This window comes from Paenibacillus sp. G2S3, from assembly GCF_030123105.1.
Taxonomy (GTDB): Bacteria; Bacillota; Bacilli; order Paenibacillales; family Paenibacillaceae; genus Paenibacillus_AQ.
In genome coordinates, this window is record NZ_CP126095.1 from 2,018,498 (window position 1) to 2,133,840 (window position 115,343).

Consider the following 115,343-nt stretch of genomic DNA (forward strand, 5'->3'; position numbering starts at 1 on the left):
AGCTCTTGCTTCGAACTATAGACTCGTTTAGAAGTCATCGCACTATAGATGTCAGCTACAGCTGCAATTTGAGCATAAGGATGAATCTCGGTTTTGGTTAGACCGCTGGGATATCCAGAGCCGTCCTCACGCTCATGATGCTGGAGAGCAGCCAAAGCTGTGTAAGAGTCGTCCATGGAATTGCGTATAATTTCGTAGCCGTACTTAGTATGTAGTTTGATTTCCTCGAATTCTTCTGGCGTCAGCTTCCCTGGTTTATTCAAGAGAGAGGGTGAAATTCGACATTTTCCAATATCGATCAAATATCCTGCACGACCAATTTCATAGCATTCTTGTTTGGAATAACCAAGCCATATCGCAATATAATAAGAGAGCATGCCTACCTGAAGGGAGTGATTGTAGGTATAGTTATCTTCCCGATCCAGCAAAAGCAGGAGGGACACTACATCTTTATGCTTGTCCAAAGTTTGAAGCGAAGGCTGAAGAATGTCGTTTACTACGGATTGGTTGAAGCTTCCTTTTAATAACGCTTCCATATAAAGAGACTCGAAGCCGTCAATCATGGTATCAAAACTAGTGGTCACCGTCTGAATAATTGTAGGTCTGCTGAGGGGTGATACCTCTTCCTCTAACGTCTCGATATCAACATAATCAACTCCAAGCTGCATCAGCTTGGCGATATCATTTATTTGGAGCAGTGATCCTTTTGGTAATACATGTAAACCCCTAGAACTATACGCGTCCGCGTTAAGGTGATTACCAGGTTTTAGATCCGAGACGTGTACTCTCAATGCCTATGCCACCTTTTATCCGATTTTATCCAGAATATCAACAAAGTTCAGATTTTTCAATCAAAAAGGAGAAAAGATTATTAGTGGATTGAATCGGTAGCTTTTTGATCAGAATCCACCCAATGTTGGCCCGATTCATTAATGTCTTTTTTCCAAACGGGAACGGTCTGTTTCAATCGTTCAATGGCAAAGCGACTGGCTTCGTAGCAGGTATCGCGATGAGGTGTGGAGATGGCAATGACAACACTTGCTTCCTTTAAACCTACAAGCCCAATGCGATGAGATATTGCGCAGTTTGCGTTCCAGCGGTTCTTGACCTCTTTGCCGATCTCCTCTAGCTTACTTAAGGCCATAGGAATATAGGCTTCATAATGAAGTGCAGTTGTACGTTGTTCTCCGGTCATTTCACGTGTAGTGCCGATAAATAATAAGGATGCTCCGTGATTGACGTCAAGAACGGCATCTAGAAGCTTCTCCGCATTCAATGGCTGGTCCGTTATGCTATAAAGGCCATCAGTAGTACTTTCATATATAGTGCCATTCTCTCCCCCGGAAACTGGAGGAATAAGTGCAACTTCGGAGGAGGCTGTGATGATAGAATCATCAGGAGCATATTCCCGGTCAATGGCAATTAAAGAAGCCCCAATTTGAGATGCTGCATCTGGATAAGAGGTGGATAGAAGTTCCTTCAGCTTTCCAGCTGTTAAGTGATTCTCAGTCGCTTGGAAGGATAGAGAAGAAGAGCCAATTGTCTCAGCCAGACCCGCGAATAATCGGATAGTAATATGCATTTTTATTCTCCTCTGATGTATGATCTGATGTCTTAAATATACCATAATGTGTCTGGAAATGTTATGCTAGGCTCTATAAGATCACGCACCGACTGCTTCATTAAAGAGCAGCTCTAGGGTAGGAGGAATGTTGCTTATGGGGCATGTGCCGCAAAGACTGACCATACTTCATACCAATGATATACATAGCCATTTTGAGATGGTAAGTCCAGTGGCAGCGGAAATCGCCGCACAAAGGGCTGCAGCGGGAGAAGAGCCTGTACTGCTGCTGGATATTGGTGATCATATGGATCGTGCAGCTGTGGAGACAGAAGGCACTATGGGTCAGGCTAACATCGACGTATTAAATTTAACTGGATATGATGCTGTAACCATTGGCAATAATGAGGGGCTTACGTTCTCTCAGGAGATGTTGTCATCCATTTTTTCTGGGTTACAGTGTCCGGTAGTATGCTGTAATTTTGTGGAGTCTTCGACAGGAGAGCCACCAAGCTGGATGAAACGTCATGCTATCTTGGAGAAGGATGGAATTAGAATAGGAGTAACCGGAGCAACAGCGGCATTTACTTCGTTCTATTCCCTTTTGGGCTGGGATGCTTTAGATCCTGAAACTGCGCTCCGGGAACAATGTTTACTTTTGGCGCCACAGGTGGATATTTTAATCATTCTATCTCATCTTGGACTTCCTACGGATAAAATTCTGGCAGAGCGGCTGGAGGGCGTACATGCTATCCTTGGTGGACATACGCATCATCTGCTAGAGGAGCCTATTATGATTAATGGTACTGCTGTATGCGGTGCCGGAAAATTCGGTCGGTATCTCGGGCGCCTTCAATTTGAGCGGCTAGATCCTCAGGCTGATTTCAGCTTAGTGACGGGTGAATGTATTCCTATTGACCCCCTTCTGAAGGAGGAGGTTATAGGTCCTGCCGTCGCTGTTCATTTAAAGCATGGTCGTGAATCTCTTCAGACGATCGTTGCAATTACTGACCGTGAGCTTCCTTTGAGCATGCGGGGAGAGTCTCCCTTTGGCAATCTTTTGGCACAAGCTGTACGTAGATTTACAGGAACTAGTTTGTCATTAGTTAACACGGGTCAGCTGTTAGGTCCATTGCCGGAAGGCGAGGTTACGACAGGGATGCTGCATGCACTATGTCCTTCTCCCATCAATACTTGCATAATTAAGCTGAAGGGTATAGATATTCGCACAGCTTTGGAACAGAGTCTTACAGAGGAGTTTTATAATAAGGTCATTTACGGGTACGGTTTCCGCGGGAATCATCTGGGCAGCTTGGCAGTAGATGGATTAAAAATCTTGTACGATCCATTGATGATACCGTATGATAAGAATGTTGCAGTTTTTGTCGAAGGAAATCCACTGGAGGATGAAAGAGAGTATAATGTTGGTACGCTGGACATGTTTACTTTCAGGGCTGGCTATGAGACGATCGCGAAAGGGAAGGATGCTTTGTTTCTATTGCCACATTTTTTGCGCGATCTCTTGCGGATGGAATTACAGCGTCCAAACAGCCTCGATGAATGCATGCTCACTCGCTGGGAAGCTAAGTCTGACAGCTCACAATCTACACTTATAGACTCCATTTAACAGTGCTAGATTCCCAAAAATAGGAGGACATTATGGACACGATTACAGCTATTATTTTAGCAATTGTCGAAGGAATCACTGAATTCATTCCTGTATCTTCGACTGGACACATGATCTTGACTACGAAGCTTTTAGGTTTCGATGAGCAAGGTTCGATTATGAAGACTTATGAAATTGTAATTCAACTAGGGGCGATTTTGGCGATAGCACTTGTTTACCGTAAGCGAGTGCTCAATTTGCTAGGGATTGGACGTAGCAGCTCAGGAAGAGGAGGCGTTATGCCGGCATCCCGTCTGAACTTAATCCATGTGATTCTTGGGATTGCGCCAGCACTTGCTGTGGCCTTTTTTGCCCGTGACTTTATCAAAAGTCTCTTTGGAGCTTCGACTGTGCTCTGGGCGCTTGTCGCCGGAGGGATTCTAATGATTGTTGCAGAATGGGTAAATAGACGCAAAATACGAATTACTGCCCATGAATTGGATGATCTGTCTTACGGACAGGCGCTGGCGATTGGATTATATCAGATTATTTCGGTGCTCTGGCCGGGCTTCTCACGCTCCGGGTCTACAATTTCTGGGGGGATGTTAAGCGGGGTCAGCTATAAGGCTTCTGCGGATTTTTCCTTCCTCATAGCTATTCCTATTATGTGTGCGGCTTCCGGGTATGAACTGCTGGATTCGTATAAAAATTTCACGAGTGATACGATTGGGTATTTTGTAATTGGATTTCTGATTTCTTTTGTAGTGGCATATTTAGTAGTGATTTTGTTTATGAAATGGATTCAAAAGATTCGATTAACGCATTTCGCGATCTATCGATTTATTCTTGCTGCTGTATTCTGGTTGTTTATTATGCGTTAATGCCCGTTGGCACTGACCTAGACATTATCTGATTTTCTTTAAGGTTCACCTGTCTGAATTTCCATAGAAACGGTATAGACAAAGCGTGTGACCCAAGGATTTCAATACAGAATAGCATTTTACCGTTAAAGGCAGGAGTGAGTTTAGTGCGTTTAGTATCCGTGAATCAGCTTCAAGCAGGCATGAAATTAGGTAAAAAAATATATAATGATGAAGGTCTAACTCTACTCGCAGATGGGGTGGAGCTTACTGATGCATTGATCAAGCGTCTTGCCAGAATTGATATCGGTTATATCTACATAGAGGATTCTGTCACGGATGATATTGTGATTACTGGCATTCTTCAGGATGAGACGCGCAATCAGGCCTTAAAGGCGATTCGTAATCAATTTCAGCAAATGTCTGGGGCTTCAGGAATTACCAAGGGGCTATATCATTTGGACAAAAAATTTTCTAAGGTCATGGATAACATTTTAGACGATATGTCTTTACAAGAAGATCCGATGATCATGCTGATGGATATGCACACTGCTGATAACTATTTATATGTCCATTCCCTGAATGTCTGCTTGTACACTTTGGTGCTTGGCATTGCTCACGGGTATAGCAAAGAGGAACTTCGAGTAATTGGGCTAGGTGCGTTGCTGCACGATATTGGGAAGACACAAATCCCGATAAAAATCGTACAGAAACCAGGCAGGCTCAGTGATGAAGAATTCCGCCATATGCAGGCTCATACCGAGATCGGGTTTCAGATTCTAAAGGAGGAGCCGAATATCCCGCTGCTCGCAGCACATTGTGCCTTGCAGCATCATGAACGCATTGACGGTTCCGGGTATCCTCGTGGATTAACAGGACCTCAAATCCATGAATATGCCAAGTGGCTGGGTGTAGCGGATTCCTACGATGCCATGACCTCCAATAGAGTATACAAAAAGGCTATGCTTCCACATCAAGCCGTTGAGGCACTCTACGTTGGTTCTGGTACATTGTATGAGCAAAAGCATTTAGAGTTGTTTAGAGATCGTGTAGCAATCTATCCGCTGGGTCTTACGGTAAAGCTCAGTACAGGGGAGAGCGGGGTTGTAGTCAAAATAGATCCGAGTACGCCTCACAGACCCACCGTACGTGTGCTTACGGGTCCTGAAGGAGAGAAAGTCGTACCGTTTGAACGAGATCTTAGTAAAGCCCTCTCCGTTGTTATTGTCGACGTCGCAGAACAAGGCGGTTCTCTGGAAACGCCAAATTGATTATTTATAGCAGCGTGGAGAGAAGATTAGGCTTGTCCGAAGATATGTCGGAAGCCTATTTTTCGTCTCGCTGCTTTTATTTTTTTGAAATGTAAGGTAAGTAAAGACGGTCAGAAAGACATCAGAAGTGCAGTTTTTTTGACTAACGTGGTATGATATAGGGTAAGACATCGTTCTTTCTTCATGATTTTGGGTTAATAATAGGAATAAGATTTAAAGGAGCTAGTACAAATGAATGTTTTAAGACCATTAACATCTTCACCGAGGGAGCTGTCGCCAAGTTACGATCCATGGGATCCAATCACTTCTCTACGTAAGCATGGCCGCCATGTGCTAACGAGTGTGGAATTCACTGTAACCAATTTATGCAACATGCGGTGTGAGCACTGTGCTGTAGGTGATAGTCTAACCTCTAGAGAAGGGGATATGCTACCGCTTAAGAATATGCTGGACCGTTTAGAGGAAGTTGAGCATCTGGAAACCATTAGTATTACGGGCGGAGAGCCTATGTTCCGTGCCGGAACGGTAGATAATATCATTGTGCCATTGCTGAAATACGCCAAGGAGCGGGGAATCAGATCGCAAATTAATTCTAATCTGACGATGCCGTATTCCCGTTATGAGAAGCTGCTTCCATATCTGGACGTTATGCATATTTCATTTAATTATGTGAACGGTGACGATTTTCATGAAGTAGGTTTTGCGAACAGTGGTCATGCGGTTGCCAAGGAAGCCGCTTACCGGCTATATAATACAATGATTGAGAACTCTCGTCAGTTAAGTGAGGATGGTATGTTAATTTCTGCGGAAACTATGATTAATTACCGTACCCACACTAAGCTGCCTGAAATTCATAAGCTGATTCTCGACATGGGAGCAAAACGGCATGAGGTACATCCTATGTACAATTCGAGCTTTGCTTCCGCTTTGCCAGTGTTGTCCTTGAATGAAATGCGGACAGCGATCCATTCATTATTGGATACCCGTGATCTGGAGGTCTGGATGCTGTTCGGCACGCTTCCGTTTTTTGCTTGCAGCTTCCTAGAGGAAGATCAGAAATTGCTAAGTAGAATGCGTGCTGAGAAGAATGTTACGCTTCGTAATGATCCGGATGGTCGGAATCGTGTGAACGTAAATATGTTTACTGGAGATGTTTTCGTTACAGATTTCGCTGATATCGCAGCCTTTGGCAATATAGACAACCAAAAACTGGATGATATATTTATCGATTGGCAGACTAAGCATCCGCTGAACCAGAAGGTGAACTGTCACTGCGATGCAGCAGGTTGTTGCGGACCTAACCTGTTAGTAGCGGATATGTATTATCCGGAAGTTGATTTCAAAACTAGAAAAGCGATCAATCTGTAGAAATGAGGCGTTGTTAAAGTGGCGCATACGGAATTTGAAGTAGGGAGATTAATGCTTAATCTTTTGCTTGTTCTGGTGCTCGTATTATTAAACGGAATTTTTGTAGCAGCGGAGTTCTCATTAGTTAAGGTCAGGCAGTCTCGTCTGACCCAACTTGTAAGTGAAGGTAATAAAATGGCAGGATATGCGCTCAAGGTTAATAAGAGACTGGATTCGTACTTATCTGCCACCCAGTTTGGGATTACACTCGCGTCACTGGGATTAGGTTGGGTCGGGGAGCCGGCCATTTCAGAGCTGTTGGTTGAGCCGTTAATGTATAAAATGGGGATTACGGATGGTACTCTGATTTCTACTGTTTCTGTTGTTATCGGATTTTCCATTATTACATTTTTACATATTGTACTTGGTGAGCTTGCACCGAAATCTCTTGCGATTCAAAGAACAGAAGGATCTGCTCTACTACTCTCGGCACCGCTGATGTTCTTCTATAATCTGTTCATGCCTTTTATCTGGATATTGAATGCATCGGCGAATGCATTGCTTCGTTTAGTGGGTGTTGAGCCTGCGAATGAGAGTGAGGCTGCCCACTCGGAAGAGGAAATTCGTATCCTGATGAATCAGAGTGCTAAGAGTGGTGTCATTGATAAAGATGAGATGAAACTGATGGATAACATCTTTGAATTCTCGGATCTACTCGCTCGTGAAGTCATGCTGCCTCGTACGGATATGGATGTGCTGTACAGCAATCTTTCGCTCGAAGAAAATATGAAGATCATTACCGAAACGAGACATTCACGTTATCCGGTTGCTTTTGAAGACAAGGACCGAATTATTGGTTTTATTCATATTACCGATCTGCTGTTTGCTCCACCTGAGCAGCAGAATGATCTCACGACGCTGGTTCGACCGATCCTTAACGTACCAGAATCGATGGAGATTAGCCATACTTTGCGATTTATGCAGAAGAATAAAGCTCAGCTAACGCTAGTTGTCGATGAATATGGCGGTACAGCAGGCTTGTTGACAGCAGAAGAAATTCTGGAAGAAATCGTAGGCGATCTGCATGATGAATTTGAAGATGAGCGTCCGAGTGTAGAACGCAATGGCGATTACATTTCTGTTGAAGGCCGGATGCTGATTGAAGATGTCAACGATCTTACGGGTGTAGTGATCGAGGATGATGAAGTGGATTCCATTGGCGGCTGGTTGTTTAAGGAGCTGGAAGGTAATCCAAGCAAGGGAAAACGAGTTAAAGTTGAAGATGTTGTCTTTGAAGTAGAGGAATCGACAAGACTGCGGATTACTAGAATTAATATTCATCATGAACCGCGTGTCGAGGATGAAGAAAGCTCTTCAGAACAAGATGAAGATAAAGAATAACCTATTGAAAATTGTAACGTATTGTTCAGGGTGATCAGGGATAAAATGAACTCCTCCTGCAAGAGCTGTGTGGCTCATGACAGGGGGATTTTTTTATGGACACATAAAGGACATAGCGCTAGACTATGCTAATGTTTATAAATTGTTTGAAAGCGGGGACTAGATTGAAAAAGAAGCTTCTTCTCGTTGAGGATGAAATTCGTATTCGTGAACTGGTGTCTGATTATTTCATACAGAATGATTGGGAAGTACTCGAAGCAGATAATGGAAGAGATGCATTGGTTTGGTTTGACTCACTGCTGCCGGATCTGCTGATTTTGGATATCATGATGCCTGCTATGAATGGCTTTGAAGTATGCCGTGAAGTTCGTGAAAAATCAGCGGTACCTATCATTTTGTTAACCGCCAAGTCTACAGATGACGACAAAATCTACGGATTTGAATTAGGAGCGGATGATTATGTTACCAAGCCATTTAGTCCAAAGGTGCTGGTAGCCCGGGCAAATGCACTTATGAAGCGGGTTGAAGGCTCCCATCAGCCTGAATCCAGCATAATAAAATTTGGTTCCGCGATGTTTAACACCTTAGCTCATCGGTTAGAGGTAGAAGATGCGGAAGTGGAGCTTACCCCTAAGGAATACGATCTTTTATGGCTTTTAATACGAAATAAAGGGATTGTCATTTCAAGGGATACAATCCTTAGCCGGATCTGGGGAATTGAATTTGAAGGAGATTCCAGAGTTGTGGACAGTCATATCAAGAAGCTGCGAAGTAAATTAGGCTATGAGTCACGTTTTATTCGTACGGTGATTGGCACAGGGTACATGTTTGAGGAAGAGGCATGAGAAGACGTGGAATTACCTTTAAACTATTTGTGATGACTGTTATCTTTTTCCTTTGCTTCTATGGCATGGTGATTCTTAGCCAACTGCTGTTATTTGACAATTTCTATCAGAAGCAAAAAGAGAACCGCGTAGAGAAACACCTTAAGAGCTTTGCTGCAAGATATATAAGCGAGCCGTGGGGGAGCACTCGAACCTCCCAAGAGCTCGTTCGTTTTATGCTGCGGAATAAAACACAAATGGTTATTTTGAAGCTGGATGGAAAAATGAATTCGGAAGATCCATTTCATATAAAGTTAGTTGATGATAATGGAAAGAGTATGGTTGTCTCATTATCCCTATTCATGAATCAGTACGGAGATGCGCTTAGAGCAGCAAACATTAAAGTAGATGATCAGTTGAGCGTTGAAGGTGAACTTCTGGATGAAGACAGTTCTTCACCCGTTATACTCTACCCCATAAGTATTACAAAAAAAGGGGACGGAACAATAGGGGATACAGAAGAGACTGGGACGATTCATGCAGCAGGCACTGTTGCGGAAATTGTAATGCCTGATATGAAAATATGGAATCCACGCCAAGGAATACTGTTTGAGGCTCTAGAGGAATGGTTTCCTTTGACGCCGGCGCAGATAGACGACTTCAAAAATTTGAAAATACAGAAGCAAGACTGGATTGCTCCCTGGAGTGGGAGTCGCAATTCTGTGATTATTTTGCCCCTTAAGCAAAGTAACGGAGAAATAGAACTATTATTCACAGTGACCTCGTTACAGGAAGTTAAGGATTCGAACGAGGCGTTGCGTTGGTTCTTTTTATATCTGGGAATTGGCGGCATTGTTCTGATTCTGGTGCTTTCACTCTTTTTTTCGAAAATGGTAACGCGTCCGCTAATTAAGTTAAACAACATAGCTAAACGGATGGTTTCTCTGGACTTTACAGGGGACACATCGATTCGGCAGAAGGATGAGTTAGGCAGCCTTTCTAATAGCATGTTCACCTTATCACTAAGTCTGGATGCTGCTTTACGAGAGTTAAGAGAGGCCAATCAGCAGCTTGTTGAGGATATGGAGCAGAAACAAAGAATGGAGATCATGCAGCAGGACTTTTTTGCCAATGCCTCTCATGAATTGAAGACACCGCTCAGTATTATCAAAGGTTTTGCCGAGGGATTGGAAGACGGCGTTAGCGCAGGCAAGCAGGATCACTACATTAAGGTGATTATTGAGGAAGCAGATAAAATGGAGTTTCTTGTTAAAAATATGCTGGATCTAGCACGGTTGGAGTCGGGCACGATTAAACTTCGGAAAACTTCCTTTATGTTAAGTGAACTGACGGAAAAGGTGACGGACAAGCTAGTCCACTTGCTGAGTGAAAAACATTTGGAGGTCATCATAATTCCTGCAAATGAGTTGCCAGTATATGCTGATGTGAACTGGATCGAACAAGTTGTGCTGAATTTTATGACCAATGCTATTAGGCATGCGGAAGAAAAAAGTGCCATCACCGTCAATATTGAGAGTCATGCCCAGACTATTGTATTCACTATTCAAAATATAGGAGAATCAATCCCCGAAGATCAGCTGGAGCAAATCTGGGAACGGTTCTATCGCTCTGAGCCATCCCGCAGTCGAATGACCGGCGGTACGGGTCTGGGGCTTTCCATTGCGAAGCGAATACTAGATATGCACGCTTGTGTTTATACTGTGAAAAATACGGAGAACGGTGTCAGCTTTACTATGACCTTTGAAGGGTAAACGGATCAACAAAAATACTGCAATTTGAAAGGGGTGAAATAATATGAAATTGAACTGGTTGCCTTCAATGTGCACACTTGCAAACTTGGGACTCGGGTCACTATCCTTGTATTTTACGATTCAAGAACGATATAGCGTGGCTTTACTAATGATATTACTCGCGGCAATATGCGATGTACTGGATGGATTACTGGCAGGAATACTGCATTGTACTAGTGAATTCGGTAAACAATTGGACTCATTGGCGGATATTATATCATTTGGTTTAGCGCCAACTTTCCTTATCCTATTGTATAAGTTAGAAGATGCTCACTGGATTGGACCTGCAGTTTCGGTTTTCTTTTTGATTTGTGGTGCACTTCGATTGGCCAGATTTAATCTGTCGGCGCCTTCCAAAGGGTTCGTGGGGATGCCCATTACTGCTGCTGGAGTCATTCTGTCGATGATTTCTTTACTAGATGAACGTATGAAACCGGGATTGGTCATCGTATTAATGGCAGTGCTGTCCGTAATGATGATCAGTCGTATCCCATTTCCGTCCCTTAAAAAATCCTTCAACAGGAAGTGATACACCCATGCCTTGGATTATAGAGATCATTTCACAGTACGGATATTTTGCCATATTTGCCCTTATGGCACTTGGGATTATCGGACTTCCTGTACCTGATGAGGTGTTAATGCTGTTTGTAGGTTATTTATCCTCCCTTATGGTTTTGGACTTTTCACTTTCGGTATTGGTTTGTTTCATGGGATCCATCACAGGCATGCTTATCAGCTATACCATTGGTCTAAGACTAGGGCAACCTGTGGTAGAAAAATTCGGCAAGTGGGTGGGCCTTACACCCAAGCGTTTTGCCAGTATGAAAAGATGGTTTTTGCGATTCGGCAACTGGGCGATTTTCATTGCCTATTTCATTCCAGGTCTGAGGCATGTATCAAGCTATATCTCTGGTATCAGTGCTATGTCCTTCAAAAAATATATTCTCATAACAACTGCAGGAGCGCTAACCTGGTCACTCCTGTTTGTTTCCATCGGCTTTTTTGTAGGAGCTAAGTTTTCCTTTTTATAGCCAATGAATGATCAGCATTATTAATCGCAATCGAATGGAGCAAGATCAATGAATGTATTCAAGCGATTTTACGCGAATATAAGCACCAGACGCTTTTTTATTCTCGCACTTCTCGGATTGCTGCTGTACAGTATTCGAGGGATGCTTAATCTGGTGTTGCTGACGTTTTTGATTGCTTTTGTCATGAACAGCTTTCAGACATTGCTTAGTAAATGGATTGGTAAATTTATGAAGGTAAACAGTAAGGTGATTATTGTCATTTTATACCTCGCTTTAATCGCAGTGATTGTACTGGCCCTTGCTAAATATCTTCCTAAGGTATTGGAACAGATTAAGCAATTAACCATCTTCCTTACCAATCTCAAATCAGATGATCTTCCGCAGAACAAAATCACATTGTATTTGTATGATATGCTCAGGGACCTTAACTATCAGTCCTACATCAAAAGAGGCATTGATTATGTACTAAAGGTTAGCAACTGGGGTGCCACTTTCGTTATATCAACCATTCTAAGCTTTGTGTTTATTCTGGAGAAGAACCGGGTGGTCAGTTTCACTTCTAGGATGAGAGAGAGCCGGATTGCTTGGTTTTATATAGATCTGGAGTTTTTCAGCCGAAAATTTATCGTTTCCTTTGGGAAAGTAATTGAAGCGCAAATTCTCATTGCCATGTTCAACACCTGTCTTACTGTTATTGGCTTGTGGCTGCTTAACTTCCCATATTTATTTGCCTTGTCGATCTTGATTTTTCTGCTCAGTCTCATTCCGGTGGTTGGTTTTTTGATTTCGCTCATTCCGCTTTTAATCATCGGCTACAACATCGGCGGTCTGACAACCGTTACTTATGTACTGGCGATCATTGCGGTGTTGCATTTTCTCGAAGGCTACTTCTTGAATCCCAAGCTGATGTCCACAAAAATGAATTTACCGATGTTCTACACCTTCATCGTGTTGTTGTTCTCTGAGCATTATATAGGTGTCTGGGGACTTATTCTTGGCATTCCTATTTTTGTATTTATGTTGGATATCCTTGAAATTACCGACGAAGATTCGCCTACAAAAGTGTAGTCTTGATCTTAATACTAAATAAGTCCAAGTGATAAGCTGTTTCCGGTATTTTTCCGAAGACAGCTTATTTGTCGTGCATACTGCATAAAAAATCTTGCTTCAGGGCTTTTTTTATAAATAACGTTTTATATTGTGTCCTGCTGTCATAAGTTAGCTAAGGGAGTAATATTCAGAGTCTTTAAAGAAGGAACAGGAACAAAGGAGGTACAGAAAACATGGAATCACAGCTACGGAGGTACACCCCGTTTAGGGGCCCGTTTGATCCTTGCCCACCGGTGCCATTCAAGACATATGTAGTTCCACCGAATCAGTTCATCACCTTTCAGCCACCCGATTTACCGCAGTTTAGTTTGCAGGAGGCTTTGAAGTATGGCACGCTCTGGCCAGCACTGTTCAGCCCGTATGAATCAAAGTGCAAAGGAGGAGGAAAGTAGACTATGGAGGCAAACCCTTGCGATCAACGATATTATGAAATGCTTGAAGAGCTGCAGACTCTTGATTTTGCCTTGGTGGAGTTAAACTTATATCTGAACACTCATCCTGATGATTTAAGAAGTATTGAACAATTTAATCAGCTGACTCAGGAACGTACCAAGCTCGCGAATCAATTTCAGGAATTATACGGTCCGCTGCAGAATTTTGGTCGCGCTTATTCGAAATGTCCGTGGGAATGGAATCAGGCTCCTTGGCCTTGGCAGGTGTAAGAAGTATGTAACTGTAAGGAACTAAGTTTCTAGAGGAGGGGAAGTTCCCGAATGTGGATATATGAGAAGAAGCTGCAATATCCGGTACGGGTCGGTAAATGTGATATCCGGATGGCGCGTTATTTAAGTGAGCAATACGGAGGAGCCGACGGTGAGCTCGCCGCAGCCCTGCGCTATATGAATCAAAGATACACGATTCCGGATAAAGTTATTGGCGTTTTGAACGATATTTCTACAGAAGAATTCGCCCACCTCGAGATGATTGCAACGATGATCTATAAGCTGACAAAGGATGCGTCGGTTTGCGAATTAGAGGAAGCTGGATTAGGCCCTCATTTTGCAGCGCATGATCATGCCTTGTTCTACAATAATGCCTCAGGCGTACCATTTACAACAGCCTATATCGCTGCCAAGGGTGACCCGCTGGCTGATCTTTATGAGGACATTGCGGCTGAAGAAAAGGCTCGGGCTACATATCAGTGGCTGATTGACATGACGGATGACGTGGATCTGCAGGATAGCCTTAAGTTCCTAAGGGAGCGGGAGATTATCCATGCGATTCGGTTTAAAGAAGCCGTGCAGATTATTATTGACGATCGGAATCAGAAGCGGGTATTTTGAGAGAAGTTGTCGCATTACTATTATTCATATATCAATGAACTTTATGACCGCTCTCGATGGAGACGGTCTTTTCTCTGTTATAAATGATTGTGGGAACTGCTCGGGTGAACAAAATGATATAATTAAGAAACGTGTTTAATGGCAGAAATGATCAGATTGTTGCTCAGTGAAGGAGAGAGAAAGTTGAAGAATAATATCATCGAATACTGTTTGAAAAAGAAAGGAGCGACTCAGGAGCATCCGTTTGGGCCTACACCATTAGTCATCAAAGTTGCTGATAAAATGTTCGCGCTTATTTTTGAGGAAAAAGGGAAGGATGTTCGCTTAAACTTAAAATGTGACCCGATCATTGCGGAAAACCTAAGAGAGCAGCATGATTGCGTTCGGCCAGGCTTTCATATGAACAAAAAACACTGGAATTCGATCATGATCGATGGTTCCTTGTCAGAGTCGGATGTCTTTGACATGATTGACCACTCCTACGATATGGTAGTCAAAAAGCTTCCTAAAAGCCTACGAGAAGCTATAGTGGAAATGAACTGAATGAATAATCAAATAAAGGATCGTTTTGCCAACCAAAGTATACCCAAGCTTATTTTCTTATTGGCTATTCCTGCCGTTATAGCTCAGCTAATCAATGCCATGTACAGTGTAGTTGACCGGATGTTCCTCGGAAGAATGGAGGAGGGGGGAACACTAGCCTTATCCGCTATAGGGATATCTTTTCCGATCATTATGTTGATTTCAGCATTTGCAGCTCTAATCGGAGCTGGTGGGGCACCCCTAGCTTCCATAAAGATGGGCGAAGGAGAACATAAAAAAGCAGAAGAATTACTGGGAAGTTGTTTTACTATGCTGCTGATGGCATCCGTAATCCTAACCGCTTTGTTTCTGATCTTTAAGTCGCCTTTCTTAACGTTATTCGGAGCGAGCCACGATACATTGCCGCTGGCTAGTGATTTTTTAAGCATATACCTTCTAGGAACTGTGGCGGTGCTCATTTCGTTGGGATTGAATCCATTTATTGCAGCACAAGGTTATGCCAAAACAGCCATGCTCACGGTGTGCATTGGTGCGGTCGTAAATATCGTCCTAGATGCCATTTTTATTTTTCAGATGAATATGGGCATTAAGGGTGCAGCGTTGGCTACTGTTATTGCTCAATTTATTTCGGCCGGTTGGGTACTGGGGTTCTTAATCTCTAAACGAGCTCATCTGCGCTTACGCCTATCCAATATGCGTATTAAACCTAAGGAAGCTGCAAGTGTACTTGCATTGGGACTTTCTCCGTTTATTATGATGTCGACCGAAAGTTTAATTCAAATTGTATTTAACACGTCCTTAGCTAAATTTGGAGGCGATATGTACGTTGCTGCCATGGGGATTATGGGAACATTGATGCAAATCTTTGGGACGTTGTTATCTGGTTTTGCGCAAGGGGCACAGCCTATTATTAGCTATAATTATGGCGCTCGCGATTTCGCACGTGTAAAATCCACCATTTTATATTGCAGTGTTTTTTGCGCAGCTTTCGGATTGTCGATGTGGGGCGTGGCCATTTTTGTTCCGAAGCTGCCCATTATCATTTTTACCAACAATCCTGAGCTTGTGGCTCTGACCGCTAGATTAATGAAGATATTTTTCCTTGGCACTTGTATTTTTGGTATTCAATTAGCGTTTCAACAAGTATTTATTGCTTTGGGACAAGCACGAGTTTCTATTTTTATTGCGATCTTGCGTAAGATTATTTTGCTTATTCCATTGGTCCTTTTGCTCCCGACATTTATTAGCCCGAAAACAGATGCAGTAATTATTGCTGAGCCTATTGCTGATTTTTGTGCAGCACTGACTTGTTGTGTTTTATTTGGACTCACTATAAAGAAGCTTTTTAAAGATAGGTCTGATAAAGCTGGAATGCTGTGAAGGTGACCGTAATGGGGATTAGAAGTGGACGTTCTGAGAAGTATATTTCAAACAAAAGCCGGCAAGCTTCCTTTAGGAGCTTGCCAGCTTAGTTCGTAACTTACATATATTTAGACTGGGATACCCGATTATTTAGTTACTCTATTCTTATTAGCGAATTGCTGGTTTAGCTCGGAGTAGTTAAGTTCAGCAGTGTTGTTCAAGTTCATATCAGCGATGGACAAGCTCTCCTGTAAGGAGATATATACAGCGAACATACCTGCCGCTTTGATCGCTTCTACCCCGGCGACTGCGTCTTCGACCCCGACGCAAAATTGCGGATCTACACCAAGCGCATCGGCGGCGGTCAGGAATACTTCCGGGTCTGGTTTGTTGCGGGCAAGCTTGGCTGCATCTACAATAACTCCGAAGTCTTTCTCCATACCTAGAAGGCGGATAACTGTAAAGGCATTTTTACTAGCGGAGGCAATGCCAGTCTTCACTCCGTGATCCTTCAGCTCAGCGAGCAATTCAGAAATACCAGGCAGCACATCGGCCGGGGTTACCTGCTGAATGAGCTGCTGATAAAACTCATTTTTGCGGTTCGCCATCTCCTCCATCTCTTCGGGAGAGTAAGTGTGCGGAGCTGCCGCTTGTCCAAGTAGCAACTCCAGTGAGGCTATGCGCGATACACCTTTGAGATTCTCATTGAACTCTCGGGTGAACGGGAGGCTCAGCTCTTTCGCAATCATGCCCCAAGCCTGATAATGGTATTCTGCGGTATCGGTAATAACGCCGTCTAGATCAAAGATTACGGCTTGAATTTGAGATGTTGCATTCATTGTGTTTCGCTCCTTATGAATTAGGCTTGCAGCGCCTGAGTTACCGGCTTCTCGTTGCCCAGAGTTACCGATTGGCCATAGAGCGTAAGTTCAAGGGCTTCACCCTCTAGCAATTCAAGCTCCACACCTTCCTCGCGAATGGTTACAGCAATGAGGCGGCCGCGGAAGGTGAGGCGGAAGTTATATTTCTGCCAGCCCGTAGGTAGGGACGGAGCGAGCGACAGGCCATTTTCCTTGAGACGTGTTCCGGCAAAACCGTACACAATGGCCATCCACGTTCCACCCATATTGGCGAGATGTAATCCGTCTTTAGTGTTTCCGTGCGTATTGTCGAGATCGAGCCGCGCCGTCTCGATAAAATAGTTATACGCTTTGTCCTTGTACCCGATCTTCGAGGCCATGATGCTGAATATGCAAGAGGACAAGGAGGAATCATGGGTAGTGATTTGCTCATAATAATCATACGATTTGCGAATAGTTTCTTGAGACTGCTCGTCTTCCAGCAAGTAATGAGCGAGTACAGTATCGGCTTGCTTGCAGACCTGATAACGGTACAGCGTGAGCGGGTGGTAATGCAGCAGCAACGGATGTTTCTCCGGTGGTGTATTGTCGAAATCCCAGACCGCTTTGCGTAAAAAAGTATCATCCTGCGGATTAATGCCCAGCTTCTCGTCGTAAGGAAGCAGCATGGCATTCGCCGCCTTCAGCCAGCTGTCTGCTTCTGGTCCGGTCACATGCAGGCGCACACACAAAGCTTGGAATCCAGCCTCGTCATATTCTTGAAGCCGGGCAAAACTGCGTGCGGCCCATTTTAAATTATGTTTGGCCATTACATTGGTGTAATAGTTGTTGTTCACAAGACAAGTGTATTCGTCCGGTCCAGTCACTTCATCAATGTGAAATTTGCCTTCGTAGTAATGACCGATTTCCATCCAAAGCCGCGCTGTCTCAAATAGCACCTCGGCGCCGTATTGGAGCAAGAAGGCGTCATCTTCTTCCGCCAGATGGTATTGGATATAGCTGTAGGCTACATCGGCGCTGATATGATATTGGGCTGTGCCGGATGGGAAGAAGGAGGAACATTCCGTACCTGAAATCGTCCGCCATGGGAACAATGCACCTTGGGCATGACCCATCTCTTTAGCACGTTCTCTTGCCTCTTCCAGTTTGGAATACCGGTACAATAGGAGCTGCCGGGCCAAGTCAGGGGAGGTCATTAGGAACACAGGGAACATATAAATTTCCGTGTCCCAGAAATAATGGCCTTCGTACCCTTCACCGGATAAACCTTTGGCTGAGATGTTGCTATGCGCGTCGCGTCCGGCTGATTGCAGCAGCTGATAAAGGTTGAAACGTATGCCTTCCTGAAGCGATATGTCGTTCTCAATCCCTACATCGGAGCGCTTCCAGAAGTCAGCCAAATATTGCTCCTGCTGTTCCAGCATGTCTTCAAAGGAGAGATGCTTCAATGATTCCTGTACTTGAATACCGGTATTTACAAGCCTTTGCTCATGTCGTAGTGTATCGGTATAGACATTCCATTTGGTCAGCGATAGCGGTCCAGATAAGGAGGAGGTTGCCGTCACTATGGCGTCGGTTTCTCCAGCCTGAGTTTCAACCTGCCAGTTACCTTCCCATTCATGCCGGGTAACACAGGAGGTCCGCAGGGCCGAAGCCATCGTCTCATTCTCCAGGCAAACATATTCACCACGTGCTTCACACGTTACTACGCTCAGGCGTTTGGAATGTCCTGCAGCTACACGCGGGTCATTCGGATTCGTATAGTTGCTGACATCGCCGTTTACACGAGAGACAATCCGGATCGGACCGTTGAAATTGATAGGTTCAAGAGTCAGATGAATGGCAAAAAGCTCACGGGTAGTGAAAGAAACGAGTCTACGGAAATGCAGCTTGAGTTCTTTACCGGAGGGGGATTTCCAGTGGATCTTACGTTCCGAATATCCCTTATCCAGATGGAGGTTACGCTCATAGGCGAGGACACTCTCTTCTGTAAGTGCAAATGGCTCCATATCTTCGCCTATATAAATATTTATCCCTTGGGAATCTATAATATTAACCAATTTTTGCTGTGTACCTGGAAAGGCGAATAGCTTCTCCCCATAGGGAATGTCAATCACATCGTGAAAGGCGTTCAAATACGTTCCGCGGATACTGCGGATTTCTTTATCGGAATACCCTTCTTCAAAATTGCCACGCACGCCCAAATATCCGTTCCCCAGCGCAAAAATACTTTCCAAATTTAGCAGAGTATCTGCTGACAATCCCTGATTGGCAATGCTCCAGCTCATGCTTATGTTTCCTCCCTTGATGGTTATGCATTGAATTTTAAGTCCGAAAGGGCTAGAATTATACTAAATTATTTAGGATTATATCAAAATTTTTAGGTGAGGTTAATAAGTATGGATCAACTTAAAGGACAACATAAACTGCCGGAATATTGGTCTACACGTTCTGTGGATCTGTCAGAGGGATTTGTTCATCCTCCGCTGGATTATGAACATGAGCTTTTGGAAGCGATCCGAATCGGTGACGAGAAGCGGGCACTGGAAGCACTGCATAGAATTAACGCAATGGAAGCCGCTACGCTAGCCCGATATCCGCTGCGCTCCAAGAAAAACGCTATGATTGCGTCCTGCACCTTGTTTACACGTGCGATTATCCGGGGTGGTGTTGACCCTGAGACGGCTTTTCAGCTGAGTGATACGTTCATCCGTGCGGTGGAAGCTACGACGGAGCTAGAGGCACTTCATCGATATGAATATGAAATGGTCCTGCAGTTCATTACAGTGATGCGCCAGCAGAAGGAGAACCTTCACTATTCACATATTGTCAATCTATCCGTATATTTTATACGCGAGCATCTGTTTCAAGATTTGAACCTTAGCCTGATCTCCCGGCATGTTGGTGTGCATCCCAGTTATTTGTCCGACCGCTTCAAGCGCGAAACGGGTATGCCACTCACGGAATTTATCAACCGACGTAGAATTGAGGAATCGCAGTCGATCCTCATTCACACGAATCAGTCTATTTCCGAAATCGCATTGATGTTTAAATTTTGCAGTCAAAGTTACTATACACAGTTATTTAAAAAATACACGGGCTTGACCCCCAAGCAGTTTCGCCGGAACGGCGGGGCAATTACGAAATGAGAGAGTTGAATCATTAACGATCACTAAATGGCTGTCCATGCTTCCCTGGTCGGGTACTGGATAGCTCTTTTTACGTTTCAGCTTTAATAGCTGAGCTCGCCTTTGTGCGCTATAAATGAGATTATAAATCCACTAAATAAGTAAGAGAGATGATAAGATGGCCATTTATTTGGAATTCCCAAGACTGGATAAAGCTTTTCCGTACCGCTGTATTGAGAACGATGGTAGCATATTGACTACACCGCATTGGCATAAGGAAATGGAAATTATCTGGATCGTCAAAGGGAAAGTGAACCTTGGAGTAAATGACCAGCCGATGCAGCTTAAAGAAAATGAGTTCGTCTTCATCAAAGGTGGAGATATTCATTATGTGATGGCTTCACCAAAAAGTGAGCGGCTGGTCTTCCAATTTGATCTTAGTTTTTTTCAGGACGTGATGGTTCTGAATAACACACCTTTTTCACTGGAGGAGCTGTTTGCCTCAATTGAACCGTATTCCACGTACTGGCGGCCGGATATTCAGAAGAAAATCCTACAGTTATTGTATAAGCTATACCAGGAAGGCAAGGAGAAACGAATCGGTTACGCATATGCTATCAAAAGCCTATTGTGTGAGCTGATCACTGTGATGTATCGCGAACTGGATCATTTTAAACCGCGTATGGTCAGCAATAAGCCTTATTCCCGTGAAATTCTCGAACAGTTGTCCATGGTGTTCCAGTATGTGGAGAAAAACTATACCCATCCTATAAAACTTGCGGATGCTGCCAAAATTCTAGGCTTCACCCCATCGTATTTCACCAAATTCTTCAAGAAGCATACCGGCAAAACCTTTGTTACCTTTTTGAACGAATACCGAATTGATAAGGCGAAGTGGATTCTCCTCAACGAAGATGATCCTGTAACGGAGATTGCCGGTAAGGTAGGCTTCGGAAGCACGAAGACTTTCTATCGTTTGTTCAAGGAAAGTATTGGTATCGCTCCTCTGCAATATAAAAGCTCAACCATCAAAGTTGCTTTTGGACAGGACCAAATATGAGAACAATTTGATGAAATCAAGGGATTCATTCTCTTCTAGCAAGCCTTATTATAGGCATAGGCAACTAAAGAAAACAGATTGGTGCTTATAAATGAGAGCATTTACAAACTGTTAGCAACTTGGAGGTTTTATTATGAAATTATCCCGAGATTTCCTGTGGGGCGGCGCTATTTCGGCTATCCAGACCGAGGGTGCGCATTTGGAGGATGGCAAAGGTCTATCCAATTTCGATGTTCTGCCCATGAATGACCGTCGTTTGAAAGACGTAATGATGGACGAAGATAATATTTTTACAGAAGAGGGCCAACATTATCCGAGCCATACGGGGATTCATTTCCGAGAACATTACAAAGAGGATATCGCCATGCTGGCGGAAATGGGCATCAATGCCTTCCGATTCTCCATCTCTTGGCCGCGACTATTCCCGAATGGGGATGAAGCTACTGCGCTGGAGACAGGCCTCGCATTTTATGAGAGCATTTTGGACGAGCTAGAGAAACACAACATTGAGCCAGTGATTACTATCAGTCACTTTGACTTGCCGATGCATTTAGTTGAGCATTACGGGGGCTGGGCGAACCGCCAAGTGGTTGGTTTTTACGTCCATTATGCCAAGACGCTGCTCAGCCGATTTGGGCACAGAGTGAAATATTGGATTCCATTTAATGAGATGAATATGGTCCTGCATATCCCTTTTATAGGAGGGGGCTTAACCTTTACAGCGGCTGAGAACAAGCAGGAGAAAAAATATCAGGCTGCGCATCATCAGCTTCTGGCTAACGCTCTGACTGTGGAAGCGGGCAAGCAAATGGTTCCTGGTATCCAGTTTGGCTGTATGCTAGCGGCTGGCAAGACATATCCATATACATGTAAGCCGGAGGATGTATTCGCTTCTCTGGAAAGTGACAAACATACACTATTCTTCTCCGATGTGCAGGTATACGGTAAATATCCAAATTATATCGCACCGTATTTTGCCAAGCACAAGATCAACATTCACACGGAACCGGAAGATTTCGAAATTCTGAAGAACAATACAGTAGATTTTGTCTCCTTCAGCTATTACTCAAGCGCTTGTACGGCAGCATCTACGGAAGGACTGGAGACTCGTCGTACGAATGGTTTTGAGACGGTAAAAAATCCTTATCTACCACCTAGTGGAAGTGTCTGGCAAATAGATCCGATTGGACTTCGTATAACAATGAATCAATTATATGATCGTTACCGGATTCCGTTGTTTATCGTCGAGAATGGCCTTGGAATCGCTGATGAACCGGATGAGAACTTTCATGTTCAAGATGATTACCGGATTGAATACCTGTCCGATCACTTACGCAACATGAAGGATGCTGTGGAACAGGACGGAGTAGAGCTAATTGGCTATATGTCATGGGGCAGCATCGACTTGGTCAGTGTAAGTGAGGGCAAAATGTCCAAACGTTACGGATATATTTATGTGGACGCTGATGACTACGGCAAAGGTACTTTTAAACGGTATAAAAAAGCCAGTTATCACTGGTATAAAAAGGTGATTGAATCAGGCGGCGAGTGCCTCTAAAGAGGTGTCTGTAAACGGAAGCGGCATCCTCTGGAAGAGGACTTGCGGCTCCGTTATTTTCCAAGCGCTCGAATGAAAACGGTTAAAGGGGAAGAGCATATGAAAAAAGACTACAAACAAATTGCTGAACAAATCATACATCAGGTCGGTGGGAAGGGAAATATCATTGATCTGGAACATTGCATGACTCGCTTGCGGTTCCGTTTAAAAGACAATGATAAAGCCGACAAGGAACAGTTGAACCGGATGGAAGCGGTAGCGGGGGTGAACGTAACGTCCGACCAATATCAGGTTATTATCGGCAATGAAGTAAATGCTGTTTATAAAGAAATTATTGATCTTAATGTGCAGAGTGCTGATGACAGCGGTTCTGGTAAGCCTTCGGGGAACGGCAAAGCCAAGGGAGTCTTTGGCCGGATCATTGATACGATTACCGGTTGTATGACACCAATGATTCCGGCGTTAACGGCTGCAGGGATGATTAAGGTCATTCTGTCACTGTTGACGACCTTCGATCTGATGTCTCCAGAAGCAGACACCTATCGAATCTTGGATATTATCGGGGATGCTGCATTCTATTTCATGCCTATTCTGTTAGCGGTTAGTGCTTCCCGGAAATTCAGAGTCAATACTTCGGTCGCAGTTATCGTCGCTGGTGTTCTACTCCATCCTAATTTCTCTTCCTGGGTGGCTTCCAAGGATCCGATATCTTTCCTGGGGATGACGGTACCGTCTGTCATTTATGCCGCCTCAGTCATTCCTGTCCTGCTGACAGTATGGATGATGTCCTATATTGAGAAATATATAGATCGAATCGTTCCGAATATGCTGAAAATTCTGTTGAATCCAACGCTGCTGCTGCTGATCAGCGCACCTTTGGCCCTAATTGTTGTTGGACCGCTGGGGAATTATGCCGGACAAGGACTGGCTTATGTGATTGAATTGATGCAAGGTACGCTCGGTTTTGTCATGGTGGCTCTTCTCGCCGCAGCATTCCCGTTCATTGTTATGACCGGGATGCACCATGCGCTCACACCGATTTTTATCTCTGCCTTCGCAGCCACGGGGCAGGAAGCCCTAATTCTGGTGGCTCAGGTCTGTGCGAACCTTGCTCAGGGTGGTGCTACACTGGCAGTTGCCATTCGCTCTAAGAGCAAATCGATGAAGCAGCTTGCATCGGCTTCATGGATTTCTTCTACAATGGGCATCACAGAACCAGCCCTGTATGGTGTAACCTTGAAGTTGAAGAAGCCAATGATTGCCGCTGCCATCTCAGCGGGCATCGCGGGCTGCTTCGCCGGGATTGTACATGTTACCTTGTATGTACCACAGAACAACCTTATGGCTCTGCTTGCTTTTTCTGGTGAGAGGGGAACTTCAAACATAATATACGGTGTGATTATGATGGTTATTTCCTTTGTCGCCGCATTTCTATTGTGCCTCATGCTCGGTTTCAAAGATGTTGAGGACGATAAGCTGGTATCAGCTTCAGCTTCGGAGTCCGGTGACAAGCCCGTGCAGGATTGGGTAAACAATGAAGCAACCCTCAGTGCTGACGAAACAGAAAAGGTTAATGCTACATTGTTGTCCAGTCCAATGACAGGTAGCGTATTGCCGCTCTCAGCCGTACCGGATGAGGCGTTTGCAAGTGGGGCGATGGGCAAAGGACTGGCGCTTGAGCCTTCTTTAGGGCAGGTAGCTTCGCCTATTGGCGGTACAGTTGCTACCCTGGCTAAATCGAAGCATGCTATCGCCATTGTTGGGCATGAGGGTACAGAAGTACTGATTCATGTGGGGATAGATACGGTTAAGCTGAAAGGTAAATACTTCAATCCTCTGGTTCAGCCGGGTGACACGGTGAAGGCAGGCGAGATCTTGATGGAAGTTGATCTGGAAAGCATCCGCCGTGAAGGCTTTAGCATTATTACACCGATCATCATTACGAATACGACTGAAACGACAGAAGTCATCAATCAGGCGGGTACTTCTGTGAAGATAAACGAAAAGTTGGCCTTGATTACACGTTAATATTAGGAAGTGATAGGGCCGATCCGGTTTTTAAGGATCGGCTCTTGCTGTTTCAGGATTTGAACCTTGGGGTGATCTTTTAGCTGTATAAAGTACAACTATGGAGGAGGCCTGCACAGTTACGACCAATCTAACTTTACATAACCTGCCGAGTGGGATCATACGCAGATCTACGGAGATCGTCTAATAGACAGCCGGATGAGATTTTTGTATCCTTAAATTAACAAATGTTAGAAAATGGGGGTGTAAGAATGAGAAGCAAACGTAAATTTATAGCTTTGTTATTTATTGCTTTGATAGTTATACTTTCAGCCTGCAATCATAGTAAACCTGCAATGTTGTCCATGAGTGAGTTGCGTGACTTAGCCCAAAAAGGCGAGGAGTTAACCTGGAAGGATTTTGATGCCTATTTTTTTGAAGAGGTTGGCTCAGGTCTACACATCCGTAAATATGAAATCGATAATGACTATTATGTACTCGTGGGTGGCGGGAGTATAGACTTAACTCCTATGTATATAAATCTTGTCAAAAGTAACGAAGAGAAGATCGATATCCGTTATGATGACATCGATCCTTTTATCCTCGATTAAGCAGTTACCCTAGCTAATTGATGGAATTACTAACTGCGCTCCTACTCATACCGTATTCCGTTAGACATTTCATCCAAACGCTCCCAATTGAGCACGACAATTTCTTGCTTAACTTTATATAAGATCTCCATCTCGGTGAGCCGCTGAATGACACGGTTTAAATGTCGGGGTGTAGTCCCAATTAACGAGGCTATATCTGGGATATAGGGCGTTTGAATTTCTTTTCCAAATTCCCGTTGAAGCTGTATCGTTAATAAATAACTTGCGAGTCGTTCCTCTACAGCGCCTAGTAAGTTTGTTCTTGATGCGGATGTGCAGGTTAGAAGTTTGTAAGAAAGATGTTTCAGCAATAAGTCTTTAAAGCTGTGGTTATCCATTAGGTCGGACTCAACCTTTTGTTTCGGGATGAATAAGAGGGTAGTTTGATGTACCGCTTCCACTTGGGATTGGACTACAACCTCTTGCACGAACTCAATATCTCCGAATAAAGACAAGGGTGAGCAGAAACGTAATAACAAGGATTTCCCCGTTCCCACACTGGAAGAAATCTTAGTTCGCCCCTCCACTTGAAAATAAATTCCGTCCAGCTCATCGCCCTCACGCAAAATGATTTCATTCTGCGCATAGATACGTAACTGGATAAAAGCATGTTTTGACGTCGTGAATACTTGATCTAGATTATTTTGTGTAATGTAATGTGCTATAAGATTTGGATCTTGAATAGTTTTCATTGCTTACTCCTTTTTGGACATCGGTCCTTTCCATTATATATGATCTCGTTAATATAGTGAAAAGGGGAGGTTATAGACTATGAAATTTATTTTTGATTTAGATGGAACGATCTGTTTTAGCGGTAAACCTTTGAGTGAACGAATCGTACAAGCCTTGGATGCACTTATTGAAAAAGGACATGAGGTTATTTTTGCGTCAGCCCGGCCTATTCGTGATTTATTACCTGTGTTACCGTCCCATATGCATCATTTTCCAATGGTTGGCGGTAATGGTGCGTTTATTGCAAAGGGCGGAGAGGTTGTTTCGACAATACATTTTGACCCCCAAACTTCGGAGAGTATCTTAAAGTTAATCGAAGAATTTGATGCTGCTTATTTGATTGATAGTCACTGGGATTATTCATATTCGGGTTCTGATGATCATCCGATTCGTAGAAATGTAGATCCAGAACAACGCGCCAAAAATGTTACTCCATCTGAGCTAGATGAGCTTGCGAAAGTAGTTATTTTGAGTAGTGTAAACGGGGAACAGTTATTAGATCAGCTACATAAACTACCTGTTATGATATATAGACATGGTCAAGAGGACATTATTGATATTAGCCCTAAAGGCGTAAATAAATGGACAGGACTACAACAATTGGGCCTAGAAACGCAGCGATTCATTGCTTTTGGCAACGATGCTAACGACATAGAAATGTTTAGACATTCCGCTCATTCGGTTTGTGTTGGAGAACACACAGAGCTTGGCGAATTGGCAACGGAAAAGGTGAGCAACGAAGAGGAGCAAATTGTTAAAAAAATGCTGGAGTTGATGGGTGGGCTGCAATAGGTGGCTTGGCGGTAATCGTTAGAGCAGATGCCATTGTTGCGTGAATCATACGTGCGAATTGTATGAATTTAATTACGCCTGACTTATGTTGCCGGACAGTATGGTCGCTATTTCGGGATCTAGCCTCTTTTGGCGGGAGGTTCGGACTCAGGGGGCGTTATCTGGTCCCAAAGCAGCTATTTATGAACAAAAACAACCCAATAACGCCTCTGGAGTCCGAAAATCTTCATATTCGCCTGTTTTTGAGCAAATAAGGTCATCTGAGTCCGATGGTGATCATGAACAGCGTTCGGAACAGTCTGGATCGGGAAGTTCTATGGTCCATTAAAAACCTGCCGATTAAATCGACAGGTTTTTTAAGTAATATAGATGAGGTTAGATAAGTTCTTGGCGGCGATGTAAATAACGATATAGCACACAACCTGATATCGCACATATTGCTGCACATAATCCGATAAAACCATAGCCAGCTTGAAGTCCGCGTAGCAAGCCTATTTGTGTCTCCGCACCGTAAAGCTTTTTTACACCTTCGATGACTGCTCCTATAGCATAGTTGCCGATTACGCTGCCCACTCCCATTAACGTGACTGTAAATGTGATGGCGGTATCGCTACCATGGGGATATCTCTTTGCGATAAAAGCCATAACCGTAGGATAAATCATTGCAATCCCGATGCCTGCTGCGGCGAATAGAAAGGCGAGCTTTTCTCCACCCAAAATAGCGGCAAATGTGCACAGGGCAGAGAAGGCTGAAAATATGATAAGCGATAGGTTGAATCCAATTTTATCTGTAACCGGCCCCAGCAGGAGCCTTGCTAACGAGAAGCAGAGAAAGAAGGTGGACAACATCCCAGAAGCTGTAACCGTATCCCATTTGTATGCTTTTTCAAGGAAATTTACGAGCCATCCGCCTACGGCAAGCTCCGATACTACTCCGAAGGACAGGATAAGGACCATTAGCCATAAAGCTGGATCACGGACTAACGATTTTAATGAAATTCGGTCCTCATGCGGAAGATCGTCACCCGGAAACGTACTCCGTAAGGCAAACAGAATAGGTAGCAGAGCTAAACTAAGCATTATTAAATACATTCCGCGCCAATCAAGAGTATGACCGAATACACTTACAGTCATTAGCCCTGTTGCCAGCAGTGGGGCTAACGTGGAACTAAATCCGTAAAAGAAATGGGATAAGTTCATCATGGTCCCGGTATTTTTAATAAAAATACGTGCTCCCAGAATGGCGAGTCCAATCTCAAGCATTCCGTTTCCGATATACATCAGGAAGTATGAAGCCGAGAAGAGGGGATAGCTATGGGAAATGTAAATTAGAACGCCAGAGAATATCATGGATGCGAAAGCAATAATACTGACAGCCTTGATCCCCCACTTACGAACCAATATAGCTGTAAAGGAACAGGCGATCAAATAACCTAGTGCATTTAAGGATAAAAGGGTACCTAGCTGCTTTTCATCTAGGCTGAAGTCAAACTGAATTCTGGGAATGGCTGGCCCTTTAATATTTTCTGATATTCCAAACACAATAAAACCCAAGAAGATCGTTGCCAATTGCATGGCATAAACCTTGTTAAATCCGCCAAAGCGCTTTTTCAACGTGAGAACCTCCAGGATCGGGTATCTTTATTGCTCGATGTCTCTGTAGTATTCTTCTTTAAGCTTTTCCCAGTGTTGTTTATCTTCATCAGTAATTTCTCTTAGCACTCTGCAAGGATTCCCGACCGCAATTACATTGTCAGGGATATCTTTAGTCACGACGGAGCCTGCGCCGATGATTACATTGTTGCCGATATTTACTCCAGGGTTGATTACGGCATTTCCGCCAACCCACACATTGTTTCCAATAGTAATCGGTGTACCGAATTCGAGCAGACTAATACGAACGTCCGCATCGATGGGATGTCCAGCGGTATATACACTTACTCGGGGTCCAAAGAGAACATTCTCACCTATGGTTACTTTTGCTACGTCCAGGATAATGCAGTCGAAATTAGCATAAAAGTTATTGCCAACGGTAATATTGCTGCCATAATCACAACGGAAAGGCGGCTCAATATACAACGATTCTCCCGTAGACTCGAATAATTGCTTAAGTAATTCTACTCTATATTCGCCTTGTTCTTCCGTCGTATTGTTAAATAAACGGGTGAGCATTCTGGATCTTTTGTTATCTTTAGCTAATTCTTCTCCACCAGCCATGTATAGCTTTCCTGCAATCATATTCTCTTTGTTAGTTGCCATTCGTAATTCCTCCTGATGTTCTTGTTTGTTTTAAATTCATGATGCAAATGCTAGCTTAATAAAAAATTACCGGCGCTTTTCAACCAGTTGCAACGAATAGGTCAAGCTTTCTAGCGTGATCGCAATTAATCCGTTCATGTAATAATCATCAGGGTGATCCAGCACAATTAGGTGAGGCATATGCTCCTCTGGAATGAATTCCAGACAACTTTGATAGATATGTGGCACATCCTCTTGTCTAACTTGTTCGCCTGTGAGCGCTATCGTCTCAGGGTTGATGACTGCCGTTAATGAGGAGATGGCATGAGCTGCCAATGGGATAAACGTTTCCGTCTGACCCAAACGAATGAATTGCTCCTCACGCGAGATTCCAAACGGTAAAAAAGAGACCTCGCCAGCAAATCTAGTATTGCCTTTGTGAATATGCCCGTCGATCATCATCCCAGCACCTGGAAAGGCTCCTTTGATAAAGGTCAACACGACGATGGTCTTATCCTCTTCGTAATCCTGTTGTTTATAGAATCCGTAAACAGTTAGATTCATGTCATTTTCGACAGTGACTTCGACCTCGTATTTCTCTCTGAGCAGTGATTCTAAGGGAGCATGAATTAAAGTCTTGATATCACAAATATTGATGACGCCTCGGTGAACCAGTCCGGGGATCCCAATACCCACTGCTTTGATGTTGTTATATTGGTGGATTAGTGTACCTACTAAATGATCTATGGTTGTAGCGTCAATATTCTCAGCTTTGATATATCCATCATCTACACGTTCGCCAACGGAATTGGTCACTGCGTAGGTTAAGGATTGCTGACCACCTTCAATTTTGGCATAGATGCACGCGATATAAGAAAAATCGACATTATAGATAAATCGTCTGGCTGGCCGACCTCCATTCGAAGCCTCCAGCTCAGTCTCAATGACTTCACCAGTCTCCATAAGCTCATTCAGAATATTTCCACAGGTGGCAATACTTAAACCGGTGGCGCTAGCAATCGTTGATTTGGTTCCTTCTTTCATCGACTTCAAGGCTTGCTTGATAAGTTCCTGATTTATCTTTTTAACACGAATAGAATTGTTTGCGATTTGGTTTATTTTAATCACCTCTAGACTTTTAAAAATGGTTATTAAAAGTGTTGTTAATACTATAACTTGGTGTTTCACAAATGTCTATATTAGTTGAACTTAAGATTTTTCTATTAAGGTAATTGCGTGACTGCGGTGAATGCTTGGACTTCCGGCCGCTGTTGTCCCCAGATTTCTTGATTATATCGTATTTCACGGTCGAAATCCGGTGACAAAGGCGGGCGCTATCGCTCCTACAGTTCCAAACTTCCCTCCGTCACTCTTCCTTTTAGATTGTTTTTAAGTTCAAAATGTCTAGCCAATAACTTTATAATAAAAAATTGTCGCATGTAATTCACCGTTAGCTGATATGGCATAGTTCGGGATTCTTCCTGCCTGTATGTAGCCCATTGAAGAATAGAGGAGATTGGAAGGGTCACCTTCTCTTGTATCAAGCACTAATAACGACCGTTCTTCCTCTTTAGCTCTTTCTTCAGCCTTTTGCATAAGTGAACGAGCAATACCATTACGGCGATAATTAGGGTGTGTCATCAGCTTTGCAATATCGGCTCGGTGTGTTCCGTTTGCTTTTGTACTTAAATGTAGTTGTACACTTCCCACGATAATATCATTCATTGTTGCGACAAAAAGGATTACATCGGAAGCTAAAACATTGTGCCAATATAATGTAGCAGCTGATGGATCTAGTGGTGGTAAAAAACCAATGGAGGCTCCATCCTCCACGACCTGTATAAGAAGCTCTGAAAGCTCATTTATAGATTCTTTAACCGTTAGTAATTGTTCGATGCTCACTTTGCTAACCATATAAATTCCTCCAGCACTTTTAAGTTTAAAATATAGCGAAATCATAACTGAATACTTATAATTTGTATAACGAATTTTATAGATCATAATCATTAATATTTTGAATCATAGAGGGTGCAATTCATGGATTTATCTCAATTAGAAGCTTTCTTGGCGGTATGCAGAATTCGAAATTTCACCAAGGCCTCAGAACATCTGCATATCTCCCAGTCTGCCGTTACTGCAAGGATAAAAGCTTTAGAAAACTCCGTGGGCAAGGTGCTCCTTACACGTGATAACCGGAATGTCAGCTTGACGCAGGCGGGGATTTCCTTTGTTCCATATGCTGAGCGAATGCTTCGTTTATTTGAAGAGAGCAAGGTGACCCTATCCGAGGAGCTGGAGAACTACATCATTCTGAGTGGGCCAGGGTCCGTCTGGCATTATTATTACCTGCAGCATATTCTTTCATTTAGACGTGATCATCCTAAGGTTGCTATCAAATTCCTAAGTTATATTGATTCCAGTTATATGATTCGTGATCTTTTACTGGATGGAATTGTGCAGATTGCGATTAAATATAACCCGCCGGAACACCCTAAGGTGACCAAACACCTCTTGTTTGAGGATGAGATTATTCTGGTCTCTACACAAATAAGAGAGGCAGCTGTATGCAGGGAGGATTTTTTTCAGCATGAGTATTGCCATTTAGAATGGGGAGATCCATTTCCGGAATGGTTTACTAGCATAGTTGGAGGGGGTTTTATGCCTACACTTCAGACGGATCACTCGATGATTATGCTGGACATGCTGCTACAAGGAGCAGGCTTTGGATTTCTACCACGATCTATAGCACAATCTTATCTCGATCAAAAAAAGCTATTTCAACTTCAATGTGTGTTGGACACACCAATCATAAAGGCCTACGCCCTTTATTTAACAGAGAATGCCGAAGATATACGTGTACGGCTTGGGCTGGAGATGCTTGGGGTGGATAGCATAAAAGAGTAGATAGACGTCTATTTAAGTGCCGATTATACTGAGTAACGCCAGCAACATACTAGAGTGGGTGGAATAAACTTACAGGCGGGGTTTTGAGAGATTTTTGTGAGAGCCGACGGGTAGAATGGTAGAATTACTCGCATAGAGAGGAGCCTGAAGGTTGAGATCGATGAAATATCGTGGAATAGTCGGGATGGGGTTGTTTTTTATCCTTGCCTTTTCCCTATTAGTAAGTATATATTCCCCAACGATTCAGGACCAAGAGACCCCGGTGGCTAAGCAGGGCGTACTGGATTTGTCGAAATGGGATTTTGAGAAGCAGGGACTAGTGGATCTAGACGGAGAATGGGAGTTTTATGAAAATGAATTACTGAGTCCAACAGAGATTCGGCAAAGAATAGATAAGAAATCTACCTATTTAACCGTCCCAGGCACATGGAAAGGCAAGATCATAGAAGATGGGATGCACCGTAAAGGGGCTGGCACCTATCGACTTAAAGTGTTGGTCAAAGATTCGGATGAGATTCTAGGTTTGAAAATAAGAAGTATCCGTATGTCTCAAAAGTTATTTATCAATGGGAAGCAGGAAGGTGAGAGCGGGGTTCCTTCAACGGACAGAGAGTCATTTAAGCCAGGAAATACTCCGTATACGGTATTTTTTCAATCTAATACCCAAGAGATAGAAATAATAATACAAGTGTCTAACTTTAACTTTATCACTGGGGGGATTGTGAATTCTATCCCACTGGGCGTACAAGCGGATATTACAAAAGTGAACAGCATTCAGATCGGGACAGACATTGGAATTATTCTGATTCTGGGTATGTTTGGGGCTTACCATCTCAGTTTCTATTTCGTTGGGCGTAGAGAAAAGGCCTATTTGCTCAGCGGTTTATATTTGCTTGTTCTCTCATTGAATAATTCTCTATATGGAGAGAAGTTATTTCAGCAGTTATTACCCTATGTCCCTTTTGAATCAACTTACAAGATGTTGGAAATAAGCCAATTTATCGGTTCAATTATCATTATTATGTTTTATTGCTCGGTAGAGTCCCGGTTGATGTCAAGTAAGAGAATGAGGATCGTGTTGTCTCCATTTGTCTTTTACTTGTTTTCGGTTTTGGTGCTGCCGTATGGTGTGCATATTCGAATGAAATATGTATTTGTAACCTATCTTGGAATCGTTATGCTGGCAATTATAGTAAGAATGATTTATTTGTATGTTCGCAGTCAAAGCCAAACGACAGATCGGAAAGAATTGTTTCTGTTTATTAGCGGTGCGATTTCGCTCCTGATTTTTTTCTTTGATGTAAGTCTTTATTCTGAAAATGTTCTGCAGACCGATTTGGTGGGTAAATGCGGTGTGATTGGATTTATTGTTTTCTTCAATATTATGTTAGCTGTACGATTCTCAAACACTTATGACAAGACGGAAACGCTGTCCCGTCAGTTACTAATCTCGAACCAGCTTAAAGATGAATTTCTAATGAACACCTCTCATGAGATCAAAACTCCGCTGCATGGGATTATGAATATGACCTCCTTTTTATTAGAAGATGGCGAAGATAATCTGTACCCAATACAGAAACAGAATCTTTGGTTAATTAAGGACACTTCTACAAAGCTGTCTATGCTCATTCAGGATTTAATTGATGTCAGCCTTTTGAAGCATGGAGAGTTAAGACTGCAACAGACCGTGGTTGATCTAAGAGTGGCCTCGCAAATTGTATTTGATGTATTACAGTTTGAGCTTGCGGGAAAGTCAGTTCGATTAGATAACCAGGTAGAACCGGATGTCTGGGTGCTTGCGGATGATAGCCGACTTAGGCAGGTAATGTACAATTTAGTTCACAATGCCATTAAGCATACGGATAAAGGATTCATTCAGATAAAAGCTTATGTAGAGGGAAATACGGTGTCTGTCACGGTTGAAGATACAGGAACTGGGATATCCCCTGATATGCATACAGCCATATTCGAATATTTTGAACAGGTCGATAAACCTCTTCCGCAAGATGGTTACACAGGAATGGGCGTTGGTTTGTACATTAGTAGGAAGCTGATCGAACGGATGGGCGGTGAGATTCGGGTGGATTGGTCTGAGATTGGCCAAGGCACTCGAATGATCTTCACATTGCCTAAAATTGAGCGGATCCCAGGCTACCGCGAAGTAGCAGCTACAGGGGTGGGGCAGCACGCGCAATTTGAGCATACCTCGCTTGATATTGTGGATCAAAGTGGATATACGATCCTAATTGTGGATGATGAAGCTTCTAATATCCATATTCTGCTGAACATTCTAAGACGGCATCATTACAATGTAATCACGGCGTTTTCAGCGAATGAAGCAATGGACAAAATGGAGCAATACCCAAATGTGGATCTAGTCATATTAGATGTCATGATGCCGGGTATTTCAGGAATTGAGTTGTGCCGAACCTTGAGGGTGCGTTACTCCATTCTGGATTTACCTATTCTGTTTGCTACAGTAAAAGATGCGCCAACGGATATTGCGCTAGGCTTCAGGGCTGGGGCGAATGATTATATAACCAAGCCTTTTGATGGAGAAACGCTGATTGCGAGAATTCAAACGCTGATTGCAATGAAAACATCGATACAGGAAGCTATACGAAATGAGTATGCTTTTCATCAAGCGCAAATCAAGCCTCATTTTCTGTATAACGCACTGAGTAGTGTGATCTCTTTCTGTTATACAGATGGAGAGAAAGCCGCCTATTTGTTATCTATGTTAAGTCAATACATTCGTTATATTCTCGATATGGACCGTTCCACTTTAGTTGTTCCTTTGCACCGGGAGTTAGAGCTAATTCAAGCCTACGTGGAGATCGAAAAAGCTCGTTTTGGAGAGCGGTTTGATTTTATTTTCAATATGGATGAGGGGCTGCGTTCTGTTGAAATTCCTTCCTTATGCATTCAGCCCTTTGTCGAAAATGCGATCAGACATGGATTGTTTGAAAAAGAGGGTCAGGGCAGAGTTTCGCTAACGATTCAAGCAGGCGGTAACTATATGAAAGTTATCATCGAAGATGATGGGGTGGGTATGCCAGATGATCTGCTATATCAATTAACCGGAGACGAGCAGTTGGATGGTAGTATCGGTATCCATAACATTCGAAAGCGTATAGGCGCTATCCCCGGAGCCACCCTTACAATTCATTCCGACCTTGGGTTTGGGACCAAAGTAACAATGTATTTACCAGCAAGCCTTGGGGGCATGGAGGGAGAAACACGATGATTCGTGTAGTGATAGTTGAAGATGAGAAACCGATTCTAAATTTGATGAAGGTACTGATCGGTCGTAATTCAGATTATGTCATTAGTGGGGCCTTCTCTAATCCAATGGAGGCACTGGAGTGTATACCTGATTTACAACCGGACGTCGTGTTTATAGATGTCGAAATGCCAAAGATGAACGGTATTGAGCTCGCGAGCAGAATTCAGAAGCTGATGCATCAACCGGAAATTGTATTTACAACGGCCTACAAAAATTATGCTCTGGAAGCGTTCGAGGTAAGTGCACTAGATTATATTCTTAAGCCGATAACACCCGAAGCGATCAACAGGGTCACTGAACGACTTGTTAAACGGATGAGACCGTCTGCTAAGCTTCAGCCAAAGAAAACGGGGCCGATGATCCGCTGTTTTGGTGGTTTTGAAGTTTGTGATTCCGAAGGCAAGCCCATTCATTTTCGAACACGTAGAGCAGAGGAATTATTCGCTTATTTTCTATGTAATGCAGGTCGTTATATTAGCAAATGGAAAGTGATGGATTTGTTGTGGCCGGATATGCAGGATGAGAGAGGTTCATCCAATCTGTATAATACGATTTACCTCTTGAAGAAGATGCTGAAAGAAAAAGGCTTCGGCATGGAAATCCGCAAAATGAATGATGGTTATATGCTAGAGACCGGAAATGAAAGTTATGATGCTCTTGATTATCAAAGGTTTCATTTAGAAATGGTTGAAGGGATGCAAGACACTGCCCAAATGGAGCGGCTTTGTTTTTTATATCAGGGGCCTCTGTTAGATGGGAAGCCTTATCTATGGAAGATTTCGCTGGAGGAAGCTTATTGCAAGCATTTTACAACCTGGACTCGGTTGCTAGTGGATAGTGATTGTGCCTCTCAGGACTGGCATAAAGCGGAGCAACGATTAGAAAAGTTCTTAAGCTTATATCCGCTGCATGAAGAAATGAACCAGCAAATGATTGATATTTATGCCAAACTCGGAAATAAAGAAAAGATTGCACGACTATATGAGAGATTCGAGACGGCTTATCGTTCGGAGCTGGGCATGGTTCCTTCATCGGAGTTTAAAGAGCGTGTAGCTTTATATCTGGTCTGAAATTTGATACGGATTTGGTATTTCTGAAGGTGTATGTTATTAGTATTAATGAATCTTCTATAAGTGATTAAATAATATTTTTTTAAAAGCACCCCTTACGCTGTACGGTATCTTTATACTGTTAGCAGTAAGGGGATTTTTTTGCGAAACTTTTTCTTTATAAGTTTTTTCTCCTATCAGCTAACTTTCCAAGAACTTCACCGTTATACATACGAAGGGAGGTGCAGGATGAAGCCCGGGCAGCTACATCAGATACTTCAACCAAAAATGCTAGAGATTCAAAAATACTTGATTCGTCTAGGGGCACCTGCAGCCGACGCTGAGGATATCGTACAGGATACGGTGTACAAGGCTCTTTTGTATATCGATTCTATTGATGAGAACAAATTCAGTGCATGGCTATATAAAGTAGCGATTAATCGTTACTATGATCTGTGCCGCCGCAGCAAGCGGATAGTCATTCCTATTGACTATGTGGATGTGCCAGATATGGAACTGCCGGAGGATCATGTGCTGTTAAAAGAGAAACGAGAAGACATCGAGCGAGTATTGGATGAACTTCTTCCGCTCCATAAACAACTCATTATCATGAAGTATGAGCTGGAGTTGTCCTATCAGGAGATAGCAGAGCTCCTCGGGATCACGACAGATACAGTAAAATCGGCATTATTTCGTGCCCGCAAGCAATTTCAAAAAAAGTACAGAGGTGAAGCGGAATGACAGCTCCATGGGATCAAAAGGATGATCAGAACCTTTCAAAAGTAATTAAGAAAGCAAAACGAAAAGCAATGTTTCGAAATACGATCATTTCTCTGGTTGTGACTATTATAGTATTGTTCGGCGGGATGCTCGGCAACGCCCATCTGACAAGCTGGTTAGCAATGCGTGGTCTGAATGAGGAGAGGATCATGATGGAAATTAGCAGTCCCAACCTTCATGAGTTGAGAACTGACCTGGATCTAGGATTTTTATCGGGCAAAGTTGAACTTAGTACTTACAAGGTTGTTGAGGGTGTGCCCATCGTGTGGGATACTAAAAAGCTGGATTTTAGTATGAGCAGCCGCTTTTCTCTGCTTAATAGGGGATACTCTAGTATAAATGTTCCTGACCCAGTAATGACAAGCCAAAATTATGAATACTACCGAGGATATAACAGTCAGAATGGACAGCGAGAAATGGTGTTCTATGTACCTGGGGTGAATTATAACGGAAAAGTACTGAATGACCTACCTGCACTTGAAGAAATGGAACCTGGTAAGCTGGTAGAGATGGCAGTTTCGTTTGATAAAAGCTATACGCAGGCCGAAGTTGAAAAAATGCTGCCCGCAGAGCTGACACAGACATGGTATTGGGTAGATACGTATGACAATAAAAAGAAGCTTGAGTTTATTACGAATGACAGCAGCCCGAATAAATATGCCTTACCGGAATCAGCAAGACAAGTATACGGTTACGGTGTCAAATGGGAAGGGCTATTTAAACCGAAGCCAGAGGATTTTTTACAATCACTAGCATATGGTCTTCAGAAAGAGGGCAAGTATTACGGAGAATTTGAGCGAATCTCGAATTATTTGAAAAAGGATAAAGCAGCGCCGGATGCTAGTGACGTACAGCTATTTGGAGTCGTGGTTACAGGAACTGCTAAGGAGCTGCAAAGCCTTAAAGGAAAGGCATATGTAAATACCGCAGTTCTCGGAGCGATTGTGGATAAATATTAATCTTATAGTAAAACAAAGAAGACCCGGGAAGGAATATCCCGGGTCTATTTTGATCATTTTACAACCAACTATTTATGCTACGTCCATTTGGCTGACCACAGCTTCATTTCCTTCAAAATTTGATGCAAATCCTCACCTTTTGGAGTTAAAGAATATTCCACTGTTACCGGTACGGTAGGAAATACATGGCGTTCTAGTACACCGTGTTCTTCTAAATGGCGAAGAGTACTAGTCAACGCGCGGGGGCTAACATTAGTGATTTTTCGCTGAAGCGCTCCAAAGCGTTGGGTGCCGTCGAATAACTCTCTTAGTACGAGAAAAGCCCATTTTCCGCCCAATACCTCAAGTGTTTTTTCTACATTACACTCAATAGTAAGTGGGGTTTTAGGGATATAATTATTGCTAGATTTAGCTGTTGTCAAGGAATCTCCTCCTGTTTTGGTGTCACTATACTCTTGTATAGTAACTACTCTAGAGATCATATAGTAAACTAAATTTCACTTCTTCCTATTATATACAAACTATTCTAGAATGAATATGTGCGTTAGGCAATCTGCCGAAATCATAATACGGAACTATGGAAGGGAGCAGTAATTATGAAATATCGTAGACTAGGTGGAACAGGTCTAAAAGTTAGCGAGATTAGTCTGGGAAGCTGGCTGACATACGGAGGATACGTAGAAAGAGATAATGCTGTTAAAGCCATTGAAACCGCTTACGACCTAGGCGTGAATTTTTTTGATACGGCAAATGTTTACGAAAAGGGCGCTGCTGAGAAAGTGCTAGGTGAGACCTTGCGGAACTATCCGAGAGAATCCTATGTGCTCGCAACTAAAGTATTTGGCGAAATGGGGACGGGTCCTAACGATCGTGGTCTTTCCCGCAAGCATATTACTGAACAATGTCATGCTAGCTTGAAGCGTCTTGGTGTCGAATACGTGGATATAATGTATTGCCACCGTTTTGATCCAGAAACTCCAATTGAAGAGACCTTACGTGTGCTGGATGATCTGGTTCGTCAAGGCAAGGTATATTATGTCGGTGTAAGTGAGTGGACAGCGGCGCAAATGACGGATGCGTTAGCTGTAGCGGACCGCTATTTGCTAGATCATATTGTGGTTAACCAACCGATTTATAATATGTTCGAACGTTATATTGAAAAAGAAATTATTCCGCTCGGCGAGCGCCGTGGCATTTGACAGGTTGTTTTTTCTCCACTGGCTCAAGGGCTGTTAACTGGTAAGTATAACGTGGACATCCCTGAAGATAGCCGTGCGGCTAAGCTAGATCGGTTGAAAAAGGCGATAACAGAAGAGAAGATTGAAAAGGTTCGCCAACTGAGCGGGGTAGCTGCGGAGCTGAATATTTCTGTGGGAAATCTGGCTTTGGCTTGGATTTTGCGTCAGCCTAATGTGTCTAGTGCGCTAGTAGGCGCCAGCAATCCACAGCAAGTTGAAGAGAATGTTAAGGCTTCAGGAATAGAGCTTTCCGAGGATATTTTGAAGAAAATTGAAGAGATTCTTAACTAGAGATAGATTCATAAAAAGGAGATATGATCATGGCGAAAGTAGTTGTTACAGGCGGAAGCGGGATGCTCGGTAGATGGGTGGTCCGGCATTTTGTAGAGCAAGGGTATGAGGTTGTGAATGTGGATACGCAAAAATCTCCAGATTCCTTGTGCCAAACGATCATTGCTGATTTGAATAATTTAGGAGAGGTGTATGGCGTACTTGCAGGCGCTGACGCAGTAGTGCATTTGGCTGCGATTCCAGCCGCAAATATAAAGACGAGTGAAGTCACCTTTCAAAATAATGTAGTATCCACCTACAATATTCTGGAGGCTGCTGCCGGGCTCGGAATTCGCAAAGCAGTTATTGCTTCCAGTGAATCCTCTTATGGCATCTGTTTTGCGGTTAACCCGTTGGGACCTCAGTATGTACCTATGGATGAGGCTCACCCACAATTGCCCGAAGACAGCTACGGCCTGTCTAAGGTTGTAAATGAGCAGACAGCAGAGATGTTCCAGCGCAGAACGGGTATACAGGTCGTTTCCCTAAGAATCGGAAATGTCATTGATCCATCGGCGTATGAAAGATTCCCTTCCTTTATTCATGATCCCGCGCAGCGCGATCGGATTTTGTGGAGTTATATTGATACACGGGATGTAGCTAGTGCTTGCCAATTGGCGATTGAAACGGACGGATTGGGCGCGGTGGCTCTTAACATATGTGCAGATGAGACCAGCATGGCTGTACCTAGCAGAGAGCTAATGGCTGCACGTTATCCGGAGGTGACGGATTTCCGCCAGCCGCTGGAGGGTCATGAGTCGCTACTCAGCAATGCAAAGGCTAAGAAGCTGCTGAAATGGCAGCCAAAGCACTTATGGCGGGATTACGTTAACGAATAAATAACGAGCGAGATTTACTTTTACTATAAATGAGAGTTCAAAAAGTACGGTTTTCAGCAACGAGAAGATTGGATGAAGATAGAAACTGAGGAGCGGAGCTTAGTGTTAGCTACGTGAGCACCGGAAGTTTCGCCTGAATTCAATATTCGATGTCGAGTACGCTTCTTGTGATCCTTCGTGATCAAAAGCGGACTTTTTGAACATCCTCTATAAGGAGCGTGTGAAATGAAGGTATTATTTATCGGAGGTACGGGATTAATTAGTCAGGCTGTATCCCCGTTGGCCGTAGAACAAGGAATCGATTTGTATTTGTTCAACAGAGGACAGCGTGATGAATTCGTGCCGGAAGGGGCGAAGGTGATTCGTGGAGACATTCGTAATCCGGCAGAGGCTGCGGAAGTATTGCGAGATTACGAATTTGACGTAGTGGTGGACTGGATTGCTTTTACACCGGAACATGTGCAGACAGACATTGATCTGTTCACTGGTAAAACGAAGCAGTACATTTTTATCAGCTCGGCCTCGGCTTATCAGAAGCCACAGCGTAATTATGTAATCACAGAAGAGACACCGCTAGAGAACCCTTATTGGGAATATTCGAGGAATAAAATTGCCTGCGAGCAGCTATTGCTAGAGGCTCACAAGTCCAGCGGATTCCCTGCTACAATTGTTCGTCCTTCCCATACCTACGGAAATACAGCCATCCCTGCGGCACTCACGAGTGGACAGCATCCTTGGTCCCTGATCGATCGCATACGACGCGGGTTGCCTCTAGTCATACATGGAGATGGTGCATCTTTGTGGACACTGACGCATAATTCGGATTTTGCCAAAGGCTTCGTCGGATTGCTAGGGCATCCAGAGGCGATTGGGGAGGCTATTCATATTACTTCCGATGAGGTATTGAACTGGAATCAGATCTATGCGGCTATCGGGCAAGCAGCAGGGGTGGAGCCGAAAGTGGTTCATATCTCTACAGACTTTATCACAGCCTTCTCCCCTCTAGGGACGGCGGATGGCTTGATCGGCGATCAAGCGGTCAGCAGTGTTTTTGACAATCGTAAAATCAAACGTCTCGTGCCTGACTTCCAGGCTACCGTTCCTTTCTCTGAAGGGATAAAGCAGTCGATTGCTTGGTTCGAGGCTCATCCTGATCAATGCACGGTCGATGCGGAATGGTCTGCTTTACTAGATCATTTGATCGAGAAACACGGCATTGAGGCCAAGCCTCTTTCCTTTTACTCATAAGGTTTATACGGTTAATATTTAAGACGGTCTGTTCCTAAGGGAGCAGCCGTTTTTTTTAGGTTTGACTCGCTCAATGTAAGGTTATGGAATGAATCAGCAAATCATGAATATACTCTCACTACCTAAAATTCCGTTGAAAAAGGAGTCCTGGCCATGCCAACACATCCCTTTGTCTCTCGTTTTTTTGTAAACTCAGATGCAAGTCGTGAGAAGTTAATTTATGATTTGCCAGAATCCTGGTGGAGCCGTCCCTTTGAATATGAGTGGTGTATTAACTTTATTTCTCCACATGGTGTGGTGCTGGATGCAGCTTGTGGAATTCCTCATCCCTTGAAATTTTATTTAGCAGGGGTTTGTGCAGAGGTCTATGCTTGCGATATGGACAGCAGGGTTATTTACCGGGAGGCCATCCTAGATGCGATTACAGATGAGATCGGGGAAAAAGCGGCGAAGCAGGTTATAGCGAGAAGAACTGACAACTTACATCTAGCTCAAGCCAATCTTGCGGATCTGCCTTATGAGGATGAGAGCTTTGACACTATTTTTTGCATATCGGTACTGGAGCATTTGACCTTGGAGGATACGGTGGGCACTTTACGGGAATTTCACCGAACGTTGAATGAAGAAGGTCTGCTCGTGCTAACGTTTGATTATCCAACGGTAAACCTAAATCTTATGAATGATTTGTTGCTGCAAGCTGGATTTCAGTATTGGGGGGAGACCGATTTTGAGTTGCCTGCGGATGCTGTATATACAGATTTGTGGGGTGGGTTAAATTGCTTCAGAGCTGTTTTGAAAAAATCAAAGGGATAACAGGTCTTCTTACCCTTAAATTAGTAATCTATTTCCAGTATGCTAGAACAATAGCTAAATAGATCACATGCTGAGGATAGGAGGCTGTATTTTTTGAGATTAGGGTCGAATGTACTGCGCAGCATGCTACTTACTACACTTCTATTATCACTGATCCTCCCTTCGACGATTGCATCTAGTGCAGCTTCGCCTTCGTCAGAACCTATCAAGCTTGCTTTTGCTGGTGATATTCTTTTGGACGGTTTTGTGGGTGATCAGATCGCTAAATACGGAGTGAATTTTCCGTTTGCGAAAGTCGCATCTACCCTGCAAAAGGCAGATATCGCCTTCGCTAATCTTGAAACGCCAGTGTCTGTTCGAGGGGAAGCGGCAGAGAAGACCTTTGCCTTTAGGTCCAAACCAGCAGTGCTTGGTGGCATAACCTATGCTGGAATTGATGGCGTATCTTTGGCGAATAATCATATTTTAGATTTCGGAACGGACGCCATGCTCGATACGCTGATGCATCTGGATCGAAACAAGATTGGCCATACAGGAGCAGGGAAAGACGTAGAGGAAGCGTTCAGACCGTATACAAAGACGGTAAAGGGGAAGAAGATCGCTATTTTAGGCGTAAGCCGAGTGCTTTCAGGCCCTTCTTGGTATGCCGGCAACAATAAACCTGGAGCTGCCTCCGCGTACACCTCGCAGCCTATGCTTACGGCTATTCAGAAGATGTCTAAGGAGAATGATTACACGATTGTGTACATTCACTGGAATGAAGAGTTTAAGGATTACCCTGAACAATACGCCCGCACGCTAGCCAAACAGATGATTGATAGTGGTGCAGATATCATACTCGGCGCACATAGCCATTGCTTGATGGGTATCGAATACTATAAAAATAAACCGATCTATTATTCACTTGGGAATTTTGTGTTTAATCGTTCTACACGTGGTGGAGAGAAGACACTTCACTCGATGCTGGTGAACTTTGAGATTAACGAGGCCAAGGTGACTAGTAAGATTACGCCGGTCAAAATTATTGGTGGACAGCCCAACTTCATGGACGATTCTTATAATAAGAAGACGATAAAGCTAATGAATACCCTGTCTTATAATGCAGTTATCGATGCGAATGGTAGGGTTACGGAGAAGCAATTATAAGCATATAGTAGATCGACCAGAGATCACTGGTCGGTTTTTTTGTGATTAAATTCAATTAATTATGTTAAATTTATCCAATATTTGATCTTTCTATTAATAATATGTAATACTTATATTAAATCAGAATGTAGTAGAGTATTAGATTGTCGAAAAAAGTAGATGCATAAAGCCTAAATAGTCTGTATTAACTCTATTAAACAATTATTCGCTCTGATATGCGCCGAAGTGTTTCCGGACTTGATGTATTGGGTAAATGAGGATATCCATTGGGATACTCCGCAAGCTGATTTGTAATCGCAATGTTGGATATTTATTAATTTCAAGACAATAATTTGGATGGCTTTACAGCAATTTGTCGAAAACGTACATATTTTTGTCGAATAATTGTCGATAAATATCATATTTTGTAGAAATAAAATTGACAGGGAAAGAATAGCACTTTAATATTAGGATATAGCGTAATCATTACTATCACATAGAAGCCTACATAAGCTTTTAGCAAAAATGATTATTAATGTAATTTCAAGGGAGGATGTACGATGATGAAAGCAACAGGCATAGTAAGAAAAGTAGATGAATTGGGACGTATCGTAATTCCTATTGAACTACGTAGAACGATGGGAATTGACATAAAAGACCCGCTCGAGATTTTTGTAGATGGAGAGAAAATTATTCTGAGAAAATACGAGCCAACTTGTATCTTCTCCGGAAGCGCAGAGAACCTCATCAATTTCAAAGGTAAAATGGTAAGCAAAGATGTTCTCGATGAGCTGATTTCCAGCTTTGACAGAGTATAATCGATAGATTACACATTTTTGCTAAAAAAGAACCGGTACAGCAAGCACAATTTGTGCATGCTGCCGGTTCTTTTTTATGATAGCACAACAAAAAAAGCAGCAAATCCCCTAGAATAATAGGAAACTTACTGCCCACACTATCCTTATTCAGACTCCAGCACACTTTGAATTTTTTTGATAAAGGCTTCATATTGCACAAGGCCGAGCTCCATACAGAGCTTCTCGTAAGGGGACAGATGAGGATCTAGATCCTTCAATTTCTGATGGAGATCGTCGTACATAGCCTGCTTCTCTATCAATGCTTGCCGTAATAAGGCATCCACATTCTCTTTATTGGTCTTATCTCCGAAATACAGATGCATAAAAAAGTCTGAACGTAGCACTTCCTTTTCGGCCGGTCTTTGCAAGTAAGCATGGAACTGATCTAAGCCGGCAGAGGTTATTGTAAATATATTTTTGTCAGGTTTGCCTTCCTGCCGTACGGATTCTTTGGTGATTAGCTCTAGCTTTTCCATCTTGCTCAGGGTTGGATAGATGGTGCCGTAGCTAGCATCAAAGAAAAAAGAGAAGTATTCTTCGAAATGCCGCTTTATCTCATAACCCGATTGAGGTTTTTCACTTAATAATCCTAGAATGACATCTTGTATGTTCATGAATCGTTGCCGCTCCTTTCTTTCACCTCCTACCATATCACAACTACATTTCGCTCTCAATTTGAAAAGGCATAACCGAGGAGGCGAACTAAATAATTACGCATTTGCGGGTACGGGCTCTTGTTCTTGTGATAACTGAGTTTCTTTGCGAATGAAGGTTAGGATAATGCTTAATCCAGCTATTGCTACACCAATGCAGAGTAGATAGAACATATCTTTCCATACACCATTGCCTCCGATAACTAGGTCGAGCATGCCATTTACCGCGTAGTAAGCAGGTGAGAAGGGACCGATCCAGCTATAAAAAGGAGAAAGCACATCACGAGGAATCGTTGCTCCGGAAGCCAACATTTGTATGGAAAGAAGCGCGATGTTTAGCCAGGCGCCAGCGTCGCCGAGTAGCAGCAGACTGAACTGTGCAAGAATCATGCAGGAGAGAATCACAGTGAACTCGAACAGCCACATGAGCAGAAAGCCACGGTTGGAGTGGATACCGAGTGAGTTAACCATGATAGTCCCCACTAGAGATGTTAGTACAGCTGTTAAACCCATAATGGCAAACCGGGCTGCAAAGCGATCCCATTTACCAAATTGACCCGATAAGTTGGAAGAAGCTTTTTGGAGATTCATGGCGAGTAGCATAGCTCCGGTAAAGGAGGCAGTAACAATCATTAGGGGAACCATAGTTTGTGCAAAATTAGTTGTGGGGTTGATGACTTCAACGTTTGCGGAGATTCGGCTGCTTGCCGCACTTTTGATGATCTCTGCGTGCGCCTGCGGCAGCTTCATAGCTTCGAGGGTTTGGTTTAGTGCTATATTACTGCTTTGAGTGTTCATGGCAGCCGTGACTTTAAGTGCTACAGTCTGCATAACATTGCTAACCATTTGCGGATTGGATTCATTTACGAGGTAACGGAGTTCAGTTTTTCCGGATGGATTACTAATCGCTCCGGTGAACCCTTGTGGAATATTGATAATCATGTGGATTTCTCTATGCTCAAGGGCTTCCTTGGCAGCTTTTAGTGGAAGGTCCTGTCTGGTTACGAACTGAAGGGACTGGGTAATTCCATCGACTACAGGCTGAGCATTCGCACCATCTTCATTCACGATAGCAATGGGCAACCGATCTACCCGATCCGTAACATGATCGTACCCTGTAATCCAGATTAAGCTGAAAAAGACTTGGAACAACAGTGCAGTTATAATCCCGACGATGGTAGCAGGCTGCTTGAGGAAGCGCATGATTAATGTACGTGACATGGATATCTCTCCTTTATATTACATTTCGTTATATTTCAATATGAAATATATCATGTTGAAATATAAACTGCAACAAGAAATATGGAGAGCATGGACATTCCGAACTGATTTCATATATCATAGGGCTTGTACTGGAAATTTCGTGCAGATGAATGTGCTTACCTGAAGCAAAAGAGAATGGGGAGGAACAACAGATGAGTAATGAGGTACAAGGAACAGAACTGAACGCGGTTCACTCGGAGTTGAACAAGCCGGAAGCGATTGTTTTTGATATGGATGGAACACTGTTCCAGACTGAAAGTCTTTTATTACCTGCATATCATAAAATGTTCGATATTTTGCGGGAAGAGGGACTATATCCAGGACCGACACCGCCGGAAGAGCGTATTCTAAGCGGCTTAGGGATGCTGCTGGCAGACATTTGGAAGAAGGTTATGCCTGAAGCGGATGAGGCTGTGCACCGCCGTGCAGATGAACTGCTATTGCAGCTAGAGGTCGAAGGGCTTGAAGCAGGAGGGACGTTACTGTATCCTCAGGTGGTCGAAACACTGACTGCGCTAAAAGAGCGTGGAGTTCGCCTGTTTGTGGCCAGTAATGGGCTGGAGGAGTACATTCACAGTATAGTTGTGGTGCATGAGCTTAAAGATCTATTTGAAGGATTGTATAGTGCGGGTGGTCAAGGCACTGCGACGAAGACAGAATTACTACGCATTTTGCTGGACAATCATGGAATCAAGAGTGCCTGGATGGTAGGTGATCGCTCGTCCGATGTGGAGGCAGGCAAGGGAAATGCTCAAACCGTCATCGGCTGTGCATATGCAGGCTTTGGACGTCAGGATGAGCTGAAGGGCTCCGATGTAATTATCACCTCCTTCGATGAGTTGTTAGATTTGTATGACAACGCATCGGTTAGCGAATAGGAATATCGCGATTTATATTTGGAAAACGAAAAAAGGCAAACCTCGTAAGTAGAGGTTTGCCCTTTTTTAATGTTTCTAAATTTAGGTATCGATTCTTTGTATAATAAAGATGAAACTCTAAAGGAGGCGAAGTGTTTGAAGGATAGAAACATAAAGCTACGGATTGTTTGGATGATTCCTAATGTTTTTATGTACGTTCTTTTTATGGGTTGTGGTGCATTTGTATTCTCAAATGTAGATGGGCTCCGGGATATAAATCGGTTGGGCATTTGGCTGATCATGTTGGCACTTTTATTATTTGCGTCTTTGTTTGGCTCTTACCGAATATGGTCTTGGATTAAACAAGGTAAAATGTAGATTATGCCGCCCATGAATGGGAGGCTTTTTTTTGCATTCTCATCGTTTAATACCTTCCGGTTGAGTTCAGAATCCATCTGTGGGCGGACTTCAACATGCCGGAGTTCAATTTTTATGGTTTGCGCAACGAGCAGATTGCTCATAAGCTCTTTATTGGCGAGAGTACGGTTAAGAGCCATGTTCATCGAATTCTCCAGAAAATTCAGGTGGACGATCGCACGCAGGCAGTCGTATTTGCAATCAGAAACCGATATGTAAAGTAAAATATGGCTTAGCTAATCAAAATCAATCTTTCTAACTAACGCAACAACCGCACTTTCTGCAATCTGCAGAGAGGCGGTCGTTTGTTTTTAAACATCATTTTTATTCCTCAGTAGTCTTAGCGGAGGTTGGGGAAACAAAGGCAGCAGCATCCAGTCCTAACCTCTCAGCAGTTCTCATGATCTATGCAGGCAGAGCGCCAACGAGCCATCGTTCGCTCTGCTTTTTTTTTGTGCTGCTGGTAATTATCTCGACACCAATCGAGTTTTTGTGAGTTTTTTGTGAGATTGATTTGGTTTTATGAAACTACATCATTCTCTAAAAGGAGGAATGCAAGTGCTTAAATTGAAAGATTGGCACGAATTTATACATCGGAAAAGTGATGGCAGTAAAACGACTATGAGGAATGGAGAGTGAACAATGAAAAGGCATAAGCTGTTTGCGATAATGTTGGTGTTGTCTATGGTGTTGTCCATGGTTCCTGTTGCTCCTGCAACAGTAAACGCGGCTGCAGATGAAGTGGGGGCAAGGGCCGAATATGGCGGATTAGGCGGGACAGAGCTATTCCTAGGAGGGAAATATATAGAGCTTGGAATCAGCAACTGGGGCGATTTCGGCACCGAGGGCAATAAACCCGCGAACTTCCGCGGAACAAGCAGTAGAAGTAATCTTGGCATGAGTGCGGACCATGACGGCTATGGCACTGGTCTGGATCTGCCGGTGGATTATTATTTGCCTGGGACGCCTGAGGAACGGTTCGCCGTAGGGTATAAGGTGGGTGGAAATACATATGCGAAATCCAATTCGGCTGTGATGAACACCAAGCAAATGCCGACTACGGTATTGAATACCTCGCAGAAGGATAAAGGGCTCCTGAGTGCGACTATCGTCTCAACATGGGCCGGAAAAATGGAAATTAAGCAGGTTATAAGCTTTAAAGAAGATTACAAGTTCTACCGTAATGACGTCACAATTAAGAATCTCTCCGACCAGACCTGGGATGGAGCGAGGTATATGCGTTCAATGGATCCGGATAATACGGTAGACCAGGGCGGATCATATGTAACGGCTAATAGAGTAACTCATACCGTAGAGGAGGATGGAGTTGCTGTCGTTGAAGCGAAGACCAATTCGGACTCAGACCCGCTCTATAAAGCATTTGGCTCGAGAGCTCCTATCTTCTTTTACTCAAGCAATCCGCAGGCCAAGGCATCTGTATTCGGATTTTCTAATGTAGATCCTTATGTCTCTGAGGCGTATGACAGTCCGAAGCCTAAAAATCAGGAAGTGGTGGCTGATGCGGGTATCACGATGACTTGGGATTCGGGAGCTCTGGCTCCAAGTGAGAGCAAGAGTTTCACTTACTACACGAGTCTGGACGAGCGGGACTTCAAAGAGGTTCTCGCAGAAATTGAGCTGGATGAGGGCAGCGGCGCTCTGACTGAGACGGAGGCCAATGATGGTACGGTGAAGGGCAACCAAAAGGTCAATATCCTTGGAGCTACTCTTACCGATCCGATTGACGTGAACAATATTCGGATCAACAACCTGCCCGCCGGACTGGGCTTTGAGGTGACCCGGCTGAGTGATACCGAGCTTAACTTCAAGCTGACCGGTGCAGCGGTAAACCACAGCAAGGAATTTAGTGTAGATAACTTGTCTGTGACAGTCGGCAAAGAGAATCTGATAGGGACATCCTCTGATTTGACAACCAAGACCTTCGGTCTTACCTTTATTGATCCAGCTATGCTGAGCTTGGATAAAGGCCTTGTCTCGGAAGCCGTATACGGCAGCGGACAGATTTCGGAGACATTGCTATTGTCCGTTACCGGCGGCAAATTTGCTTCGGATATTGGTTCAACGGATATTCAGATTCGAAATCTTCCTGACGGGCTAAGCGCGACATTGAAGAGAATCTCTGATAAGGAGCTTCAAATCGGCTTTGACGGCATCGCAATGGAGACGGAGGACGTACACAATGCCTACGTAACGGTAGCGGCTGATAAGCTTGTCGGAAGTTCGACATCTCTAAGCACTAATACGTTTAAGATTGATTTTAAGGACAAGGAGCCTTTTCTGGTCGTTCACTCCCCTGTTTATGAATCCGATCTAAATGATGGCAGCATTGCCGATGCACTGGTCCTGGAGCTCAAGAACGGCATCTTTGATGCATCCGTTGCAGATTCAGTATACGCGGTGAATTGGCCGGTTGGGCTGGATATAGGCGATATTACGATTGACAATCCTACCCAAATAACCTTATCTATTGCCGGACATGCAAACAGCCACGAAATCACGGATAGTATAAATAATGCGGAGGTGACGGTCGCGGGAATCCCATCAACTACCTTCTCGGTCCTGTTCCGTTCTCCTCCGCCGTCCATTTCGGCTTCTCCAGATGTTCTCCATGACGCGGGCGACGGCTCGGTCGCGGAGACCTTGACGGTAACCCTGAAGAACGGCAGATTTACCGAAGAGGTTAACACTGGTGTAACGATCAATAACCTACCGGAAGGACTGGAATTCACAGTGGTGCGCATCAGTGACACTATACTCGAAGTCCATTTTACGGGGCAGGCAAAGAAGAAATTCGATGCTTCCGCGTTTGCTTCGGTCACAGTTGATCCTGCCATTGTCATTGACGCTGCAGCATCACTCACCTCAAATAACTTCGATTTGCAGGTGCCGGATGCAACTTCTCTAATTGTTCGGGATATGACTGATCTTACCTGGAACACGATCCGGGAAGAGAATATCCAGCAAGAGTCTGTCACCTCGGATGTATATCTTACTGAGAAGGGGACTTACGGAAGTAAGATTATCTGGAAATCTACGAATGAAGCGGTCATCTCGCCTGACGGTACTGTTACTAGACCCTCATTCGAGAAAGGGGATCAAGAGGTTACATTAACAGCGGAATTCAGGAACGGTTCCTCTGTCCAGACGAAGACTTTTATTCTTATTGTCAAAAAAGAAGCGGGGACCGATGAACAGTCGGTTGCAGAAGATTTAGATCGGTTAACCTGGGAGATGATTCGGGCCGATAATGAAAGCCAGAAGGACGTGAAGACGCTGCTGGAACTGCTGACGAAAGGTAGTAACGGCAGCAGCATTACCTGGAGTACGTCGGATAAAAAAGTCATTGACACAGACGGCAAGGTAACGCGTCCTGGGTATCTGGAAGGGGACCAGACGGTAACCTTGACTGCGACAGTAAGCAAGGGTAAAGCTGTTCAGACCAAGGAATTCGTTGTGACAGTCATCAAGCAGCCGATGACTGACGGGGAAGCCGTAAGCGAAGACCTGGCAGGGCTGACCTGGAAGATGATCCGGGCCGATAATGAGCGCCAGGAGGATGTGAAGACGCTGCTGAAACTGCTGACGGAAAGCAGCAACGGCAGCAGCATTACCTGGAGTACGTCAAATAAGGAAGTCATCGGCACAGACGGCAAGGTAACGCGTCCTGGATATCTGGAAGGGGACCAGACGGTAACCCTGACCGCAGTGATAAGCAAGGGTGAAGTGACTTTTAAGAAAGAGTTTATCCTTATTGTTAAGGCAAAGATTGCGGATGTTAATGAACAATTGGATGAAGAAATCGGTATGTTGAGAATTGGCTATACCCATCCGGATTCGGTAAACAGCGTTACGCAAAATATCCAGCTGATCTCGAATGGCTTCTATGATTCCAAAGTAGTATGGACCAGCCATAGAAGCGATATTGTCAGTAACACAGGAGAAATCCAACGACCATTGAAGGATACGATTGTCAGATTGACCGCCCGGGTAACGAAGGATGGCTTCTTTCATAAAAAGGACTTCTACATCACGGTTAAGGGAACAAGCCTGGTTGATCTTCCCAAGGATGAACTTAATGCGAATATTGCATACGCACTAGGAGATTCCGAGACTTCTGTAAAGAAAAATTTATTTTTGACGACTAAAGGAGACACGGGTTCCTTACTGACCTGGACATCTAGTAATCCTGACATCATCTCGAACACTGGCCGGGTCAGCAGACCAGGTCCGGATGAAGAGGACGTAAAAATATTGCTTACCGTGCTGCTTGCCGATCCGGACAAGCCGGGCGAATCTAGAGTCAAGACGTTTACGGTCATCGTCAAAAAGCTGAGTGATCAAGAAGCAGTGGACGAGGCTGCAAGAAATTTGAAGATAGACGATGCCGCAGTCTTTGCGGAAGGTGACATTTGGGAAAGTGTAACTGAAGGCTTCGTGCTGCTGCAGACTGGAAAGTACAGCACTGATATTACATGGACCTCTAATCAACCGTCAGTGATCGGAATTGATCAGGACGCTGATCAAGCTAAAGGCAAGGTTAACCGGAAAAATGAAGAGACCAACGTCATTCTGACAGCAACCTTTAACAGAAAAGGCAAAACTGCGACCAAAAAATATCTGCTGATTGTCAAGGCGCTGGGAGTGGCAAAGGACGGAGCTATCCGTCAAGTGACCTCCAGACAGGCCGAGTTGTCTATTAATAACGATGGTAAACCGTTACAGCAAGGCATCAACATTCTAAGAACCAATATGTCGGATGGGACTAAGATCGATACAATTATTGTGGACGACAATCAAATGTTTAATTTGGTGGAAGCTGTGAATCCTAATGATCCAGATCTGGCAAATCGAAGCCTGACCATAAGTCACGTGGACGATCCTTCTGAACATGCGGATGAGATTGCCATAGAAATTCCGGCATCGGCCATATTGACCCTTGCTGGGCGCAACATTGCGTTGGATATCGTTACCAGTCTGGCATCCATTCATTTGGATGAAGCAAGTATCAAGCAGCTTGAGGCTGCCGGTACAGACTTGTATTTCAGAATCGTACCGGTACGGAATTTGCAGGAACAGCAGACCTTCCAGACGAACGCTGTTAATATCGGTACTACGAAGCTTTTACTGGCCAATAACCAGACCGTTAAAGTTCAGGGAATACCGCGGGGGATTGAGACCAATTACAGTGGGATCAATACGAATATCCGGATTCCGCTGTCTGAACTGGCTGACAAGATTCCTGTTCAGAGCTCCGTTGCCAGAGATGCCTTCCTGGATAGTCTGAGAATCTATGTTGAGCATAGTGACGGAGACATTGTAGTGTATTCTCCTCTCCGGATTGGATACAACGCTAAAGGTGAACCGGATTTTGTCGAGTTCCAGATTGACAAATTCAGTATTTTCCAAATGATTCAAATCGCAGATAAGAAATCGGACGACTCTCAGCACACCGGCAACCCGGTTGTTGTCAGCCCTGCTCCTGTACCGGTACCAGCAGACACCAGAAGTACTGAACTGACTGGCGAGAAACTGAAGGAACTGCAGGTTCAGGATGGCGTGATTAAGGTTGAAACCGACTTAGGTACTATCAAGCTGAATGCTGGTAATGTAAGTCTGGATAAAATCCAGAAGCTGTTTGGACAAGAACATATGAATCCGAAAGACATTGTGATTCGTGTAGGATTAACCACAGCCGATCAGAGCTACATTGATGGATTCAAACTGGCAGCTAAGAAGCAGCAGGTACTGCCCGTAGGTCAACCTGTTAAGTTCTATGTTGAGGCTTCATATAAAAATCAGACCCGATCCGTATCAAGTCAAGGTTGGGGAGAATATACGTTGCCGGTACCGGAGAGAATGAAGATTACAACAGGTGTTCTCTACAAGGACGGCGAGATTTATCATCAGCCTACTTATGTATTTATAGAGAATGGACGTTATTATGCGCGCATTAACAGCCTCGAGACCGGAGTCTTCGGATTAATCTGGAATCCGGAAGAGTTCCAGGATGTTGAGAAGCATTGGAGCAAACAGGATGTTAATGTTATGGGCTCCAGGCTCGTTGCGAATGGCACGAGCGATACGGTTTATGAGCCGCAGCGCGCAATCACCAGAGCGGAATTCACGGCTATGATGGTCAGAGCTTTGGGAATTGTTAATTATGATGAGCGGTCTATATCCTTCAGTGATGTCCCGGCACATGTCTGGTATGAACGGGAAATGGAAGTTGCGATAGAGAATGGTCTAATTGCCGGTTATCCTGACGATACATTCAGACCGAATAACAGCATTACCCGACAAGAAGCAATGACCATCGTCAGCAGAGCGATGAAAATTACCAAGCTAGTATCTTCCCGCAGTGAAGAGCAGTATTTAGAGCTGCTTCAGTCCTTTACGGATTCGAAATCGATCGCCAAATGGGCAGAAAAAGACGTGAAAATGAATCTTTCTGCCGGCATCATTGTAGGTAGAAATGAGCGGCTGGCGCCTAACGAGAATATTACTCGCGCCGAGGCAGCCGCTGCAGTAAGAAGACTTCTGATTCAGTCCGGAATCATAAATCCCTAATAGTAGCAGTGAATTTATAAATGTTTACTTTTAACAAAAGCAGCGGTTGCCCAAGTTGGGAAGCCGCTGCTTTTGTGTCTTTTATTCCTCAGTTGTCTTAGCTGAGGTGGGAGCACCCTTGTTATTATATAGCCATAACGCATATTCCAAAGGGCGCACTAGTGCTTTGCGATAGGTGTTGCCGTCCCCTGATCGGGCGAACACTTCACGGGCAGGCTTTGGATTAACCTCCAGCACATAGATTCTTCCTTCTCGATCAATGGCAAGATCCAGTGCAAGTTCACATAAGGCTCCGAAACTTTCTTCCAGGAAGGCAGCGGCATCAAGTCCTAACCTTTCGGCAGTTCTCATGACCTTATCGGTCTTATCTTGACTACCTAGCCATTCCTTCAGCAGCGTTTCCGCTCGAACGGCGTGCCCACCGCCATGAAGATTGGAGGTTACGCTTCGGGCCGCACCAACCCTTGCCGCCATGCCTGTTAGTTCCCAGACACCTTGCCCATTCTTTTGAACGAGCATGCGATAATCATGGAAACGTCCGCCAGGCAGGCGTAGTGGAATCCCCTGTTGGACGAGGAAACGTCCACCAATACACCATTGTCGCACGATGGACTCCAATCGGGAGGCAGAGACTTTGCGGGGGGGAATAATCCGGCGATCCTGGCGGCGACCCTGAATATCAAATCCCCCTTTACTGTCCTTTACCCGCTCAATTCTAAGGATACCGCGTCCACCTGTTCCGTTTGCTGGCTTGATATAGAGTACCGGGCTCTGTTTTAACATGCGGTGCAGATCCGCAGAGGAGTGATACAGTAATGTTTCCGGCATATGCGGCCGGAAGCGGCTCTTTTGTGAAAATGTTTGGTGAATGGTCCATTTATTGCGCAGTGGACGATTCAGAAACAGCAAATGTTTATAACGTTCACGGAAACGAAGCAACTGTTGAAAGCGTGCGCTGCGCTGGATACGGCAACGGTCGTAAATCATGTTCGGGAAGGAACGCCATTTGCGTGACCATTTCCCGCTCTTGGGATCAAAGACAAGGGCATGGATCTGCTCTTTGCTGGGATGGACATCCATAGGGGTAAACACAAAAACATCCAAGCCGATTCGATTGCCCTCAATGATCATTCTCCGGTACACGGCCTTTTCTTCAAGCTGCTTGGCTTCATTTATATACAAAGTAAGAATGCCTAAGACGGGCTCTGGCACAGGAGTTCACCTTCTTGTGGAGAGTTTGTAGTACTGACGGTATTCTGTGGTGACCGGATCAATAAAGTTGGCTTGCCAGTAGGGCCACTAGTAAGCGCCACTGCGGCAAGACCAACATTGAAACACATTTTCAGACTGGCTGTATTATCGCTGGCAACACTGCATTCCAGACGGCCTAAACGCTTTAACTGGGCGGCCATAAGGGCGGTGCCGGTATGCCTATTTCGGTATAAGGGATGTACGGCAACGAGACAAGCCTCTTCACCGAAACCGGATACGAAGCTTACTCCTGCTAGCTGGCGCCCATTCTGACCGCGTACGGTGGCGACAAGCAGCGAGACACCCGGCTCTGACAACTGTTCTGGAGTTAATCGGGCCATTACCTTGCAAGCCTGGTTTGTAATCCGACGCTCCCCATGCTCTCTTATAAACTCAAGCAGTCCGGTTAGCCGCGATTTCCACTTTTTAGCATCAGTGTCGTAGATAGAGGATATCTGCATGCTGTGTCACATCCTTTAATGAATTTTACTTGGAATGGCGTGCTAAGTGCTGGCCATATTGAAAGATTCGTTCCAAGGAAAGCTTGCGAATCGCAGGTTCATCAAATTTCATCGGCCGGGAGTTTGCCTCAAAGAACCAGAGTCCTCCATTCTCATCTACACCGAGATCCATGGACATCTCCCCGAGCATAGAATCAGAGGCTCTTTCAATTTGTCTGGCGATTAACAGAGCAGTTGTAGGTACGTTTTTTAGGATGGAGGCTGCTCTTTCGATTCCAAATGTGCTTTCCAGCATGCTGGAAGGCTCCTCAATAGTGCCGCCGCGAGGTACATGCGTGGTGATGCTGCGGGCACCAGCCAGACGCGCACCTATGCCGGTCATGGCCCAGCCTCCTCTACCGTTTTTCTGCAGAAGGACACGTAAATCAAATGGTCGTCCTCGGTGAGTCGCCAGCTCAATAGCCTGCTGTACGATATAGCGCGAGGTTCCCTTTTCTTTTCCGATCCGTGCCCAGAGGCGGTCTATGGAGGCAGCTTTGTAGGTTACATTTTTTTTGCCGCTTTGAATTTGGAGTCGATAGGGCAAGGTGGTATCTGCACGATATTTTAAACGCATGATTCCTTTACCTGCTTTGCCACTCTCCGGCTTAAGGTAGAGGCTAGTGTGATTATTTAGCATAGCGGTAAGCGTATTTGCGCTACGTAGACGTCTGGTTTTTGGAACATGCTTCGAGGTGGCGTGTGAGCCTTTCAGCCATTCGAACAGATTCCATTTATTGAAAAAATATGGATTATAAAGCTTAATGCCTGGATGCTCCAGGCATTGAGCTATTTTGCTTACGACAGCAGGTTTCTCCTCATCCTCACGGGTAGGAATTCGGTTATAGATGATTTGTGGAAGAGGTACAGGAATGCTGTACCACACTTTTCCGCTGGATGATGGGACATAACCGTTCACCATCCGTTCCTCAAGCTTCAAGTCACGGACGGTGACGACGTAGACAAGAAATCCCATTTCCTTGCCTGTGCGAATGATGTCCCGGAAGTTATTGCGGTTGCCATTAAATTTCCTTATTTTGTCACTGGTTGTCAGTATGGCAATAACGGGTTTTGTTTCATCCGGAATATGGGTGTTCACATCTCATCCCTCCTGCGGAATTTGCTGAGGTATAGACAATGCTCCAGAATGTGCTCGATGGAAGCTTTGCCCTCAGCGCGCAGGGAGGGATGACGGAAGATGGAACGTCCTGGTTTGGCGTTGGCCTCGAACATCCAGATGTCTTCATCCTGATCAATTCCGAGATCAAAGCCAATTTCACCGAGCAAATGACGATGCTGGATTTCTAAGGATTCTGCCAGTTTAACGGCGGTACTCTTTGCACGCTGCAATACTTCATCTGCTCTGGCGCCGAATACACGACCGAGCGCCTGTTGTGGTGTAAGCAAAGCCCCACCGTTTTTGAGGTGAGTGGTGACACTGCCTCGGCCGGCTTTTTTAGCGCCAATACCGACTACAATCCATTGATTACTACCGTTTTTATGCATATGGAATCGGAAATCAATGGGGCAGCCATCAATTTCAATCAAACGTATTCCTTGTTGGACTACATAATTTTGCAGACCTTGACCGTGCCGCGAACGAAGCATCCGCATAAGGCTTTCAAAGGTGGTGAAGCGCAGAAGTACGTTTTTTCCACCCTTGCGGTAGCGGGCAAAATACCCTTTTTTAGGCAGATAGGTAAGTCGGTAAATCCCGTGACCCAGACTGCCCGCGGAAGGCTTGTAGTATACAAAATGATGGTGATCCAGCATTTCTCTCATTTTTTCGGTAGAAGGATTGCTGTGTGTTTCAGGGACATAACGGCTTGCAGCTCCGTCATTCTCTAGTAACCGATAGATATCGGCTTTATTGAAAAAGCTCCAGTTGAAGTAAGGGATTTTCTTGCGCATAAAACGTTCGCGTAGCTGATTGATATAAGGTGAAGTCTCCGCTCTCCGACTGGGTAGCCGATTGTAGACAACATCCGGTAGAGGAACCATTTTGCGTTCGAATTTGCCGCCTGCGGTTAAGAAATAACCATAGACCTGCTCCTGTTGCCAGTTAATATCACGAGGCATAAAGGCAAATATATAACATTTGTTACTACCTTCCCGCAGTAATTGCTTTATAAAGCCAGTGCGAGAACCGAAGGGCTGAGCTGAAGATGCTGGCCCATCGGACAATACACCGACTAAAGGTCCGAGCTGTACTTCGTCGTTTTGAAGGTTGCGTAAATAGATACCACCAGATTTCGGAACCTTGATAGCACTCTTTACGCCAGTAGCGAGGAATAGATGATTTCCGGCGCGCTTGATGGGCTTGATCATGGTCGGGATGGCATCTTTACCGAGTCTTAAACGTATGTTCTTCTTCCCGGTTAATTTCAAGCTTTTCATCAGTGCACCTGATACATATACAACTCTTTGGGGCTGCTTAGTGAAATGCACATTGCAAAAAGTGAGACTCATTTATGAATCCTCCTTAGGAACCATTGTTATCATTCTCCCGTTTATAACGGAGCTGTCCGTAGATAGGGATGGTATCCGTCGCTGTTTGAGTAGCAGATGGCGCGCATAAGACAGTGGATTCTCGGCGGCGAGCTTAGCAGCCCGGCGGTCGCCCGTCAGCCGGAATACCGTGCGCCCTGGCTTGGAATTTGCTTCTAGTAAATGAATCCGACCGCTCGAATCAATACCGAAATCTAGGCCGAGTTCTCCAAGCCTACCGCATGCAGCCTCCAGAAGAGGAGGCAAGTATGCAGCTTCTGTAGCAAGCTCCTGCATGATGTCTTTTCCGTCCTGACCATATTCTGCAAGCAAAAAGGGCAAGGTAGGAACCGCAGTTCCACCGCCATGCAGGTTCGAAGTCAGTGAACCATGATTACCCAGCCGAACGGCCATGCCAGTAAGATCCCAGCGACCGAGGCCATTCTTTTGCATCAATACACGCACATCGAACGGTTGCCCCTTACGATTAGTTAGATGCAGATAAGGCTGTATAATATAGCGGCGTGTGCCGATAAATTCATGAATCCAGTTCAGTCCTTCATCCTGCGAGCTGAATACGTATTGAAAGGGTGTATTTGCCCCATCGCGCCCTCGTACTCTTATGCCTCCTCCAGAGCGTCTGTTCTGCAGTATGGCATGCAATGTACGTTTGCCATGAGAGCCTGCTTTGGGTTTTAGGAAGACCCCATATTCTCTTTCAGCGAGCATATTGCTTAACTTGCGTGTACCAGTATAGAGTGCAGTTTCCGGCAGTAAAATAGCTGCTCTTTGGCTGCGCTTCAAGATTTCGTATACGCCCCATTTATCAGGTAAACCTCGTGACCAAGGTAGTGAGCGGTGAAGGAAAGAGAGAGCAGACGAAGCTTCTTTTCTTTCTTTCGGATTATTGTAAAAACAACGATTATAAATGATATCTGGTGGCGTAGTGGTCGTATTGTGCCAGCTTCCATCTTTCCATGTATAACCGGTTATGGATGACCCGTCTGCCGCTACTCCGTCCGGATGAAATACGAGGACATTAAGGTTATATCGCGGAGCTGCACGGCATAAATGACTGCAAAATTCTGGCTCGGCAATCGGAGGATTCCCGTGGCGACGGCCCGTCATAATGCCGAGGAACCCCATAGCTGTTTCAGTCATTGTGTCCTCCTTATAAACCGGCCAAATAGCGGCAATACAGAATCATTTGCTTGACGGACGGTCTGATTTTTTGATCGTTTAGCGGTGTATTATCGTTCTTGGAAGGTTTGGAGTTAACCTCCAAGAGCCATATTCGTCCGGATTGATCCAGTGCCAGATCGATTCCGAGCTCTCCGAAATGAGCAGGGATAAAGGTTTCTACTCCTCTTGCAATGGCAAGTGCTGCTCTTGGAAGCTGAAGCTGTACGCTATCCTTGGTACCTGGAGGAAGGCTGCTCTTGCTAACGGCTTCACGCACAGTACTAAGACTGCCACCTCTTGCTAGATTGGAAACGAAATGATTGCTTCCAGCGGTGCGAGCGACGATGGAGGTAACGCCCCATTTTCCGGTACCATTCTTCTGTACAAGTGCTCGAAAATCTACAGGACGCTTACCGAGCTCCATCAAGGGCAATCCTTGTTGAATCTGGTAGCGCGTTGTCTTCATCTTGGGAGCAATGGACTGGTACAGTTTAGCTAATGTCGGGTAGCTTTGCTTGCGTGTACCTATAGAGGTAGTAGATAACAAACGGTATCCTCCGCCTTCATCTTTGGAGATTCGGAGAATGCCTTTGCCGAGACTGCCTCGTACAGGCTTTAGAAACACGCTTGGATATTGGCTACACATTTTCTTTACAACAGCAAAACCGTTTAAGGCATGCGATTCCGGTAAATACCGCTTCAATGAAGGGTCTTGCGCTAAAGCTTCAAATACTTCTGTCTTGTCAAGAAATTTTTCGTTGAAGAAATGCGTTCCATACCGTGATTTTACATCCGCCAAAAAATGCTGTACGCTAGGTTTATTCTCCACCTTTCGCGTCGTTAGCCGATTGTTGATTACATCGGCGATGGGCAGACTCATTTTCCTCCAACCCTCGTTGTATACCCAGCCCTGGATGGAAGAGCTGCTTGTTTCCAGCGCTTCCGGGGTAAAGAAATATACATAGGCGCCTTGTGAGTGGCAGGCATTTGTTAATTCTCGACAGAACATGGTAATGGGTCCAAACAGCCTGTCGAGATTATCTGGATGGTCACGACTGACGAGTACACCGATCAACGGTCCAAGCCGCAAGGTACGACTTACGGAGCTGTATGAGGCGTTGAGGGTTTGCCGATGTTTCCATCCGGTCCGCCGCGCCAGTCCTTCGCTTACACGCAGGCTGTCGGATTTGGGAGCCGGGATAATGGTAACCTCCTGCCGGAAAGAGCCGAAAGCCAGCTGGAGCGTTCCGTGAGCCGGGATTTTGAGTCTTTTCATGGATCGTTCGCCAAGCATTATAGCGTTTTCCTGCAGGATGCCCGAGTGGACCGTATGGACCGGGATCTTGAATTGGGACATCGTGGATCTCCTTCCGGTAGGCAGCATGATGCCGGCAATTTGGTAGCTAAGGGTTACATATCATTCATCATATGGAGACATATGACCCTTGGTGATTGACCTACTCTTTAAAAACCTTGCCGCATCATTTCAAAAGTCTGGCCCAAGAAGCGAAACAAGCATGGGATGAATCAATATTTGGAAACTTAAGCAGCGCTTTCGAAGGGATTTTTTGTACGAAGTAAACCTAGGAAGCATATGCTCACAAAACTTTTAGGAGGAATCATAATGAGTATTCACGACAAAGCACATGAACTGGCGAAAGCCATTAAAGAAAGTACTGAGGTAGCGGATATCACCAACGCGATGAAACTGGTAGAAACAGATCCTGAAGCCAAAGCGATGCTCGATAACTTCCGCAATGGCCAATTGGAGCTTCAACAACGGATGATGAGCGGAGACATGCCTCCACAGGAAGAAATGGAAAAGATGGAGAAATTATTCGAGGTGCTTAACATGAATCTTGGGATTCGCCGTCTGTTCGATGCGGAACGCCGTCTAAGTGTTGTAATCGAAGATGTTAACAAAATCATTACCGAGAGCTTGTCGCAATTGTACGGCGAATAAACGCTTTTAGTAAGCGAGTATTTACTTGAAAAGTTTCATCAGTGCAATCTAAATAGGGTGTTCCCGAAGCCGTTTGGCATTGGGAACACCCTCTTTTTGATGACAACCTTAAGTTTAAGCTCATAACTAATCTTGTTTACCTTCAACTGCACAGAGAAGAATACCGGCAGCCAGACCTAGGCGGCGATCAAGCATTCCTTTTGGATCGTCGGAGAAGTCAGCGATGATTTTTGTAACGAATGGGTTGAAGTTCTGTTTGAAAGCTGGAATCGTTGTATCATCCATCTCGATATTGTATTTTTGAGGGATAATAGAAATGAAGCGGCGGAGTATAGCCATCGCGGTGCTGTCTTCCTTGATTTTTCCGATTTCCTGATCATGGCGATCAAGAATCGTCCATTCATCTTTCAAAATAGATTTGAGTCCCTTACGGCGCAGTGCACCGATGTGCTCGCCAGTCTCCGTATCATGCACATCATAAGTAGCGCTAAAGTCGATGGCACTGCGGGCTTTTATACGTAGAAGCTCCTTTTGCATAGACTCATCTGTGTACAGTGCAATATCCTCTTTCAGCTTAAATGCTTTCATTTGCGAATAGAGTACAAGCTGCTCCGAGCTATCATAAATATGAAGTTTCGCACCCATGATCGAAAATACCTTTTTTCGAATTATGTATTCGGTATGAGTATATGCTGTATTCAATTCCAAATCGCCCCCTAAATGAAATTATCATCTCATATATAAGCTTTGCTAGCTAGATAAATGCGTACTATTATATATATTTTTTTGAATAGAAGTATATTTTTTATGGACTTGTCTCATATTACGGGCTTCATGTTCATAGAGTAGAGATATAGATTCAATCGAATATCTTGTCTACGAGGAGCTGTTAGTTATGAGAAAAAGAAACAAGTTTAAACATGGTGTCTATCTGTTGCTGGCGTTGGCCATGCTTTTGTATGCTCTGCCGAAGTTATCGCTTGCGAATGGACCTAGCTGGGTATTTGGTTTTGGAGTCGTCTGGTCACTTTTTGCCTTTATGGTCATTGCAGCACATCTGCATTTTATTATTGGCGTTGATGAGGAGAAGACTAAGCGTTTGGAAGCTGTGCGAAAAGCAAAATTGGAACAATGGCAGTCCAAATGGAAAGAAGAAACTAGAGTTACACAAAGATCATAGAATTGGGGCTGCTTTCTTAAGTAACTAGATTTGATATTCCCGGAAAAAGCGCCGAACTGGTGCGAAGAGGGGTATAAATGCCCTAGATTCACGAAAAAGCCCACTAGCTAAAGCCAGTGGGCTTTAAAAATGCCCCCGCGAAGCTGCAGGGGTATTAAAGTTATCTTCCACCTGTAAAAGGATTGATCTCATCCGAGAGATCTTTTCCCGCTTTCTTTTCTTCTGCAGATATCCGTTTACCAAGAGCCACGTAGTACCACACCGCAGGAACGAGAAACGCGAGTATAAAAAGAAATTGCATAAGGTCATCCCCTTTCACCTCTACAGCATAACATATTTTTCCTTTTTTTCAGGGACTATTCTCTATTTGTCTACCCAGTTTGTCTAACAAACGGATTACTTTTTTCTAACCGAGCACTCTACTTCAAATACATAACTGGCGCTCCCCTGAGGCCATCTTGCTTGGATAATATACAGATATTTTCCGCTACCTGCTGCGAGTTGAAAACTGTTATTTTCTACGGAAAGAGCTTCGTCCCGTCGTTCCTCACCAGGAAATGAAGCTATAACCTCTATCTCCTTGGGTGCAGATGAGAATTTGAGTTCTACCTGATCACGGCTGATGGCTTTGGGAAGTACCTTCTGTTTGGAAACCAATTGATCGTAAGAAGCCATATCTACACAGACGCCTTTGCCATTGTCATTCCAGCAATAAGAGCCTTGAATGGCATCGAATTGCTCATCTCCAACAGCAACTTGAACGCTTGGGGGCTGTAGGTCGGTAGCCTCTGCCGGATTATTTTTATCTTCTTTAATAGTCGATTGAAACAAGTCCAACAGGTCTTTTTTGCTGATATCTGACAGACGATAGTGGCCCATTTGTCCCGATTTAATGAGTAACCCATCGTTACTTCCGGCGATCCAAAAAGAGAACTCATAACTTATGCCGTCCTTCATGTTTACTGTGGTTCTGTAATCGCTTGGAGCAATATCTAGTTGTCCTTTATCATATTCAGCAGTAGTTATGGCTTGAACGAAACGTTCCAAGGATGATGCTTCAGAAATAGTCGTCACCGGCTGGTCTTTTTCTATTAAGTTAATAGAAAGTATATTTTGTGCATCCAGCTCTATTTGACTTGTTTGTTTTACTTCGGTTCTCATATTTCCACAGCCGACCAGTCCTATCAAAAGCAAAGTAATGGTAAATAGTAATAAAGCGATCTTTTTCATATATGCGCTCCTTTACACTTTCTTTAACTCTCAGACTATAAAAAAGAGGAAAAGGTTGCTAAATAACGGGCAGTTAAATTCGAATTCGCTGCCCATGAATCGGTTGTACTGTGCCATTCTCTCCGTGTATAATGAGTACAGTATAGTACAGATCGGAGTACGGGGGTGTAACAGTTGGAAGGTCAAGGCGATGCAATTACTAAACACGAGCAACTGCTGCAGCATATTGAAAGTCTTAAGGTAGGCTCCAAAATATCTGTTCGTAAGCTTGCAAAAGAAATGTTGGTCAGTGAGGGAACGGCGTATCGTGCCGTTAAGGAAGCTGAGAATCTTGGGATTGTCATTACGAAGGAACGGATTGGTACAGTACGTGTAGAAAAGAAGCCTCGTAACATTTCTGAACAGCTGACGTTTGGTGACGTGGTTGATATAGTGGAAGGTCATGTTCTCGGCGGGGCTAGCGGACTGAGTAAACATCTACATAAATATGTAATCGGGGCGATGAAGGTCGACGCGATGATTCGTTATATAGACGCAGACAGTCTGCTCATTGTGGGTAACCGCGATGATGTTCACTCCTTGGCGCTAGAGCAGGGTGCCGGAGTTCTGGTTACAGGTGGCTTCGGGACGAGCCGTGAAGTGAAGGCGTTAGCGGACGAGTTGGACCTCCCCATCATTTCATCAAGACATGACACGTTTACCGTGGCATCAATGATTAACCGAGCTATTTTTGATAGATTGATTAAGAAAAAAATCATGCTGGTAGAGGATATAGTAGACAGCAAGCCGCGTCTGAATACGTTAAAAATTTCAAGCACCGTCGGTGAGCTACGGCAGATTTCCGAGGACACCGGAGAGCAGCGTTTCCCCGTTACGGATGAATGGAATCGAGTGATTGGTATTATCGGCCGACGCGAAGTGGAGGACCTGCCGGAAGGGCAAAGTATTGAAAAGGCAATGGTCCGGAGCCCGGTTACTGCTTCTTTGCATACCTCGCTAGCCTCAGCCGCGCAAATTATGATGTGGGAGGGTGTCGATTTCCTACCCATTGTAGATCGAAACCGCAAATTGGTGGGCTCTCTGACTCGTAAAGAAGTGCTGCAAAGTTTGCGAGATGTACGTAACACGCCACAGCTTGGAGAGACCTTCGATCATCTCATCTGGAACGGTTTTGCGGATGAGCGGGATGAAGAGGGACGATTGTTTTTTCACGGCTTTATTACGCCTCAGATGGCCACAGACCTTGGTACCATTTCTGAAGGTGTATTGTCTACGCTAATGACGCTCTCTGCGTTTAAGGCAGCTAAGGATATTACAGGAAATGACTATGTATTAGATAATATGTCCACCTATTTTATTCGGCCGGTACAGATCGAACACGCGATTATTGTAATGCCGAGACTGCTCGAGATTAGTCGCCGTACATGTAAGCTTGAAATAGAGATCAGCTATTCGGATACCTTGGTAGCGAAAGCTGTCCTAATGCTGCAATCCATTGATCACGGCTAAGAGATAACGAAGCATAAACATGCTAAATAGACTGCCCTCAACGGTGATAGAGAGGGTAGTCTATTTTATTCATATAATCCTATCAGGGGTATAGACTAGGCTTTTGACTGATGTTGTTCCTGGCTTCGGCTACGGTTGTAATAACTATAACTACGTAGTCCTGAGAAGATGTTGAATATACCGATCAGAAGAAAGACAGCTTCAACAATGATATTAATGGTGGAGCCGCGAAACAGAAACATGGAAATCAGGGAGAGCGTTACGAGCATTGCGCCTAGCATTACATTCATGACGGAGCGTTTTAGCCCCTTAGCTTGGGGATTTAAGGCACGGCGAGAGGATAAGCTGAACACAGCGGCACCGATTACAAAGATCACCAGCAGGACAAACAATAAGTACTTGATAAATAAAACCATGGACAGCCAGCTCCTTTATCATGTCGTGCAAAAGCCTTGAAGTAATTTCCACTTTTGTCTGTCCATTATTGTATCACACGATTGTTGTTAGTTGCGCTTAAAAGGACTGATTTCCACCCAGATTTGCAGAACGCCTTCCATGACGAGCATCGTCCGGATTTTGACAGAGTATTCCTTATCTCGCACAATGTAAAGTTTGCCATCCAGCAGCAGCCTAACCAGTTTACTGTCTGTGTCAATATCGAACATGCTGCGGCCACGCATAGGCTCCAGATCTGATCGTATTTCACTAAGTATTAATTTTAAAGTTACGGGGTCAACTGAGGGTGAGCCTTCTGCTTGGGCTTTGCTTTCCTCTGATCGAATTTTGATTTCTCTGATTACCGTAGAGGTATTATTGTATTTTTTGAGTGTTTTAATATCCTCTTGATATTGCTCGATCTGTGCACGCAGGTCTGCATTATTCAGCCATAACACGTTGAATCCAACATGGTATATAGCGTTGTATATGACGGCTCCTACGACGATCCCCAGCATGAATATAGCGGAAATTTGGGTGAATCTACGAAAACGACTGAATGGTGGAACTCTCATTGGCGTTACCCCCTGCCGCACACCCATTTTACTAGCTCGCTGCCCATATGAGCTCCGAGAAAAGCGAAGGCAATATACATGATTTGCTTGATGGCGGGGGAGAGGTTGCCTCCAATCACATTGCTTTCAATGACCCGTAGAGGGTCCATAGTACCTCCAACAGCGGCGGCAAGTGCCCATATTTTAATCCGGTCTGCTACATCTAGCATCGTTTGCGTCGGTGGTTGCAGGGATACTACAGCACCGATTCCGCCGACCATAGCTCCGCCAAGTACGATGCCAAAGGCGATAAAGAAATCGAGGATCGCTTTGCTCATAAAAATGCTCATAAAGGCCCCTTCCCGGACGAGGCATCTATAATCGTTGCCTGTCCATGTGCTCTTAATCCATTCTATGGGCGGGTCCCCCTTTAATATGATAAAATAGTTTCATCTTATATTGCGAGTTCAAAAAGTACGGTTTTCAGCACCGAGAAGATTGAAAGAAGGTAGAAAATGAGGAGCGGAGCGTAGTGGAAGCTACGTGAGCACCGGAAGTTTCGCCTGAATTCAATATTCGATGTCGAGTAAGCTTCTTGGGTTACTTCGTGATCAAAAGCGGACTTTTTGAACAACCTTTTATGTTTGATTTTTGTAGTAGAAAGGAAGTGGGATGATGAGCCCTTTCGTGCATTTGCATGTGCACAGCGAATACAGTTTACTGGACGGGGCGGCGCGCATTACCGATCTCGTGCGCCGGGCCGGCGAATACGGCATGAAGTCGCTGGCGCTTACGGATCATGGAGTGATGTATGGGGCGATCCCCTTTTATAAAGCGTGTAAAGAGAATGGAATCAAGCCGATTATCGGCTGTGAGGCTTATTTAACCGCGGGCTCCCGCCGTGAGCGAGGCAGTCGTAAAGATCAACCGATTTATCACCTGATTCTGCTCGTCAAGAATGAAACCGGCTACAAGAACCTGATGAAGCTGATCTCTATTGGTCATCTGGAAGGTCATCACTATAAACCTCGCATTGATATGGAGGTTCTGGCGGCTCATTCGGAGGGAATCATCTGCCTTAGTGCCTGTCTTGGCGGCGAAGTGCCGCAGCATCTGTTGCACGGAAGAGATGACGAGGCGCGCAAGGCTGCGCTACGATATAAGGAGATTTTTGGCGAAGACTTCTACCTGGAGCTTCAAGATCATGGAATTTCCGAGCAAAAGCGAGTAAATCCGAAGCTGATCGCACTTGCCAAGGCCTGTGAGATCCCACTTGTAGCTACGAATGACGTCCATTATTTAGCCAAGGAAGATGCAGAGGTACAGGATGTTCTGATCTGTATTGGAACAGGTAAAACTGTGGATGATGAGGAACGGCTCAAGATCGGAACAGATCAGCTGTTTCTAAAAAGCAGTGATCAGATGGCGGCGTTGTTCCCGCATGTGCCTGAAGCTATCAGTAACACGCTATTGATCGCAGAAAAATGTAATTTGGAGCTTACCTTCGGTCAACATATTTTGCCTGCCTATTCACCAATTCCAGAAGGTAAGGACTCCGCTGCTTATTTGCGAGAGTTGTGTTTTAAAGGTCTTGAAGAACGATATATAGACACACCGCTTTGGGCATCGCCTGAGCAAAGAGAGACTGCTGAGAAGCGTCTTGCCTATGAGCTTGGCGTCATCGAGAATATGGGTTTTAGCGATTATTTTCTAATTGTGTGGGATTTTATCGCTTATTGTCATCGTCAGGGGATTGCTACGGGGCCGGGCCGGGGTTCCTCCGCGGGGAGTCTTACCGCTTACTCCCTACGAATCACGGATGTTGATCCGCTTAAGTATAACTTGCTCTTTGAACGTTTCTTAAATCCAGAACGGATCACGATGCCGGATATTGATATCGATTTTAGTGATGAGCGTCGTGATGAGGTTATCGCTTATGTGGTGGAGAAATACGGCAAAGAACATGTGGCACAGATCATTACGTTCGGAACCATGGCTGCACGGGCTGCGGTTCGTGATGTGGGCAGGGTGCTGAATTTACCTTATAACGAGGTAGACAAGGCTGCCAAGCTTATCCCGGGACAACTAGGCATCAGTCTTGCTAGAGCACTGGAGACTACTCCAGACCTTAAAGCGATGTATGACAGTAATCCGAAGATCAAAGGCTTGCTGGATATGGCAATGAAAGTGGAAGGTATGCCTCGTCATGCTTCGACACATGCTGCCGGGGTTGTTATTTCCAAAGGTCCACTGACTGATGCTGTACCCCTTCAAGAGGGCAACGAAAGTACAGCGTTAACTCAGTACTCTATGGAGCATTTGGAAAGTGTTGGGCTGCTGAAGATGGATTTTCTGGGCCTGCGTACTTTGTCGATTATCGAACGCTGTATGAATTCGATTAAAGAAATGAGTGGCAGTGTTCCAGATTTTAAAATCATACCAGATCATGATCCGCTCACGTATGAAATGCTAGGCGCTGGTGAGACGACTGGGGTCTTCCAGCTGGAGTCGGCAGGTGTAAGACGTGTGCTTAAGGATTTGAAGCCTAATGGTTTTGAAGATATCGTATCGGTTCTAGCGCTGTATCGTCCGGGTCCGATGGAGTTTATCCCGAAATATATAGCAGGTAAGCACGGTCAGATTGAAGTAGAGTATCCGCATCCTGATTTGAAAGCTATATTAGCGGATACCTATGGGATTATTGTGTATCAGGAACAGATCATGCAGATTGCTTCGCTTATGGCCGGATTCTCGCTTGGTGAAGCGGATCTGCTCCGCCGAGCGGTCTCGAAGAAGAAGCGGGAGACGCTGGATAAGGAACGCAGCCATTTTGTACAAGGAAGCTTGCAGCAAGGCTATAACGAAAATGATGCGAATGCCGTCTACGATATGATCGTACGGTTTGCCGATTATGGCTTCCCTCGTGCGCATGCGGCGGCTTATGGGGTGCTGGCTTTCCAGACGGCTTATCTTAAGGCGCATTATCCGGTACAGTTTATGGCATCTATGCTGACCGCTGTGATGGGTACGCACCGTAAGGTGGCGGAATATGTACTGGATTGCCGCCGCACGGGCATCGGCGTGTTACCGCCGGATGTGAACGAGAGCGGGGTGCTGTTTACCCCTGTTCCAGGCGAAGAAGCGGGAACAGGGCATATCCGCTTTGGGCTCGCAGCGATTAAGAACGTCGGCACGCTAGCAGTGGAGAATATTATGTCGGTCCGCAAGGAGCGACCGTTCGACAGCCTGCTCGATTTCTGTCGACGTGTGGATCTGCGGGTCTGCAACAAGCGGGTAGTGGAGTCTTTGCTGCAGGCAGGAGCTTTTGACTGTCTGCCGGGTCATAGGGCCCAGCTGCTAGCTATGCTGGACGAGACCGTTGACGCCGCGACGAAATGGCGCAAGGAGCGGGATGAACTGCAAATCCAGTTATTCGATGATTTGGTGGAGACGCCGAACTGGGAGATTCGCTATCCGGATATTCCTAAGTTCACAGTAGGACAGCAGCTGGAGCTGGAACGTGAGCTGCTGGGGCTGTATCTATCAGGGCATCCGCTCGACGATAGTGCTGAGCTGCTTGAGGAGCCCGGTATACAGCGGCTGATGGATCTCGGTGAAGCCGCAGATGAGAGCCAGACGGTTACAGCCGGCATGGTCGTATCCGTTAAGGAAATTACGACGAAGCAAGGGAAATCGATGGCCTTCATCGAATGGGAAGATCAGATCGAGCGCTGCGAAGTCGTGCTCTTCCCCGAGGTGTGGAAGCGAAGCCGCAGCTTGATTGCCAAGGGCGCGCTGCTGGCCTTGCGCGCCAAGGTGCAGCAGGAGGACGAAGGCTTCAAGCTGCTGGCTGAGGAAGTGGCGCTGCTATCCGCGGAGTCCCTCCGCGGCCTGCTGCAGCGCCGTAGTGCCGCTGGGTCCCGCTCATATAGCGCGGGACGCTCGGCCCCAGCAGGAGCGCCGCCGCGTGGCGCAGCTCCTGCTCCGCGGGCTAGCGGTGCCGCCACTGGCCCCGCTGGCAGACCTGCAGGCGGCGCAGCTGCGCCTGCAACACCTGCACCGGCCGCTGCGCCAGCGCCGGCGACAGGCCAGCGTGTCTTTATCAAGATCACGCCGGCCGCCGAGAATGCTGAGCAGCTGTCGCGCCTGAAGGAGCTGCTGCAGAATCATCCAGGCCCAGTAGCGACGATTCTGTTCTACGAACGGGATCAGAAGCTCCTGGCCCTTAGTGATAACTATCGAATTAAGCCTACCCAGGAGCTGTTCGCGGCTATCGAGTCTATGCTGGGAGCAGGTACCGTAAGAATAAAATAAGAACAATTCCACCCTTTTCCGCATACATTAGGAAACCACAGGGCGAATCCCTGGGCGGAAAGGGGAATCACAACATGTCCTATCAAATGGCAGTTGATTTGTTGGAACGTAGAGGCGTATCACTTTCTTCCATTGCTGAAATCGTATATATTTTACAATCGGTTTATTATCCCGGTTTATCCAAGGAAGAATGTCTTTCCAGTGTGAAATCTGTTTTGGGAAAAAGAGAAGTGCAGTACACGTTAATGACGGGGATCGCACTTGATGAATTGGCAGAGAAAAAACTGCTTCCTCAGCCGCTTCAGGCAGTAATGGAGGCGGATGAATCACTTTATGGAGCGGACGAGACTCTAGCCCTTGGTATCACAGGGGTTTATGGGATGATCGGACTTACAGGATTTGGGTACTTGGACAAAATAAAGCTTGGAATCATTGGTGAATTGAACGATGATAAGGGAAGTATTCACGTGTTCTTGGATGACCTAGTAGCGGGTATCGCTGCAGCTGCTTCTGCTAGAATTGCTCATCGGCAGGAAGGGGCAAAAGTATATCCTCTAGTCACGGACACGGAATAAATGACCCGATTCATTTCGTTTGAACGAGTTCCTCAGTCTTGCTTCCTTTGCCCTACGCCTGTTGCGGGAAAAAAGAAAACTGTGTTATCATAATTCCATTATACGGGATACGGCTGGGAATTAAGATTGGGGAGGCCTTGCTAGGCATGTGGACGGTAATATATATCGCGCCGACCGCCAAAGTGGCGGATATGATTAAGAGTAAGCTGACTGAAGAAGGTTTTTTAGTAAAATGCCGTCCAATCAATATGTCCAAGCAGCAGTTTGAGATATTGGTTCCTTCAGGTGAACTGGAGGAAGTACAGGAAGTCCTTAATCTTATTCTGCATCCCTGAATTTCTATCAAGAGAAAAGTCATGACAGCGGCAAGCTGCATAACGCAAATAAACGGCTGAAGAGGTGCGGGTGTGTTCAAAGATTTATTTCAGAAGAAACGGAAGTACGCGACTATTCCTTCAGAACGTCTGGAGCGAAGCGGCGTGCCTGCAGAAGGCGAACGCCCCAAACGGGAAATTCCTGAAGGATTAATGAGTAAATGTAATAAATGTGGAACGATCCAGTATAGCAAGGAATTGGAAAAGAATCTAAAGGTATGTCCTACTTGTGGTCATCATTTACGCTTGAACGCTGTAGAGCGTATTGCTATGACGTTAGACCCAGAGGGCTTTATTGAGTTTGACAGTGAAATGTATTCTATAGATCCGCTGAAATTCCCGGGTTATGCTTCTAAATTGGAGCAACAACAACTGAAATCGGGACAAACTGATGCCGTAATTACGGGACAGGGATCTATTAGCGGATATCCGGTTATTGTAGCTGTGATGAATTTTGAATTTTTCTCGGGTAGTATGGGATCTGTAGTCGGTGAGAAAATTACCCGAGCAATTGAAGAAGCCACAGAGAAGCAGCTTCCACTCCTTATTTTCTCTACTTCAGGCGGAGCGAGAATGCAGGAGAGTATTCTAAGTCTTATGCAAATGGCGAAGACCAGTGCAGCGCTTGCTCGTTTCAATGAAGTGGGCGGCCTTTATATTTCTATAATTACGGATCCGACTACGGGCGGAGTATCTGCGAGCTTTGCTAGTCTTGGCGATATTATTATTGCTGAGCCTGGGGCTGTATTCGGTTTCGCAGGACGTATAGTGATTGAACAGACGATTCGCCAGAAGCTTCCGGATGATTTCCAGACGGCTGAATTTAATCTGCAGCATGGCTTGATTGATATGGTTGTGCACCGTAAAGAACTGCGCGCCACACTGACCAAAATTTTGGAATTGCATGATGTGAAAGGGGGATTTTAGGTTGGCAGGAGAGTTGCCTTTTGAAATGCCTCTGGTTGAAATGCGTAAGAAAATTGCCGAGCTAAAGCAGTTTGGCGAAGAGAAGAGTATTGATTTTACGGATGAGGTAGCAAGGCTGGAAGAACGATACCGTGTGCTTGAAGAGGAAGTTTATTCCAATATCTCACCTTCTCAAAAAATGCATCTAGCTAGACACCAAGGTCGTCCGACTTCCCTTGATCTTATGGGGCAGATCTTCACGGATTTTATTGAGCTGCACGGGGATCGGATGTTTGGCGATGATCTTGCGATTGTAGGCGGTATCGGTAAACTAAACGGTGTGCCTGTTACAGTTATTGGCCAGCAGCGCGGGAAAGACACGAAAGAGAATATTTTGCGATTCTTCGGCAGTGCACACCCTGAGGGCTTCCGTAAAGCGCTGCGTTTGATGCAGCAGGCGGACAAGTTCAAACGTCCCATTATTACCTTTGTGGATACGAAAGGGGCTTATCCAGGCAACACAGCTGAGGAAAGAGGACAATCCGAAGCGATTGCCCGTAATTTACGCGAGATGTCTCAGTTTGGTGTCCCAGTAATCTGTGTGGTCATCGGTGAAGGCGGAAGTGGTGGCGCACTAGCACTGGCAGTTGGGAATAGAGTGCTTATGCTGGAGCATGCCATTTATTCGGCGATATCCCCTAATGGTGCTGCATCCATTCTATGGAAGGATGCTTCGAAGGCTGATCAAGCGGCGGAAGCCATGAAGATAACGGCATCTGATCTGCTTGAAATGGAAGTCGTTGAAGAGATTGTTCCTGAGCCAAAAGGCGGCGCTCATCGTGATTACGAAGCTACGGCAGCTGCAATTAAGGATGCATTATGGCGTCATTTGCAGGAGCTAATTCCTCTGAATAGAGAGGAATTGAAAGAAGATCGATATCGTAAATTCCGTAAGATTGGTGAGTTTGCTGAAGTTCAGCAGGAGCAGATCTTCCTTGAAGAAGAAGTGAAATCTGAAGTGTAAAAAGTGCGTTACCATTTGCACTTTTAGACATAAAACCATACTTAGTGGACCATATTGAATTTAGTGTAAAATATACATTTTATTGGAATTAAAATAATCTCGACGTTATGCCGGGATTATTTTAATTTTTTTTGTGCTTACAGATAATTCGAGCTCAAATTACATCTAAAAGAGCCTACAACATTGATTTTGTGTTTAAGTTGCAGTAATATTCATAAGGGCGTGGTTAAAGGCACATGTGACAAAGTTCCTATTTAATTAGTTAGCCTTGTAGTAGATTTTGTAGTTGGAAAAAGTGAGACAGAGAGAACGAAAAAACGGAGGAAAACCTAATGCGGAAAAGTAAAATTGTATGTACGATCGGACCTGCGAGTGAATCGTTGGAGAATATCAAAAAATTGATTTTGGCTGGTATGAATGTGGCCCGTTTGAATTTCTCCCACGGCGATTTTGAAGAGCACGGTGCTCGGATCAAAACGATCCGTCAAGCATCTAAGGAACTGAACAAAACTGTTGCTATCCTGCTCGATACAAAAGGACCGGAGATTCGCACAGGCAAATTGGAAGTAGAACCGATTGAACTAGTTCAGGACGAGTACCTGACACTAACTACGGAAGAAATCCTTGGCACCCAAGAACGTATTTCCATCACGTACAGCGAGCTTCCTAATGATGTTCAAGTAGGATCCACCATCCTTATTGATGACGGTCTGATTGGTTTGACAGTTGTCGACATTCAAGGAACTGAAATCAAGACCCGTATTGTAAACGGTGGTACGATCAAGAGCAAGAAGGGCGTTAACGTACCAGGAGTAAACATCTCCTTGCCGGGTATTACGGAAAAAGACACCAACGATATTCTTTTTGGTATCGAACAGGACATCGATTTTATCGCCGCTTCCTTCGTTCGCAAAGCTAGCGACGTTCAGGAAATTCGTGAGCTGCTTGCGAAAAACAACGCTTCTCACATTCAAATCATTTCCAAAATCGAAAACCAACAAGGTGTTGACAACCTTGATGAAATTTTAGAAGCTTCTGACGGCCTGATGGTTGCTCGTGGTGACCTTGGTGTTGAAATTCCAGCTGAAGATGTACCTTTGGCTCAAAAATTGATGATTCAAAAATGTAACGTTGCTGGCAAACCAGTTATCACAGCTACACAAATGCTGGATTCCATGCAACGTAACCCACGTCCTACTCGCGCTGAAGCAAGTGACGTAGCAAACGCTATTTTTGATGGAACAGATGCAATCATGCTTTCCGGAGAAACTGCTGCTGGTAAATACCCAGTAGAATCCGTACTTACAATGTCCCGCATTGCTGAGAAAGCGGAATCCGCACTGAACCATCGTGAAATCTTCATGAAACAACAAACTGCACAAGAAACTACAGTTACTGAAGCAATCAGCCAATCCGTTGCAATTTCCGCTTTGGATCTGAACGCTAAGGCTATTCTTTCTTCGACTGTTACAGGTCATACTGCACGCGTTGTTTCCAAATACCGTCCTAAAGCACCAATCATTGCAGTTACAACACAAGAAAGAACTATGCGTCAATTGTCCCTCGTTTGGGGCGTTACGCCAGTATTCGGTAAAGTAGCTTCTTCCACAGATGAATTGCTGGAAACAGCAATCCAAGGTGGTAAGGATTCCGGTCTGGTTCAAACTGGCGACCTAGTTGTGATTACTGCAGGAATTCCACTTGGACGTTCCGGTTCTACTAACTTGGTAAAAGTAAGCACAGTCGAGTAGTACCGACTGGCTTTGCCTGATTCGTAGTTTTTACGCAAAATAAAAGAGCTGTCTCAGATGTAGTGGAAATCTACAAATGAGGCAGCTCTTTTTTTATTACTAAATTCATTTATGCTATTAGTATATTCGTTTGACGCTAAAAGAGTCCCCTCGATGGCTTGGACTAGAAGGAACAGCAACGGTGATATTATTTTGGACCATGATCCCTCCCTTAGAAAGAGTTAACCTAGGTCGTTTTCCATTAATTCGGCAGCAGTTGAAATAGGTAGTACTAACGCGGGCCAGCTTTGCGATGGAACCATCCACCTCAGGAGCCTCCATGATCCATTCGCCAGAGGTCTGTGGACCCGTATATGGCTGGAGCGTTCGGAAGGTCCAATTTCGGCTTAAATTCCGTAGTGTGATAGACCACTTCGTGTGGCTTATTTTTGTGATAGTACCTTTCATATGATCTCCAGGGTATACTGGAAAAGGGATTACGGTCTCAACGTCAGGTAGTATTTCCCACCAGGCGTAATAACGGGCAACCCCATTTACGAATTCATGACCTGTTCCCGTCTGGATAAGACTACTGTTCTTGAAGCCGTCGATGCCAATCCATGCGGAGGAATAGGTAGATTTGTGTGTTGGTTTTACGTATGGGACGATCCATTCACCGGCAATGCGATTGAACGCGCCTTTTCTTCCAGTAACAGTGTAACCGCTCCAGTTCTTAGAAGACCAGCCAAAGGCAGAGCTTTGTCTATTGCTCGCATTAGATTTGTCTGTTAGACAGGGATGATTTACCATGAGAGAATTATGTTTTATGCTCAACTTGTCCACCGCCTTTATAGTACTGCTATATTAAATGCGATGATTACATATGAAGTACGGGTATTCTGTTAAAATATAAAAATATAAAGTTGGAGGATTTATAGTACAAATGGAGAAATTATCGAAGCTGCGCGGCTTTTATCTATTTTTAGGATTGGCCGGCGGTTCATTCGGCTCCTATCTTTCGCTGCTGCTGGTCCACAATGGACTTAATAGCGGACAGATAGGTATACTAATGGCAACAGGCACACTAATTGCAATCACCATTCAGCCGATGTGGGGGATTATCTCTGATCGGTATAATCAGACGCGTTTAGTACTAATCCTAAGTGTGGCGGTTCCAGCCTTATTAGCCGTCTTTTATCGTTCGGAATATTTCATTGTGCTTCTTCTGGTGTATACGTGCTCAACGATCTTCTCCTCTACACAGGCTCCTATAGCCGATTCTTACGCGATTTCAGCGGCGAATAGAGCTGGAGCCACTTATGGTAGCATTCGGCTTATGATGAGCATTGGAGCGGCTCTGGGAGCTTATGCAGGGGGGCTGTACGTATCCACCTTCTCTGTATCCACGATATGGCTGCCTTTTCTCTTTTTTAATCTGATTGCAGTCCTTATTGCATTTACTTTACCGAAGCAGGCGGAAGAGAATCATATGATGAGGCAATCGTTTACTCAGGGGGTAAGGCAACTGCTGGGGAATCGTGTCTTTCTTGCGTTTTTGGGTGGAAGCTTTCTTGTGAACCAGACGATGGCTGCTTTTGGTACATACTTTGTAATCGCTTTTCAATCGGTTGGTGGCTCTACGCGCTATGCAGGGATTGCGCTCTTTCTCGCATCGGTGACGAATGTGCCTTCCATGCTGTTTGCTTCTAAGGTGATTAAGAGGTTAGGTCGTGAGCGGACCTTGCTCCTTGGGGCCCTTATTTATGTCTTGCGGTGGGGTATTCAGGTTGCTTTTCCATATCCATCAGTAATGATCGGAGTGCAAGTGCTGCATGGTCTTTCGTTTGGGTTCTTTTATATTGCTGCAGTCGAATATGTATCTCAGATCACTTCTAACGAGATGCAGGCCACTGGCCAAAGTGTATTTAATATGGTGTTCGCAGGTTTTTCTGGCATCGTAGGTAATTTACTGAATGGATTCTTGCTCAATCAAGGCGGGGTAGAAGTAATGAATCTGTCTTGTATGTTGAGCTCAATTGCAGGAGCAATGCTGCTGTTCTATGTTGCCAGAAGCTCTCGGCGCAAATTATCGACGACAACGCTACCTTCAGGCGGGGCCCAGGCTTAAACGCTCCCCTGCTGCTATGCCGAAAGGAGTATTTTTAGATGGAATTAGAGCGAGCTGGCTTGCCCAGCCGATGGTATAAGTCGACCCTGCGTGTTCGCTATCAGGAAAGTGATCAGATGGGCGTCGTGTATCATGCGAATTATTTGAACTGGTTTGAGTCCGGTCGTACGGAGATGTTTCGTCAGGTGGGTTTTACTTATCGTGAACTTGAGAAACAAGGCGTCTTACTTCCTGTCACCTCCGCAGATTTGCAATTTAAAAGTCCGGCGCGATATGATGATCTTATCTCCGTGTATGCGCGAATGACTACCTTCACAGCGTTAAGAGTCGTATTTGAGTATCAAGTGCGGAGGCTTTCGGAAGAAGAAGGTATAAATTCAGAAAATTTAGTGGCTACTCTAGGGGAGTTGTGGTCGATGGATCCACCTGGGGAGCTGCTGGTTACCGGCACGACAAGTCATGTTTGGGTGAACCAGGAATGGAGACCTGCTAGGCTGGATAGAGCCCTTCCAGAGCTCTTTCACGCAATAAAAGAGGCGCTGCGGGAAGAAGGGGGTTCAGTATGATTAGAAGCAAATGGTTATGGGCTGGACTATTTATTATTCCTGCTGTGGAATTATTCGGTTTTATCTATGTAGCAGATCAACTAGGAGCATTCAAAACGCTGCTGCTTATGCTGACCACTTCGGTAATCGGTCTACTAATGATGCGATTTGAAGGTAAGAAGGTACTGCAGGACAGCAGAACACATATGCAGGAGGGCCGCGTTCCTGGTCGGACGATGCTGGATGGTTTATGTATTTTTTTCGGAGGATTGCTACTGATATTGCCGGGTTTCGTAACCGATATTGTCGGGTTCACGCTAGTATTTCCATTGACTCGGCCTTTGTACCGTATATTTTTGCTGAAGTGGATTGAGAAGAAGATGAAGAACGGCACCTTCACCTTCTATCGTCGTTAGTATCCTGTTCACAACAATAACAGAGCGGACCCCTGTCATTGATGGAGGGCCCGCTCTGTTTGCTATTTTGACGAATCAATGATTATCGGTGCCTATCTTAATCTGCCGCTAACAATGTAGCTGTGTAAAGCTCGGAATACGCCCGCTCGGTTAAAGGCAACAAGGACTACTAGGACAACAGGTCCGATGATTAGGCCTAGCATACCGAACAACTGCAGACCGGCGAACATGCCAATTAACATAGCTAGGGGGTCGAGTCCAATGCTGCTGGCGAGCACTTTCGGCTCAAGTACCTGCCGGGTAATAAGTATAACAGCATAGAGTATGGATAGTCCGATCCCTAGTGCCAGATTGTCCGTCATATAAGAATATAGCGCCCAAGGCAGCATCACAATTCCCACACCGAGATAAGGCAGCAGATCGACAAAGCCAATCATTAAGCCGATTGCAAACGCAGACTTCACACCCAGCAGCAACAGCCCGATCACAACAATGATCGCTGTGATGGAGATGAGGATAACTTGGGCGCGAAGATAACCGAAAAGCGCTCTGCGTAAATCCCTCCAGATATCTGACACAGGCTTTAGGAAAGCAGTCGGTATCCAGCCAGTAAGTTTATCATTATGCCGCTCCCAACTCGTACTAATGAAGAAGGCAGCAAGGACAACCACGATAAGAATTGTACCCATACTAGGAAGTGAGGAGATCAGTTTCAATATTACATTAAAAAATCCTGTGACCACTTGCGTAACTGCGTAACCTACAGTTTCCGTTGTTCTGCTGATATTGCTGTCAATCGTAGCATGATAATCAGGATTGTCTCGGTAGAATTGGTTAATCTGGTTGATGATGTTCTGTATGCTTGCATTCTGGCTTAAGGACATCAGGAGATCTTTCCATTGGTCGGTGTGGAGATTAAAGGTCTGCAGCAGAACGATTAATTCTTTCACGAGTCTTGTAATCATTGCGGTCAGAACTAGTGTGGTTCCACCTATGTAAAATAGCAGAGCGAGCGATACGGCCAGCCAGCCTGGTAGTTTGAAGCTTTTAAGAATAAGCACTAATGGATGCATGATAAATGCTAGCAGCCAAGCGAGCAACAGGGGGTATAACAGCGGAAGCAATAGATAGATTGCCAGCAGGAGGATGGAAGTAGCCAGAACGACCCACAGGCCGCGCAGTAGTCTTTTTAATACCAAACGATCCATACCGAGACCACACCTTCTTCATTCCTGCATGTACAGGGGAATAAGAGCTCGTCTTCATATATATTCATAGAACCGATTTAAAGACTAGAGTGTGGGATAAATATTAGAAGGGTTCGGAATCTATAAACTGAAATGGCGATAGTGAATCAGGGGTTTAGAAGTTTTTTTCTATCTCTCTGATAAAATCATTTGATGCGCCTCAGAGCTTCCACATTGTTCACATAACCGACAAAATCCAGTATGATGAATAAAGATACGAAGCATGTTGGTTATACAGCATTCCTGACGGAGATGTCCTTACACGCACTTATTAGATTTTTTAATGCTTTAAATTGGAAATGTTTTCATGGAACTAAGATTGTTTTTATACCTTGTTGGCAAAGGAGAGATATGCTATGACAGCTACCAAAGGCTTGGAAGGTATCGTTGCAACAACTTCATCCATTAGCTCCATTGTGGATGGTGTACTCACTTACCGCGGTTATGATATTGATGAACTTGCAGAACATGCTACCTTCGAAGAAACAGCTTATTTGTTATGGTTCGGCAGTCTGCCGACGGCGCCAGAGCTGGAAGCGCTCAAGCGGGATCTCAGTGCTTTTGCACAGATTCCTGAGCAGGTAATCGAGCAAATGAAGCTCTATCCAAAAAACGCCAACACCATGGCAGCGTTGCGGTCGGCTGTATCAAGCCTTGCTCTCTATGATGAAGCGGCTGACGATATGAGCAGAGAAGCGAACGAGATTAAGGCGGTAAAACTGCAGGCACAACTCCCAACAATTGTGGCAGCACTGTCACGTATTCGCAAAGGACTTGAACCAGTGGCTCCGAAAGAAGGCGTTTCTATTGCTGAGAACTTCCTCTATATGCTGTGGGGAAAAGAGCCGGATAGCGTATCTGTCAAAGCGCTTGATACCGCACTTGTTCTCCATGCGGACCATGAGCTGAATGCCTCGACTTTTGCAGGCCGGGTTACGGTTGCGACATTATCCGATATTTATTCTGGAGTCACCTCCGCTATTGGTGCGCTCAAAGGCCCGCTTCACGGTGGGGCGAATGAAGCGGTTATGAAGATGCTAGAGGAGATCGGAAGTTTGGAAGCGGTTGAACCGTTTATCCGTAAGAAACTGGATAACCGTGAGAAAATCATGGGCTTCGGTCATCGAGTATATAAAAATGGTGATCCACGTGCAAAACATTTGATGAAGATGTCACTGGAGCTTGGCACTATGAAGAATGACACTACCCTGTACGACATGTCCGTAAATATTGAACAATTGATTACGGGGCAAAAGGGATTAAGACCGAATGTTGATTTCTATTCGGCTTCTGTTTATACACAGCTAGGCATAGATCGTGAGCTGTTCACTCCTATTTTTGCAATAAGCCGGACTTCAGGTTGGACTGCGCATATTCTGGAGCAGTATACAGATAACCGCATTATTCGTCCGCGTGCAGAATACACGGGTATGGTTGAACAGAAATACGTTCCGGTAGACGAAAGATAGAAGGGCAGCCTTGCAGGCTGCTCCTAAAGTTTAGTAGAATGAACCCTAGTAATAGTGTTTTAAATTTTTGATTTTAATGATGATGAGAGTTTTGTTCGATGCTTGTCAATGCTATTTAAATCCCACAAAACTTTAGGAGGAATACACTCAAATGTTGAAACTAGAAAAATTCGATCTACCTACAGAAGGCGAACAAATCACGATTAAAGAAGGAAAACTACAAGTTCCTAATAATCCAATCATTCCTTTTATCGAGGGTGACGGCACAGGCCGTGATATTTGGAAAGCTTCCAAACGCGTACTTGATGCAGCAGTATCTAAAGCTTATGGTGGCACTAAGCAAATCGCTTGGTACGAAGTATTTGCTGGCGAAAAAGCTTTCAATACATATGGTGAATGGCTGCCAAATGATACGTTGGAAGCAATCCGCGAATATTTTGTAGCTATTAAGGGACCGCTTACTACTCCAATCGGAGGCGGTATTCGTTCATTGAATGTAGCCTTGCGCCAAGAATTGGATTTGTACGTATGTCTGCGCCCAGTTCGTTATTTCCAAGGTGTTCCTTCTCCTGTTAAACGTCCTGAGCTGGTGGATATGGTTATTTTCCGTGAGAATACAGAGGATATCTATGCAGGGATTGAATATCAAGAAGGCTCTGCTGAAGTGAAGAAAGTCATCGAATTCCTGCAAAAAGAGATGGGAGTTAACAAAATCCGTTTCCCTGAAACTTCTGGTATTGGTATCAAACCAGTATCCTCCGAAGGTTCGAAGCGCTTGGTGCGCGCTGCAATTGAATATGCGATCAAGCACGGACGTAAGAGTGTAACGCTTGTTCACAAAGGAAATATCATGAAGTTCACTGAAGGTGCCTTCAAAAACTGGGGTTATGAAGTAGCTGAGCAAGAGTTCGGAGATAAGGTCTTCACTTGGAGTCAATATGATGTGATTAAGGAACGTGATGGTGAGGCTGCTGCTAATGCTGCTCAGAAGGATGCTGAAGCTGCTGGCAAAATCATTATCAAGGATGCAATTGCAGATATCGCGCTGCAACAAGTTCTGACTCGTCCAACTGATTTCGATGTTATTGCTACGTTGAACCTGAACGGGGATTACCTGTCCGACGCACTGGCTGCACAAATCGGCGGCATCGGCATCGCTCCTGGAGCGAACATTAACTACATTACTGGCCACGCCATCTTTGAAGCTACCCATGGTACAGCTCCTAAATATGCAGACAAAGACGTTGTGAATCCTGGTTCTGTTATTCTGTCCGGCGTAATGCTCTTGGAGCACTTGGGCTGGCAGGAAGCAGCTGACCTGATTTATAAAGGTATGGAAACTGCTATTAACAATAAGACCGTGACTTATGACTTTGCTCGTCTGATGGAAGGTGCAACTGAGCTGAAATGCTCCGCATTTGCAGACGAAATTATTAACCACCTATAGGTTAGAATTAGCCAGATAACATTAGCCTTACCTTTATCATTTCTAGGAGGCGAATCTGTGGCGATCAAGCGTTATAAAATTACAGTGGTAGGTGCCGGTTTTACCGGTGCTACTACTGCTCTTATGTTAGCTCAAAAGGAACTTGGAGACGTTGTGCTGCTCGATATTCCACAAATGGAGAACCCAACCAAGGGTAAGGCGCTTGACATGCAAGAAGCAGGTCCTGTGCAGAGATTCGACAGTCATATTATAGGGACCTCAAGTTATGAAGATGCTGTAGATTCTGATATTGTAATTATCACTGCAGGGATTGCCCGTAAACCTGGGATGAGCCGCGACGATCTTGTGAATATCAATGCAGGGATTGTGAAGTCGGTATGCGAGAACGTAAGAGATGTAGCGCCGGAATCCATCGTGATTATTTTGAGTAATCCGGTAGATGCGATGACTTATGCTGCATTTGAAGCGTTAGGCTTTCCGAAGAACCGCGTAATTGGACAATCCGGTGTGCTGGATACAGCGCGTTACTGCACTTTTATTGCGCAAGAGCTGAACGTATCCGTTGAAGATGTACGTGGTTTCGTAATAGGCGGACACGGCAATGATATGGTACCGCTCGTTCGTTATTCTAGTGTCGGAGGCATTCCAATCGATACATTGATTCCTGCGGATCGTATCGAGGAGATTGTGAAGCGTACACGTGTGGGTGGCGGGGAAATCGTTGACCTTTTAGGAAATGGTAGTGCGTATTATGCTCCTGCAGCCTCTTTAGTTCAGATGACGGAAGCGATCTTAAAGGATAAGAAACGGATCATTCCGGTTATTGCCTTACTTGAAGGTGAATATGGTTATGACAATCTATTTCTGGGCGTTCCAGCTCTTCTTGGTGCGAATGGGATTGAGAAGGTTTTTGAACTGGAGCTTACGGCTGAGGAGAAAGCGGCATTGGATAAGTCCGCGGAGTCCGTACGTAGCGTAACAGCAATATTATCTGTGTAGATTGTGTCAGATGAATGGGGAGGGTCCCGAAGGCCGTGAAATGGCTTAAGGGCTCTCTCTTTTTTTATATCAACAACTTCAAAGAATGGACACCTAAGTTGCTTTTCTTATTCTAATATTATGGGTATAATTATATGTAACTATTATCACAGTTAAATTGGAGGAGATATGATATGGATTGGAACGTTTTGTTTTTCTTACATATGATCGGGACGCTGGCACTAGGATTTTACCTTGTACTGCCATTCATCATCGGTCGTGCTGAAAAATTGTCACCTGCGGCAAAAGAAGGTACTCTAAGCGCTGTTACAGGATTTAACCGCTTCGCACAGTACGGTTTGGTAATCCAACTACTTACTGGCGGTTACATGATGACCAAAGGTGATTATTCTGTAGCTTGGATGATTATTATTGTTGTACTGCTGCTAGCGATGTTTGCGCTTGGTGGTATTATGAGCAAGCCTTTGCGTCTTGCTGCTGCTGGAATTCGTGAGAACCGTGATGTTAAAGCAGAAACAGGCAAATTGCGTACGCTTAGTGCGCTTCTGTCAGTGTCGTTGCTGCTTATGGTATTCTTCATGGTATTTAACGACATTATTTAATCTGTAACACTATGAGCCCGCTTCCGTAATGGAGAGCGGGTTTTTTTGAGTGTTCAAAAAAACTTCAGATTGTTTGATTCTACCTGCAATGTGGTAAGTAACTTTTCATACAGCATTTGAAAAAATGATAAAGCCAGCGTATAAACGTATACGCTTGAGCCATCCTAAGACGATCAGTTAACTATCAATTACTTAACGAGAGGAGCTAGGATTATGTCAAACGACAAGCAAGCTACGAAAACCTTACCCCCGCAAGAACAGCATCATCAACCAGGAATTGAGAGCGAAATGAAGCCGTTGCCGAAATATGAGCCGGCTAATTATAAGGCAGCAGGTAAACTGCAGGGCAAGGCGGCACTTATTACCGGAGGAGACAGCGGAATCGGGCGGGCAGTGGCTGTTCTTTTTGCAAAAGAAGGCGCCGATGTAGTTATTTCATATCTGAATGAGCATTCTGATGCAGAGGAAACAAAACGTCAGGTGGAACAGGAAGGTCGTAAATGCATCCTGATTCCCGGAGATATTGGTGTGGAAGCCTTCTGTAAGGATCTCATTAAACAGACGGTAGAGGGTCTAGGGAAGCTAGATATTCTCATCAATAACGCGGCGGAGCAACATCCACAAGCTAAGATCGAGGATATTACGTCCGAGCAGCTAGAGCGTACTTTCCGTACGAACATTTTTGCAATGTTTTATTTGACCAAAGCGGCTATGCCTCATTTAAAAGCAGGATCTGCTATCATTAATACGACTTCGATTACCGCTTATCGTGGTAGTCCACAATTGCTGGACTATTCGTCAACGAAAGGAGCCATTCTGAGCTTCACGCGTTCCTTATCTACAAATCTGGCGGAGAAAGGCATACGGGTAAATGGTGTTGCTCCGGGTCCAATTTGGACACCGCTCATTCCATCTACCTTTGATGCAAAACAGGTAAGTGAGTTCGGCGGTACGCAGCCAATGAAGCGACCGGGACAACCGGAGGAGCTGGCTCCAGCTTATGTGTATCTAGCTTCCGACGATTCGAGCTATGTGACCGGACAGGTTATTCATGTTAATGGTGGCGAGGTCGTAAACGGGTAGAGACTCAGCCAACCAAACTAAGATACTTATATAAAAAGCTCTAATTCAGGATTAGCCGAATTAGAGCTTTTTGTAATGATCTTGGGATTTAGTTTCCAGCCGAGAGCTCATCAAGAGACATTTCAAAGCTCGGAGCCATATGAGTCAGGAAATAATCTACTTCCTGTAAGCCGAGCCCATGCAGCTTCGCTGCTGTTTGCTCCTTCGCCGCTGCAAATTCACGGTTGCCGGCAGCAACCTCCCACACACATTTCAAGTAGGCATCCAGCCGATCGGCTGCCTTAACGTAGCTATGCAGCAGGACATCCTCCGAATCAGGAGAACTGTCTTCCGGCTGCATGAGCTGCGTGTAAATGCCCTGAAGCTCGGGAGGAATCATACCGGTCAGGCGTTCCGCAGCAATTCTTTCCATTTCGCGGAAGCTGGTAAGTAGGCGAGGGTTATTGTATTTTACTGGTGTGGCAATGTCACCTGTGAACACTTCGCTGGCATCATGAAACAGGGCCATAGTTGCTGCTCTTTCGGCATTTAATGAACGTCCATAATGAACATTCCCAATGGAACAGAGCATATGTGTGAGTAGGGCAACATGAAAAGAATGCTCAGCAACGTTCTCTGGTGCGGTGCTGCGCATTAGGCTCCAGCGCTGAATATATTGAAGCCGATACAAATAGGCGGAAAAATGGTAGTTCAATTTTAAAGTAACCCCTTTCATGCGCTGCTAGGTATGATATTATTATACTAATTGTATCAGACTTTTGATAATCTGGATCTGCTGAGAGGAGCTTGAATGAATATGCAGCATTTTGAAGACAGCATTTATAATCTAATTGTAGAAACGTCCACGAACTTGCCGGGTGATGTACGCCGGGCAGTCGCCAAGGGGCGCGCGCTAGAGGACAGAGCTACCCGGTCAGGTCTTGCTTTAACTACGATTGCTCAAAATATCGGAATGGCTGAGCAGCAAGTATCACCGATCTGTCAGGATACGGGAATGCCTACATTTATCATTCACACACCTGTGGGAATCAATCAGATTGAGATGAAAAAAGATATTCATAACGCCATTGTACGGGCGACCAAGAATGGTAAGCTTCGTCCCAATTCTGTAGATTCATTGACAGGTGAGAACAGCGGAGATAACTTGGGGGCAGGTACACCAGTCATTCATTTTGAACAATGGGAAGAGGATAATATAGACGTCAGACTGATTCTGAAGGGTGGCGGCTGCGAGAATAAGAATATTCAATACAGCCTTCCGGCAGAATTAGAAGGACTGGGCAAAGCCGGCCGAGATTTGGACGGAATTCGTAAATGTATTCTACATGCTGTTTATCAGGCACAAGGGCAAGGCTGTAGCGCTGGTTTTATTGGCGTAGGTATCGGCGGCGACCGCACGACTGGCTACGAGCTGGCTAAAAAGCAGCTGTTCCGTAAAGTGGAGGATGTTAATCCGATTGAGGATCTCAGCAAGCTGGAAGACTACATCATGGAGAATGCCAATAAGCTGGGCATAGGAACGATGGGCTTTGGTGGGGAAGTATCGCTATTAGGTTGTAAGGTCGGCGTTATGAATCGTCTGCCAGCCAGCTTTTTCGTATCTGTTGCCTATAACTGTTGGGCGTTCCGCCGCCAAGGTGTGCTGGTGGATCCTTCAACGGGCAATATAGAGGATTGGCTATATGAGAGTGGTACAGGGATCTCTGTAGATGATGGAAGGGAACAGGCATCGGAATCAGAAGTCGCAAATGCAGGTGAAAACAATGCAGCTACTGGATCTCGCGAAGTCCGCCTGACCACGCCGATTAGTGAAGAGGATATCCGTAGTTTGCGAGTTGGGGATGTAGTGATTTTATCCGGCGAAATGCATACAGGCCGCGACGCACTTCATAAATATCTAATGGATCATGAGGCTCCGGTAGATTTGAACGGTGCAGTTATCTATCACTGTGGTCCTGTAATGATGAAGGACGAGGAAGGCTGGCATGTTAAAGCAGCAGGCCCGACTACGAGTATCCGTGAAGAGCCTTATCAAGGCGATATTATCAAAAAGTTTGGAATTCGTGCCGTCATCGGTAAAGGTGGAATGGGTCCAAAAACGTTAAAGGCTCTTCAGGAGCATGGGGGCGTATACCTCAATGCGATTGGTGGAGCTGCGCAGTATTATGCGGAATGCATCAAGAAGGTAAATGCTGTTGATTTTATGGAATTTGGCATTCCTGAGGCGATGTGGCATTTGGATGTGGATGGTTTCGCTGCTATTGTAACGATGGATGCCCATGGCAACAGTCTGCACGCAGATGTAGAGAAAGATTCCGCAGCCAAATTAACTCAGTTCAAAGAGCCCGTGTTTAAATAAGTTGGGTTACAGTCTGGTGAATAAGTCATAAAGTGGGGACATCCGCTGTTATGGCTTTTTCTCCGGCTTTATCAAAATATAAGAATTTATATGTTCCATGCTATAAATTATCCTTATATTTCTCGTACAATCACCTAGCGTCTATATAGGGACGTCGAAGGTATTTGTGCTTGTCTAAAGGAGGTTGACGAATGGTACCACATTATATTAGAAATGGTCTTCTTAACGTTACCCCGTATTTCATCGCCAATGATGCAGATCAATTGATTGATTTTGTTGTGAACTGCTTTGATGCTAGAATTAATGATATGCTGCGGAATGATGAAGGCAAGATTAGACATGCTGAGCTTAGAATAGGGGATTCGATCATCGAGGTTTCCGAAGCTAATGAGAAATATTCACCGGTGCAGCTCGCTATTCATCTATATGTAAGGAATGTGGATGAGACCTTTCGTAAGTGCTTGGATGCCGGGGCATTCATCATTGAAGAACCCATGGATAAGACTTATGGAGAAAGAGGAGCGGGCATTAGAGATACTCAGGGCAATCAGTGGTTTCTTGCAACCTGCATAGAATGAAATTGCGATATTTTACAAAAGTAATACAAAGTAACAGTCCAGAGATAATCAACTTGGGCTGTTATTTTTATATAATCTATTATAGTAGGGAATTTTGTCACCAAAATAGTAGTACTGGTTTTTTGATGAAAATGAAGTTAGGATAAAAGATACAATGAAAAAGGGAGAGGCACATTTCAGATGAAACCGTTTCGCGCTCGTCTTACGTTTATACTTATGGCCTTAATCGGTATCTCCATGATTGGTACTGGATTTACGATGGCTCATCTGTTTAAGAGCTCCCATATAGCTGCTCTCGAAGAGAACATGTCCCGGGAAATAAATCTGCTCGCAGGCACATTGGAATTTGTAGATATGGACGCCACCAATGCCATTCCGTATTACACGGATCAGGCTGAGCATATCGCCAAGCTTCTAGATTCCCGGATTACTTTTATCAGTAAGTCAGGTAAAGTTTTAGGAGATTCAGAGAAAAATCCTCTGGAGATGGACAATCACTCCGATCGTGAAGAGGAGATTGTTGCGGCTAAAGAGGGGACTGGACGAGCCATTCGTTACAGCGAAACTTTGGATCGTGAGATGCTATATGTAGCTGAGCGGGTGACCTTAGATCAGGGTTTTGACGGTTACATTCGGGTCTCGATGGGACTAGATGCAGTAACGGAAGGGCTTAACCGTGCTTGGATGATTATGGCTGGAGGGTTAGTTGTTTTGTTCCTGGCAGCAACTATTGTCAGCTACAAAGTGGCATCGAGCATGACTTCACCGCTTGAACAAATCACGAGAGTCGCGCGGCGTATCACAGATCTTGATTATGACGCAAGAGTCCATTTGAAACGCAAAGATGAGGTTGGGCAGCTGGCAACAGCGATTAATGCCATGGCTGACAGTCTTCAGGCTCAGCTTAAGACCATTCGAGATAATGAGGATCTGTTGCAAAGCGTACTGGACAATATGACTGGCGGCATCATAATGATCAATGCGGACGAAGAAATTGCCCTGCTGAACCGAGCTTCGGAGCGCATGCTGGATGTTAGCAACAGCGAAATGGCGGGTCATTCGTACAAAGAGCTCAAGCGTCATTATGAGTTAACGCGTCTGCTTGAAGAAGGGGTATCGAGTAAAGAAACGCTCCATGAAGAACGAAGTATTTACAATCCGAGAGAACGGATTATACGCATGGACGCGGTACCTATGATCCAGGATGGGACGTATAGAGGTATGCTCTTCCTGCTGCAGGAAGTAACAGAAATTCGTCGCCTGGAGCGGATGCGAAGTGAATTTGTCGCCAACGTATCCCATGAATTGAAGACGCCGGTTGCCGCTGTTAAAGGCTTTGCCGAGACCTTGCTGGGTGGTGGGGTTAAGGATGAGAAGACAGCCCGTTCCTTCTTGCAAATTATTTATGATGAGAATGAACGCTTAAATCGATTGATTGGAGATATTCTGGAATTATCTAAAATCGAATCTAAACGTGTGCAGCTCGATTGCTCACCTGTTCATATCATTGAATTCTTTGATTCCGTGCTGGGAACCATTAGCAAAGTGGCTGAGAAGAAAAATATAAGTCTTAACGTAGAGGTTCCTGAGGAGCTGTTCATTGAAGCCGATGAGGATAAACTGCGTCAAATCTTTATGAATTTGCTCTCCAATGCGATTAATTACACGCATGAAGGGGGTAGCGTAAAAGTCTATGTTAAGAATATACTGAAGCCAGATGGCTCTGAAAATGTCCAATTTACCGTTACCGATACAGGGATGGGAATTCCCAAAAAGGATCTTCCGCGTATTTTCGAACGTTTTTATCGAGTCGATAAGGCAAGATCCAGAAGCTCCGGTGGAACCGGGCTAGGGCTGTCTATTGTAAAGCACTTGGTAGATCTGCACCATGGTGTGATTTCGGTTAAAAGTGATCTGGGGATTGGAAGCTCATTTATTATTGAGTTGCCGCTTTTGCAGGAAGAAAAGGTGGATTAGATTTTTGTAAATTCACCTCATCGATTTTACACCAAGTTAACATTATGGTGATATGATTGTTTTGTTGTTGTTTTGTAAAAATTAAACTATATGGAAGACGGGGGAACCTATGGCTCAACGATTGCTTGTCATTGAAGACGAACCGACACTGGCCCGGCTGCTGTCCTATAACTTAACGCAGGAAGGTTACGAGGTAACAGTAGAGGATCATGGTACGGCAGGATATGATCGTGCGACGAGGGAACCTTTTGACTTGATCGTATTAGATCTGATGTTGCCAGGTATGAATGGCATTGACATCCTTGATAAATTGCGTGGACAAGGTATCCGTACACCTATTATTGTGTTGACCGCTAAAAATGCGGAAGAAGATGTAGTTAGAGGGTTAAAATCAGGTGCTGATGATTATATAACTAAACCATTCGGCGTTTCAGAATTGCTCGCTAGAGTAAGTGCTGTCCTTCGGCGGATTTCTGGACTTGCTGAGGAAGCACCGACAGAAACACCTATCTCTGCTTCTACAATTATTTTAGGTCAATTAGAGATCTACCCTGAAAGATATGAAGTCTCCCTCGGTGGTCATAGTATTAATTTACGGCCTAAAGAGTTCGAAGTGTTGTTATATTTGGCTCGTAAGCCAGGGGTTGTGTTGACGAGAGATGATCTCATGAATGCTGTTTGGGGCTTTGATTATATTGGTGGACAGCGTACAGTGGACGTGCATGTGAGTTCACTTCGTAAAAAGCTTGAGCTAGATCCAGAATCTGTTCATATCGATTCGATTCGAGGCGTAGGTTATAAATTAGTGGTAAATAAAAAAAGAGCTCCGGTCATTTAGAGTGACTGGAGTTCTATTTTTTCTATACTTTTCATAAATAAGAAATGCTCGGAGTACTAGTTGGCTTCTGAGGAAATACTGTGATGTGGATCCATTCATCTCACTGATTTTACATTGCGTTAACATTTCTCTCCAACTGTATTTACACTAAAAGCTTATCATGGAGATCGAAGATGATGAGAAGGAGACGTAAACACTAATGAAATCCATCATTGACATAGAGAATCTTGATCTCTACTATGAGTCGTTCCACGCACTGAAGAATGTGAATCTGCAAATCCCGGAGAAACAGGTTACCGCTTTTATTGGTCCTTCCGGTTGCGGGAAATCCACGTTGCTTCGCACATTGAATCGTATGAATGATATGATTCCTGGCACACGTATAGAAGGAACTGTAAACATCGGTGGCAAAAATATTTATAGTGATGAGGTAGAGGTGGAAAGCCTGCGCAAGCAGGTCGGTATGGTGTTTCAACAGCCGAATCCTTTTCCTAAGTCGATTTACGACAATGTAGCTTACGGTCCCCGTCTACACGGCATCCGTTCCAAAAGTGAACTGGATGAGATCGTAGAAAAAAGCTTACGTCACTCCGCCCTATGGGAGGAAGTGAAAGATTTTCTGAAGAAATCTGCCCTTAGCTTGTCTGGTGGACAGCAGCAGCGGCTTTGTATTGCTAGAGCGTTAGCAGTACAGCCTGATATTTTGCTAATGGATGAGGCAACCTCTGCGCTCGACCCTGTATCCACACTCAAGATAGAAGAGCTTGTTCAGGAACTAAGAAGTGAGTATACCATTGTTATGGTAACTCATAACATGCATCAGGCCGCGCGTGTATCCGGTCGAACCGTGTTTTTCTTAAATGGTGTAATTGTAGAGGCGGCGGACACAGAGGTGCTTTTCTCGAACCCTAAAGATTCCCGTACTGAAGATTATATTTCCGGACGTTTCGGCTGATCAGTAGTAGAAGGGTGTTCGTCCCTGGAAATGGCAAGCTGACCATACGTTAATGAGGAGGATCGCTCTTATTATGATTCGCAGAAAAGAATTTGATAAGGACTTGGAAGAGCTGCGCAGTCTGCTGCAGCAGATGGGGGAGCATGTTAAGGATGCTCTTGAAGGTGCAATTAATGCATTACAAAATCTAGATACAACGCTCGCACAGGAAGTCGTTGAAGCGGATCTACAGTTGAATGCCATGGAAGACAAAATCATGGAAATTGGCTCACGCTTAATTATTACTCAGCAGCCCGTAGCTAAGGATTTGCGCCGCATTATCGTTGCCTTCAAAATATCAAGCGATTTGGAACGCATGGGTGATCTGGCGCTTGATGTAGCTAAGGCGACCATGCGTCTTCAAGGCCAGCAGCTGATTAAGCCGCTTGTAGACATTCCTCGTATGGCTGAAATCGTGACGATTATGATCGATGAGGCTATCCAGTCTTACCTGGATGAGAACACAGATCTAGCTTATAAAATGGCACAGGATGATGATCAAGTCGATCAATTGTATGGTGCGATTATCAATGAGTTGTATTCTTATATGGTAACAAAGCCGGAGACAGTATCCCAAGCTATGTTATTGACGCTGGTAGGCCGTTATATCGAACGGATTGGCGATCATGCTACTAATATTGGTGAAAGCGTAGTTTACCTGGTTACCGGTAGTCGTCCAGATTTAAATGAATAGTTCCAAACTTCTCCTCCATTACTATCGTACCTTCACATCTTTTGTGTTTTTTAGGTAAATGAAGTAGCCGTCCTTTTATAAGGGCGGCTACTTGTTGTATTATCCCATATTGCTCTTAATGTTACTAACATTTCAGCTAATCCCATTGTTTTGGTTGGTAAAGGCGTTTCTACTTGGACAGGCCATATGTTAATATGTAAGAAGTAAGCATGAAAAAGGCGAGGTGCACTATGGACAAGTTGATACTTATAGATGGAAATAATATTATTTACCGCGCTTTCTTCGCGATGCCCCCGCTAACGAATACAGCAGGGCAACAGACGAACGCGGTTTACGGATTCACAACGATGTTACTCCGTTTGATTGAAGAACATAAACCGACACATATGATTGTTGCTTTCGATGCAGGAAAAGTCACATTCCGGCATGAAGGTTATGAGGATTATAAAGGCGGTCGGCAAAAGACACCTCCCGAGCTCTCCGAGCAGTTTCCACTGCTGAAAGATTTGCTCAGAAATCTAGGTGTACCGCAGTTTGAAATTGGCAGCTATGAGGCCGATGACATTATTGGAACCATTTCTCGCCAAGCAGATGAAGCAGGGCGGCAGGTTATGATCGTGTCGGGAGACAAGGATATGCTTCAATTGGCTTCTGAACACACGACCGTTGCGTTGATCCGCAAAGGAGTTACTGAGGTTGAGCTTTATGGACCAGAACAAATTCGTGAGAAATATGATTTAACACCAGAGCAGATCATCGACCTTAAGGGGCTGATGGGTGATGCGAGTGATAATATTCCGGGAGTTCCGGGTGTTGGTGAGAAAACAGCGCTCAAGCTGTTACATCAATTCGGATCAGTTGAAGGGGTATTAGCAGGAACCGGTGAGCTTAAAGGTAAAATGAAAGAAAAGCTGGAAGCTCATGCGGAAGACGCTGTAATGAGTAAGAAACTGGCGACCATCTACCGTGAAGTGCCTCTTGAGCATTCGTGGGAAGATATGGTCTTTAACGGGATTTCTGCGGATACAGCAGGCCCCGCACTTGCAAAATTAGAATTCAAATCACTTCTGGAGAGGTTGTCTCTTAGTGCCTATGCTCCAGTCGCTGATGGAGAAGAGGGTGCAGCGGAAGTAGAAGCTGCTACACTTGATATTTCGATCGTGAGTGAAGATGAACTTGAGGCGTTAAGTGAGGCGCTCCCTAGTATTTCAGCGCTGCATGTGGAATCCAATGGGGATAATCCGCATCGTGCCGAGGTGATCGGCGTAGGGCTATCTTCTCTGGAGCGACATTATTATGTGCCGTTTGAATTACTACAGAAACCAGCGGCTGCGAAGCTACGCGACTGGTTGGGAGATGAGAAGGCTCCGAAGAGCGGATATGATCTTCACCGTGCTGATTTGGCATTGCATTGGCAAGGGATTGCTTTTGCAGGTGCAGCCCATGATGTGCAGTTGGCAGCTTATTTGCTCGATCCGACGGAAGCTAATCAGAACCTAAACGATCTCGCTACGAAATACGGCTTGCCAAGATTGTCACCTGATGAAGATGTATTTGGTAAAGGCGCCAAATATAAGATTCCTGAGCTTGAAATTTTAGGGAATCACATTGCACGTAAGAGTGCTGCGGTACTTGGCATCGCCCAGAAACAACAGCAGGAATTGATCGAAACGGCGATGACCGGACTGTTCGAGGATCTCGAAATGCCATTATCACGTATCCTTGCGGATATGGAGAAACAGGGGATCGCAGTTAATGAAGGGGATCTTAAAGAGTTAGGAAAAGAATTCGAAGCTCAGATTTCCAAGCTGGTTACCGAAATTTATGAAATTTGTGGCACAGAGTTTAATTTGAATTCACCAAAGCAGCTGGGTGAGATCTTATTTGTAAAACTGGGTCTTCCTGTCGTCAAGAAGACGAAGACCGGATATTCAACAGACGCAGAGGTGCTGGAAAAGTTAGCACCGTATCACGATGTGGTGCGTTTGATTCTACAATATCGCACAATTGCCAAATTGCAATCCACCTATGTAGAGGGGCTACTCAAGGAAATTTCCCCGAAAACAGGGAAGGTGCATACATTCTATCGGCAGACGATTGCTGCAACAGGACGGCTTAGCAGCCAATTTCCGAACCTGCAGAACATTCCAATCCGCTTAGAAGAAGGACGTAAAATCCGTAAAGTGTTTGTTCCATCCGAACCGGGCTGGTCCATTCTGGCGGCGGACTATTCGCAGATTGAACTACGGGTGCTGGCGCATATCTCCGGTGATGAACGGATGAAGGAAGCTTTCCTCCATGATATGGATATTCACACGAAGACAGCGATGGACGTATTTGGAGTTACCGCCGATCAGGTGGATAGCAATATGCGTCGTGCTGCTAAAGCCGTTAACTTTGGTATCGTGTACGGAATTAGTGATTATGGTCTGTCGCAGAACTTGAATATTCCTCGTAAAGAAGCCGCTCAATTTATTGAGCAGTATTTCGAGGTATACCAAGGCGTACGTCGATATATGGACGATATCGTAGTGGAAGCACGGAAACACGGTTATGTAACCACACTGCTGGAACGCCGTCGTTATTTGCCTGAGATTAATGCGAAGAACTTTAATCTACGCTCTTTTGCGGAACGTACAGCAATGAATACACCTATCCAAGGAACAGCCGCTGATATTATTAAGCTGGCGATGGTGCATATGGACAAGGCGCTATTTGAGCGTGGACTAAAGAGCCGTATGCTGCTTCAGGTGCACGATGAGCTTGTATTTGAGGTGCCAGAGGATGAAATGGAGCTCATGAAGACGCTTTTGCCGGAAGTAATGGGTGGAGCATTGCTGCTATCTGTGCCGCTTAAAGCAGAGGTAAGTTTTGGTAGTAACTGGTACGAAGCGAAATAGGCTCCCTTAAAGGTGTGCATATCAGCTATAATGTAGTTGAGGTGAAGACATCATGCCGGAATTACCGGAAGTAGAGACAGTCAAGAGAACATTAAATGATTTAGTTAATGGAAAGCAGATAGAGAGTGTAACCGTCCGGTTGGCTCGGATTATTCAGCGACCGGATGATATTCAGGCTTTTGCCAACCTGCTCGCAGGTCATAGCATTGTTAATGTTGAACGAAGAGGGAAATTTTTGCGCATCGTGTTAGACGGTCTGGTGCTGGTTTCTCATTTACGGATGGAGGGCCGTTACGGACTTTTTTCGAACGATGATCCACTGGACAAGCATACGCATGTGATATTCCATTTTACGGATGGCACTGAGCTGCGCTACACGGATGTTCGTCAGTTTGGTACGATGCATCTTTTTCAGATTGGTGAAGACCTTCAGCTTCCTCCTCTTAATAAGCTAGGACAGGAGCCGCTGGAGCCAGCATTTACTCCGGAAAGGTTTAAGCAGATTGTATCAGGCAAAAGCACCAAAATTAAATCGCTGCTGCTGAATCAGGAATATATCGTCGGCATCGGTAATATTTATGTAGATGAGTCGTTGCATCGTGCAGGGATTCATCCTGAAGTCAGCGCTAAAGATCTCTCTGATGATCAACTTGATCAGCTGCATCACGCTATTGTCAGTACGCTGACGGAAGCGGTAAACGCTGGTGGTTCATCTGTAAAATCTTATGTGAATGGTCAAGGTGAGAGCGGCACTTATCAGCAACAGCTGTTGATTTACGGTCGTAAAGATCAGCCATGTAATCACTGTGGAACGATGATCGAGAAAACCGTTGTAGGTGGCCGCGGCACGCATTATTGTCCAAGCTGTCAGCGTAAGGCAGAAAACTGAAGAAGTAATTAGGTTGGCACCCACTACTTGTCCCGCCCATATACTGTGTGAAGAATGCTTAATAGAGAACGGAAGCTGAATGAAGTGTATTCTTCAGTTTTCCGGTTCTTCACAGGAGGGATTGCGGGTGCTCAGCCCATTTTTTTCACTAATATTACTAGCTTTTGCTTTGAGTTTGGATGGTTTTGGCGTTGGTATTACATATGGACTGCGTAAAATGAAAATACCATTGCTTTCCGTTCTGATTATCTCCCTTTGTTCGGGGGTAGTTATCTGTGTATCTATGCAGGTGGGTGTTCTGCTTGCCAAGGTAGTATCTCCACATGCAGCTTCTGAGGTTGGCGCTGTTATACTTGTGCTAATGGGGTGCTGGTCGCTGGTGCAGATGCTAATGCAGAAAGAGAAGGAACAGACGGGTGAAAGTAAAGCTGATAATGAAGAAAATGTGCTCTCTACAGAGGCTCGGGCAGAGGTAGCTGTTGATACTGAAGATGTTGCAGAACAGGCTGCCTTGGCTCCTGAACAGGCAAAATCGGCTGTCTTCTCTCTTGAGCTACGACGGTTAGGGATTGTTGTACAGATCTTACGTACTCCATCGTCTGCAGATATGGATGATTCAGGGAGCATTTCTTCTATGGAAGCAATGTTGCTCGGGATTGCCCTTTCGCTAGATGCCTTTGGAGCCGGACTAGGCGCAGCACTACTCGGGTTCAATCCGATATGGACATCACTTACAATTGCTCTGTTTAGTGGTACATTTCTATTGCTGGGCATGAAGACTGGATTAAGATTCGCCGGGAACTACTGGATGAAGCATGCTGCTGCACTACCCGCGTTATTATTAATTACAATGGGAATACTGAAGCTATTATGAGGTGAGTACATGATTATTGGCTTAACCGGAGGTATTGCATCCGGAAAAAGCACGGTGTCTGCACTGCTTGTGAGCAAGGGAGCGAGGCTGGTTGATGCGGATGTGATCGCCAGAGAGGTTATGCTCCCCGGTCATGAGGTGCTGGCTGCCGCTGTGAAACAATTCGGAAGCGAGATCCTCTCTCCGGACGGCACACTGAATAGGGGCAAGCTGGGGGACATTGTATTCCAAGACCCGGCAGCCCTGCAAGCCCTGAACAATCTGACGCATCCCGCAATCCGGCGGGAAATCAAAGACCGTATGAACAGCATGGAGGAAGAAGATCCGAAGAAGTTAATCATTGTGGATATCCCTCTTCTTTTTGAATCAGGACTCGAGAGTATGTTCCATGAAATATTGGTGGTCTACGTGCCTCGTGAAGTGCAAATCGCTCGATTAATGGAACGTAACGGACTTTCTTTAGAACAAGCAGAAGCACGTTTAAATGCACAGATGGATATTGAAGCGAAACGTAACAAAGCGGACTATATCATTGACAACAGTGGCGAACTTGCGCACACTGAGCAACAGGTTGCTGTTCTTTGGGACAGGCTGGGCTTATTATGAAATGGTTACGTAAAAAAAGAGTCCTTCTTCTGTTATTCGTTGGTTTTACCGCGATATTGTTTCTGAGTACGAACTGGATGTCTTGGTTTTATCCGATCCATTATAAAGATGAGATCCGTAAGCACAGCATTACGTACGATATAGACCCGTTTCTTGTGACCGCAATTATCCGAGTGGAAACGAACTTCAAAACTGGACGAGAATCCAAAAAAGGTGCTATTGGCTTAATGCAGCTTATGCCGGATACCGCTAAATGGGCCCTTGAAAAGGCCAAGCTTCCTGATGTATCTATGGAGGAGCTGAAGCATGAACCATCAGCAAATATTGAACTAGGTACCTGGTATCTTTCAACATTATCCCGTCAGTTCGAAGGTAAACGTACAGCGATTATAGCTGCATATAATGCTGGACCGGGTAAAGTTCAAAAATGGCTGGATGAGGGGATCTGGGACGGAACGGATGCTACGATTAAGGATATTCCGTTTGGTGAAACTCGCCATTATGTACAGCGCGTCAACTATTACTATGATCAGTACACGGATATTTACAACGAATTCTAAAACCGTGTTATGTATAAAAAGAAGTATTAAACGACCTGTGAGTCGTTTAATACTTCTTCAGTAAGCTTATGTGGACAGGTTATTTGTATTGACCTGCCAATTGTTGTTCTGCCAGGGTTACAAGACGTTTAGTGATGTAACCACCGATCGAACCATTTTCATAAGAAGTTTTATTGCCTTGGTAACCATCTGGGGAAAGCGTGATTCCGAGTTCTTGGGCAACTTCATATTTAAGTTGTTCCAAAGCACCACGGGAATTTGGAGCTACAAGGTTATTGGAGCTGTTGTTTTGGCTCATTGCTGTTCACCTCCTCTGTTGGTAACTGTATTATGTGCCGTACTTGCCATAATCATTACAACAAAAAAACGGTGATTTCTGGAAAAAATGAAAAGGCCCTTTAAAAGCCGGATGTTATAAGCATACCGGGACAAAAAAACATTATGTAATAGGAAGTGATGAAGCTTATGAAATGCCCTTACTGCGATCACACAAATACTAAAGTACTGGACTCGCGACCAGCGAATGAGAATAAGTCAATCCGCCGCAGGCGTGAATGCGAGCGTTGCAGCAAACGGTTTACAACCTTTGAAATGATTGAAGAAACACCGTTAATCGTGATTAAAAAAGACGGCAGCCGCGAGGAATTCAGCCGTGATAAAATACTTCGGGGCTTAATTCGTGCCTGTGAGAAACGTCCAGTCTCTGTAGAACGTCTAGAGAAGATCGTCTCTGAGGTGGAGAAATCCCTACGCGGGATCGCTGTAGCTGAAGTGGAGAGCCAACAGATCGGTGAATTGGTTATGGAGCAGCTCTATCCAGTAGATGAAGTCGCCTACGTTCGCTTTGCGTCTGTATACCGCCAGTTCAAGGACATTAACATGTTTATGAAGGAACTGAAGGGTCTGCTTTCTAAGAGCACTGGGGATCTGGACAGATTGTAGGGTTGTGGCTAGTCTAATGACTAAAAAAAGTGTTGACAGCGAAGGCGATTTTTTATATTATATAGGAGTCGCCTACGGCGCTTGAGTTTGTCAGAACGACTTAAATACACCGAACTGAATTTTAGAATGTGTGATTACATACATCTGAAAATTACGTTTGGGGCCATAGCTCAGCTGGGAGAGCGCATCGCTGGCAGCGATGAGGTCAGGGGTTCGATCCCCCTTGGCTCCACCAAACTTCATATGGACTCTTAGCTCAGTTGGTAGAGCAGTAGACTCTTAATCTATTTGTCCAGGGTTCGAGCCCCTGAGAGTCCATCCTAAAGAAACGGCAGAAATGCCGTTTTTTTGTTGTTTGTGGAGTGGTTTTACTAGAAAATTGACCGTATTCCTTTGCGAGAGGGCGATCTGTTTTTTTTTACGCTGAGGTAAGATCCAGTGCTCTCTCCCGGTGCATCGACGACCTCAAGACCAGGCAATGCTTCATCAAGTCAACAACAGACTCTAGTCGGGACGAGCGACTTAGGTTATTATGAAAGCGCAAACATGTTTTCTGGAACTCTTGAAAGCTACAATTTAGCAACAGAGCATAAAGGTAATCTGAACGGAGGATACGATGGAAAACTGGTTGGGTAAATCGTTAAAGCAGAAGCTGAGCTTGTTGATTATTATTTCGGTATTGGTACCGGTGTTGTCTCTGGGACTGTTCTCCTATTATATTGCTGAAAGCTTAACGGAGGAGAAAGCGAAAAGCTCCGGCATGAACACGCTTCGGCAAATTGGTGCCTATTTGGAAAATATGGTGAGCGATGTCGAGAATCTATCACTATTCCTCATCGGCCACCCTGATGTCCAAAGCTACTTGAAAACACCGGAACACGATTTGTTAAAGCAAACCTCGATCGTTAATTTACTTACAACATTATCGATTTCCAAACCATATATCGCCAATGTCATGATCGAATCGAATGAAGATAATAAGCCGTCGGTTTCATTCAGATCCGTCCTCGAATCAGAATGGACCGATATTCAGAGCGAGTATCCCGGTTATTATGAGGAATATCCCAAGTGGTGGTCTCCGGTGCATCATTTCGTTACGTCGGACGGCAAAGAGGATGTCATTACGATGTCGAGGCCGATTCGCAGCACATCAAAATATTACAAAATCGGCATGCTTAAAATCAGCCTGACACAATCGGTTATCTCTAGCCATTTAAAGCAAGCTGGACTAGAGGGTGAAGGCGTCGCCCTGCTGTTGGACGGACAAAACCGGATATTGGCTGGACCGGAAGGGTACGCGACTAACAAGAGCTTGAACGATTATTTTCCCGGAATAGTTGATTTCAAGAGCAAGTCGGGGTCGTTCGATTACGGAGAAGCGGAGGAGCGGAGTACAGTACTGTACTACCAGATGCCGAATGTTAACTGGAGGCTTGTAGGCATCATTCCGGCAAAAGCTTACAGAGCGCAGAACCAGTATTTTTTAACGTTAACTGCAATTGCAGTCAGCATTTCTATGCTCTTTGTTATAGCGTTCGTCCTTGTACTTATTCAAAAGGTGACTAAACCGTTGTCTGCATTAACGAAGTTTCTTAGGAATTCCAGCCCGGACGAGCCGCTGCCGACACTGCCCGTCACATCGATCGATGAGGTTGGACAACTGATTATTAGCTATAATCGGATGAGCTCGCGAATTATTAATTTAACCGATGAGGTGAAGCTGAGCGAAGCGTTGAAGAAGGAAGCGGATATGTCGGCACTTCAAGCGCAGATCAATCCGCATTTTCTATACAATACGTTATCGTCGGTCCACTGGATGGCGCTAATGAAGGGAGACGAAAAAATCGCGGATATGGTCGGCTCTTTAAGTGATTTTCTTCGTTTCAGCTTAAATAAAGGACAGGAATATTGTGCAATCAGCCAAGAAATTTTGCATGTAGATCATTATGTGAAGATCCAGTCCATTCGATATCCAGATAAATTTGATTACGAGGCGAATATTCCGGCGGAGCTGCTCGATATGAGAATGCTGAAGCTGCTGCTCCAGCCGCTAATTGAAAATGCGATGATTCATGGCATTTTGAAAAGAGAGGGGAAAGGAAGCATTATCGTTAAAGCGGTGTCAGCGGGAGAGCGTATTACGTTTATTGTTCAGGATGACGGTGTCGGCATGAGCAGTGAAAGATTGGAGCTGCTGAGGGAGAAGATAAGCGCAAACTTGGGCATTGATCCGCTGAAGAATAATGACTCGGCAGGTAGCAGCTACGGATTGCGCAACGTGCATAATCGGCTGCAGCTTCATTATGGGCATGAAGCCGGTTTGCGGATCGAAAGCGTAGAAGGAAGCGGCACTAAAGTTAGTTTTACCATTATACCGATCCAATCAGAAATCAAATAGGCTACAACCTTTGTGGGAAGGAAGGAGAATCTGTACATGAAGCTGTTAATTGTAGATGACGAAGTCATTATTAGGACCGGCCTTAGCACGGTTATTAAATGGGAAGAGAATGGCATTGAGCTGCTCGCGCCAGCTGCTTCCGCGGAGGAAGCGCTGATGCGCATTCCGATAGAGTGTCCTGACATCATTCTAACCGATATTCGGATGACGGGAATGACGGGATTGGAATTGTCTCGCGAGGTTAAGCGGAATTTTCCTTACATTGAAATTATTATATTGTCTGGATTCGATGATTTTGCATATGCACAGCAAGCGATGCGGGAAGGAATAAGTGATTATTTGCTTAAAAATAGCCGTCCTGGCGATATCATGACTGCGGTTATGCGCGTGAAGCAGCGTATCGTCAGCAGACGGGAGGCCGTGCTTCAAGAAGCCATCCATCAAACGGCGTTCCGTTGGAAGCAACTAGATCGGTTTCTTCGCGGGGACAATCTCCTGACGGAGCGTGAAAGTGAGGAACTGTTGATCTATTATCCTGAGCTGAGGCTCGGATCGGTTATGGAGAAGCTAGAGTTATGGCTAGTTACATCTGCGTCTCCACTGACAATGAAGGAGGAGACGGAAAGTGAAATGAATGAGGCGGCTGCGATGATTAGGAATTCACTTGGCTGCGTCATTCTGGATTGGGAATATGGATGGCTGCTTATTTTCCGCAGGGGGCAGCCGGGCGCGAAGCGATTGGTTAAGGCGTCGATGGAGCGGGCGGAGCGCGTTTATTGCCAGCCTTTTTTTGCCGCATGCGGTGTATGGGCCAGCAACGTGGTAGAACTGAGGGAGTCACTTCGCACCGCCGAACAAACCGCCTCGTACCGCTGGTTGGCAGAGGAAGCAAGAATGCTGGCCTATGAGGATATTAAAGATCGGAAAGGAATGCAGACCGTTTGTACGGAAGAAGTGGAGAGTAAGCTAACCGCCGTTCTGAGAAGCGGGAGCCGAGAGGTCGTAAAACAGTGGATTAAAGGTGAACTGGCGAGCATTAGACAGGATGCGGAAGCGACGCCTTGTTCCGTTCAAGCGTATTTGCATTCCTTGATTGTTGGGGGGTACCGCTGGCTAGAGCGTGCAGCAGCGTCCGTTGGTCAATCGATGCCGAAGCTTCCACAGCTTGAACAGTTGGACATAAAGCTGCTTACTGCGAACCCAGAAGAAACTTTGCAGCAGATGCTGCTTGCGATCCATGCGCAGTATGAACGATTAAACGGCAGCAGGAATGAAGCCATTGACCGAACTGTAGCCTATATACGCGAGCATCTTGCAGACAGCTTGTCTTTAGCGCAAGTAGCGGCAAGCGTACATATGAATCCGAACTATTTTAGCAAGCTGTTTAAACAGGAAACAGGTAAAAACTATATTGAGTATGTAACGGAAGCGAGAATGGAATGGGCTAGCCGTTTGTTGAAGGAAACGCCGGCGAAGGTGAGCGAGATCGCTAAGCGGGTTGGCTACGAGGATATGAAGCATTTTAACCAGCTATTTAAGCGTTACAGTGGCGAAACTCCTTCGCAATACCGTTCAAGATGAATCGACGAAGGTGAAAATACCCCCCGTATGGGCTTAATTTTCCCCCCTACGACTTCTCGTCTGTCTTATCTATACTAGGGTTATTACTAAAGGGGGAATATTTGAATGAAGAAGAGACTTGCGTTTGTAACGACAATTATCTTGATGATTGCCCTTTTGGCAACCGCTTGCAACAATAGCGGAAAAAAGGAGCAGAGCAATGAAGACAACAAAAGCTCTGGAGAAAAAACGAAAATATCAATATGGCATAACTTCGCGGGTGACGACCTGCGTGCCAAAGCGGTTAGAGACCTGATTGACAAGTATAAAGAGGAGCATCCAGACGTTGAGGTAGACGCGCAAGCGATCCCGGTTGACGGTTATCGTCAACGCCTAAGCACAGTTGCTGCGGCAAATGAAATGCCAGATGTATTTTTCGTTTATGCGGGCAGCCAATCCCAAGAGTTCTATGATGCCGGTAAGCTTCAAGCGATTACAGAGTTGATGGATAAATACCCAGAATGGAAGAACAGTTTCTTGGCAGGGGCATTCGACCGCTATGAGTTTGAAAAAGGACAAATTTTCACAGCGCCGCTCGGTATGTCAGCAACTTCGTTCATGTATTATAACAAAGATCTTTTCGAGAAGCATAGTGTAAAAGTGCCGACTACTTGGGAAGAGATGATGACTGCAATTAAAACGTTCAACGACAACGGCATTACGCCGATTGCCCTCGGCAATAAAGCGCCATGGGTTGCACAATCGACGATTATCGGTTCGTTGGCTGACCGCGTGACGGGCACGGAATGGTTCTTGAAAGCTGCAGCTCAAGATGGAGCGTCTTTTACAGATCCTGTGTTCATTGAAGCTTTGGGCAAGTACAAAGAGCTCGTTGACAATAAAGCGTTTCAAGATGGCGCAAACAGCATCGACAACACGCAAGCAGAGCAATACTTCATTCAAGGCAAGGCAGCTATGATGATTAACGGCGCTTGGTCGCTTACGAATCTTGCAGCATCCGCAACTCCTGAGCAGTTGGCACCTATTGAAGTCACAACAATGCCTGGCATAGAAGGTGGAGCAGGCAAACCGAATACGATTTCCGGTGGCGCAGGCGCAGGCTTCGCGCTTAACAAAAATACAAAAGGTGCACAGAAGCAGGCAGCGCTTGATCTGATCTACGCAGTAAGCGGACCGGATGGCCAAAAAGCGATCGCAGAAAGCAACTCAATGGTTATGTACAAAGTAGAACTGGATAAGTCGAAAGTAAGCCCGCTTTACTTCAAAGCTTATGAATTGGCTGTGAATTCTGAAATTACGCCGGTATATGACGCCTATTTATCTGCTGAAGCAGGCGAAGTGATCAACAACGGTCTTCAAGAGCTTATGATGGGCGGTAAGCCGGAGGATGTAGCTAAAAAACTGCAGGATGCGCAAGCGCGTTCGACTAAAAAGTAATCAGACAAAAGTACGTAAAGGAGGCTGTCGCCATGCCTGCATCATTGCGCAGCAGAAGCTTCGTCATCATGGCGCTGCTTCCTGCACTACTCATCTTTATCATCTTTGCGATCGTCCCGATTTTTTGGTCAGCTTACTACGGGTTCTTTGAGTGGAAGGGACTCGGTGCTGCTAAGCTTATCGGGTTGGATAATTATCGAATGATACTAGAGGATCCAGTATTCTGGAGAGCACTGAAAAACAACCTGATCCTTGTTGTCTCGGCAGTAATAGGTCAAGTATCGGTCGCATTGCTGCTTTCATTGTTCTTGCTCAAGAACACGATGTTCAATCGGTTGATGCGCTCCGCCGTATTTCTCCCGATGGTGCTGTCTACAGTCGTCGTCGGTCTCATCTGGGGCTATATTTATCACCCGCAAATCGGTTTGCTGAATCAATTATTGGAGACGCTGGGACTGGAATCTTGGCGCCGACCTTGGCTAGACGATCCTAAAATCAATATGTTTGCCGTATCGATCCCGATTAACTGGGCGAATATCGGCCCGTATCTGATCATTTTCATCGCTGCACTCCAAAATATCTCTTCAGAAATTGAAGATGCTGCGAAGATCGACGGGGCGGTAGCCTGGAGAAAGCTATTTTTCGTGACGCTCCCGATGATTTGGGGAACAGTTGTTGTAACCATCGTACTGTGCATATCTGGAAGTTTGAAGGCATTCGACCATGTTATCGTCATGACGCGCGGCGGTCCTGCACAATCGACAGAACTGCTTGCCACATATATGTACAATAACACCTTTACGGTATACCGTTACGGCTACGGCTCTGCGGTATCCACAATGATTATTCTGATTAGCGCCGTGCTCATTGGCCTAAATCATATCATCACGAAGAGACGCGGCTAATGGGCGGTCGGCTAATGTTAGCCCGGCCGATGAAGGAGTGAATCGCTATGCAAGCAATGATAGACGCTCGGTCGGAGAAGATGAGAGGCTCGCTGTGGCGTAAGCCGATTTCCGGAATTGCGAAAATCATCCTGTTATTTTATGCCATAATTACATTGTATCCGCTATACTGGTTAGGAATAAGTGCATTCAAGTCAAATCAGGAATTTTTCAATCGTCCCTATTCCTGGCCGCAGCATTGGCAGTTCAACAATATAACCCGGGCATGGGATCTCGGAAATATGGGCCGGGCGGTGCTCAACTCCACAATTGTTACCCTCTCAGCACTGCTGCTGACCATTGGGCTCGGCATGCTTGCAGCTTATGTGCTTGCCCGGTTCCCATTCAAGTTGCGTGGCGTTGTAAAAGGATTGTTCTTGCTCGGCATGCTCATTCCAATTCATAGCACACTCGTTCCATTGTTTATTTTCATGAACAAGCTCGGGATGCTGAATACGTACTGGTCACTCATCCTACCGTATACGGCATTTGAATTACCAATTGCGATCTTCCTTGGAATGTCCTACATCGTATCCATTCCGAGAGAAGTAGAGGAAGCGGCGATGATCGACGGCAACGGCTGGTGGGGAATCTTCGGACGCATCATTTTCCCATTGTCCCTGCCGATCGTCGCTACGATTACAATTCTTGCATTTTTGAGGTTTTGGAATGATTTCTCCTTCGCGCTCGTCTTTATTAATTCTCAAGCGTTGAAGACGCTGCCCCTCAGCTTGTCGCTCTTCTCCGATGGATTCGGAACGGACTACAGCTTAACGATGGGTGCGATGTTTATTGCTGCAATACCAACCATTCTCATCTTTTTGATCTTCCAAGAGCAAATTATGAAAGGCATGGTAGCAGGCTCGGTCAAAGGTTAACACCCTTGATCGAGTTTTTGGTGTAATTTTATATATATTTCATTTTTGTGGAGGGATTGATAGTGAAGTTACATTTTATAGGAGAATTGAGCGAGCTTCAATCAGGACTTCAGTTGCTGCTTGCCGAACTTAAGACAGAATGGTCGGAGGATGGAATTCCTGTTTTGATAGAACCGTCTTCAGGAGAACTGGAAGTGGGTTATGATGGTAAAAGCGCTTATATTCGTTATGGCGCTAAACATCAATTTTTTCGCGGCTTGGGACTATTGATTCAGAAGATTAGTGGCGGAGAGCAATTTCAAATTACAGAGCAACAACAATTCGATGCGATCGGGCCGATGTTTGATTTATCCCGCAATGGAGTGCTAACCGTTGAAAGCTTCAAGTTTATGCTGCGCAAAATGGCACTGATGGGCTTGAATAGCGTCATGCTCTATTTGGAAGACACTTACGAGATAGAAGGCGAGCCTTATTTCGGCTATATGCGCGGCCGCTACTCGGCGGCGGAGTTGAAGGAAATCGACGATTACGCCGATCAATTCGGCATTGAAGCGTTCCCGAGCATTCAGACACTGGCTCATTTGGAGGAGTTTCTGAAATGGGAGCCGGTAAAGGAATATAAAGATACAAAAGGCGCGTTGCTCGTTGGAGCGGAGAAGACCGATCATCTGGTCGAAAATATGATTGTCAGCATTAGCGCACCGTTCCGCAGCCGGAAAATCCACATCGGCATGGATGAAGCGGAAGAGCTTGGACGCGGCAAATTTTTGGATCGCAATGGACATATGAGCCGTTTTGATATTATGACAGGTCATCTGGAGCGGGTGCTCGCAGTAACTCGACGCTTAGGGTTGAAACCGATGATGTGGAGCGATATGTTCTTGAAGCTGGCTTCAGCTAACGGTGAAGATTATTATGGCCATGAGACGCAAATATCAGAGGACATGTCGAGCCGCATTCCTAAGGACATAGATATGGTTTACTGGGACTATAACCACGTCGAGGAGAAGGACTACGAAACATTGATCGCCAAACACCGGCCGCTCGGCAATAATCTCATTTTTGCGGGTGCGGTGTGGGTATTCAATACGTTCGGCGTCAATTACGGGCTGTCCTTGCCGGCGACGGATGCTGCGCTGACGGTATGCAAGAAGGAAGGCATCCGGGAAGTTTATGCGACGATGTGGGGTGACGACGGAATGGAGAGCAATCCGTACATCGCTTTGCTCGGCTTGCAGTTTTATGCGGAGCATGCTTATTCTTCGTCGACGCCCACTGACAAGGTGCTGGCCGAGCGCGTTCGGTTCTGCACCGGCATCGAGGCGGACGCTTACATGGGGCTGAAGTATTTGGACGAGACACCGGGAGCTGCACCAAATAATCAGAAGCAGAGCAATCCGTCTAAGTTTCTGTTGTATCAGGATGTACTGCTGGGGCTGTTCGACAAACAGATTGATGGGCTAGATATGGCGGCTCATTATGCATGGACGGAAGGTGAAATTGCTAGCCGCAGAAAAGCCGAGGCAGAGCTAGATTACTTGTTCGAGGTGCCGCAAAAGCTGTGTGCGGTGCTGAAGCAGAAGAGTGAAATCGGTCTTGAGCTGAAGCGGGCATATGACAGTGGAGACAAGGCATTGCTTAGGCGGATTGCTGAGGACGTTTTGCCCGAAATCTCGCTGCGTGTACAACAGCTTCGCGCCGCACATCGGAAGCAATGGCTATCGATGTTCAAACCGTTCGGCTGGGAGGTGCTCGATATTCGTTACGGCGGCGTCGTAAGCCGGCTGGATACAGCGAGCATGAGGCTGTTAGAATATGTAGACGGAAAGCTCGAGAGGATCGAAGAGCTGGAGCAGGAACGATTGCTGTATAGCACGACGAACCGCTTTACAGACAAAGGTGCAGGCTGGTGCAGCTATTATTACCGCATGGCGTCGCCTAACGTCTTTTACCATGTGATCAATCCATTCTAGGTTGAAGAATTATTCTCAAGCAAATTGAAAACAATGGTACTGGTCATGAAGTGATGGTTAGGGGCTCCGTTTTTTTATATATTTAATATACAAGCAGGGGGAACGAGGATAAAATACGTGGTGAAGACAGTAAAAGATTAGACATAAAGAAAGCTGTCGAGTCATTCTCGACAGCCTGAGCAGCTCGTGTCCCCATAGAGGGCGAGCTGTTTTTATTTTGTAAATCTTACTATTCGCAGTTGTTCCTTACCTTAGTTTACCAAGCCATTAGTAGCTTGTTTTTCTTTCCATACCATCGTAATTACAAGACCAATAAACATAATGACAGCCGCAAAGAGATATGGATAGTTGATGTTTACATCAAATAATACTCCGCCTAATGCAGGTCCGATGATATTACCAAGGCTAGTATAGGTTGAGTTCATTCCAGCGACAAAACCTTGCTCTTTTTCAGCAGTTTTTGATAAATAGGTCGTTAATGCTGGACGGAGCAGGTCAAACGCGAGAAAGATGAAGCAGGTTACTAGCAGAACAGTTAAATAGTTATTGATCATGGTGGAGGCTACAGCTAAGGCTACGCCAGCAATTAAGCAGAGTTGAATGAGCTTTTTTTCACCGAGCTTATCTACCATTTTACCGAATAAAAAGACCTGCACAACCACCCCGAAGATTGAGCTTATTGTAATGATGGTTGCAATATCCCGTGGAGTGAAGCCAAATTTATGATCAGAAAACAGGCTAAACACAGTTTCATATGCCGATAAACCAAAGGCAAGCACAAAAACTATTATAAAGGCAATAATATATACTGGGTGAAACGATCGTTTCAGATCAGTGATAAAGTTGGTGTCTTTTTTAAGTTTACTGATTTCCAAAAGCTGCTCTTTGGATAGTGGCTCTTTCAGAATAAATATCGACGAAATACAAGTGATTAAGGCGAAGCCAGCAGCAAAATAGAATGGAGCACGTATACCTAGTTCAGTAATAAATCCTCCAATTCCTGGGCCAATAATAAAACCAATACTAATGGCGGCAGAAACATAACCCATTGCCTTAGGTCTTTCCTCTACTGAGGTGATGTCCGCAACATAGGCAGTGACGGCAGGCATAATGAATGCACCAGCAATCCCTCCAAGAATTCTGGCGATATAAAGAACGGATACATGTGTGCCTAAACCAAAGATTAATTCCGATGCACTGAAGAGCACTAGGCCGATAACGATCATTTTTTTTCTGCCGTAAGTGTCAATCCATCGCCCAGCCAGAGGAGACATGAGTAATTGCGCGAACGCAAATGCTGCTACAAGATACCCCATCGTTTTACCTGACAAATGCATAATGTTCATAAAGGATGGCATAACAGGGACGATCAGCCCAACGCCTAGAAAAACAATGAATATATTACTTAGCAGAATGAGTAAGACTGTTTTTTGTTCTTTCAATGGTTTCTTCATGAAGTAATACCTCTCTTTGTAGAATCAAAGCTGTGAAATACCTCTCCAAAATACGGTCCATGAGGCATTCAGTTTTTCATTTAAACGGATTTCATTATTACCATACACAAGCTCTAGCATGATCGAATCTACTACACCTAAGAAGGCAAGAGTAGGTATGGAGGCTGCATCTTCCCGAATGACTTTGGCATCGATCCAAGCTTGGAATTTGCTTTCAAGTACGGGTTGAATCTTTTTCTCCGTGTCGATAACTTCTTCATCAATCGCTGTAGCAAGATGGGGCGGTGGAAAAAAAGAGATACGCAGCCAAAACTTTAACTGCTCGTTCTTTTGAAACATATCAATGACCAATTGCAGATAGCCTAATAAATCTGTTTTAGGATTTTGGGTACCGACTTTACTCAAATATTGTAGCTTCGATGAGATTTCTGTCTCTTTGGCATCTTGTAGAACTTGTAGAAAAAGATCATCTTTCCCTTTGAAATGAGCATAAAGAGATTGTTTTTTCATCCCAACCTGCTCTGCAATTTGCGATAGAGAGGCTCCCTCATACCCATGAGTTGTGAAACATTTCAAAGCGATGTCTTTAATTTCTTTACTTTTCAAAAAAATCCACCTCGATATTAACGAACGTTCGTCAGTTATACTATCAAATTAAATTATTTTATGCAAATGAAAATTGCATTCATACATAGCAAAGCTAAAATCCGTTAAATTCCTTAAGCATTTCGATAAAGGTTTCAAGCTGCTGATTATCCCATTGTGCTATGCGTTCATAAAATACAAATTCCTTATCCTGGAGCGCAGCAAAGGTTTGTTGTCGTCCAAGCTCTGTGAGCGTAAGAAGGATAGCTCGACGATCCTTAGGAGAGTCTTCCCTTCTAACATATCCTAAATTCTCAAGCTGTTTGAGAAGACGACTGATCGAACTACGATCCATAGCTGTTGCTTCCGCCAAACTAGAGGCACTTGTTGGACCATAGGAATACAGCCAACGGACGATATGGAAAGCAGCAGGTTGTATAGAAGAATCGAAAGCAGCGGCAGTTCTGACATTCAGTGCATGTGAGGCGCTAATAAGCGCATTAATTTGTTCACCGAGCTTTAGCTCGAGTTGTCCTCTTAACGTATCTTTACGTTCGACATTCATTGGTTTGACCACCTAACGTAGATTATTATTCAATAATTTTATACTTTTAATTAGTTGACATATGTCAATCACTTGAATATAGTTGACATATATCAATTATATGTTTTCAATAACATCCTGTCAAAATGAACTTGCAGCTGTTTTATTCCTATATAAAGGAGAATGAAGATGACGACAAAACCGATTATTGTAATTACTGGAGCTACAAGTGGTTTGGGACAACTCGTTGCCATTGAAATGGCAAAACGTGGTGCTCATCTTGTTCTGACTGCTAGGAGTGAAAGTCGCGCAGAAGCTACTCAGAAAATGATTAAAGAGAGCGTACCTGCTGCCGAAATAAATTTTTTCTACGGTGACTTATCCTTAATGAAGGATGTCAGTCGTTTGGGGCAAGAAATATCTGACGCATATCCGAAGATAGACGTGTTATTAAATAACGCAGGACTTCATGCGTTTGAACAGCGGATCACTTCTGAAGGCATATCAGAAATGATGGCCGTGAACTATTTTGCCCCATGGATATTGACTCATACTTTACAGCTTTCTTTGAAGGCAGCGGGAAGTGCAAGAATTATAAATGTAGCTTCTGAAGCTTCACGCAATCATGGAGAACTTAAGCTTCCTGAGGATTTGATAAATACATCTGATTTTTCGGCTAGAGGTTCGTCAGAGATCTATGGAAAAACTAAGCTGCTTAATATCATGTTTACCGCTGAACTTGCTCGCCAATTCAAAGGGACCGGAGTTATTGTTCACGCATTAAATCCTGGTTTTAATGTAACGGGTTTGGGGCGTGAGTTATGGTTTGCACCTATGCTTGAACGAGTATTGAAATTTCTTCATATTGGGAATCCACGTAAGGGAGCTGATATCATTATTCGTTTAATGATCGATCCAAAATATCAGGAGACCACGGGGGGATATTTTAATGTTGGAACAGGCAATCCAATAGTGCCCATTCATCCAGGTGGAGATAAGGAAATGGAGAATAAATTATGGAATGATACGCGATTAGTAATACATCAGATAACTAAATAACAAAGGGAGCTGATCCTAAAGTAGATCTTTCTACAATAGTGTCAGCTCTTTTTCATTTTGAATCAGCTCGTAAGCATTGTCGAAAGACGAAAATAAACTCGGATTTAAGTGTGGAGTAAATTTGAATGTGTAACATTCTGGGTACTTTTGTCGCCTTGCAGGAAGTAGAACAAATTTAAGGGAATATGTTGTTCAATATTCATGGTGAGGTAGAAGTGAACGTTTATAAGTTATCTTTTAAAGGGGAGGGAACTTATGAGAAGAAATTGGCGGATGTCTAGCACATTAAGGCTTTTTTTTATACTTGTAGTCATTCTGCCGATCATCTTATTCTCCATCATTATTCTAAATATTTATAAGCGAGATATTCTTCAGCAAAATACATCACGATCTCAGCAAACGGCTCAAGCGATCTCCTATTCCGTTAGTCAGGAAATTAGGAGGTTGACGGGTCTCTTTGCTTCTATCGGTATGGACAGGGATGTGATGGCAAAGCTTTATGAAATTAATCGTAAGAGTGGAGTCGAGAAACAGCAGGCTTACTATGAGCTAAAGGTCTTAATAGAGAAGTACACGGCATCCATCTCAGGACGAGTATTGTCGGTGAACTTCCTATTCAAAGACCATGAATCTTATTCGTACTTAAAGAACTTGAATTTGGATGATTCTTATTTTCGCCAGAAAACGTGGTATGAGCAAGTGCTGAATAATCCCGATAGCGTTCATTTTCTAGGAATGATGCCCAATATTTTATATGGTAATTACAATCCTTACAATATGGTTGCTGCCCTATCTCCAAGTGTAATCAATCCTTTATCCCAGCTAGAAATGATTCTTTTTACATTTGAGAGTAGTGCCTTTGATCATATTTTGCAGTCGCGTGATAATACGGAATCCAGCCTTTTCATCATCACAGAAGAAGGTCAAATTATCTCATCCAATACCCTTGCCTCTAGAGGGGGAGAATTCCAAATGCACTGGTTCGCAAATCGCGGGCCGCAGGAAAAAGGGTACGTTGTGGATGTTAATGGTGATGATAGAAATTTGATAACCTATGCCAAGATTGATCAGACCGGATGGTGGCTTGTACAGTCTATTCCATATGCTGATCTAACAGCCAATTACCTTAGTGTGAATTATATCGTCTGGGTGTTTGCATTGATGATTATTTTAGCGTTTATTCTAGTTTCATTTTACTTTGTATCTAATGTTACTAAGCCGTTAAATGAGCTTCTCCGGCAAATGGATCTGGTTACCGAAGGTGATTTAAACGCAAAATTTATGAGAACTGGTAGCCTGGAGCTAATTAAGCTTGGGCATTCTTTTAATCACATGACGGAGCGTATTCAGGATCTGCTCTACCACCACGAAAGGCAAGAAGTGGAGAAGCGGAAGGCAGAGTTTGCAGCACTTCAGTCGCAGATCAATCCACACTTTTTAATAAATACGCTCAATTCAATCAAGTTCATGGCTTTAATCAGTAAAGCAGATAACATACGGAATATGACTCATGCGCTAACTCGTCTTCTGGCTTCCTCTTTTAATCGAGGTGGAATCCTGACTACGATTGATGAGGAAATAGATCATCTAAAGCATTATTTATATATCATGGAGATTCGTTTCGGTAGACCGATCCAAACGAGATGGGAAGTAGATGAGGATCTAGCCGGATATTATATATTGAAATTGCTATTACAACCTATTCTAGAAAACAGCATTATTCATGGTCTAAAGAATGTTGACTATCCTGGTATCATCGAGATCATAGTGAGAAAACAAGCGGAAGATCTGCTTATAACGATAGCCGATAATGGTGTAGGCATGTTAGATATTGTCGCTCAGGAATCTGACAGCAATGGTATACGCCGTCAGCATTCTTTCAGTGGTATGGGAAACAGTAATGTTAATAAGCGAATTCAGCTGCATTACGGGGCGCGATACGGTTTAAAGTACGAGAAGAATATACCTCAGGGAACTATAGTAACGATAAGGCTACCGTTAATCGACACACCGGAAGAGGAGATACAGGATCAAATGCTAGGGGAGGGAGGATGAAGCAAAATGTTTCGGAGGAGCATAAAAGATCATAGTCCAGAGGGAAAACATCATTCATGTGTGACTTCAGAGGAGGTATGATGGTGTTCAATATTGTAAGCGAATTCTTTATTGCTTATAAACTTTTTTCGAAGGCTGTGATTAATAGAAGTGAAAATAATACTCCGTGTGTCCTTAATAGGGATCATCTCTCTTATTTTTATAGGTGGCTTCTTCTCTTTAAGTAAGTTCAGTCCCAAAGGAGGGGCAATAGAGCAACAACAGGGAAAGGTGAATCAGGATCAACCGATTAAAATAAAATTCGGCATGTGGGAAGCGAAGACAGACATCAAATTTTGGACGGAAAAAGTAAGAGACTACTCTAAAATTAAGCCGAATGTAACAGTTGAAGTAGAGACAATTCCTGATAATAGCGGTCAGTATTTAAAGGTTCGTTTAGCAGCCAATGATTTGCCAGATATTTTTTACCTGAAGCCAGATGACCTAATTACTTACAAAGCAGTACTTCTTCCACTGGATGGATTAACCGCAGCAAAAAATAATAAATATCCCGCTAGATTAGATCATTCCATTCTTGGTTTACCACTTGTTTCATTCTCAGAATATGTCTATTACCATCCAAGTATCTTTCAAGAGGTCGGCGTAGAGATTCCGCAAACGATAGATGAATTTATGGATGTGATGATGAAGATCAAAGCGCATGGTAAATATATTCCGATTGCGATTGGCGGGAAAGAGAATTGGACGTTCTATCCTTTCACTGAGTTTGGGCCGCCTCTACTGTCCAAGGATGAGAATTATTTATCTTCAATCGCGCAGACGAAACGCCCTTT

103 protein-coding genes, 2 tRNA genes and 2 pseudogenes (2 of these 107 running past the window's edge) are annotated in these 115,343 nt (G+C 44.6%); 76 read left to right on the top strand and 31 right to left on the bottom strand.

All coding sequences use genetic code 11. The features are described from left to right. Positions 1-791, bottom strand: partial view of an HD-GYP domain-containing protein gene (locus tag QNH28_RS08685; RefSeq protein WP_283911012.1) — the 5' portion only. The gene continues 250 nt to the left of window position 1, outside the view; 791 of the gene's 1,041 nt are visible here — the first part of the coding sequence; the start codon lies at positions 789-791; its stop codon lies beyond the left edge, outside the window. A gap of 80 nt (positions 792-871) precedes the next feature. Continuing rightward, positions 872-1,582, bottom strand: a complete 711-nt coding sequence (locus QNH28_RS08690; RefSeq protein WP_283911013.1) for a molybdenum cofactor biosynthesis protein — start codon at positions 1,580-1,582, stop codon at positions 872-874. 136 nt (positions 1,583-1,718) lie between these two features. On the opposite strand from QNH28_RS08690, the gene QNH28_RS08695 reads away from it, so the two are divergent. From QNH28_RS08695 to QNH28_RS08765, 15 genes are all read left to right on the top strand, one after another. Next, positions 1,719-3,188, top strand: a complete 1,470-nt coding sequence (locus QNH28_RS08695) for a bifunctional metallophosphatase/5'-nucleotidase (protein ID WP_283911014.1) — start codon at positions 1,719-1,721, stop codon at positions 3,186-3,188. Between the two features lie 32 nt (positions 3,189-3,220). Beyond that, positions 3,221-4,048 (top strand): undecaprenyl-diphosphate phosphatase, encoded by an 828-nt coding sequence (locus QNH28_RS08700; protein WP_283911015.1) that lies wholly within the window; start codon positions 3,221-3,223, stop codon positions 4,046-4,048. Between the two features lie 146 nt (positions 4,049-4,194). Continuing rightward, positions 4,195-5,298, top strand: a complete 1,104-nt coding sequence (locus QNH28_RS08705; RefSeq protein ID WP_283911016.1) for an HD-GYP domain-containing protein — start codon at positions 4,195-4,197, stop codon at positions 5,296-5,298. Between the two features lie 231 nt (positions 5,299-5,529). After that, a complete protein-coding gene (gene yfkAB, locus QNH28_RS08710) occupies positions 5,530-6,666 on the top strand; it encodes a radical SAM/CxCxxxxC motif protein YfkAB (RefSeq protein ID WP_283911017.1) in 1,137 nt (378 codons plus the stop codon). 51 nt (positions 6,667-6,717) lie between these two features. Continuing rightward, positions 6,718-8,046, top strand: coding sequence for a hemolysin family protein (locus QNH28_RS08715; protein WP_283912090.1), 1,329 nt, complete (start codon positions 6,718-6,720; stop codon positions 8,044-8,046). Between the two features lie 164 nt (positions 8,047-8,210). Next, positions 8,211-8,891, top strand: coding sequence for a response regulator transcription factor (locus tag QNH28_RS08720; protein ID WP_283911018.1), 681 nt, complete (start codon positions 8,211-8,213; stop codon positions 8,889-8,891). After that, a complete protein-coding gene (locus QNH28_RS08725; protein WP_283911019.1) occupies positions 8,888-10,642 on the top strand; it encodes a sensor histidine kinase in 1,755 nt (584 codons plus the stop codon). Before QNH28_RS08720 ends, QNH28_RS08725 begins: the two co-directional genes overlap by 4 nt. Positions 10,643-10,685: 43 nt before the next feature. Beyond that, complete coding sequence (gene pssA / locus QNH28_RS08730; protein ID WP_283911020.1) at positions 10,686-11,210, top strand: CDP-diacylglycerol--serine O-phosphatidyltransferase; 525 nt, start codon at positions 10,686-10,688, stop codon at positions 11,208-11,210. Positions 11,211-11,217: 7 nt separating this feature from the next. Further along, positions 11,218-11,712, top strand: coding sequence for a DedA family protein (locus tag QNH28_RS08735; protein ID WP_283911021.1), 495 nt, complete (start codon positions 11,218-11,220; stop codon positions 11,710-11,712). Positions 11,713-11,760: 48 nt separating this feature from the next. Beyond that, positions 11,761-12,780 carry an AI-2E family transporter gene (locus QNH28_RS08740; RefSeq protein ID WP_283911022.1) on the top strand — a complete coding sequence of 340 codons (1,020 nt, stop codon included), beginning with the start codon at positions 11,761-11,763 and terminating at the stop codon, positions 12,778-12,780. Between the two features lie 215 nt (positions 12,781-12,995). After that, complete coding sequence (locus QNH28_RS08745; protein ID WP_036684070.1) at positions 12,996-13,214, top strand: spore coat associated protein CotJA; 219 nt, start codon at positions 12,996-12,998, stop codon at positions 13,212-13,214. A gap of 3 nt (positions 13,215-13,217) precedes the next feature. Beyond that, positions 13,218-13,484, top strand: coding sequence for a spore coat protein CotJB (locus QNH28_RS08750; RefSeq protein ID WP_283911023.1), 267 nt, complete (start codon positions 13,218-13,220; stop codon positions 13,482-13,484). Positions 13,485-13,535: 51 nt separating this feature from the next. Further along, on the top strand, positions 13,536-14,105 hold the full coding sequence (locus QNH28_RS08755; RefSeq protein WP_283911024.1) for a manganese catalase family protein: 570 nt from the start codon (positions 13,536-13,538) through the stop codon (positions 14,103-14,105). A 147-nt stretch (positions 14,106-14,252) separates the two neighbouring features. Then, positions 14,253-14,648, top strand: coding sequence for an MmcQ/YjbR family DNA-binding protein (locus tag QNH28_RS08760; RefSeq protein ID WP_481858381.1), 396 nt, complete (start codon positions 14,253-14,255; stop codon positions 14,646-14,648). Then, positions 14,649-16,028: an MATE family efflux transporter gene (locus QNH28_RS08765; RefSeq protein WP_283911026.1), complete on the top strand. Its 1,380-nt coding sequence runs from the start codon at positions 14,649-14,651 to the stop codon at positions 16,026-16,028. It abuts the gene before it with no gap. Positions 16,029-16,156: 128 nt separating this feature from the next. Here the strand turns inward: QNH28_RS08765 and pgmB are convergent, their stop codons facing one another. Both pgmB and QNH28_RS08775 read right to left on the bottom strand, forming a co-directional pair. Then, positions 16,157-16,849 carry a beta-phosphoglucomutase gene (gene pgmB, locus QNH28_RS08770; protein WP_283911027.1) on the bottom strand — a complete coding sequence of 231 codons (693 nt, stop codon included), beginning with the start codon at positions 16,847-16,849 and terminating at the stop codon, positions 16,157-16,159. Between the two features lie 20 nt (positions 16,850-16,869). Then, a complete protein-coding gene (locus tag QNH28_RS08775) occupies positions 16,870-19,158 on the bottom strand; it encodes a glycoside hydrolase family 65 protein (protein ID WP_283911028.1) in 2,289 nt (762 codons plus the stop codon). Positions 19,159-19,269: 111 nt separating this feature from the next. On the opposite strand from QNH28_RS08775, the gene QNH28_RS08780 reads away from it, so the two are divergent. From QNH28_RS08780 to QNH28_RS08800, 5 genes are all read left to right on the top strand, one after another. Beyond that, a complete protein-coding gene (locus tag QNH28_RS08780; RefSeq protein WP_283911029.1) occupies positions 19,270-20,019 on the top strand; it encodes an AraC family transcriptional regulator in 750 nt (249 codons plus the stop codon). 157 nt (positions 20,020-20,176) lie between these two features. Next, a complete protein-coding gene (locus QNH28_RS08785; protein ID WP_283911030.1) occupies positions 20,177-21,058 on the top strand; it encodes an AraC family transcriptional regulator in 882 nt (293 codons plus the stop codon). 133 nt (positions 21,059-21,191) lie between these two features. Further along, positions 21,192-22,616: a 6-phospho-beta-glucosidase gene (locus QNH28_RS08790; protein ID WP_283911031.1), complete on the top strand. Its 1,425-nt coding sequence runs from the start codon at positions 21,192-21,194 to the stop codon at positions 22,614-22,616. A gap of 72 nt (positions 22,617-22,688) precedes the next feature. After that, the gene (locus QNH28_RS08795; protein ID WP_283911032.1) at positions 22,689-24,644 is read left to right on the top strand and encodes a beta-glucoside-specific PTS transporter subunit IIABC; all 1,956 of its coding nucleotides are present in this window, start codon (positions 22,689-22,691) and stop codon (positions 24,642-24,644) included. Positions 24,645-24,895: 251 nt separating this feature from the next. Then, the gene (locus QNH28_RS08800) at positions 24,896-25,234 is read left to right on the top strand and encodes a hypothetical protein (protein ID WP_283911033.1); all 339 of its coding nucleotides are present in this window, start codon (positions 24,896-24,898) and stop codon (positions 25,232-25,234) included. 41 nt (positions 25,235-25,275) lie between these two features. Here the strand turns inward: QNH28_RS08800 and QNH28_RS08805 are convergent, their stop codons facing one another. Then, a complete protein-coding gene (locus QNH28_RS08805; protein ID WP_283911034.1) occupies positions 25,276-25,965 on the bottom strand; it encodes a Crp/Fnr family transcriptional regulator in 690 nt (229 codons plus the stop codon). Positions 25,966-26,044: 79 nt separating this feature from the next. On the opposite strand from QNH28_RS08805, the gene QNH28_RS08810 reads away from it, so the two are divergent. Next, on the top strand, positions 26,045-26,797 hold the full coding sequence (locus QNH28_RS08810; protein ID WP_283911035.1) for an HAD-IIB family hydrolase: 753 nt from the start codon (positions 26,045-26,047) through the stop codon (positions 26,795-26,797). 375 nt (positions 26,798-27,172) lie between these two features. Here QNH28_RS08810 and QNH28_RS08815 read toward each other — a convergent pair whose 3' ends face one another. The 4 genes from QNH28_RS08815 to QNH28_RS08830 all read right to left on the bottom strand — a co-directional run bounded on the left by QNH28_RS08815 (position 27,173) and on the right by QNH28_RS08830 (position 30,949). After that, positions 27,173-28,372, bottom strand: coding sequence for an MFS transporter (locus QNH28_RS08815; protein ID WP_283912091.1), 1,200 nt, complete (start codon positions 28,370-28,372; stop codon positions 27,173-27,175). 66 nt (positions 28,373-28,438) lie between these two features. Then, positions 28,439-29,056, bottom strand: coding sequence for a sugar O-acetyltransferase (locus QNH28_RS08820; RefSeq protein ID WP_283911036.1), 618 nt, complete (start codon positions 29,054-29,056; stop codon positions 28,439-28,441). A gap of 66 nt (positions 29,057-29,122) precedes the next feature. Next, positions 29,123-30,079, bottom strand: a complete 957-nt coding sequence (locus QNH28_RS08825; protein ID WP_283912092.1) for an ROK family protein — start codon at positions 30,077-30,079, stop codon at positions 29,123-29,125. A 360-nt stretch (positions 30,080-30,439) separates the two neighbouring features. Further along, positions 30,440-30,949: a GNAT family N-acetyltransferase gene (locus tag QNH28_RS08830; protein ID WP_283911037.1), complete on the bottom strand. Its 510-nt coding sequence runs from the start codon at positions 30,947-30,949 to the stop codon at positions 30,440-30,442. Positions 30,950-31,072: 123 nt separating this feature from the next. Between QNH28_RS08830 and QNH28_RS08835 the strand changes: the two genes are divergently transcribed. From QNH28_RS08835 to QNH28_RS08855, 5 genes are all read left to right on the top strand, one after another. Beyond that, complete coding sequence (locus QNH28_RS08835; protein ID WP_283911038.1) at positions 31,073-31,939, top strand: LysR family transcriptional regulator; 867 nt, start codon at positions 31,073-31,075, stop codon at positions 31,937-31,939. A gap of 160 nt (positions 31,940-32,099) precedes the next feature. Next, positions 32,100-35,186 (top strand): hybrid sensor histidine kinase/response regulator, encoded by a 3,087-nt coding sequence (locus QNH28_RS08840; RefSeq protein ID WP_283912093.1) that lies wholly within the window; start codon positions 32,100-32,102, stop codon positions 35,184-35,186. Continuing rightward, complete coding sequence (locus tag QNH28_RS08845; RefSeq protein ID WP_283911039.1) at positions 35,183-36,295, top strand: response regulator; 1,113 nt, start codon at positions 35,183-35,185, stop codon at positions 36,293-36,295. The genes QNH28_RS08840 and QNH28_RS08845 overlap by 4 nt, the downstream gene beginning before the upstream one ends. 228 nt (positions 36,296-36,523) lie before the next feature. Further along, positions 36,524-37,015 (top strand): RNA polymerase sigma factor, encoded by a 492-nt coding sequence (locus QNH28_RS08850; protein WP_042186445.1) that lies wholly within the window; start codon positions 36,524-36,526, stop codon positions 37,013-37,015. Further along, positions 37,012-38,013 (top strand): anti-sigma factor, encoded by a 1,002-nt coding sequence (locus tag QNH28_RS08855; RefSeq protein ID WP_283911040.1) that lies wholly within the window; start codon positions 37,012-37,014, stop codon positions 38,011-38,013. Before QNH28_RS08850 ends, QNH28_RS08855 begins: the two co-directional genes overlap by 4 nt. A gap of 77 nt (positions 38,014-38,090) precedes the next feature. Here the strand turns inward: QNH28_RS08855 and QNH28_RS08860 are convergent, their stop codons facing one another. Next, entirely contained in the window at positions 38,091-38,435 is a 345-nt protein-coding gene (locus QNH28_RS08860; protein WP_042186450.1) for a winged helix-turn-helix transcriptional regulator, read from the bottom strand. A gap of 174 nt (positions 38,436-38,609) precedes the next feature. On the opposite strand from QNH28_RS08860, the pseudogene QNH28_RS08865 reads away from it, so the two are divergent. From QNH28_RS08865 to QNH28_RS08890, 6 genes and pseudogenes are all read left to right on the top strand, one after another. Next, positions 38,610-39,542: pseudogene (locus tag QNH28_RS08865) on the top strand (aldo/keto reductase family protein). A gap of 29 nt (positions 39,543-39,571) precedes the next feature. After that, positions 39,572-40,420 (top strand): NAD-dependent epimerase/dehydratase family protein, encoded by an 849-nt coding sequence (locus QNH28_RS08870; RefSeq protein WP_283911041.1) that lies wholly within the window; start codon positions 39,572-39,574, stop codon positions 40,418-40,420. A 225-nt stretch (positions 40,421-40,645) separates the two neighbouring features. Further along, entirely contained in the window at positions 40,646-41,668 is a 1,023-nt protein-coding gene (locus QNH28_RS08875; protein WP_283911042.1) for an SDR family oxidoreductase, read from the top strand. 153 nt (positions 41,669-41,821) lie between these two features. After that, on the top strand, positions 41,822-42,481 hold the full coding sequence (locus QNH28_RS08880; RefSeq protein ID WP_283911043.1) for a class I SAM-dependent methyltransferase: 660 nt from the start codon (positions 41,822-41,824) through the stop codon (positions 42,479-42,481). Between the two features lie 123 nt (positions 42,482-42,604). Next, on the top strand, positions 42,605-43,627 hold the full coding sequence (locus QNH28_RS08885; RefSeq protein ID WP_481858382.1) for a CapA family protein: 1,023 nt from the start codon (positions 42,605-42,607) through the stop codon (positions 43,625-43,627). A 539-nt stretch (positions 43,628-44,166) separates the two neighbouring features. Beyond that, the gene (locus QNH28_RS08890; protein ID WP_042125931.1) at positions 44,167-44,424 is read left to right on the top strand and encodes an AbrB/MazE/SpoVT family DNA-binding domain-containing protein; all 258 of its coding nucleotides are present in this window, start codon (positions 44,167-44,169) and stop codon (positions 44,422-44,424) included. Positions 44,425-44,567: 143 nt separating this feature from the next. Here QNH28_RS08890 and QNH28_RS08895 read toward each other — a convergent pair whose 3' ends face one another. Both QNH28_RS08895 and QNH28_RS08900 read right to left on the bottom strand, forming a co-directional pair. Further along, entirely contained in the window at positions 44,568-45,077 is a 510-nt protein-coding gene (locus QNH28_RS08895) for a PadR family transcriptional regulator (RefSeq protein WP_283911045.1), read from the bottom strand. A gap of 96 nt (positions 45,078-45,173) precedes the next feature. Continuing rightward, on the bottom strand, positions 45,174-46,337 hold the full coding sequence (locus QNH28_RS08900) for a YhgE/Pip domain-containing protein (protein ID WP_283911046.1): 1,164 nt from the start codon (positions 46,335-46,337) through the stop codon (positions 45,174-45,176). A 194-nt stretch (positions 46,338-46,531) separates the two neighbouring features. On the opposite strand from QNH28_RS08900, the gene QNH28_RS08905 reads away from it, so the two are divergent. From QNH28_RS08905 to QNH28_RS08920, 4 genes and pseudogenes are all read left to right on the top strand, one after another. Then, positions 46,532-47,257, top strand: a complete 726-nt coding sequence (locus QNH28_RS08905) for an HAD family hydrolase (protein ID WP_283911047.1) — start codon at positions 46,532-46,534, stop codon at positions 47,255-47,257. 135 nt (positions 47,258-47,392) lie between these two features. Then, positions 47,393-47,614: a hypothetical protein gene (locus QNH28_RS08910; RefSeq protein WP_283911048.1), complete on the top strand. Its 222-nt coding sequence runs from the start codon at positions 47,393-47,395 to the stop codon at positions 47,612-47,614. A 113-nt stretch (positions 47,615-47,727) separates the two neighbouring features. Next, positions 47,728-47,877 (top strand): annotated as a pseudogene (locus QNH28_RS08915) (response regulator transcription factor); the annotation flags it as partial. Between the two features lie 418 nt (positions 47,878-48,295). Next, positions 48,296-54,241, top strand: coding sequence for an S-layer homology domain-containing protein (locus tag QNH28_RS08920; protein WP_283911049.1), 5,946 nt, complete (start codon positions 48,296-48,298; stop codon positions 54,239-54,241). 81 nt (positions 54,242-54,322) lie between these two features. On the opposite strand, the gene QNH28_RS08925 is transcribed toward QNH28_RS08920, so the two are convergent. From QNH28_RS08925 to QNH28_RS08950, 6 genes are read right to left on the bottom strand one after another with little or no spacing between them, the layout of a single operon-like run. After that, a complete protein-coding gene (locus QNH28_RS08925; RefSeq protein ID WP_283911050.1) occupies positions 54,323-55,453 on the bottom strand; it encodes a YheC/YheD family endospore coat-associated protein in 1,131 nt (376 codons plus the stop codon). Next, entirely contained in the window at positions 55,435-55,953 is a 519-nt protein-coding gene (locus QNH28_RS08930; RefSeq protein ID WP_076283330.1) for a GNAT family N-acetyltransferase, read from the bottom strand. The genes QNH28_RS08925 and QNH28_RS08930 overlap by 19 nt, the downstream gene beginning before the upstream one ends. 25 nt (positions 55,954-55,978) lie before the next feature. Further along, positions 55,979-57,091 carry a YheC/YheD family endospore coat-associated protein gene (locus QNH28_RS08935; RefSeq protein WP_283911051.1) on the bottom strand — a complete coding sequence of 371 codons (1,113 nt, stop codon included), beginning with the start codon at positions 57,089-57,091 and terminating at the stop codon, positions 55,979-55,981. After that, entirely contained in the window at positions 57,088-58,461 is a 1,374-nt protein-coding gene (locus tag QNH28_RS08940) for a YheC/YheD family endospore coat-associated protein (RefSeq protein ID WP_283911052.1), read from the bottom strand. The genes QNH28_RS08935 and QNH28_RS08940 overlap by 4 nt, the downstream gene beginning before the upstream one ends. Then, positions 58,462-59,640, bottom strand: a complete 1,179-nt coding sequence (locus QNH28_RS08945; RefSeq protein ID WP_283911053.1) for a YheC/YheD family endospore coat-associated protein — start codon at positions 59,638-59,640, stop codon at positions 58,462-58,464. Between the two features lie 10 nt (positions 59,641-59,650). After that, complete coding sequence (locus tag QNH28_RS08950; protein WP_283911054.1) at positions 59,651-61,018, bottom strand: YheC/YheD family endospore coat-associated protein; 1,368 nt, start codon at positions 61,016-61,018, stop codon at positions 59,651-59,653. Between the two features lie 267 nt (positions 61,019-61,285). On the opposite strand from QNH28_RS08950, the gene QNH28_RS08955 reads away from it, so the two are divergent. Next, a complete protein-coding gene (locus QNH28_RS08955; protein WP_042186485.1) occupies positions 61,286-61,624 on the top strand; it encodes a YlbF/YmcA family competence regulator in 339 nt (112 codons plus the stop codon). A 126-nt stretch (positions 61,625-61,750) separates the two neighbouring features. Here QNH28_RS08955 and QNH28_RS08960 read toward each other — a convergent pair whose 3' ends face one another. Next, entirely contained in the window at positions 61,751-62,326 is a 576-nt protein-coding gene (locus tag QNH28_RS08960) for an LURP-one-related family protein (RefSeq protein WP_283911055.1), read from the bottom strand. 193 nt (positions 62,327-62,519) lie between these two features. Between QNH28_RS08960 and QNH28_RS08965 the strand changes: the two genes are divergently transcribed. After that, a complete protein-coding gene (locus QNH28_RS08965; RefSeq protein WP_042186490.1) occupies positions 62,520-62,804 on the top strand; it encodes a hypothetical protein in 285 nt (94 codons plus the stop codon). Between the two features lie 160 nt (positions 62,805-62,964). On the opposite strand, the gene QNH28_RS08970 is transcribed toward QNH28_RS08965, so the two are convergent. Further along, complete coding sequence (locus QNH28_RS08970; RefSeq protein WP_283911056.1) at positions 62,965-63,105, bottom strand: hypothetical protein; 141 nt, start codon at positions 63,103-63,105, stop codon at positions 62,965-62,967. A 95-nt stretch (positions 63,106-63,200) separates the two neighbouring features. Then, positions 63,201-64,034 carry a YhfM domain-containing protein gene (locus QNH28_RS08975; RefSeq protein WP_283911057.1) on the bottom strand — a complete coding sequence of 278 codons (834 nt, stop codon included), beginning with the start codon at positions 64,032-64,034 and terminating at the stop codon, positions 63,201-63,203. Between the two features lie 174 nt (positions 64,035-64,208). Here QNH28_RS08975 and QNH28_RS08980 point away from each other — a divergent pair, with 174 nt between their 5' ends. Then, the gene (locus QNH28_RS08980) at positions 64,209-65,543 is read left to right on the top strand and encodes a DRTGG domain-containing protein (RefSeq protein WP_283911058.1); all 1,335 of its coding nucleotides are present in this window, start codon (positions 64,209-64,211) and stop codon (positions 65,541-65,543) included. A gap of 95 nt (positions 65,544-65,638) precedes the next feature. On the opposite strand, the gene QNH28_RS08985 is transcribed toward QNH28_RS08980, so the two are convergent. The 3 genes from QNH28_RS08985 to QNH28_RS08995 all read right to left on the bottom strand — a co-directional run bounded on the left by QNH28_RS08985 (position 65,639) and on the right by QNH28_RS08995 (position 66,882). Continuing rightward, positions 65,639-65,959 (bottom strand): YtpI family protein, encoded by a 321-nt coding sequence (locus QNH28_RS08985; protein ID WP_283911059.1) that lies wholly within the window; start codon positions 65,957-65,959, stop codon positions 65,639-65,641. Positions 65,960-66,046: 87 nt separating this feature from the next. Continuing rightward, entirely contained in the window at positions 66,047-66,553 is a 507-nt protein-coding gene (locus tag QNH28_RS08990) for a sporulation membrane protein YtrI (RefSeq protein WP_283911060.1), read from the bottom strand. Between the two features lie 5 nt (positions 66,554-66,558). Next, the gene (locus QNH28_RS08995) at positions 66,559-66,882 is read right to left on the bottom strand and encodes a YtrH family sporulation protein (RefSeq protein ID WP_042186502.1); all 324 of its coding nucleotides are present in this window, start codon (positions 66,880-66,882) and stop codon (positions 66,559-66,561) included. A 325-nt stretch (positions 66,883-67,207) separates the two neighbouring features. Between QNH28_RS08995 and QNH28_RS09000 the strand changes: the two genes are divergently transcribed. The 6 genes from QNH28_RS09000 (at position 67,208) to pyk (ending at position 75,476) form a co-directional block, all read left to right on the top strand. After that, positions 67,208-70,846 (top strand): DNA polymerase III subunit alpha, encoded by a 3,639-nt coding sequence (locus QNH28_RS09000; protein WP_283912094.1) that lies wholly within the window; start codon positions 67,208-67,210, stop codon positions 70,844-70,846. A 74-nt stretch (positions 70,847-70,920) separates the two neighbouring features. Next, on the top strand, positions 70,921-71,421 hold the full coding sequence (locus QNH28_RS09005) for a phosphatidylglycerophosphatase A family protein (protein ID WP_060624547.1): 501 nt from the start codon (positions 70,921-70,923) through the stop codon (positions 71,419-71,421). 146 nt (positions 71,422-71,567) lie between these two features. Next, positions 71,568-71,756 (top strand): hypothetical protein, encoded by a 189-nt coding sequence (locus QNH28_RS09010; protein WP_042125966.1) that lies wholly within the window; start codon positions 71,568-71,570, stop codon positions 71,754-71,756. Positions 71,757-71,828: 72 nt separating this feature from the next. Next, entirely contained in the window at positions 71,829-72,722 is an 894-nt protein-coding gene (gene accD / locus QNH28_RS09015) for an acetyl-CoA carboxylase, carboxyltransferase subunit beta (RefSeq protein ID WP_283911061.1), read from the top strand. 1 nt (position 72,723) lies between these two features. After that, positions 72,724-73,725, top strand: a complete 1,002-nt coding sequence (locus QNH28_RS09020; protein ID WP_283911062.1) for an acetyl-CoA carboxylase carboxyltransferase subunit alpha — start codon at positions 72,724-72,726, stop codon at positions 73,723-73,725. 332 nt (positions 73,726-74,057) lie between these two features. After that, positions 74,058-75,476, top strand: a complete 1,419-nt coding sequence (gene pyk / locus QNH28_RS09025; protein WP_283911063.1) for a pyruvate kinase — start codon at positions 74,058-74,060, stop codon at positions 75,474-75,476. A gap of 117 nt (positions 75,477-75,593) precedes the next feature. Here pyk and QNH28_RS09030 read toward each other — a convergent pair whose 3' ends face one another. Further along, positions 75,594-76,265, bottom strand: a complete 672-nt coding sequence (locus QNH28_RS09030) for a G1 family glutamic endopeptidase (protein WP_283911064.1) — start codon at positions 76,263-76,265, stop codon at positions 75,594-75,596. A gap of 133 nt (positions 76,266-76,398) precedes the next feature. On the opposite strand from QNH28_RS09030, the gene QNH28_RS09035 reads away from it, so the two are divergent. From QNH28_RS09035 to QNH28_RS09045, 3 genes are read left to right on the top strand one after another with little or no spacing between them, the layout of a single operon-like run. Beyond that, entirely contained in the window at positions 76,399-77,583 is a 1,185-nt protein-coding gene (locus QNH28_RS09035; RefSeq protein WP_283911065.1) for an MFS transporter, read from the top strand. 38 nt (positions 77,584-77,621) lie between these two features. After that, positions 77,622-78,149: an acyl-CoA thioesterase gene (locus QNH28_RS09040; protein ID WP_283911066.1), complete on the top strand. Its 528-nt coding sequence runs from the start codon at positions 77,622-77,624 to the stop codon at positions 78,147-78,149. Further along, entirely contained in the window at positions 78,146-78,544 is a 399-nt protein-coding gene (locus QNH28_RS09045) for an FxsA family protein (protein WP_042186523.1), read from the top strand. The genes QNH28_RS09040 and QNH28_RS09045 overlap by 4 nt, the downstream gene beginning before the upstream one ends. 92 nt (positions 78,545-78,636) lie before the next feature. Here the strand turns inward: QNH28_RS09045 and ytvI are convergent, their stop codons facing one another. Next, on the bottom strand, positions 78,637-79,752 hold the full coding sequence (gene ytvI, locus QNH28_RS09050) for a sporulation integral membrane protein YtvI (RefSeq protein ID WP_283911067.1): 1,116 nt from the start codon (positions 79,750-79,752) through the stop codon (positions 78,637-78,639). Between the two features lie 395 nt (positions 79,753-80,147). Between ytvI and citZ the strand changes: the two genes are divergently transcribed. The 5 genes from citZ (at position 80,148) to QNH28_RS09075 (ending at position 85,391) form a co-directional block, all read left to right on the top strand. Then, complete coding sequence (gene citZ, locus QNH28_RS09055) at positions 80,148-81,260, top strand: citrate synthase (protein WP_283911068.1); 1,113 nt, start codon at positions 80,148-80,150, stop codon at positions 81,258-81,260. A gap of 151 nt (positions 81,261-81,411) precedes the next feature. Continuing rightward, the gene (icd, locus tag QNH28_RS09060; protein ID WP_283911069.1) at positions 81,412-82,707 is read left to right on the top strand and encodes an NADP-dependent isocitrate dehydrogenase; all 1,296 of its coding nucleotides are present in this window, start codon (positions 81,412-81,414) and stop codon (positions 82,705-82,707) included. 57 nt (positions 82,708-82,764) lie between these two features. Then, positions 82,765-83,706: a malate dehydrogenase gene (mdh, locus tag QNH28_RS09065; RefSeq protein ID WP_283911070.1), complete on the top strand. Its 942-nt coding sequence runs from the start codon at positions 82,765-82,767 to the stop codon at positions 83,704-83,706. Positions 83,707-83,879: 173 nt separating this feature from the next. After that, positions 83,880-84,308 carry a hypothetical protein gene (locus tag QNH28_RS09070; protein ID WP_042125989.1) on the top strand — a complete coding sequence of 143 codons (429 nt, stop codon included), beginning with the start codon at positions 83,880-83,882 and terminating at the stop codon, positions 84,306-84,308. A 213-nt stretch (positions 84,309-84,521) separates the two neighbouring features. Further along, a complete protein-coding gene (locus QNH28_RS09075; RefSeq protein ID WP_283911071.1) occupies positions 84,522-85,391 on the top strand; it encodes an SDR family oxidoreductase in 870 nt (289 codons plus the stop codon). Positions 85,392-85,479: 88 nt separating this feature from the next. Here QNH28_RS09075 and yfbR read toward each other — a convergent pair whose 3' ends face one another. Next, positions 85,480-86,085 carry a 5'-deoxynucleotidase gene (gene yfbR / locus QNH28_RS09080; protein ID WP_283911072.1) on the bottom strand — a complete coding sequence of 202 codons (606 nt, stop codon included), beginning with the start codon at positions 86,083-86,085 and terminating at the stop codon, positions 85,480-85,482. A 102-nt stretch (positions 86,086-86,187) separates the two neighbouring features. Here yfbR and QNH28_RS09085 point away from each other — a divergent pair, with 102 nt between their 5' ends. The 11 genes from QNH28_RS09085 (at position 86,188) to QNH28_RS09135 (ending at position 98,660) form a co-directional block, all read left to right on the top strand. Then, a complete protein-coding gene (locus QNH28_RS09085) occupies positions 86,188-87,750 on the top strand; it encodes a fumarate hydratase (protein WP_283912095.1) in 1,563 nt (520 codons plus the stop codon). A 191-nt stretch (positions 87,751-87,941) separates the two neighbouring features. Beyond that, the gene (locus tag QNH28_RS09090) at positions 87,942-88,328 is read left to right on the top strand and encodes a VOC family protein (protein ID WP_283911073.1); all 387 of its coding nucleotides are present in this window, start codon (positions 87,942-87,944) and stop codon (positions 88,326-88,328) included. 180 nt (positions 88,329-88,508) lie between these two features. Next, on the top strand, positions 88,509-90,305 hold the full coding sequence (gene pnpS / locus QNH28_RS09095; protein WP_283911074.1) for a two-component system histidine kinase PnpS: 1,797 nt from the start codon (positions 88,509-88,511) through the stop codon (positions 90,303-90,305). 109 nt (positions 90,306-90,414) lie between these two features. Further along, positions 90,415-91,143 carry a response regulator transcription factor gene (locus QNH28_RS09100; RefSeq protein ID WP_042125998.1) on the top strand — a complete coding sequence of 243 codons (729 nt, stop codon included), beginning with the start codon at positions 90,415-90,417 and terminating at the stop codon, positions 91,141-91,143. A 199-nt stretch (positions 91,144-91,342) separates the two neighbouring features. Beyond that, positions 91,343-92,098: a phosphate ABC transporter ATP-binding protein PstB gene (gene pstB, locus QNH28_RS09105; RefSeq protein ID WP_042186541.1), complete on the top strand. Its 756-nt coding sequence runs from the start codon at positions 91,343-91,345 to the stop codon at positions 92,096-92,098. A 73-nt stretch (positions 92,099-92,171) separates the two neighbouring features. Next, positions 92,172-92,831, top strand: a complete 660-nt coding sequence (gene phoU, locus QNH28_RS09110) for a phosphate signaling complex protein PhoU (RefSeq protein ID WP_283911075.1) — start codon at positions 92,172-92,174, stop codon at positions 92,829-92,831. A 230-nt stretch (positions 92,832-93,061) separates the two neighbouring features. Beyond that, a complete protein-coding gene (gene polA / locus QNH28_RS09115; RefSeq protein WP_283911076.1) occupies positions 93,062-95,731 on the top strand; it encodes a DNA polymerase I in 2,670 nt (889 codons plus the stop codon). Positions 95,732-95,783: 52 nt separating this feature from the next. Next, a complete protein-coding gene (mutM, locus tag QNH28_RS09120) occupies positions 95,784-96,620 on the top strand; it encodes a DNA-formamidopyrimidine glycosylase (protein WP_283911077.1) in 837 nt (278 codons plus the stop codon). 127 nt (positions 96,621-96,747) lie between these two features. Beyond that, positions 96,748-97,494 (top strand): MntP/YtaF family protein, encoded by a 747-nt coding sequence (locus QNH28_RS09125; protein WP_283911078.1) that lies wholly within the window; start codon positions 96,748-96,750, stop codon positions 97,492-97,494. 9 nt (positions 97,495-97,503) lie between these two features. Further along, positions 97,504-98,100 (top strand): dephospho-CoA kinase, encoded by a 597-nt coding sequence (gene coaE, locus QNH28_RS09130; RefSeq protein WP_283911079.1) that lies wholly within the window; start codon positions 97,504-97,506, stop codon positions 98,098-98,100. Continuing rightward, positions 98,097-98,660: a lytic transglycosylase domain-containing protein gene (locus QNH28_RS09135; protein WP_283911080.1), complete on the top strand. Its 564-nt coding sequence runs from the start codon at positions 98,097-98,099 to the stop codon at positions 98,658-98,660. The genes coaE and QNH28_RS09135 overlap by 4 nt, the downstream gene beginning before the upstream one ends. Positions 98,661-98,739: 79 nt before the next feature. On the opposite strand, the gene QNH28_RS09140 is transcribed toward QNH28_RS09135, so the two are convergent. Continuing rightward, complete coding sequence (locus QNH28_RS09140; protein ID WP_042126012.1) at positions 98,740-98,958, bottom strand: alpha/beta-type small acid-soluble spore protein; 219 nt, start codon at positions 98,956-98,958, stop codon at positions 98,740-98,742. Positions 98,959-99,125: 167 nt separating this feature from the next. Between QNH28_RS09140 and nrdR the strand changes: the two genes are divergently transcribed. From nrdR to QNH28_RS09185, 9 genes are all read left to right on the top strand, one after another. Next, complete coding sequence (gene nrdR, locus QNH28_RS09145) at positions 99,126-99,602, top strand: transcriptional regulator NrdR (RefSeq protein WP_042126015.1); 477 nt, start codon at positions 99,126-99,128, stop codon at positions 99,600-99,602. A 159-nt stretch (positions 99,603-99,761) separates the two neighbouring features. Continuing rightward, positions 99,762-99,837, top strand: a tRNA-Ala gene (locus tag QNH28_RS09150). Positions 99,838-99,847: 10 nt separating this feature from the next. Then, positions 99,848-99,920: transfer RNA gene (locus QNH28_RS09155), tRNA-Lys, on the top strand. A 298-nt stretch (positions 99,921-100,218) separates the two neighbouring features. Further along, positions 100,219-102,000 carry a sensor histidine kinase gene (locus tag QNH28_RS09160; protein WP_283911081.1) on the top strand — a complete coding sequence of 594 codons (1,782 nt, stop codon included), beginning with the start codon at positions 100,219-100,221 and terminating at the stop codon, positions 101,998-102,000. Positions 102,001-102,036: 36 nt separating this feature from the next. After that, positions 102,037-103,581, top strand: a complete 1,545-nt coding sequence (locus QNH28_RS09165) for a response regulator transcription factor (RefSeq protein WP_283911082.1) — start codon at positions 102,037-102,039, stop codon at positions 103,579-103,581. 105 nt (positions 103,582-103,686) lie between these two features. Next, on the top strand, positions 103,687-105,018 hold the full coding sequence (locus QNH28_RS09170) for an extracellular solute-binding protein (RefSeq protein WP_283911083.1): 1,332 nt from the start codon (positions 103,687-103,689) through the stop codon (positions 105,016-105,018). A 32-nt stretch (positions 105,019-105,050) separates the two neighbouring features. Then, a complete protein-coding gene (locus QNH28_RS09175) occupies positions 105,051-105,923 on the top strand; it encodes a carbohydrate ABC transporter permease (RefSeq protein WP_149644697.1) in 873 nt (290 codons plus the stop codon). A gap of 56 nt (positions 105,924-105,979) precedes the next feature. Next, positions 105,980-106,840 (top strand): carbohydrate ABC transporter permease, encoded by an 861-nt coding sequence (locus QNH28_RS09180; RefSeq protein WP_481858383.1) that lies wholly within the window; start codon positions 105,980-105,982, stop codon positions 106,838-106,840. Between the two features lie 62 nt (positions 106,841-106,902). Next, positions 106,903-108,813: a beta-N-acetylhexosaminidase gene (locus QNH28_RS09185; protein ID WP_283911084.1), complete on the top strand. Its 1,911-nt coding sequence runs from the start codon at positions 106,903-106,905 to the stop codon at positions 108,811-108,813. 251 nt (positions 108,814-109,064) lie between these two features. Here QNH28_RS09185 and QNH28_RS09190 read toward each other — a convergent pair whose 3' ends face one another. From QNH28_RS09190 to QNH28_RS09200, 3 genes are all read right to left on the bottom strand, one after another. Then, the gene (locus QNH28_RS09190) at positions 109,065-110,267 is read right to left on the bottom strand and encodes an MFS transporter (protein ID WP_283911085.1); all 1,203 of its coding nucleotides are present in this window, start codon (positions 110,265-110,267) and stop codon (positions 109,065-109,067) included. A gap of 24 nt (positions 110,268-110,291) precedes the next feature. Then, complete coding sequence (locus tag QNH28_RS09195) at positions 110,292-110,873, bottom strand: TetR/AcrR family transcriptional regulator (RefSeq protein WP_283911086.1); 582 nt, start codon at positions 110,871-110,873, stop codon at positions 110,292-110,294. 94 nt (positions 110,874-110,967) lie between these two features. Further along, positions 110,968-111,417, bottom strand: coding sequence for a MarR family winged helix-turn-helix transcriptional regulator (locus QNH28_RS09200; RefSeq protein WP_283911087.1), 450 nt, complete (start codon positions 111,415-111,417; stop codon positions 110,968-110,970). Between the two features lie 168 nt (positions 111,418-111,585). On the opposite strand from QNH28_RS09200, the gene QNH28_RS09205 reads away from it, so the two are divergent. The 3 genes from QNH28_RS09205 to QNH28_RS09215 all read left to right on the top strand — a co-directional run. Beyond that, on the top strand, positions 111,586-112,455 hold the full coding sequence (locus QNH28_RS09205) for an SDR family NAD(P)-dependent oxidoreductase (RefSeq protein WP_283911088.1): 870 nt from the start codon (positions 111,586-111,588) through the stop codon (positions 112,453-112,455). Between the two features lie 255 nt (positions 112,456-112,710). Beyond that, entirely contained in the window at positions 112,711-114,510 is a 1,800-nt protein-coding gene (locus QNH28_RS09210; protein WP_283911089.1) for a cache domain-containing sensor histidine kinase, read from the top strand. A 270-nt stretch (positions 114,511-114,780) separates the two neighbouring features. Then, positions 114,781-115,343 carry the start of an ABC transporter substrate-binding protein gene (locus QNH28_RS09215; RefSeq protein ID WP_283911090.1) on the top strand. The gene runs 613 nt beyond the window's last position, so the window shows 563 of its 1,176 coding nt (coding positions 1-563); it begins with the start codon at positions 114,781-114,783; its stop codon lies off the right edge, out of view.

Bases quoted from the DNA above. Each gene is read 5' to 3' on its own strand.
- QNH28_RS08690 (WP_283911013.1), bottom strand. From the start codon at position 1,582: ATGCATATTACTATCCGATTATTCGCGGGTCTGGCTGAGACAATTGGC.
- QNH28_RS08695 (WP_283911014.1), top strand. From the start codon at position 1,719: ATGGGGCATGTGCCGCAAAGACTGACCATACTTCATACCAATGATATA.
- QNH28_RS08700 (WP_283911015.1), top strand. From the start codon at position 3,221: ATGGACACGATTACAGCTATTATTTTAGCAATTGTCGAAGGAATCACT.
- yfkAB (WP_283911017.1), top strand. From the start codon at position 5,530: ATGAATGTTTTAAGACCATTAACATCTTCACCGAGGGAGCTGTCGCCA.
- QNH28_RS08715 (WP_283912090.1), top strand. From the start codon at position 6,718: ATGCTTAATCTTTTGCTTGTTCTGGTGCTCGTATTATTAAACGGAATT.
- QNH28_RS08725 (WP_283911019.1), top strand. From the start codon at position 8,888: ATGAGAAGACGTGGAATTACCTTTAAACTATTTGTGATGACTGTTATC.
- pssA (WP_283911020.1), top strand. From the start codon at position 10,686: ATGAAATTGAACTGGTTGCCTTCAATGTGCACACTTGCAAACTTGGGA.
- QNH28_RS08735 (WP_283911021.1), top strand. From the start codon at position 11,218: ATGCCTTGGATTATAGAGATCATTTCACAGTACGGATATTTTGCCATA.
- QNH28_RS08740 (WP_283911022.1), top strand. From the start codon at position 11,761: ATGAATGTATTCAAGCGATTTTACGCGAATATAAGCACCAGACGCTTT.
- QNH28_RS08745 (WP_036684070.1), top strand. From the start codon at position 12,996: ATGGAATCACAGCTACGGAGGTACACCCCGTTTAGGGGCCCGTTTGAT.
- QNH28_RS08750 (WP_283911023.1), top strand. From the start codon at position 13,218: ATGGAGGCAAACCCTTGCGATCAACGATATTATGAAATGCTTGAAGAG.
- QNH28_RS08755 (WP_283911024.1), top strand. From the start codon at position 13,536: ATGTGGATATATGAGAAGAAGCTGCAATATCCGGTACGGGTCGGTAAA.
- QNH28_RS08760 (WP_481858381.1), top strand. From the start codon at position 14,253: ATGATCAGATTGTTGCTCAGTGAAGGAGAGAGAAAGTTGAAGAATAAT.
- QNH28_RS08765 (WP_283911026.1), top strand. From the start codon at position 14,649: ATGAATAATCAAATAAAGGATCGTTTTGCCAACCAAAGTATACCCAAG.
- pgmB (WP_283911027.1), bottom strand. From the start codon at position 16,849: ATGAATGCAACATCTCAAATTCAAGCCGTAATCTTTGATCTAGACGGC.
- QNH28_RS08775 (WP_283911028.1), bottom strand. From the start codon at position 19,158: ATGAGCTGGAGCATTGCCAATCAGGGATTGTCAGCAGATACTCTGCTA.
- QNH28_RS08780 (WP_283911029.1), top strand. From the start codon at position 19,270: ATGGATCAACTTAAAGGACAACATAAACTGCCGGAATATTGGTCTACA.
- QNH28_RS08785 (WP_283911030.1), top strand. From the start codon at position 20,177: ATGGCCATTTATTTGGAATTCCCAAGACTGGATAAAGCTTTTCCGTAC.
- QNH28_RS08790 (WP_283911031.1), top strand. From the start codon at position 21,192: ATGAAATTATCCCGAGATTTCCTGTGGGGCGGCGCTATTTCGGCTATC.
- QNH28_RS08795 (WP_283911032.1), top strand. From the start codon at position 22,689: ATGAAAACGGTTAAAGGGGAAGAGCATATGAAAAAAGACTACAAACAA.
- QNH28_RS08800 (WP_283911033.1), top strand. From the start codon at position 24,896: ATGAGAAGCAAACGTAAATTTATAGCTTTGTTATTTATTGCTTTGATA.
- QNH28_RS08805 (WP_283911034.1), bottom strand. From the start codon at position 25,965: ATGAAAACTATTCAAGATCCAAATCTTATAGCACATTACATTACACAA.
- QNH28_RS08810 (WP_283911035.1), top strand. From the start codon at position 26,045: ATGAAATTTATTTTTGATTTAGATGGAACGATCTGTTTTAGCGGTAAA.
- QNH28_RS08815 (WP_283912091.1), bottom strand. From the start codon at position 28,372: ATGCAATTGGCAACGATCTTCTTGGGTTTTATTGTGTTTGGAATATCA.
- QNH28_RS08820 (WP_283911036.1), bottom strand. From the start codon at position 29,056: ATGGCAACTAACAAAGAGAATATGATTGCAGGAAAGCTATACATGGCT.
- QNH28_RS08825 (WP_283912092.1), bottom strand. From the start codon at position 30,079: ATGAAAGAAGGAACCAAATCAACGATTGCTAGCGCCACCGGTTTAAGT.
- QNH28_RS08830 (WP_283911037.1), bottom strand. From the start codon at position 30,949: ATGGTTAGCAAAGTGAGCATCGAACAATTACTAACGGTTAAAGAATCT.
- QNH28_RS08835 (WP_283911038.1), top strand. From the start codon at position 31,073: ATGGATTTATCTCAATTAGAAGCTTTCTTGGCGGTATGCAGAATTCGA.
- QNH28_RS08840 (WP_283912093.1), top strand. From the start codon at position 32,100: ATGAAATATCGTGGAATAGTCGGGATGGGGTTGTTTTTTATCCTTGCC.
- QNH28_RS08845 (WP_283911039.1), top strand. From the start codon at position 35,183: ATGATTCGTGTAGTGATAGTTGAAGATGAGAAACCGATTCTAAATTTG.
- QNH28_RS08850 (WP_042186445.1), top strand. From the start codon at position 36,524: ATGAAGCCCGGGCAGCTACATCAGATACTTCAACCAAAAATGCTAGAG.
- QNH28_RS08855 (WP_283911040.1), top strand. From the start codon at position 37,012: ATGACAGCTCCATGGGATCAAAAGGATGATCAGAACCTTTCAAAAGTA.
- QNH28_RS08870 (WP_283911041.1), top strand. From the start codon at position 39,572: ATGGCGAAAGTAGTTGTTACAGGCGGAAGCGGGATGCTCGGTAGATGG.
- QNH28_RS08875 (WP_283911042.1), top strand. From the start codon at position 40,646: ATGAAGGTATTATTTATCGGAGGTACGGGATTAATTAGTCAGGCTGTA.
- QNH28_RS08880 (WP_283911043.1), top strand. From the start codon at position 41,822: ATGCCAACACATCCCTTTGTCTCTCGTTTTTTTGTAAACTCAGATGCA.
- QNH28_RS08885 (WP_481858382.1), top strand. From the start codon at position 42,605: ATGCTACTTACTACACTTCTATTATCACTGATCCTCCCTTCGACGATT.
- QNH28_RS08890 (WP_042125931.1), top strand. From the start codon at position 44,167: ATGATGAAAGCAACAGGCATAGTAAGAAAAGTAGATGAATTGGGACGT.
- QNH28_RS08895 (WP_283911045.1), bottom strand. From the start codon at position 45,077: ATGAACATACAAGATGTCATTCTAGGATTATTAAGTGAAAAACCTCAA.
- QNH28_RS08900 (WP_283911046.1), bottom strand. From the start codon at position 46,337: ATGTCACGTACATTAATCATGCGCTTCCTCAAGCAGCCTGCTACCATC.
- QNH28_RS08905 (WP_283911047.1), top strand. From the start codon at position 46,532: ATGAGTAATGAGGTACAAGGAACAGAACTGAACGCGGTTCACTCGGAG.
- QNH28_RS08920 (WP_283911049.1), top strand. From the start codon at position 48,296: ATGAAAAGGCATAAGCTGTTTGCGATAATGTTGGTGTTGTCTATGGTG.
- QNH28_RS08930 (WP_076283330.1), bottom strand. From the start codon at position 55,953: ATGCAGATATCCTCTATCTACGACACTGATGCTAAAAAGTGGAAATCG.
- QNH28_RS08940 (WP_283911052.1), bottom strand. From the start codon at position 58,461: ATGAGTCTCACTTTTTGCAATGTGCATTTCACTAAGCAGCCCCAAAGA.
- QNH28_RS08945 (WP_283911053.1), bottom strand. From the start codon at position 59,640: ATGACTGAAACAGCTATGGGGTTCCTCGGCATTATGACGGGCCGTCGC.
- QNH28_RS08950 (WP_283911054.1), bottom strand. From the start codon at position 61,018: ATGTCCCAATTCAAGATCCCGGTCCATACGGTCCACTCGGGCATCCTG.
- QNH28_RS08955 (WP_042186485.1), top strand. From the start codon at position 61,286: ATGAGTATTCACGACAAAGCACATGAACTGGCGAAAGCCATTAAAGAA.
- QNH28_RS08965 (WP_042186490.1), top strand. From the start codon at position 62,520: ATGAGAAAAAGAAACAAGTTTAAACATGGTGTCTATCTGTTGCTGGCG.
- QNH28_RS08970 (WP_283911056.1), bottom strand. From the start codon at position 63,105: ATGCAATTTCTTTTTATACTCGCGTTTCTCGTTCCTGCGGTGTGGTAC.
- QNH28_RS08975 (WP_283911057.1), bottom strand. From the start codon at position 64,034: ATGAAAAAGATCGCTTTATTACTATTTACCATTACTTTGCTTTTGATA.
- QNH28_RS08985 (WP_283911059.1), bottom strand. From the start codon at position 65,959: ATGGTTTTATTTATCAAGTACTTATTGTTTGTCCTGCTGGTGATCTTT.
- QNH28_RS08990 (WP_283911060.1), bottom strand. From the start codon at position 66,553: ATGAGAGTTCCACCATTCAGTCGTTTTCGTAGATTCACCCAAATTTCC.
- QNH28_RS08995 (WP_042186502.1), bottom strand. From the start codon at position 66,882: ATGAGCATTTTTATGAGCAAAGCGATCCTCGATTTCTTTATCGCCTTT.
- QNH28_RS09000 (WP_283912094.1), top strand. From the start codon at position 67,208: ATGAGCCCTTTCGTGCATTTGCATGTGCACAGCGAATACAGTTTACTG.
- QNH28_RS09005 (WP_060624547.1), top strand. From the start codon at position 70,921: ATGTCCTATCAAATGGCAGTTGATTTGTTGGAACGTAGAGGCGTATCA.
- QNH28_RS09010 (WP_042125966.1), top strand. From the start codon at position 71,568: ATGTGGACGGTAATATATATCGCGCCGACCGCCAAAGTGGCGGATATG.
- pyk (WP_283911063.1), top strand. From the start codon at position 74,058: ATGCGGAAAAGTAAAATTGTATGTACGATCGGACCTGCGAGTGAATCG.
- QNH28_RS09030 (WP_283911064.1), bottom strand. From the start codon at position 76,265: ATGGTAAATCATCCCTGTCTAACAGACAAATCTAATGCGAGCAATAGA.
- QNH28_RS09035 (WP_283911065.1), top strand. From the start codon at position 76,399: ATGGAGAAATTATCGAAGCTGCGCGGCTTTTATCTATTTTTAGGATTG.
- QNH28_RS09040 (WP_283911066.1), top strand. From the start codon at position 77,622: ATGGAATTAGAGCGAGCTGGCTTGCCCAGCCGATGGTATAAGTCGACC.
- QNH28_RS09045 (WP_042186523.1), top strand. From the start codon at position 78,146: ATGATTAGAAGCAAATGGTTATGGGCTGGACTATTTATTATTCCTGCT.
- ytvI (WP_283911067.1), bottom strand. From the start codon at position 79,752: ATGGATCGTTTGGTATTAAAAAGACTACTGCGCGGCCTGTGGGTCGTT.
- citZ (WP_283911068.1), top strand. From the start codon at position 80,148: ATGACAGCTACCAAAGGCTTGGAAGGTATCGTTGCAACAACTTCATCC.
- icd (WP_283911069.1), top strand. From the start codon at position 81,412: ATGTTGAAACTAGAAAAATTCGATCTACCTACAGAAGGCGAACAAATC.
- QNH28_RS09070 (WP_042125989.1), top strand. From the start codon at position 83,880: ATGGATTGGAACGTTTTGTTTTTCTTACATATGATCGGGACGCTGGCA.
- QNH28_RS09075 (WP_283911071.1), top strand. From the start codon at position 84,522: ATGTCAAACGACAAGCAAGCTACGAAAACCTTACCCCCGCAAGAACAG.
- QNH28_RS09085 (WP_283912095.1), top strand. From the start codon at position 86,188: ATGCAGCATTTTGAAGACAGCATTTATAATCTAATTGTAGAAACGTCC.
- QNH28_RS09090 (WP_283911073.1), top strand. From the start codon at position 87,942: ATGGTACCACATTATATTAGAAATGGTCTTCTTAACGTTACCCCGTAT.
- pnpS (WP_283911074.1), top strand. From the start codon at position 88,509: ATGAAACCGTTTCGCGCTCGTCTTACGTTTATACTTATGGCCTTAATC.
- QNH28_RS09100 (WP_042125998.1), top strand. From the start codon at position 90,415: ATGGCTCAACGATTGCTTGTCATTGAAGACGAACCGACACTGGCCCGG.
- pstB (WP_042186541.1), top strand. From the start codon at position 91,343: ATGAAATCCATCATTGACATAGAGAATCTTGATCTCTACTATGAGTCG.
- phoU (WP_283911075.1), top strand. From the start codon at position 92,172: ATGATTCGCAGAAAAGAATTTGATAAGGACTTGGAAGAGCTGCGCAGT.
- polA (WP_283911076.1), top strand. From the start codon at position 93,062: ATGGACAAGTTGATACTTATAGATGGAAATAATATTATTTACCGCGCT.
- mutM (WP_283911077.1), top strand. From the start codon at position 95,784: ATGCCGGAATTACCGGAAGTAGAGACAGTCAAGAGAACATTAAATGAT.
- coaE (WP_283911079.1), top strand. From the start codon at position 97,504: ATGATTATTGGCTTAACCGGAGGTATTGCATCCGGAAAAAGCACGGTG.
- QNH28_RS09135 (WP_283911080.1), top strand. From the start codon at position 98,097: ATGAAATGGTTACGTAAAAAAAGAGTCCTTCTTCTGTTATTCGTTGGT.
- QNH28_RS09140 (WP_042126012.1), bottom strand. From the start codon at position 98,958: ATGAGCCAAAACAACAGCTCCAATAACCTTGTAGCTCCAAATTCCCGT.
- nrdR (WP_042126015.1), top strand. From the start codon at position 99,126: ATGAAATGCCCTTACTGCGATCACACAAATACTAAAGTACTGGACTCG.
- QNH28_RS09160 (WP_283911081.1), top strand. From the start codon at position 100,219: ATGGAAAACTGGTTGGGTAAATCGTTAAAGCAGAAGCTGAGCTTGTTG.
- QNH28_RS09165 (WP_283911082.1), top strand. From the start codon at position 102,037: ATGAAGCTGTTAATTGTAGATGACGAAGTCATTATTAGGACCGGCCTT.
- QNH28_RS09170 (WP_283911083.1), top strand. From the start codon at position 103,687: ATGAAGAAGAGACTTGCGTTTGTAACGACAATTATCTTGATGATTGCC.
- QNH28_RS09175 (WP_149644697.1), top strand. From the start codon at position 105,051: ATGCCTGCATCATTGCGCAGCAGAAGCTTCGTCATCATGGCGCTGCTT.
- QNH28_RS09180 (WP_481858383.1), top strand. From the start codon at position 105,980: ATGATAGACGCTCGGTCGGAGAAGATGAGAGGCTCGCTGTGGCGTAAG.
- QNH28_RS09190 (WP_283911085.1), bottom strand. From the start codon at position 110,267: ATGAAGAAACCATTGAAAGAACAAAAAACAGTCTTACTCATTCTGCTA.
- QNH28_RS09200 (WP_283911087.1), bottom strand. From the start codon at position 111,417: ATGAATGTCGAACGTAAAGATACGTTAAGAGGACAACTCGAGCTAAAG.
- QNH28_RS09205 (WP_283911088.1), top strand. From the start codon at position 111,586: ATGACGACAAAACCGATTATTGTAATTACTGGAGCTACAAGTGGTTTG.
- QNH28_RS09210 (WP_283911089.1), top strand. From the start codon at position 112,711: ATGAGAAGAAATTGGCGGATGTCTAGCACATTAAGGCTTTTTTTTATA.